The following is a 114,092-nucleotide window of genomic DNA, read 5'->3' as shown; positions in this document are numbered from 1 at the left end:
CGGCTGCGGTGTCACCACCGGCATCGGCGCGGTCCACAACACCGCCAAGGTTCAGCCGGGAGACTCCGTTGCCATATTTGGCCTGGGCGGCATCGGTCTCGCAGCGGTCCAGGGCGCGCGTCAGGCCAAGGCGGGCCGCATCATCGCGATCGACACCAATCCGTCCAAGTTCGAGCTGGCCCGCCAGTTCGGCGCGACCGACTGCATCAACCCCAAGGATCATGACAAGCCGATCCAACAGGTGCTGATCGAGATGACGGGCTGGGGCATCGATCACACCTTCGAGTGCATCGGCAACGTCCACGTCATGCGCGCGGCGCTGGAAGCCGCGCATCGTGGCTGGGGCCAGTCGATCGTCATCGGCGTCGCCGGGGCCGGACAGGAGATTTCGACGCGGCCGTTCCAGCTCGTCACCGGCCGCGTCTGGAAGGGGTCGGCCTTCGGCGGCGTCAAGGGACGGACCCAGCTTCCCGGCATGGTCGAAGACGCCATGAGAGGCGACATCGATCTGGCTCCCTTCGTCACCCACACCATGGGTCTGGAGGAAATCAACGAAGCGTTCGACCTGATGCACGAAGGCAAGTCGATCCGCACCGTGATCCACTACTGATCCGACAAATCAAGTCTGTTAACTTCAATAACTAACCTCAAGGAAGAATATCATGGCTGACCCCGTTATCTCCGGCAACGGCGTGTTCTCGCACGTCTTCATCGGCGCTGCCGACGTCGAGCAGTCGGCAGCGTTCTACGACGCCGCTTTGGGCGCTCTGGGCATCAACAACCTCGGCCCCTTCGGCAATGGTTGGGTGCTGTACGGTCGCGAAAAGCCCGCTTTCATCATTGCCCGCCCCGGTAATGGCGAAGCGCCCTCCAGCAATGGCGTGACGGTCGGCTTTGCTGCCGCGACGCCCGCCGAAGTGGATGCTTTCCACGCCGCCGGCCTCGCTGCTGGTGGCACTGACGAAGGCCAGCCTGGCCCCCGTGGCCACCTGCCGGGTGCCTATGCTGCCTATCTGCGCGATCCGGCGGGCAACAAGGTCTGCTCCTACACCTTCATCTAAGGCCGGAAGGTGATGGCGATACCCGCAACCCTATGACTGGCTGTCGCCGGCGCTGAAACAGCCGCCGGCGCTTCCCCCGCACAACAGCCATGAACAGGAGCCTATCGGCACACCGTCCACCAACCGTCGAAGCAAGGAAACAAAAATGGAACGTGTCGAACATCACGCCAGCTTCGGCGGTTGGCAGGACGTCTATCAGCATGACTCGATCAGCCTGGGTTGTCCGATGAAGGTCGGCGTCTATCTGCCTCCCCAGGTCAAGGACGGTCGCGTGCCGGTGCTGTATTGGCTGTCCGGCCTGACCTGCACCGAGCAGAATTTCATCACCAAGTCCGGCGCGCAGCGTTTCGCGGCGGAGCATGGGATCATGATCGTCACGCCGGACACCAGCCCACGAGGCGAAAGCGTGGCAGACGATCCCAGCTATGATCTTGGGCATGGCGCAGGCTTCTACGTCAATGCGACGCAGCAGCCCTGGGCTGCCAATTACCGCATGTATGATTACGTCGTCGAGGAATTACCGGCACTGATCGAAGCCACATTTCCGGCCGATGACCGTCGCGCGATTGCGGGGCATTCCATGGGCGGACATGGCGCACTCGTCGCGGCACTGCGCAATCCCGGACGCTATCGCAGCGTATCGGCTTTTTCGCCAATCGTCGCGCCGAGCCAGGCGCCTTGGGGCGAGCGCGCTTTCACGGCATATCTCGGCGATGACCGTTCTGCGTGGGAGCAATATGATACCATCGAACTCATCAAGACCGTCCGAGAGCGCCTGCCGCTGCTGATCGATCAGGGTCTTGATGACGAGTTTGCAGATCGTGAGTTGCGTCCGAGTCTCCTGCAAGCAGCGTGCGAGGCAGCGGAACATCCGCTGATCCTCCGTCAGAGGCCCGGATACGACCACAGCTACTATTTCATCGCGAGTTTCATCGACGAGCATATGGCCCATCATGCAGCGGCGCTGTTCCAATGACCGCGCCAGCATCTTCGCCCATGCGCGAAACCGCATCGGGCCTTGAGACCGCCTCAGGTCGCCATCGTGTGGTGGTCGTGGGGGCAGGCTTCGGTGGGCTGGAGGTTGTGCAGAGGCTCGCCGGAAGCGGTGTCGCCGTCACCCTTGTCGACCGCCGCAACCATCACCTTTTCCAGCCGCTGCTCTATCAGGTCGCAGGCGCTTCGCTGTCGCCGTCAGACATCGCATGGCCGATCCGCGCGCTCTTCCGCAAGCGCAGGGACGTGCGCACCTTGCTCGGTGAGGTCCGGCATGTCGATACGGACGAGCGGCACGTCCTCCTGGAGGACGGCCCGGCGCTTGCCTACGACACGCTCGTCATCGCGACGGGGGCGACGCATTCCTATTTCGGCCATGACGAATGGGAGCCTTTCGCGCCCGGCCTGAAATCGCTCGAAGACGCGACGACCATCCGTCGCCGTGTCCTGCTGGCTTTCGAGGAAGCCGAGCGCGAAACTGACACCGCCCGGCGAGCCGCCTTGCAGACTTTCGTCATCATCGGAGGCGGACCAAGCGGCGTGGAGCTTGCTGGCACGATAGCGGAACTCGCCCATCGGACGCTCGCGCACGATTTTCGCATCATCGACCCTGATGCGACGCGCGTGGTGCTGATCGAGGCGGGGCAACGCCTCCTGTCGGTCTTCCCGGAGGATATGTCCGCCTATACGCGCCAGGCGCTGGAAAAGCTGGGTGTCGAGGTCAGGCTCGGCATGCCGGTTACGGACTGCTCGTCCGATGGCGTCATTGTCGATGGTGCGCTTGTCCCCGCTCAGACGATCCTGTGGGCGGCTGGCGTGCAGGCATCACCGGCTGCGCGCTGGCTGAATGCGGAAGCTGATCGCGCCGGGCGTGTCATCGTCGGACCTGACCTGACAGTGCCCGGCCAGCGCGACATTTTCGTGATTGGCGACACCGCGGCTGCTACCGGCCCGGACGGAAAGCCCGTCCCCGGCCTCGCTCCCGCGGCCAAGCAGGCAGGGCAATATGTGGCGCGGCTGATCCGTCAGCGGATGCGGGGCTCTAAGACCACCACGCCTTTCCGCTATCGGCATCAGGGCAATCTGGCGACGATAGGCAGCCGTCTTGCCGTCGTCGACATGGGGCGGATCCGGCTGCGCGGCACACTGGCATGGTGGATGTGGAAGCTCATTCACATCTACTTCCTGATCGGGGTGCAGAATCGTCTTAGCGTTGCGCTAAGCTGGTTGTGGACGCATGGTATGGGATATCGTGGTTCCCGGCTGATTACTTATAACAACTACGATGGTTACGGCGCCGCAAAGAAGAATGACAAGGAAGGACCGTCAGTTGAGTGAAGGAGGCGCCACACCGCTTGGCAGTTCTACAGTCTATGGTATGCCAGTCTTGGGTAGCAGGAAGATTGCCCTAGATGAGCTTCATGCCCGCCCGTTTCCCTTGGTAGAAGCTCCGCGCGCCTTGGTGCAACTTGCCTTCATGAACGAAGGCAATCTGGCGAAGGATCGCGAAACCCTGGCCGAACTATCGAGCCGGGTGGGCGCCTCACTACCGGATCAGAGCACTCCCCTTCACGGCCTGACATTCGAGCAGGGCGATCTGCATCGCGAGAAGCACACTGAGTTCTTCACCTACCTGTGGTGCGCACCTCTTGACCCTGAGACCGGGAATCCGGTGGGTCTCGATCCCTTCAAACATGGCTTCATCCCGCCTGGGCCGATCGTATCGGGTATCCGTCTGGATGTCGTGACCTGGACTGAGGAGAGTGCGCAGTCTTACATAGATCGCTTCGATCCGGTCAGCCGCTGCCACTCGCTTGTCGAGGATGGCATGGCCGATATCATTACCGATTTCCGTCAGGACAGCGATGGCCTGACGCGAATTGTCATTCTGGATCGGGGGCTAACGCCAATACGGCTTGGCGCCCTGGCCCAACGGCTTCTCGAAATCGAAACCTATAGGACGCTTGCCCTTCTCAGCATCCCGATGACCCAACAGCTTGGACCGCATCTGCGGGAGATCGAGAAGCGACTTGCCGCCATCACCGACGAGATGCGCCAGTCCGCGCGCCGCAACAGCGAGGAGCTGCTGTCCAGCTTGACGGACCTGTCGGCAACGCTTGAGGCCGACACGGCGTCGAGCCTCTACCGCTTTGGCGCCAGCCGCGCCTATTATGAAATCGTCGAGGAACGGCTGACCGCACTCGGCGAGACTTTCGTCCCCGGCTGCTATCGTTGGCGCAGTTTCCTACATCGCAGGATTGCTCCGGCAATGCGAACCTGCCGTTCTATTGAAGAGCGTCAGGCCAACCTGTCCGACAAGCTGGCGCGCGCAACGACGCTGCTTCGATCCTGGATCGATGTGCAACTCGAACGACAGAACAGCGATCTGCTGGCCTCCATGAACAATAGGGCGAGGCTGCAACTGCGGCTTCAGCAGACCGTAGAAGGTCTGTCTGTCGCGGCAATTTCCTACTATGTCATTGGACTATTGTCCTATCTCATAAAGGGCCTCCCAGGGTACCACGATATCGTTTCACCCGAACTGGTAATTTCTGCCCTCGTTCCCGTGGTCCTGCTCGCGATATGGTGGACCGTTCGGCGGATCAGGAACTCTCATAGCGACCCTGGGCTTCCGGATCGGAGGGATCGAACATGACCCGACAACCTAATTCGGGTGCGAAAGGCGCTCACGAAGCATGCCTCGCCTCCAAAGACCGGATTGCCGGAGCCTACCGGTATTTAGGTTCTAATGGCAGTAATGCCGGGAAGATATTCACCATGAAACGACGCTTGCAGGAGGGTTTCTAATGTCTACCGGCGTTTTCATTTTGCACTCTCAATATACCCCCTCGGGCGATCAGCCCGAAGCCATCGCACGGCTGATCTCAGGCATCGAAGAGGGGGCGCATCATCAGACCCTGAAGGGGATCACCGGATCGGGCAAGACCTTCACAATGGCCAATGTGATTCATCGCCTGAAGCGGCCCACCCTGATCCTGGCGCCGAACAAGACGCTGACCGCGCAGCTTTATGACGAAATGAAACAGTTCTTCCCTGAGAACGCGGTGGAGTATTTCGTTTCATACTATGACTACTTCCAGCCGGAAGTATATCTGCCGGGTAGTGATCGGTTCATCCCGAAAGATTCCGCGATCAACGACCATCTGGAGCGCCTGCGCCTGTCCACGACGAAATCGCTCATCGAGCGTCGAGACACCATCGTCGTCGCTTCGGTGTCGTCCATCTACGGAATGGGCGATCCCGACGATTATCGGGCATTGCAGGTTCCGCTCTCGCCGGGCGCGAGGTTGAGCCTGAACGAGCTTCTTCATGGCTTTGCCCGATTGCAGTATGATCGTACCGAGCACAAGCTGAAGCGTGGAACCTATCGCGTTACCGGCGATATGGTCGAGGTCTTTCCAGCGGATTCGGAATACAAGGCCATTCGTCTCAGGTTGTCGAATGGCGTGATCGAGACCCTTGACTGGATCGACGCAGCTACCGGACAACAACTGGAGAGCATCGCTCACTATCTTGTCTCGCCGAAGACGGTTCTGGCAGCCTCGGCAAGCCAGGTGGAAACCGCCGCCACGGCGATCCTTGAAGAGATGGAAAGGCGTGTTGCTCAGTTAAACAGCGAAAACCGCCATGTGGAAGCGGAACGCCTATATGAGCGGATTACGAACGACGCCGAAATGCTGCGGCAGGTCGGATACTGCTCGGGCATGGAAAACTACGCCTGCTATCTGAGTGGCCGCGATCCCTCCCTTCCTCCGATCACCTTGCTCGACTACCTCCCGAAGGATGGCCTTCTGTTCGTCGATGAATCCCATGTGATGATTCCGCAGATCTCGGCCATGTATAGCGGCGATCAGAGTCGCAAGGACACGTTGATCGAGTTCGGCTTCCGTCTGCCGTCCTCCAAGAACAATCATCCTCTGAGCTTCAGGCAGTTCGAGGCCATGAAGCCGCAGACGATCTTCGTTTCCGCAACCCCTGCCGCATATGAGCTGAATATTTCGCAGGATCGCGTCGTTGACCAGATCGTGAGACCCACCGGCCTGCTGGACCCTGAAGTCGAAGTCCGTCCCTGCGAGGGAGACATCGACGATCTGCTGCGCGAGATTACCGAGCGTGCGGCCAGAAACGAGCGGGTGCTGGTGACGACGCTCACGAAGGTCGCCACGGAAAATCTTCATGCCTTCCTTGAAAGCAAGGGCGTTCGGGCGCGGTATCTGCACTCCGATATTAAGACGGAAGACCGGATTGAGATCATAAACGGCCTTCGCGCCGGCGAGTTTGATGTCCTGATCGGTATAAGTCTCTTGCGCGAGGGACTGGATATTCCCGAGGCATCCCTGATCGCGATTCTCAACGCAGATCGCGCGGGCTTCCTACGAACGGCGCCGACTCTGATTCAGATGATCGGCAGAGCCGCCAGGAACGTCAACGGGAAGGCAATCCTTTACGCTGATGTGGTGACACCGGCAATGAAACAGGCAATGGATGAAACAATCGATCGAAGGCAGCGTCAGATTGCCTTTAACGAAGAGCATGGCGTCACCCCCTCTTCATCCATCCGAAAAATCGCCTCCGAGCAATCTCCGGCGTCCGAACCTTCAGTTCACTCGGAAGCGTTCTGTGCCAACCTCTCGGAGCTTTGTAATCGGATCGGCGAGGCAGAGCATCGTCTGCTGTCGGCCGTCGACACCGGCGACGACGCACTGGCGGAAGACATTCGCCTTCGCCTGGACAAGCTATATGGCCAGTTTATCTATCTATGATCACATTAGACGTGGATCGGTATCTGAAGCGTTCTGGCCACCCGCTGAAGTACATTCATTAATGAGCAAAGAGGTATTTTTCCTGGAACGATGGTTCGTCCGACGCAAATACGGGCTTCGGCAGCACAGATCCGTGAGGCTGGGGATCTTGGGTAGATCAGGACGATGAGAATATTCACCATTGGGTTCACCAAGTCATCGGCTCAGCACTTCTTCACGAGGTTGAGAGACTCCGGCGCCAAACGGCTTGTCGATGTTCGCCTCAATAATGTTTCACAGTTATCAGGCTTCGCGAAGCGTGACGACCTGAGATATTTTTCCGAAGCCCTGTGTGGAATGGAATATGAGCATCTGCCGGAACTCGCACCGACGAAGGATATGTTCGAAGATTTCAAGGTAAGAGGGGGAGACTGGAACAGTTATGCCGCAAGATTTCGGGATCTGATATCGCGACGCCAGATCGAGATGATCGACAAGGAGAAAATTGAAGGTGGATGCCTGTTGTGCAGCGAGGACAAGCCGCACCACTGTCATCGACGACTTGTCGCAGAATACTTAGCAACAAAATGGCCTAACGTTGAGATCGTGCATCTCTAGAGCACGAACAAAAGACGGCAGGAGATAGGCCCTCCTCTCTGTTCAACAGGGTGCCAGACCGACAGCCGCCGTCTCAATCACATGCGGGAGGATTTCGCTGTATGAACGAAGCTGCCCTGCGGCATTTGAAATATGTACTCAAGGTCGTCGAACTGGGTAGCATGCGGAAGACCGCGCAGGCCCTGAGCGTTCAGGAGTCTACCGTTAGCAGAAACATTGCCGCCATCGAACAACGCCTCGACCTGCTCCTGTTTGAACGCCACAATAACGGCGTCAGACTGACCGCTGCCGGACGGGACTGGATCGAGGGTGTGCGCGAACATTATCGCGGGCTTGAGGCGGCGCTCAGCCAAGGCAATCAGCAAACAAAACATAACGACCTACTCCGCATCGGCCTCAGCACACCGTTCGGTCGCGAGTTCCTTGTCCGTCTCATTGATCGGTTCGAAAAGCGCTATCCGCGCATTGCCGTCACGTTTCAGGATGGTTCATGCCGCAACCATACAAACGCCATCCGTCGTCGCCATCTGGACATAGCCTTTATGTGCGGCGGCTATGAAACTAGACCCTGCCGGCGTGAAGATATCTGGAGTGAAGGCCTGGTCGCTTTGCTGCCGGCCGATCATCGCCTTGCCGAAAAGGAAGCCTTGACTTGGAGCGATTTTGCTGGGGATCGGCTGCTCGTACCGCAAGGCGCTGACGGTCCGCTGCTCGAGCCTTGGCTTACAGATCGCATCTCCGCCGGAGAACGGGCACCCGTTATCGAACAGTGTCAGGCCTGTCAGGCCACGATCGTTCTGAAAGTGCAGATTGGCAGTGGCTTTACCGTCACCGGGGTAAGCTTTGCCGACGCCATCGATATCACTGGTACGGTATGGCGGCCAATCGTCGGACCGGACAGCATCGGCACGATAAGCGCCGTCTGGCTTGATACCAATCCCAAACGCGCAGCCCTGCATCTGCTCGGCATCGCCAGAAATATGGCGGTCGAACTGGAGCAAAGATCAAGTTGAAGAAAAATGGGTGGCGCACCCGACAGGATTCGAACCTGTGACCTTCGGCTTCGGAGGCCGACACTCTATCCAGCTGAGCTACGGGTGCATCTGTGTTCAGATAGGGTTCGAGACCGAACTGGGTCAATCACGAATCCGACTTCGAATCGACGATACCGGACTAGGCTAAAAAGCTCTGCCGATTGTCGCCGCTCGTTCTCTACAGCCTCCTTCAGTTTGCTTCCGTGATGCTTCCGTGACCACGGAAGCGGTTTTTGCGCTTCCTTCGAGCATCACCAAGATATTGGTTTTGCTCAATTTTCTTACCTAGCACCCACAACCCACTTGACTTAGCCTTGCCTTCGGAGGGCAGCACTCTATCCAGCTGAGCTACGGGTGCAGCGCCCGGGTGTCTTAACCGCTCCTGCGCGCTGCTGCAAGGCTTGTGGTGCCGCTTCAGGCAAAGAGTTCGTGACAGAACTCCAGCGCTTCGACCAGGGCATCCACTTCGGCCAGGGTGTTGTAAAGACCGAAGGAGGCACGACAGGTTGCGCTCACTCCGAAATGATCCAGAAGCGGCATGGCGCAATGGGTCCCTGCCCTGACGGCTATGCCCTTTTTGTCGAGAATCGTCGAAATATCATGCGGATGTGCGGCGCCTTGCAGGGTGAAGCTGAAGATCGCCCCTTTATCCGGCGCCTGCCCCTGGACATTCAGCCAGTTCAGCCCGTTCAGCCTTTCGCGGGCGTAATCGCGCAAAGCGCGCTCATGGGCGGCGATGTTTTCCATGCCAAGGCCGGTCAGGTAATCGAGCGCTACGCCGAGACCGATCTGATTGACGATGCCGGGGGTACCGGCCTCGAACCGCATCGGGGGCTCGGCCCAGGTGACAGAGTCGCGATGCACCTCGCGGATCATGTCGCCGCCGCCCATGAAGGGACGCATCTCCGCCATCCGGGCGTGGGAAATCCAGATCGCGCCGGATCCGGAGGGGCCATAAAGCTTATGGCCGGTGATCGCGTAGAAATCGGCGCCGATTGCCGTCAGATCGACCGGCATATGCACCGAGGCCTGGCTGCCATCAACCATGACCGGCACGCCGCGCACGCGGGCCGCGGCGCAGATCGCAGCCACATCGACCACAGTGCCGGTCACATTCGACATATGGGATATGGCAATCAGCTTTGTCTTCGGCCCGATCGCGTCGATCACCGCCTGGGGGTCAAGGCCACCATTGGCATCGACCTCGACCCATTTCAGCACCACCCCCTGACGTTCGCGCAGGAAATGCCAGGGCACGATATTGGCGTGATGCTCCATCACGGAAAGCACGATCTCGTCGCCGGCCTGCAAACGAGGCGCGGCCCAGGCGTAAGAGACGAGGTTGATCCCCTCGGTCGCGCCCGAGGTGAAGACGATCTCATCTTCCGAGGGCGCGTTCAGAAAGCGGGCGATCTTGCCGCGCACCGCCTCATAGGCCTCGGTCGCGTGGTTCGACAGGTAATGCAGGCCCCGGTGCACATTGGCATATTCCATCGAATAGGCCTGGGTGATCGCGTCGATCACCACCTGCGGCTTTTGCGCCGAGGCACCATTGTCGAGATAGACCAGCGGACGGTCATTGACCTTACGCGCCAGGATCGGGAAATCGGCGCGGATTTTTGCGACATCATAGCTCACGCGGCAGGTACTCCGACGGGATGAAGGGGGCGAGGATCATCGTCAGGACGAAGACGCTGACCAAGAAGGTCAGGACCGTCCCGAAGAACACCTTCACCGGCGAGGCAAAGCCGTGGATTTCGGCGATGAAATTGCTCAGGAGCACCACGAAGATCCCGACGGCGGCGATGCCGATCAGGCTGGACAGCACGGGCAGGATGACAAGCGTCAGGAGCTGCACCAGCTGGATCGCCAGCATCACCGCCTGAAGCCAGGCGATCGCCAGCACGGCATCGGCAAAGGATCCGCGACCGCCGAACCAGCCGCCCACCAGCCAGGCCAGGAAGGCGCAGAGGAGGAGGGTCAGGAATTGCAGCCCGGCCGTCACGAAAGGCGTTGAGAACAGCGCCGTGAACGGGCTGCCTTCGGGCATCGGCAGGATCTGCAGGCTCAGCTGCATCAACAAGGCCGAGGCCACCGCCATCAGAAGGAGCGCCACCATCTCGGTGCCGCCGGGCCGGTTCAGCGCCTGGATCTGGCGCAGGCCCTGACGCGGGTCATGCAGCGACAAAAGCAGGGTGGAAAAGAAAAAGCCGATCACTGCATCGCCTCGCGCAGAAGTTTCACCCAGAGCCAGAGGAACGAGAGCCCGACCAGAATCCCGACCACTGTCACCGAAGGCCCCGGTCCGCTGAACCCGGCCAGAAGGCCCTGGAACAGCATCAGGGGGGCCGCACAAAGCAGCGCCCAGAACAGCGAGACCCGCGCCTCGTAAGCGCCGATCCGCCCCCCGAAGGCGCGGATCACCAGTGCCGAGAGTGCCGCGATCCCGTAAAAGAACAGCGGCACCACGAAGAGAAAGACGAAGAAATTGATCCCCATCAAGGCCTGGATGCCCGGCACCTGATCCAGCGGTGTGCCGGCGGCGGTCGCGGCCTCACGCGCCAGGAAAGCCTCGCGCGAGAGGCGCGGCCATTGCGCCACGAACAGCAAAAGACAGGCCGCGAAGAGCAGGATCAGCGCCCTGTCCTCGCGCGGGCCATCCGCCAGTTTCTCGCGGATGACCGCACCAGGCCGGGCCCAGGTCCGGAAGATATCGGTGGTGATCGACATGGTCTCTGCCTGTTCCCTGCTGGCCGTTAACGCATTGGCGGATTTAGCCCGTAGGGGTCTCAGCCGTCCAGCCCGTGCAGCCAGTCTTCCAGCCTTGCATGGACCTCGGCCGCGATGGCCTCATCCTCGATCTCTTCCAGCGTGCCGGCCAGGAAAGCCAGAACCAGAAGCGCCTGGGCAGTGCGTTTCGGCACCCCCCGTGACTGCAGGTAGAAAAGCGCCGTCTCGTCAATCGCGCCCGAGGTCGAGCCATGGCTGCATTTCACGTCATCGGCGTAGATTTCCAGCTCGGGTTTGGCGAGGAACTGCGCATCCTCATCCAGCAGAAGCGACTGGCTCATCTGATAGCCATCGGTCTTTTGCGCGCCCTGTTTGACGAGGATCTTGCCCTGGAAGACACCGGTCGCGCCGTTTTTCAGCACTTTGCGGAAGACCTGACGGCTTTCGCAGCGCTCGGACGCATGGGTGATGAAGATCGTGTCATCCTGGAGGAAATCCTTGCCATCGCCCAGCACGGTTCCGGCGACATGCGCCACGGAATCGTCGCCGGTGATCTCGAGGATCGCCTCATTGCGGGTCAGACGGCCGCCTGCGGTCAGGGTAAAGCTTTTGAACAGCGCATTATCGGCGATATGGGCGAAGATATGGGTGACGCCGCGCCGATCTGCATCCGGGCCCTGCGTGCGGATATGATGGAAGCGCGCGTTTGACGCCACATCGACCTCAAGCACGGTGTTAAAGCGCGCACCGGGCGTGCCGCTTTCCAGAAGGGTGATTTCCGCGCCCTCTTCCAGCTTAACAACGTGATGAAGGATCACATCGGAAGAGGCTGATTTTTGGGTATAAATAAGGGAAACCGGCTTGGCCGCCTGCCCGGTCACCCGGATCAGCACACCCTCATTTGCATAGGCGGTGTTCAGCGCCGCCAGCGGACGTTCGACCGGGGAAGAGCCACGGGTCTCAAGCTGGCCGTAAAGCCCCTGCGCCCAGTGAATATCCGCCTGACCCGCCAGCGACAGCAGCTCGACCCCGGCAAGCGCCGGATCATCCGAGGCAGCCGCGTCGAACACGCCATCGGTAAAGACCAGCTTCACCGCATCCAGCGCCGCGAAGGACGGCGCGAGATCGGCGGGCGCACCGCTGATTTCCGGCTTCGTCAGTTGGGCCGGATCGCTGTAACGCCAGTATTCGTCGCGCCGGGTCGGCAGGCCCTGAGCCGCCAGCCGGTCAGAGGCCGAAGCGCGGGCCGCAGCCGTCCAGCCCTTTGCGGGGGCGGTGAGCCCCTGCAGCCGCGCCGTCAGCGCGTCCTGTTTGACCTGTGCCAGTGCCATTACTGCACCCCGTCCAGCAGATCGGCATAACCATTATTCTCGACCTCAAGCGCCAGCTCCGGCCCGCCGGTTTTGATGATGCGGCCATTGGACATGATATGGACCACGTCCGGTTTGATATGGTCGAGAAGGCGCTGGTAATGGGTGATCACAAGGAAAGACCGGCCCGCGCTGCGCAATGCGTTGACCCCTTCGGCAACAAGTTTCATCGCATCGACGTCAAGCCCGGAATCGGTCTCGTCCAGGATGCACATCTTCGGCTCCAGCATCGCCATCTGGAGAATTTCATTGCGCTTTTTCTCGCCGCCCGAAAAGCCGACATTGACCGGACGCTTGAGCATATCCGCGTCGATCTTCAGCGTTTTCGCCTTTTCGCGCACGACTTTCAGGAAATCACCCGCCGAAAGCTCCTCTTCGCCGCGCGCCTTGCGCTGTGCGTTCACCGCCGTCCTGAGGAAGGTCATATTGCCGACACCGGGGATCTCGACCGGGTATTGGAACGCGAGGAACAGACCCGCCGCGGCGCGCTCTTCCGGCTCCATCTCAAGGAGTTCTTCATCATCCAGCGTGGCCGAGCCGTCGGTGACCTCATAGCCATCCCGGCCCGCCAGCACATAGGAAAGCGTCGATTTGCCCGAGCCGTTCGGCCCCATGATCGCATGAACTTCGCCAGGCCCGATTTTCAGGTCGACGCCTTTGAGGATGACCTTATCCTCTTCCTCAAGTTTCACATGCAGATTCTTGATCTCAAGCATTTTTCTCTCCTCAGACCGGTTGTAACAGCGCCCGCGTATAAGCGCGCAGCCGGTCCGGCGTCAGTGTCACAGGTTCAAGATCGAAACGCGCCATGCGTCCGATCATCTCGGTTGGCCGCGCGATCTCTTCAGCCTTGTGATAGGCCTCGCGCGGGGCATAGTCGTCAAAAAACAGCGTCACCGGACGGGTGATCCGATAGGCCACGGTCAGGAAACAGGCGAGCCGGAAACGGCCATCGACCAGCACCAGATCCGGGTGAGAAAATCCGGGCAAGTCCCAGATTTTCAATGCATAATCCGGCCAACGGCGAAAGGCGGACTCATCCGCCGGATGGCCCCACTCCTTTGTCGGGCCAATATCGGCATGGTGGATATGGACACCAGCCTGTGCCGGATGTGCCGCGAACCAGTCGCCCATCATCCTGGCCCAGGAGGCATCGGATTCCACCGACCAGACCTCTGCCCCGGCCTCGGCCGCGACAAGCGTCGATCCGCCGGAGCCATATTCCAGCACCACCCGCGCTTCGGCGCAGGCATCCGTCCAGGCCCGGGCAGCAGCCTCGGGCATGGTCAGATCAGGACGCTGAAGCACGGCACCAGACAAGGTTCAGCCCACCGAACCTTCCAGCGAAATCGCCACCAGGCTTTGCGCTTCCATGGCAAATTCCATCGGCAGGGCCTGGAGGACTTCCTTGCAGAAACCGTTCACCACCAAGGCAACCGCCTCTTCCTCATCCATGCCCCTTGAGCGGCAATAGAAGAGCTGATCCTCGTCGACCTTCGACGTGGTCGCCTCATGTTCGCAGCGCGAGGAATTGTTCTTCACCTCGATATAGGGAACCGTATGGGCGCCGCATTGATCGCCGATCAGCAGGCTGTCGCACTGGGTGTAATTCCGCGATCCGGTGGCCTTCGGGTGAACCGAGACCTGGCCGCGATAGGTGTTCTGTGCCTTCCCGGCCGAGATCCCTTTCGACACAATCCGCGACTTCGAATTCTTGCCCAGATGGATCATCTTGGTGCCGGTATCGGCCTGCTGGTAATTATTCGCGATGGCGATCGAGTAGAATTCGCCCTGGCTGTCATCGCCGCGCAGGATGCAGGACGGGTATTTCCAGGTGATCGCCGAGCCGGTTTCCACCTGCGTCCACATCACTTTCGCCCGGTCGCCCCGGCAATCGGCGCGTTTGGTGACGAAGTTGTAGATGCCACCCTTGCCGTCTTCATCGCCCGGGAACCAGTTCTGCACGGTCGAATATTTGACCTCGGCATCGTCGAGGATGACGATTTCCACCACAGCGGCGTGCAACTGGATCGTATCGCGCTTCGGCGCGGTGCAGCCCTCAAGGTAGCTCACATAAGAGCCCTTGTCGGCGATGATCAGCGTGCGCTCGAACTGCCCGGTGTTTTCCGCATTGATGCGGAAATAGGTCGACAATTCCATCGGGCAACGCACGCCTTCGGGGATGTAGACAAACGAACCATCCGAGAAGACCGCCGAATTCAGCGTCGCAAAGAAGTTGTCCGACTGCGGCACGACCGAGCCGAGATACTTCTTCACCAGGTCAGGATATTCCCGGATCGCTTCCGAGATCGAACAGAAGATCACCCCGGCCTTTTTCAGCTCTTCCTTGAAGGTGGTACCGACGGAAACGCTGTCAAACACCGCATCCACCGCAACCTTGCGCTCGCCTTCCGGCGCCTCGACGCCGGCAAGCAAAGCCTGCTCTTTCAGCGGGATCCCCAGCTTCGCATAGGTCGCGAGCAGTTTTGGGTCGACCTCATCCAGCGATTTCGGCTTTTCGGCCATGCTTTTCGGGCGCGCATAGTAATACTGATCCTGATAATCGATCTCAGGATAGGTCAGCATCGCCCAACGCGGCTCCTTCATCTCCAGCCAGCGCCGGTAAGCCTTGAGACGCCAGTCCAGCATCCATTCCGGCTCGCCATTCTTCTCGCTGATCAGGCGGACGATATCCTCGTTCAGACCTTTGGGCGCGTATTCGGTCGGGATCTCGGTTTCCCAGCCGTATTTATATTTTCCGGCCATCGCCTGGACGGTTTCAATCGTCTCGCGGTCGACGCCTTCCCGGATCGCCTCATCGGGGATGCGGATATTATCCTCGGACACATGGGTATTCATTTCGGTCACTCCATCCTCACGCGGCCCATCTTCACGCAGCACGGGCGCGGGCTTTTCCGTAAGCCCTGGTCCACGCCTCCGCGAACCTGAGCACATTCTCTTCATTCACGCCCGGACCGATCGAGATCCGGATCATCTGTCCGGCCTGATCGCCATATCCCATGGCGCCGAGCACTTTCGATCCCCTGACCTTGCCCGAAGAACAGGCCGATCCGGCCGAAACCGCGAAACCCGCAAGGTCCATCGACATCACCTGTGTCTCGCCCTTCCAGCCCGGCGCGATGAGGCAAAGCGTGTTCGGCAACCGTGCCCGGTCTTTCGAGACCGAGATAATGCCCTCAGCGCCGGCAAACAATGCTGATTCCAGAATATCCCTTATGCGGGCGACCTCTTCCCAGGTCCCGTTCGCCAGATCACGCGCCGCAGCCGTCGCCGCAGCCGCCATGCCGGCAATCCCGATCAGATTCTCTGTGCCGGACCGCCGCCCCATCTCTTGGCCGCCGCCTTTCAGCTTTGCCTCCACATCAAGCCCGCGCTTCAGCAAAAGCGCCCCAATGCCCCGCGGCCCGCCGAATTTATGCGCCGACACGAGCCCCATATCGCAGCCAAGCCAGTTGAAGGCGACCGGCAGCTTGCCCATTCCTTGCGTCAGATCCGACACCGCGAGCCCTTCGGGCAGATCCTGCACGATCCCCGTTTCGGGATTGGCAAGCTGCAGGGTGCCCTGCCCCGGATCCGGAACCGAAACCGCGCCATCCCGCCCGACCGGCAAGACATCGTCACACCAGGCCGAAACCGCCGAATGCTCGACACCGGCACAAGCCAGCCCCCGCCCCGCCAATGCCAGGGCCGACGCCTCGGTCGTCCCCGAGGTAAAGACCAGATCCGCCCCATCCGCACCGAAAGCTGCCGAAATCTCCTCGCGCGAGTGCTCCATCAGCGCTTTCGCCGCCCGCCCCTCGCTATGGACCGAAGACGGGTTCCCGACGACATCCATCGCCGAAATCATCGCCGCCCGCGCCTCGGCCCGCAAAGGCGCCGTTGCATTCCAGTCCAGATAAAGCCGCGTGCTCATGGCGCGCCCCTTTCATCTGTCGAAAAATATCCTCGGGGGGAGCCGGACGCGCAGCGACCGGCGCGGGGGGCAGACAGCCCCCCGGCGATCTCAGCCATGGCGCGCAACAGTCTCATTCCTCATCCACCACCCGGAACAGGTTCGGCACTGCCGGACAGGGCGTCATCTCATTGCCGATCACATCCGAAAGCCGTGCCTGGTGCAAAAACACATAGACATTGGCCGAAAGGCTCTGCCAGAGCCGGTTGGTCAGCGACTGTGCCCGCGTGCCCGACGAGCCCCCCGTGGCGCCCGCGCCGGTATGCATCGCATCGACCGTCTCATCGACCGCCTGCAAGACCTCGCTCACCCGGATCGAATCCGGTGATCGCGCCAGCCGGTAGCCGCCACCCGGGCCGCGCACTGCGTCCACCAGTCCGGCCCGGCGCAGCTTGACGAAAAGCTGCTCCAGATAGGGCAGCGAAATGTCCTGGCGTTTCGAGATCTCGGCCAAAGCCACCAGATCCTCAACTTCCGCCGCCTCCCCGCCTGCCTTTGCCAGCGCGAGTTTCGCCTTCGCCTCACTCATTGCGAGATCGGCAAGCGCCACCATCGCATACCGGCCCTTCGTCGACAGCTTCATCCCAGACTCTCCTTAACGAGCGCGCCGCGAGGCCTTTCCCCCGACCCGCAGCCAGACCCGCAATCAGACCCACACTCGAGCCCGGGCAACCACTGCGCAAGCCCGGGCGACCCCTGCAATTCCCGGCAATCCGGCCACATCCCCGGGGGGACCGGCCCAATTCCAGCCAGATCCATTGACGAGCCAGCCCGGGGCCATTACCTCAGGTGCGATCCGGGGGACAAGATTTGCCCCCTTTAGAACAGTTCTAAATTACCCGGGCGTTTCAGTCAAGTTTCGATCCCGGAGAAATCAGGCGAGAGCGTATGCCCGAAGTTATCTTTGCCGGCCCCGATGGACGTCTCGAGGGACGCTACCATGCACAGAAGGAACGCGACGCTCCGATCGCCATCGTTCTGCACCCGCATCCCGCCTATGGCGGCACGATGAACAATAAGGTTACCTATAACCTGCATTACGCCTTCTACAATCTGGGCTTCAATGTGCTGCGGTTCAATTTCCGCGGCGTCGGGCGCAGCCAGGGCGAATATGATCAGGGCATCGGCGAGCTGTCGGATGCAGCCTCGGCGCTCGACTACCTCCAGTCGATGAACCAGAATGCGAAACATTGCTGGGTCGCGGGCTTCTCCTTCGGCGCCTGGATCGGCATGCAGCTCCTGATGCGCCGCCCCGAGATCACCGGCTTCATCTCGGTGGCACCGCCCGCGAATCTTTACGATTTCAGCTTCCTCGCCCCCTGCCCTTCATCAGGCCTCGTGATCAACGGCACCGCCGATAAGGTGGCCCCGCCGAAAGACACCCGCACCCTCGTCGGCAAGCTCCACGAGCAAAAGGGCATCACGATCACCCATACCGAGGTTGAAGGCGCCGATCACTTCTTCAAGGATGAAGACGCCCATATGAAGCCAATGATCGAGACGGTTTCGGATTACGTCAGGCGCCGCATGACCGAAAGCACCCGCTGATGTCCTTCATCCAGGAGCTTGCCGACCAGCTTGCGAAAGACGTGCTCGCCTCGCAGGATGAACTGCAGGATGACCGTTTTTACGAACAGGTCGGCCGGGTCCTGGGGGCGGCTTCGCCAACGCTGCAAGAGGCCTATATGACCTCGATCCGCATCCGTCTCGCCGAGGCGCGCGGCCGCGACTTCCTCCTGCGCGCGCTCCGGGCCAAACGCGACGGCGCTGACGCCCCGGATGCACCGCGCGATGTCAGCCTTGGCAGCGGCCACTGACCCCCAAAGCGGAACGCTCCGGCCATGACGATCACCCATCAGGACGAGCTTGAAAGCCTGCGCCATATCGGCCGCATCGTCGCCAATACCATGCTTGCCATGGCCAAAGCGATGGAGCCGGGCATGACCACGCTTGAGCTCGACGAGATCGGCGCCCGGCTTCTTGACCGCGAAGGCGCGGTCTCGGCACCGCGCAGCGCTTACGATTTCCCCGGCGCCACCTGCATCAGCGTCAATGAGGAAATCGCCCATGGCATCCCCGGCCCCCGCGTGCTCGCCGCCGGAGACCTCGTCAATATCGATGTCTCGGCCTCGAAAGACGGGTTCTTCGCCGATACCGGGGCAAGCTGGCAGCTGCAGCCCGAACGCGAGGCGCTGAGCCGGCTCTGCCGCGACGGGCGCCGCGCGATGGAGACCGGCATCAACGAGGTCCGCGCCGGCAAACCCCTCGCAGACATCGGCAATGCCATTGGCAAATTCGCACAGAAACGCGGCTATACGCTGATCCGCAATCTCGCAAGCCACGGCATCGGCCGCAGCCTGCATGAAGAACCGACCGAAATTGCCACCTGGCCGACCCGCGGCGACCGCCGCCGCATCGAAAAGGGCCTCGTCCTGACGGTCGAGCCGTTCCTCTCGACCGGCGGCCTCTGGGCCGATGCCGGCGAGGATGGCTGGACGCTCTACAGCGCGCCGATGGCGCCGGTGGTGCAATATGAACATACCGTGGTGGCAACCGGGTCACGGCCAATCATCCTCACCCTGCCCGGCTGAGCTCCCCGCCCGGTCTGACCTGCGTGCGGCTGCCCGGCGCCGCCTTCCCCCCTTGCCAGACTCCGGCCTTTCGCGCGATGACTGCGGCATGGATACCCCGCTCAGCCCCCCCGCCGCGCCTGCACCGCCCGCCGCCCATCCCCGTCTCGACGCCCAGTTCGCCTTTCTGAACGAGGCCGACCGGCTGAAATCGGTGCTGCGTGCCACCACGCTGTGCGACGGATCGAGGCGCGAGAATTCAGGCGAGCATTCCTGGCATCTGGCGCTTTACGCCATGGTTCTGGCGGATCAGGCGCCCGAAGGCGTGCAGATCGACCGCGTCATCCGCATGTTGCTCCTGCATGATCTGGTCGAGATCGACACCGGCGATGTGCCGATCCATTCCGCGAACGGCGCCGCCCATGCCAGCGAGCACACCGTCCTTGCCGAACAGCGCGCGGCCGAGCGCATCTTCGGCCTCCTGCCGCCTGACCAGGCATTGGCCTTCCGCGCGCTCTGGGATGAATTCGAGGCGGCTGAGACCCCGGATGCCGTCTTCGCCAAATCCCTCGACCGGGTGCAGCCGGTCCTTGCCAATCTGCAATCCGGCGGCGGCACCTGGACCACCTATAACGTCACCTGGGACCAGCTTGTCGCCCGGGTCGGCCAGAAAATCGCGCGCGGTGCGCCCCAGATCTGGGCCTGGGTCAGCCTCAGGGCCCGCGCCTGGTTCGCGCCCTGACCAGGATCCTTCTTTCTGCCCCCTTCCTCTTGACGAAAATACTCTCGCCGGAGGCATCCCCGGCCAGCCACAAAGCCGCCCGTTTTACCGGCAGGCGAAGATGAATTTTTTGTATACCATTGCATACCACCTTCCGCGCCACCCGGATTTCCGCTAAATACGGCCCCAGGCGCAACCCAATCCAGAAAGGGCGTATGATGACCAGGATCAAGGTGGCCAACCCGGTGGTGGAGCTTGACGGCGATGAGATGACCCGGATCATCTGGGATTTCATCAAGCAAAAGCTGATCCTCCCCTATCTCGATATCGACCTGAAATATTACGATCTGGGCATCGAAGAACGCGACCGCACCGCAGACCAGGTGACCGTTGACGCCGCCCATGCCATTCAGAAATACGGCGTCGGCGTCAAATGCGCGACGATCACCCCCGATGAGGCGCGGGTCGAGGAGTTTGGCCTGAAGCAGATGTGGAAAAGCCCTAACGGCACCATCCGCAACATCCTTGGTGGCGTGATCTTCCGCGAGCCGATCATCTGCAAAAACGTGCCGCGTCTCGTGCCGGGCTGGACGAAACCCATCGTGGTCGGCCGCCATGCCTTTGGCGATCAGTATAAGGCGACCGATTTCCGCTTCCCCGGTCCCGGCAGGATCACGATGAAATTCGTGGGCGAGGACGGCACCACCCAGGAATATGACGTCTTTGACGCCCCCGCCGCAGGCGTCGCGATGGGGATGTACAACCTCGACCAGTCGATCATCGACTTCGCGCGGTCCTCGTTCAATTACGGGCTGATCAAGGGCTGGCCGGTCTATCTCTCGACCAAGAACACCATCCTCAAAGCCTATGACGGTCGCTTCAAGGATCTCTTTGCCCAGGTCTATGCCGAAGAATTTGAAGAGAAGTTCAAAGCAAAAGGCATCCATTACGAGCACCGCCTCATCGACGATATGGTGGCTTCGGCGCTGAAATGGTCGGGCGGCTATATCTGGGCCTGCAAGAATTATGATGGCGATGTGCAATCCGACACTGTGGCGCAGGGTTTCGGCTCGCTCGGTCTGATGACCTCGATCCTGCTCACGCCCGATGGCCAGACCGTCGAGGCCGAGGCCGCTCATGGCACCGTCACCCGCCACTTCCGCCAGCACCAGGCCGGCAAGCAGACCTCGACCAATTCCATCGCGTCGATCTTCGCCTGGACCGGCGGGCTGAAGCATCGCGCGAAGCTCGACGACAATCCGCAGCTGACGCGGTTTGCCGAAACGCTGGAACAGGTCTGCGTCCACACCGTCGAGGACGGGTTCATGACCAAGGATCTGGCGCTGCTGGTAGGGCCGGATCAGAAATGGCTGACAACGATGGGCTATCTGGAAAAGGTTGATGAGTATCTGAACAGGGCGCTTGCCGGCTGAGTTACCGGCTCACATCGGGGGATGCCTGTGAGGCGGGGCGGCATCAGCGGATGCCGCCCTTTTTTTCCTGTATGCGTGCAGGGATCTGGCCTGCCTTATGGCACCGCTGTCTTTCGGGCGGTTGCTGAGATGCGCGTCATTTGAGGCATTATTCGGGTCAGGAGCCCGCCTGTCCCACCGGATGCTAACCGCGGCTTAAGGCTGATGTCGCAGATTGGGTGTGGCTGAAGCTGACCAGGACGGAGGGTCGGGATGAGAACTATCACGGTTCAGGTCTGGACCCTCGACCCCGCCTTCAGCGTGCAGTCACCCGGCATGGTGATCCGGCCCGATGACTGGAGCGCGTCACCTCAGGACGATTTCGTGGATATGCAGGGACAAGGGATCGATCTCTCCCCATGGTTGCTCAGCGCAGAGCTGACTGATGGCGATGAAAGTCAGGTTATCAGCTCTGATGAGAGCGACGCTTTTACTGTGGCAGGAACCACTTATCGGATCTACGCCGTTTATAACGGTGACAGCGCGGTGATTGCCGGTGCCACACAAAAGCTGGTGACGTTCTACGGCCAGAGCAGCGAAGGCGAGTCGCTGGCGATCGCCCTTCCGGTCGATGTGGATGGCAAGGTCTCTGCGGCCTATCCCGGCATGCTGACAGCAACCAGCTGGTTGTGGGAGCCAAATGAATTCGCCCTGCCGTTCTCTTCGATTCCCTGCTTTGTTTCCGGCACCCTGATCCGCACGCCCGAAGGTGACCTCCCGATCGATGACCTGCGGGCCGGAAGCCTGGTCATGACCCGTGATCACGGACCCCAGACAGTGCGCTGGATCGGCACCGTCACCCTGACCGATGCAGATCTGCGCCGCGCCCCTGCTCTGCGCCCGGTGGTCATCGCCCCCGGGGCACTCGGGCCGGGCGTGCCACTGGCGGAGCTTCGGCTTTCCCCGCAGCATCGCGTGTTATTGCGCTCGAAAATTGCCGCGCGGATGTTTGGCGCAGAGGAGATGCTGATCGCTGCAACCCGCCTGATCGGACATGACGGGATTTCGGTGGCCGCCGGGACCGGTCCGGTCACCTATCTGCATCTAATGTTCGATCAGCATGAGATTTTGTTCTCAAACGGCGCGGAAGCCGAAAGCCTCTATCTCGGGACGGAAGTGACACGGGCCTTGCCCGTCGCCGCCCTGCAGGAAATCCTGGCATTGTTTCCCGGCCTCCGCCCCGGCGCGCCCAGGCCGGCCCGCCCCTTCCTGACCGGCCACAAGGCGCGGATGCTGGTGCAGCGCCACCGCCTGAACCGCAAACCCCTGGTCGATGCAGCGCGCAGGCCGGTACAGATACCGCCAGAAGCGCACCACACCCTGACACCAGCAAAGCAGCTTCAGGGCCGCCCGGATTGCCTTTTTATCGTACCCGACAGATAGTGATCTGCCCCTCAACGGCAGCTCTGCACGAAACCGCATTTCCAAACCCGGATTTCTCCTGTATTTGCGGCACCGCAGCAAACAGGTAGAGCTTAATGGACCTTCGCAACATCGCGATCATCGCCCACGTTGACCACGGCAAGACCACCCTGGTCGACGAACTTCTGAAACAGTCGGGCACCTACCGCGAAGGCCAGGCCACGACCGAGCGCGTGATGGACAGCAATGACATCGAACGCGAGCGCGGCATCACCATTCTCGCCAAGGCCACTTCGGTCGAGTGGAACGGGTTGCGCATCAATATCGTCGACACCCCCGGCCACGCTGATTTCGGCGGCGAGGTGGAGCGGATCCTGAACATGGTCGATGGTGTGGTCCTGCTGGTTGACGCCGCAGAAGGCCCGATGCCGCAGACCAAATTCGTGACCTCGAAAGCCCTTGCGCTCGGCCTGCGCCCGATCGTTGTGCTCAACAAGGTCGACAAGCCCGATGCCGAACCCGAGCGCGCGCTCAATGAGGTGTTCGATCTGTTCGCCAACCTTGGCGCATCGGATGAACAGCTTGATTTTCCACATCTTTATGCTTCGGGACGCTCTGGCTGGGCCGATGATTCGCTCGATGGTCCGCGCAAGGATCTGACCGCGCTTTTCGAGCTGGTGGTGAAACATGTCCCCGCGCCGAAGCAGATCGCCAAGGTCAACGAGCCCTTCTCGATGCTCGCGACCACGCTTTCGGCTGACCCCTTCCTTGGCCGTCTGCTGACCGGCCGCGTGGAATCGGGCACCATCCAGGCCGGCGCTTCGCTCAAGGCGCTGACCCGCGACGGTGAGCGGATCGAACAGTTCCGCGTTACCAAGATCCTCGCCTTCCGCGGCATCGCCCAGACCCCGATTGACGAGGCCGTCGCAGGCGATATCGTCACGCTTGCCGGCATGACCAAACCGACCGTGGCCGACACGCTCTGCGCGCTGGAAATCGACACCGCGCTGCCCGCGCAGCCGATTGATCCGCCGACCATCACCGTGACCTTCGGCATCAACGACTCACCCCTTGCGGGCAAAGACGGCACCAAGGTGCAAAGCCGCGTGATCCGCGACCGTCTGATGAAAGAAGCCGAACAGAATGTCGCGATCAAGATCGCCGACACTGCAGGCGGCGACGCTTTCGAGGTCTCGGGCCGGGGCGAATTGCAGATGGGCGTTCTGATCGAGAACATGCGCCGCGAAGGCTTTGAGCTCTCGATCTCGCGCCCGCGCGTGATTTTCAAGGAAGAGAACGGCGTCCGGATGGAGCCGATCGAGGAAGTCATCGTCGATGTCGATGATGAATATTCCGGCGTCGTGATTGAAAAGCTGACCGGTGAGCGCAAGGGCGATCTGGTCGAGATGAAGCCGGCAGGCGTCGGCAAGACCCGGATCATCGCGCATGTGCCGTCGCGCGGGCTGATCGGCTATCAGGGCCAGTTCCTGACCGATACGCGCGGCTCGGGCGTGCTGAACCGCATTTTCCACGGCTGGGTGCCGCATAAGGGCCCGATCCAGGGCCGTCGCCAGGGCGTGCTGATCTCGATGGAGAACGGCGTCTCGGTGTCTTACGCGCTGTGGAAGCTGGAAGATCGTGGCCATTTCTTCATTGGCGCGCAGGAAGCGGTTTATCAGGGCATGATCCTTGGCGAACACAACCGCGACAATGATCTCGAAATCAACCCGATCCGCGGCAAACAGCTCACCAACGTCCGCGCCTCGGGCACGGATGAGGCCGTGCGCCTGACGACGCCGGTGCGGATGAGCCTCGAAGAAAGCATCGCCTATATCCAGGACGATGAGCTGGTCGAAGTGACGCCGAAGATCATCCGGATCCGCAAGCGCTATCTCGACCCGCATGAACGCAAACGCATGAGCCGCGAAAACTGATCGCAGGGCTGATGCCAGATATTACCCGGCCGGCAGAGGACCCCTCCTCCGCCGGCCGTTCTCATTCTGCCGCCGGCCCATCGCGGCAGATGCACTTGGGCCCCAAACGAGGCTCTGAAGAGCTCATGTCATCATCCTGGCTGGCCCGCCCCTGAACGGACCGGTCTACGTTCCTTCCATTGCGCCGTGTTGAACCAGTTGCGCCACCGGGATTGGATGCGGCGCAGCCAGGAGCGCTCGGCCTCTGACTGAGGAGCCGAGCCGAGCCGACGGGGGCTGCCACGAAGCGCGACGGCGCCTGCTTCAACCTGCCCATGGCCCCCCGCAGAAAGGAAAACGCCCAAGAGCGATTGCTCCGGGCCTATTCAGGTGTGTCAGACAGGCGCGAGACCTATCCCCGCCGCCCACCTGCTCGGACATCTGTCTGCTATGGCAGAGAGTGACACCGGCATAAGGCCATGGGCACAGACCATAGGCGGATGCGCTTCGCCCCTGTAAACCGGGCTTCAAGGGCAGCAGGTCATGATCCGACGCCGCTACCGGGGTTTAGCGCACGAACAACCCGAACCGGACAATGGCGCCTCTATCAGCTTGCAGTTCGACAACCTCAGCGCAGAAGCCCGCCAAGGGGCCCGACCTGAAGAGAACGCCATCGCGCGACCTCAGCCTCGTATCAGCAAAGCGCCGGGCACGAGGTGCTGCCTTTGCATCGCGCTGCCGCTGATCACGCTTTCACATCGAGTGGATTGAGGCCAGGCGCTGCCGATCCTTAGCAGCCTGCAAGCGAATGAAGGTAAGATCATGCCCCATGACCGGGCGCGAGTAATTGCGCAGGTGGCCGTCCTCGCCGACCGGGGCCCAGGTGACGAACTCCTCGACGTTCTCCATCAGGATCACTTCGGGCTTCACCTTTTCCGCCCATTTCAACACGATCCATGCGAGATCCCGGATATTGCGGTCGCGCGGCGCGCCACACTTGGCCTTTTAGAAATGTTTTCAGTCCGGGCTGGCCCAGAGCATCCGGACCTTGCAGCCCCGGGCGTCCTCGCTCGGCTCTACATCCCAGATGTTGCTATCCAGATGTAGAGCCTCGGGATGGTTCGCTGCATGCAGCGCGCGGGCTTTGGCGCTGTGATTGATCGCGACATCAGGCGAGCGGCCGAGCTCGATCCCAGTCGATCCCCGCCGCCGCTGGCGAGGCTGTCGATGATCCTAGGGAGGGGATCGGGACAACTCATGCCCGCCCCGTTCTAGTGCTGTTGTGGGAAGGAGCCTTGTACCAGGCCAACCGCTCAGGCGGCCTTCTTGTCGCCTTCTCCGTCCGCTGCCGGGGTTTGCTTCTGGCTCAAAAGACCGGCGGCAACGAATAGTGCTGAGGCAATCTGTTGTGCCGTATCTGCGGTCATGGTGATCGCGGTGTGTTCCATCCGGGCTGTTGCAGCCGAGAACTCCAGTGAGCTGGCAAGATCCAGCAAGTTCTTCGCGGGCATTCGTAAACTCCGTACCTGAATAAGGTGACAGATATAGGCCTCCGTCCGTGGCGCCGTGAATGGGCCGGTCTGCATAGCTGGTGTGCGAGAAAGAGCGATCACACATTGGCGATTTCCAGCTACACATCGGCATGGCAGGGGGCGCCCGGCTTGCACCAGCAGGCGAATCTGTGGCCGCGCAGCGCGGGCAGGCGGCCCAGAACGGCGGCGCGCAACTCATAGAGCGCGTCGATGCAGTGGTCACATCAGTGCCGCTCAGCCCGGCAGGCAAGAACGGGGTGCCGGTGCGGAGCCGGTCAGCGTGAAGCGCAACTACGCGTTCTGGCGTCAGGATCTCGCTCATGGGGAACAGTGGCTACCAATCCATGCGACGATGCACCGATCCGCTCCGGATGCACAGGCCGCCGTCTTCTCCCGGGACCCATGGATTGCCGATCGTGGTGGAGCGGTCGCAGCACACTGTGTTTGCCGGCAGGCACGAGCCTTTGATGGGCGACAGCTGGATGTGGGAGGGTGGTGCATGATCACGCATCATTCGATCCCTGCGGTGATCCGGTGGTGTGGGCGCTCAACCATGGATGTGATGACCTGGCGGGCGTCCGCCTCAGGAATGCCGAGGTCAGCAGCCAGCCTCACCAGCTTGATGACCTCGCCAGAAAAAAGAAGCTGCCCGGCGATGTCAGCAGGCTTGCGGCAACGGCGTTGCGGAAACGGGTCTCGGGCGGGATCGAAATGGCTGCTCCGGGAAAAGGCTCCCGGCCTTTGATCTGGCCGGGCGAGGTCAAACAGGGAGGTTGGGGCGGATCACCCGCCGCCCCGGTCGGGGTAAAAAGACCGATGGTCAGCTGGCAGGACGCCACCGGGGCAAGTTGGCGCGGGGGAGGCATGCCGATCGCGCCTGTGAAACTGGTCAGCTCACCCCGAGCGCGGTCAGATAGACCTCAAGGATGGCCTCGGCCTCCTGGCGCTCATCGGGATCCTGTTTGCGCGGCGAAGCAATCTTGTGCAGCGCCTTGATGTCGAACCCGCGCCCCTCGGCCTGGGCCTCTTTCAGCTGCTCGCTGATGTCCTTCTTTTCGCTCTCGAATTGCTCGATGCACCCGATCAGGCCGCAAAGTTCGTCACCGGTGACAGCGAAGAGAACCGGACATGGAATTCGCTGGTCAGACCTTTGACCTCTGGATCACGCGTCCGAAAAGGCGGGGTACAAAGTCAAATGGAACGAGCTGCGTGCCTGCGATTACGGCGCGCCGACGATCCGCAAGCTGTGGTCCCTTTTCGCCCGCCGGGATGGCCAGCCGATCATCGGGCCGAATCCGACCCATGGTGACCCAAAGGGCCCGGCGGTCAGGACGGGCAAGCTGCTGCCCAGGCAAACCGCTGCCGAATGCATCGACTGGGCAGATCCCCGCCCCTTGATCTCCGACAGCCCAACCGAGATCCTCGAAAAGCACAGTCTGAAATCACAGCGCCCACTGAAACCCAAGACGTTGCGCTGCGTGCCACGCGGCAGAGCCCTTTATGTGCTGGAGGCCGAGCGGCCCTCCATCTTCAATCTGACCCATGGCACGCGCGAAGTGGATCTGGCCGACTCCTTCCGCACAATCGCCAGGGCGCACCGCGGCGAAAAGGCCCTTGTCGTGGCGAGCATCACCTGCGTCAACAGCGGCGCGACTGGCAGCGATATGCGCGAGCCGCTTCCCACCGTCACAGCCAACAGCTGGATCAAAAAGCCCGGGGGCGCGGCACCTCTGGGCATGATCGCGCCATGCCTCGCCAGCATTGACCACGGCTTTAGCGGCGGCCGGCGGGAATACTCGCTGGAGGAATGCTTTGGCACGGCCACGGTTGGCAGCATGCAGCATGCGCTGGTGGCTCCGCACCTTCTGAGCCTGAAGGGATCGGGCCGTCGCATGCGCCCGATCGACCTGCCGCACCCGACTGAGCTCGCCGAAGGCAATCACAGCGCCCTTATCGCACCGCATGTCATGACCATGCACAACAGCGGCAAATCCTTCCAAGGCGCTGATCAGCCGACACACCATCGCCGCCGTCGGCGCCGGTCTGTCGATGATCGCAGCCAGCATGATCCGGACCGGATATGGGGTGCGCCAGGGTCAGGAGCCCCGCGCGCTCGACATCGGGAAGCCTCTCGGCACCGTCGGCACGGACGGGATGAAGTATAGGCCAATCGCGAGCTTCATCGCCCAGCAGAACAACGACAGCCGGGGGCTCGGCGGCGTGCTCTCCGGGCGCTGAGCCGAAGATCCGATTTCCACTATCTGCGCCAGCGGCAGCCACCAGAACCTCGCCACCGCATGGTTAGCCAAATACTATTGCACGGGTGATGGCGCCCGGATGGATGAGGCGGTGCATACGATCACGGTCAAAGACCGACTCGCGCATGTGCAGGCCGATCTCACTGCCCCGCCGTTCTGCCCGGAGCATGAGCCGAAGGCCCGCAAGTTCGCCGATCTGCTGCGTGAACACGACCTATGGGATGATCGGGAATTCGTAACACTCTCGATCGACGGCGCCGAAGTCGTGATCGTCGATGTCGGCATGAGGATGCTGTCCCCGCGCGAGCTGTTCCGCGCTCAGGGCTTCCCCGATGTCTCAGGGCTTCCCCGATGATTACGTGTTCGAGGGTGTCTGGGGCAGGCTGGAGACCGAAGCTCCTGCCTTCCGCCCGTGCCGGAAGGATGTGCAGGTCAGCTGCTGCGGCAACATCGTTTGCCCGACGCTGGCCGAGGCGTTGGTCAGGGCGAATTGCGCCCATCCGATGGTGAAGGAGGAGGCGGCATGAGCGTTGCGACCCAATTTGTTATGATGGAAGCTGACCGCCTCGAGCGAATGGAGCGCAAGCTGGACGCCCTGGCAGAAGCGCTCAGATCCTCTACAATAATACCCACCCCCGAATGGCGCCGGATACGGCTTCTTGAACCCACCGAAGGTTTGCGAGTCGGCGATTTCATCCCGATGTTGAACAGTGTGCTCTTGGCGGCTTGCCCAGTCCTGTGCCTCGCGCTTCGTCGCAAAAACAGCGCTCTTCCGAACGCCTTGGCGCAACATTTCCGCCCGCCATTTATCTCGGTATTTTCGGATCGAAGCCATGATTACGCACAGTGCGTGATTTGTGCGTGACTGGATGCATGATTTTGCCAATCTCAGGCAATCAAAAGATTGCAAGGTGGCCGCATAACTCTGAAATTAAAGAAAAAGGCACCCTGAGGCGCTTGGTTAAAATGATGTCTGGTGCGGACGACGGGTCTCGAACCCGTAATTCCTTTCGGAAGGCAGATTTTCATCCCACTTCGGCTTTCGCCGCCGCCGGTTTCCCGGCGTTCGTGGGCTGGACTGTCCCTTTGCCATGGCCGCCGGGTCACCCGCAAAGGGCTTTCCGAAGGCTACAGGCACCACCCGTCCAGTCTCTACACCTTCCCCGGCATAGTCGCGCCGGGGCTTGGCTCGGGATTGGCGTAGGACCCTGCCTCACGGCCTGCCCCCTTAGCTTTCCCCGAATTTGAGCGGTTCTGCACCGCAGGTTTCCCCACGGGCACTCCAATTGTCAAAGTCTGCTGCGTATACCAGTTTCGCCACGTCCGCCCGGGCCCAAACGGAGCCGGTCGCGCCTCAATACACGGGTGGACGCGATTCGACAGCCCCGCTGTTATCGCATCCGGCACTGCATTCCCGCCCGCAAAATCTCCGCGCCGCAGATTGACAGCGCGCTCCGCCATACCTTTATCTGCCTGAGATAAGGACGCGAGACCCAACAGGAAGCACAGCACTATGGCCGATTTCACCATCAGGAAAGAGCTCTCCGGCCGGGGCGGTCGATTTGTCATCTACAAGGATGGCGATGTGGCGGAGTTGACCTTTACCCGCCGCGCGCCCGACCTCATATCTGCCGATCATACCGGTGTGCCGGATGCCTTTCGCGGCACTGGCGCCGGCAAGGCCCTGGTCGAGGCGCTGATCGCCGATGCGAAGGCGAATAATTACCGGATCATGCCACTTTGCAGTTTTGTTGACGCACAGCGCCGCCGGCATCCGGAATGGGCCGATCTCTTCGTCGTCTGAGCCTCAGCTCCCGTCCCTCAGCCCCCCGTCGCCGACAAAACGCGGAAAACGCAAGGATCGGTGACCAGTTCCGGCGGGGTCTGGCAGAGGCCCTGCGCCACCTGCCACGCCGCGAGAACCTTGGGCACATAGTCGCGGGTCTCTGCATAGGGCGGCACGCCGCCATTCTTGCGCACCGCCCCCTCGCCCGCATTATAGGCCGCCAGCGCCATCAGCGGATCATTGTTGAATTCATCGAGCAGCCAGTCGAGATAGGCGACACCGCCCTTGATGTTCTGCGCCGGATCGGTGGAATCGGTGACACCAAAGCGCGTGGCGGTCGCGGGGATCAGCTGCATCAGCCCCACCGCCCCCGCAGAAGAGACCGCATCCTTGCGCCCGGCGCTTTCGATCCCCATCACCGCCAGCACCAGCGCGGGTGAGACATCGGTTCCGACCGTCGCGATCAGGATGTCGCGGCCATAGGTTTCGGCAATGGTCTGCATCGACTGCATCCGGGGCGCCTTCACCGAGACCCCCCCCGGTCCTTTGGTCAGGGCCGCCATCGCGTCCGGGAAACGCCCGGCAGAGCTGTTGATATCCGTCGGGATCACATCCCAGTACCAGGCGTAATTTGATTTCGGGCCGGGCCCGGGCGTGACATCGCCGTCTTTGCCCTGCTCAACCGGGGCCAGCGGGCGCTCTTCATGTTGCAAAGCCGGGTCTTTCCAGGCGGTCGCTGCCAGGCGGCGCGCCTGTTCCACCGGGTCGATCTGCACCGTGATCCGCTTGCCGGGCAATGAGTCGCCGACCTTTACCCGCCGGAAGGTGAAATCTTCCTGCTCGGCGCGCCCGGTGCCGGGAATCGCCATCAAAACCAGAATCACCGCCAGGGTGCCTGAGACGAGACGCGTCATTTCGGATGCCTGCTCTTCTTATTTTTCGGAAGAATCGCAGAGATCGCGGTTCTGGCAAAGCGGAAAAGCAGGTGAAAAAAGGCAGATCCGCCCCAATTGATCGAAATGCAACGCAGTTTCCCGGCGGAAATTGATCCAGTTCGACGGAACCAGAAGTTTAAAGATCCCAAAAAACATCACGTTAATGCATATTAACCAGGTCTTTGAGGTTGCTGCGAAAATGCCCTCTCCTCATCCAAAAGCTGCCACGATCCGGGGGCTATATGCACTCATCCCGAACGGAAGAGACGGGCCGGAACAGAGGCCGACCGACAGACACCGTGGCGGAGATGAACAGAAAAGCTGAGCACCTTTTGAAAGGGACAGACCAATGAACGCTATGAATTTTATCAAAGACGAAGACGGCGCAGTCACCGTTGACTGGGTTGTGCTGACCGCTGCTATCGTCGGTCTCGGCCTGCTCGTGATGAGCGCCATCCGTCCGGCGATCTCGGGTCTCGGCGGGCAAATTGCCACCGAAGTTACTGCGACCGGCACTTGGCTGGGCACCCAGGGCGCTGGTCTCCGCGGTGGTGCCAGCGGTGGCGGCAGCGGTGGCACCACCACTCCCTGATCTGACCCGGTTGGTGTGATCATCTGACCTGGGAAATCCGGCCGCGTCCCCAACCGGGGCGCGGTCGAACTACGTTAGCCGCCAGAGCTACGAGGATTCAGACAGATCCCGGCGGGGCCCGGCGCAAAACGCGAAATCCCCAGTTCATCCGGCAAGATACAAGTCGGCTCCTCTCTGGCCGCAAAGTGTGAGTGAAGCGCTCGGTTCCGGATCAAGCGAGACCTTTAACTGCCGCAGTGGACGGAGGTCGCGCCGCGACCGGAGTTGGCAGACGCTTTCTGCGGCCCGGCTTGCGCAACCCCATGCCCTGCCTTCGAGCAGCCCCGCCGTTACCCCAGTTTCATGGCCCGCTGCACGCCACATACGGACCACGCTTCCCCCAAGTCTTTCCCACATTTTGCCGCATTCGGGATCCATAATTCTCAGTCAACGCGGCCTGGGATCAGGCTCGTCAGCCAACCCAAGGAGACGTATCTTGCGCAGGGCAGTTTCTTGCTTCGTCACAGATGAAAACGGCGCAATAACCGTAGACTGGGTTGTTCTGACAGCTGCAGTCGTCGGCTTGAATATGGTCATTCTTTTCGCGCCCGCGCGCGAAGGCCTGGTCAATCTGATGGTCACCATCGGGGAGACGATGGGCATCGTCGGCGATGTCATGCAGGAATCGAGTAATCTCGGCAACGGGTGAAAGCCGATTTCTCGGGACCCATAGCGATATTGGCCCCTGGCCGGCCCCCTGCCCGTCACGTATATTATGAGAGGTAGTTATGAGAGCGATCTTTGGTCTCGTCCTGATTGTCGGGGTCGCCCTCGCGGGCTTCGCCGTCTACATGGCGCAAGGCTATATCCAGAATAACGAGATCAGGATGAATGCGGCCCTGGAGCGCGAGCGCCAGACCGGTAAGCTGGTTCAGGTCTTCGCGCTGAAAAATCCGGTGAAATATGGCGACGGCATCCTGAAAGACAATGTCCAGCTGGTCTGGGTGCAGGAACAGCTCATGCCGCCGGCGGCCTATACAGATGGCGATGTCCTCTTCCCACCTGCCGCGACCAGGCCGCGTTTCGCAATGCGCTCGATGGAAACCAACGAGATTCTACTGAGCAGTCGCCTGACAGAACCTGGTCAGGTCGCTGGTCTCGCGGGCAAGCTTGCTCCCGGCATGAGCGCCTTCCAGGTGAGCGTAAGCACCGCCTCCGGTGTGGCCGGCTTTGTGATGCCCGATGATATGATTGATATCTACTGGACCGGCGCCGGCGGCTCGGGCGAAATCACCCAGCTGATCGAAAGCGCCATGCGCGTGATCGCGGTGGATTTCGCCACCGACCAGTCCGAGGCCCGCTCGGGCACGGCGAGCACAATCACTGTCGCCGCGTCACGTGAACAGGTCGCCCGTCTGGCACAGGCACAGGCCTCAGGACGGATGAGCATGTCTGTGGTCAGCGGCCCAGCCGATCCCGATGCCGCCAGGGTCGAAATCGACCGCGATCAGCTTCTGGGCATCGAGGCTCAGCAGGTCGTCGAAACCGCGCAACCTTGCTACCGCACCACCCGCAAGGGAACGGAAGTTGTCAGGGAAGAGATCCCCTGCGCGACCAACTGACCTGAAAACTCGACCAGGGCCGCGCGAATGCGCGGCCTCAGCCATACCGCATCTGGGGGATACCTTACTGCTGTGTACCTGGAACTGCCCGTCTGTTGCAGGTTACCCACATAAGAAAAACGCTCCAAGAGTTTGATTATTGCAAAAAAATCCATCTTCCGGCACTTTAGGACGATGTAAGGGCGCAAAGACCCACATAACGAGGCGTGGTCGAAAGGGCAGATCACATGAGCATTAAGACCAAAGTTGCGGCCGGTATTTTCGGCCTGGCAGTCGCGGTGTCGGTCGTTCCGGTTTCCGCTGAAGTGTTGCGTGTGATGTCCGGTCAGGCATCAGGCGCGTTGAATGTGCCGATGAACCGCGCGGTCGTTGTCGAAAGTGATGTTCCCTTTGCGGAGCTCTCGATTGCCAATCCGGGAATTGCCGATATCTCGACGATTTCCGACCGTACAATTTATGTTCTTGGCAAAGCACCCGGGCGCACCACGCTCACCCTGTTGTCGGCTGAGGGCAAGCTCATCTCGAATGTGGATGTGCATGTCACCCCCGATATCGCCGAGTTCAAAGAGCGCCTGGCGCAGATCCTGCCAAACGAGAAAATCGAGGTGCGGACCGCCAATGACGGGATCGTTCTCTCGGGCACCATCAGTTCGGCCGCCCGGCTTGACCGCGCGCTGGATCTGGCCAAGCGCTATGCGCCGGACCGGGTCTCGAACCTGATGGTCGTCGGCGGCACGCAGCAGGTCATGCTGAAAGTACGCTTCGCCGAGATGCAGCGCTCGGTCTCGAAAGGGATTTCGGCATCTATGGCCACCGGTGGCAACAGCGGGAACTGGACCGGAGGGACCATCTCGGGCAGCAACGGTAATGTTAATAACATTATCGGCGGCGGTCTTGTGACCACGGCAGCCCAGGGTGCACTCGGCCTTGGTTTCTCCTCGGGCTCCTTCCAGCTTGGTGTCTTGCTTGAGGCGCTGGAATCCAAGGGCATGGTCCGCACGCTTGCGGAACCGAACCTGACGGCATTGTCTGGCCAGGAAGCCCGTTTCCTCGCCGGTGGCGAATATCCGATTCCGGTCATGCAGAATGGCAGCGGAACTGGTGGCAACTCGATCACCGTCGAATATAAACCCTTTGGTGTCGAACTGAACTTCACCCCCTATGTGGTGGATGGCGACATCATCAACCTGCAGATCAACGCGGCTGTCAGTTCGATCGACACCACGGTTTCGGTTCCGACCGGTGCCGGCGGCCAGATCAACGGCTTCAAACGCCGCGAGACCACGACCACTGTGGAAATGCGCGACGGTGACAGCTTTGCAATCGCGGGTCTTTTGCAGGATGACTTCCGCAACTCGGCCAGCCAGGTTCCGTGGATCGGCGATGTTCCAATCCTTGGTGCCCTGTTCCGGTCGACGGATTTCCTGCGCAACCAGTCGGAACTGGTGATCATCGTCACGCCGCATCTTGTGTCGCCGGTGAAAGGCGAGGCACTTGCCCTGCCGACCGACCGTGTCCGTATCCCGACCGAGAGCGAAATGTTCCTCTACGGCGATATGGCTAAGCCCGCCAGGGGCGCCGCCGGTGAAGTTGCCCGTCAGGACTTCTCGTCCTCCTACGGCTATGTGATGGAGTGAGCAGATGCGCATGACCCCCTCCACGCTTCTCGCCTCTGTCTGCGTGTTGTCGCTGGCCGCCTGTGGCGCCAGTGCCAACCGCGAGCTTGGCGCCCAGGTCGATACCGGCAGTTTCGGCAATTCGACCATGCATAATGCACTGATCCAGACCGGTCAGATGGATTATACCATTGCCCTGGCACAGCGCTTTGCCGCCGAAGTTCCCGATACCGTGACCTTCGCCTTCAACTCGGCACAACTGACGCGGGAAGCGACGGCAATCCTCGACAGGCAGGCGAATTTCATCCGCCAGTTCCCCGAAGTGCGCTTCAAGGTCTTTGGCCATACCGATCTGGTCGGCGGTCAGGGCTACAATAAAAAGCTCGGACAGCAGCGCGCCAATGCGGTCGTGGCCTATCTCGTCTCGCGCGGCGTGTCGAAATCACGTCTCCAGGCCGTGGTCAGCTTTGGTAAAACGCGCCCACTGATCCAGACCAATGCGCCGGAAGAACGCAACCGCCGCACGGTCACCGAGGTGTCGGGCTTTGTGAAATCGAACCCGATGGTGCTGAACGGCAAATATGCCGAGATCGTCTGGCGCACCTATTCGCGGGAATCGGCGGCGCGCGATCATGGCGGTACGACCGGGACCGTTTCGGAAGTGGCAGGTTCCGGCGACTGAGATCGGTTCTCCTCAGGATTGCAAAGGCCGGGCTTATGCCCGGCCTTTTGCCTTTGAAGACTGCGAATGACCAAAGATTGACGCTATTTCGGCCCCAATCTCGCCCAACTCGCCAGGCAAATTGCTGCAATGAGAACGGTGTGCGGCCAATTCCGCGCGCAGCGTCTTTGGGGCTTTCTGCGTCTGGCCAAAGCCTGGCCCGCGATTCCCCCGTGACGCAGGGCAGAAAAACGTGAGGCGAGATGACGAGCGTGGCAACAATCCAGCCAGATCCTGCACCGATTGCGGCGTGCACTGTTTCGCGCGATGTGCAGAACTTCGAGATGCTCATCGATGAGATGGAGCGGGAAATGGGCGAAGCCTGGGGCGACCTGAGCTTCGATGACGCACTGGTCTTTCTGGACCAGCCTGAAGCGTCCGAACTGGAATTTATTGCAATCGCGCTGGATGCTGATGACGAGGGCGATCTCTCGCTGATCTCCGGCGTGATCCGGGCGGCGCGGGCCACGAGGACCCATGTCATCCTTGTCGCGAACCAGCTCAGCCCGACGGGATTGCATCAGCTGATGCGTCTCGGCGCCGATGACTTTGTGCCCTACCCGCTTCCTGAAGGCGCGCTTCATGATGCGATCAGCCGCCTTCGCGCGGCTGCCACCGCCGAAGCCGCCGCCACGGCAAATGCTGCTGCCGCACAGGCTGCCACCCCCCATCCGGCCCCGCCTGCCGCAACCGCAAATGCGCTGGTTCTGGTGGAGGATACGAGCAATACGCCCGCTTTCCGCGCCAGTGGCAATCGCAACGGCCTCGTGCTGCCGATCCATGGCATGGCCGGTGGTTCGGGGTCGTCCACCTTCGCGGCAAACCTCGCTTGGGAGCTGGCCAATGCCGATAAGGTGAACCCACCGCGCGTCTGCCTTATGGATCTCGATTTTCAATATGGCTCGATCGCGACCTATCTCGACCTGCCACGAAAGGATGCGATCTTTGAGATCCTCACCGATCCGGGCCAGGTCGACAGCGATCTGCTGATCAAGTCGATGCAGACCTTCAACGAGCGGCTCTGCGTCTTTACTGCACCTGCAGAAATGCTGCCGCTGGATATCATCTCGGGCGAGGATCTCGGTCGGCTGATCGATATGGCCGTGGCGAATTTCGATTTCGTGCTGATCGACATGCCGAAAACGGTTGTGACCTGGACCGAAGCCGTGCTGTCGCGCGCCCATATCTATTTCGCGCTGCTCGATCTCGATCTGCGCTCGGCGCAGAACGTTTTGCGCTTTGTGCGCGCGCTGAAAGCCGAGGCGCTGCCGCATGAGAAACTGCGCTATGTGCTGAACAAGGCGCCGAAATTTACCGACCTTTCCGCCAAGGCGCGGGTCAAGCGGATGTCGGAAAGCCTTGATATCCAGATCGAGGTTCAGCTTCCCGATGGCGGGACTGCGGTGACGCAGGCCAATGATCACGGCCTGCCGCTGTCCGAAAGCTCTGCCAAGAACCCGCTGCGCAAGGAACTGCAAAAGCTCGCGAAATCGCTGTTCGAGCTCAGCAAGGCCCAGGTCAGCGCCCGGTCGTAATTCTTTCCCAAAGGCACGCAGTTATGTTCAGCCGTTTCAAAAAAGATGCTGCCCAGGGTAAGCCTGCCGCGCCTGCCGGTCCGGCGGACAGGGCGCCCGCCGCGGCGACCGCCGCGAGCCCCGTCAAGGTGACACGCCCGACCTCCATGATGGGCGGGAAAGCCTCGCCGGCCGAGGCCGCACAGGTCGATAAGGAAGCCAAACGCCGCCACCGGATGATGGAGCTCAAGCTTGAGATCCACAAACGGCTGCTGGAAAACCTGAACCTCTCGGCGCTGGAACATGCCTCCGAGCAAAGCCTGAAATCAGAGATCTCGACCCAGACCTCCGAGGCGCTGGATGAGCTTTCCGTCGCGCTGAACGCCAGTGACCGCGCCATTCTGGTGCAGGAGCTTTATGACGAGGTTATGGGGCTTGGTCCGCTGGAGCCCTTGCTGAAAGACGAGACCGTCAACGATATTCTCGTGAACGGCCCCTTCCGGGTTTTCGTCGAACGTGGCGGCAAGCTGGAACTGTCGGACATCACCTTCCGGGATGAACGCCATCTGATGCGGATCATCGACAAGATCGTGTCCGCCGTGGGCCGGCGCGTCGATGAATCGAACCCCTATTGCGACGCGCGCCTGCTGGATGGATCGCGGTTCAACTGTATGGTGCCGCCGGTTGCGGTGGACGGCTCGCTGGTTTCGATCCGGAAATTCAAGAAAGAAAAGCTGAAGATCGAAGATCTCGTGCGCTTTGGTGCCTTTACCGAGGAAATGGCCGCCTATCTTCAGGCGGCCGTGTCGACGCGGCTGAATATCATCGTCTCGGGCGGTACGGGTTCGGGGAAAACCACCACGCTCAACGCGCTGTCCTCGTTCATCGACAATACCGAACGCGTGCTGACGATCGAGGATACGGCGGAACTTCAGCTGCAACAGGTCCATGTCGGCCGGATGGAAAGCCGCCCCGCCAATGTCGAAGGCAAGGGTGCCGTGACGCAGCGCGATTGTCTGAGGAACGCGCTCCGGATGCGGCCTGACCGGATCATCGTGGGCGAAACCCGCGGCGAAGAGGTCATCGACATGTTGCAGGCGATGAATACGGGCCATGACGGATCCATGACCACGATCCACGCCAATAACCCGCGCGACGGTATCTCGCGTCTGGAAAACATGGTCGCGATGGCCGGGATCGAGATGCCGCTGAAGGCAGTACGCAGCCAGATCGCATCGGCGGTGAACGTGATCGTCCAGGCCTCGCGTCTGCAGGACGGCTCGCGCCGCATGACCTCGATCACCGAGATCACCGGCATGGAGGGCGAGGTGCTCTCGATGCAGGAAATCTTCCGGTTTGAACGCCTCGGCGTCGAGCCTTCGGGCAAGATCATCGGCCGTTTCAACGCCACCGGCATCCGATCGGCCCATTCGGATCGGTTCCGATCCTGGGGTTTCGATCTGCCCGCATCCATCTACGAACCCATCGCGTAAGGCCAGGCCATGACCATTTCGATTGCGCCCCTCATCTATGTAATGATCTTCGTTGCCGTCATTGTGCTGGTCGAGGGGATCTACCTCACGGTCTTCGGCAAATCGATCAAGCTGAACAGTCGCATCTCGCGCCGGCTGACGCTGCTTGAGAAGAACGGCAACCGTGAAGAGGTGCTCGCCCAGCTCCGCAAGGAGATGAACCAGCACCTGAACTCGAGGAATATCCCGCTTTACTCGATCCTGGCCAAAAAGGCGCAGCGTGCGAATATTGCCTTCTCGCCGGTGCAGCTGATCGGGCTGATGGGCGCGCTTGGGGTCGTCGCCTTCCTGCTGCTGACCATCGGCACCTCGGCCGAATTCGGGGTCCGGATCCTTGCCGCCATCGGAATGGGCGTGGGTGGCATCTATGTCTGGGTCAATGGCAAGGCCAAAAAACGGATGAACCTGATGGAAGAGCAGCTTCCGGATGCCATCGACCTGATGGTGCGGTCTCTGCGTGTCGGTCACCCGTTCTCGGCGGCGGTCAATATCGTCTCGAAAGAGGTCCCCGACCCGCTTGGCACCGAATTCGGGGTGATCGCTGACGAGGCCGCTTATGGTGCGGATATATCCGAGAGCCTGAAGAACTTTGCCGAACGCATGGACAGCCAGGATCTGCGCTTCCTCGCCGTCGCGGTGACCATTCAGCAGCAATCGGGCGGCAACCTGGCCGAGATCCTCGACGGGTTGTCGAAAGTGGTGCGGGCGCGGTTCAAGCTGTTCCGCAAGGTCCGCGCCATCACCGCCGAGGCGAAATGGTCGGGCATGTTCCTCTCGGCCTTCCCGATCCTCGCGCTGATCATGATCAACGTGATTCAGCCGAATTACTATGACGGCGTGATGGGAACTCCGGTCTTCGTTCCCGCCGCCCTCGTGGTCTGCGCCTTCCTCATCATCAACGTGATCTTCATGAAGATCATGGTCAACATCAAGGTCTGAGGCACGATCATGTTCGACTCCATCAACTCTGTGCTCACCGGACTGCTTGGGCCGCTGGGGCCGCTGATCGCAATCGCCGGGCTCGGGATCGTGCTGGTGCTGATCGCCCTGCCGACGATGATGAAAAAACAGCGCGACCGTTTCGCCGAACTCGGCGTCCAGGCGGGCATCCGGGGCGCGGCTGCCGACGCTGGCAAATCAAACCGCCTGCGCCGCATGAGCTCGGGCGACCGGCTTGAGAAATACGCCCATCTGCTGGAGCCACAAAAGGCCGAAGAACTCTCTGCGCTGCGTCTGAAACTGATGCGGGCGGGCTATCCCGACAAGGGCGCGGTGCGCCTGTTCCACGCCGCGAAAATGGTGCTGGGTCTTGGCGGCCTTGTGCTGGGCGTGATCTATGCGCTGACCAATGCGACTGATGAAACCTCGACCACCACCTTGCTGATATATGGCGCGCTGCCCGGGGTGCTTGGCTATTACCTGCCGGTCTATTGGGTCGAAAAGCGGGTCGGCAAGCGCCAGACCGAGATCATCCAAGGCTTTCCTGATGCTCTGGACATGATGCTGGTCTGCGTCGAGGCCGGCCAGTCACTTGACCAGTCGATCATCCGCGTCGGCCGCGAAAGCCGCGCCGGCTACCCTGCCCTCGCCGATGAATTCGACCTCGTCGCCCAGGAGGTCAAGGCCGGCAAGGAACGCACGCAGGTGTTGCGCGATATGTCGGACCGGGTCGGCATCCCGGATGTTGCCTCTTTCGTGACCACATTGGTGCAGTCGGCGACCTTCGGGACGCCCGTTGCCGAGGCCATGCGTGTCTATTCCGCCGATATGCGGGACAAGCGTGTGATGCGGGCCGAAGAAAAGGCAAATATGCTGCCCACGAAGCTCACTTTGGGAACTATGATGTTCACAGTTCCGCCGCTGCTGATTATCCTGATCGGACCGTCGGTCTGGGGCATCGTGACCATGCTGGGGCAAATGGGCGGCAAGTGAGGTCGGGATTGAGCGTGTTGGTTTGAGATTTGCGGTCAGTGTTTTGCTGGTCGCGACCCTGCTTGCCGCCTGTGGCAATACGGGCGGCCTTGGTGCGTCGCGAAACACGCCTTTCGGGGTTAATCCAAAAGGCGCGGCGGTTGACGGGTTGATTGTCGGGCATCGTCTGATGGCGGCGGGCGAACCGGAGCTGGCGCTGAAAGCCTATTACCGCGCCGCCGCCGAAGACGGGATCAGCGTCGATACGCTTTCCGCCATCGGATCGGCCAATCTGGCGCTTGGGCGACTGGGCCAGGCCGAACAGGTGCTGCGCAATGCGCTGAAACAGGATGAGACCTTTGTCCCTGCCCTGAACAACCTGGGCGTCGTGCTGATGGAGCGCGGCAAGCTCGGCGAAGCGCGGCTTGTCTTCCAACAGGCCTATGCGCTCGACAGTGGCCAATCGGACTCGATACGTGACAATCTGAAACTCGCTATCGCCCGAACCGAAAACCGCGTATATGATGACGCCAGTGAGGAAAAGGGCGAATTCCAGCTCGTGCGCCGCGAGAAGGGGCAATATGTCCTTCTGACAGAGCTCTGAGGCGTCGGGCAAAGGCTGGAACCGGGCCTGAATTGGGCAGTAAAAGATAAAAGGACGCAAAATGCGCCACCTGGTTTTTGTGACACTGTGCCTCGGGGGCGCAGTTTTTCTTGCCGGATGCCAGAAGAATTCCGACGCGCAGGTTCAGCGCGCGCTCAAAGACGTCAATGTCATTGATGAAGCGAACCTCAACGACATCATGCTCACGGTCGGCGATCCCAATGAGGCCGTGGCCTATTTCCAGGGCGCCCTGCAAAAGGATCCGGGCCGGATCGATCTGATGCGCGGTCTAGGCAAATCGCTGGTGCGCGCCGGCAAGCCGATGGAAGCCGCCAAGGTGCTGGAACGGATCGTCACCATGGAAGGCAATAATCCCGAAGACAAGGTGATGCTCGCAGACGCGCAGATCCGCTCCAATGAATGGGCCAGAGCCAAGGCCACGCTCGCGACCATTCCGCCGACCCATGAGACCTTTGACCGCTACCGGCTGGAGGCGATGGTCGCCGACAGCGACAAGAACTGGAAAAAGGCCGACAGTTTCTACGAAATCGCGGCTGGTCTGACCACGAAACCCTCGGGCATCTACAATAACTGGGGTTTCTCGAAACTGACCCGCAAGGATTTTGGCGGTGCCGAGCGGTTGTTCAGCCAGGCGCTGACCTATGATCCGACCATGTTCACCGCCAAGAATAACCTCGTCATGTCGCGCGCCGCACAGCGCAAATACGACCTGCCGGTGATCGAGATGACCCAGACCGAACGTGCCGAGCTGCTCTACACCATGGCGCTGGCCGCGATCAAACAAGGCGATGTCTCGGTCGGCAAGGGTCTCTTGCAGCAGGCTGTCGACACCCATCCGCAACATTTCGAGGCCGCAGCCCGCAGCCTTGCCGCCCTCGACAACAATGTGACCAACTGAGCCATGACAACACCGACCATCACCCAGGCCCTGTGGTTCCTGCCCTTCTGCCTGCCGATTGCGCTCTGGGTCTCTTACACCGACCTGAAATATATGAAGATCCGCAACAATGCCTGTCTGGCGATGATTGCGGCCTATGCGGTGGTCGGCTGGCCGGCGCTTGGGCTGCACAGCTGGCTCTGGGGCTGGGCGATCATGGCGATCGTGCTGGTCTTCGGCTTTTTCGGCAATGCCGTCGGCCTTTTCGGCGCCGGGGATGCCAAATTCGGCGCCGCAATGGCCGGAGTGTTTTCCGGCGGCGACCCCTGGCTCATCGCGATGCTCTATGCGGGCTGCTCGATCGCCGCCCTTCTGGGCCAGCGTATCGCGCGGATGATCCCCCTGGTGCGGCGCGCCTCGCCCGACTGGGTCAGCTGGTCCTCGAAAAAATTCCCGATGGGGCTCGCGCTGGCGCTGATGCTGATTTTGTATCTTCTCGCCGCCTTCCTGCCCAAAGGCTGACATTATTCCCTGCAAACTGCTGCGATAACGGGCCGCTCTCTCCGGGGCGGCCCTTTGCATTCCGGCAGCGCCAAAGGCGCAGGCCGGCTGTGGGACAGAGTAAGACAGGGGCGCGGAAGATGAATGTGCAGCTGACCAATCCAGATGGTATCACCTCCGGCGTCCAGGCACCGCCTTCGCCGCGCTCGCTGGCCGATACCGGCATTGGCATCGTTATGCTGCGCGACATCCTCCTGAAGACCATGTTCCGCACCAATCTTGATCTCTGTTCGAGGATCAGTCAGGCGATCTCGCTGCCGGTGCCGCTGACCCAGGAGCTGATCGATCTCGCCCGCAGCCAGCGCCTTCTGGAGGCGACAGGAACCATGCATGCCAATGCCGGCAATGAGATGGGCTATCAGCTGACCGATGCCGGCAAGGCACGCGCGCTCGATGCGCTCGCCCAGTCGGAATATTATGGCGCGGTACCGGTGCCGCTGGATCAATATGGCGAACAGATCAAACGCCAGTCGATCCGCAATATCTCGCTCAACCGTGACCAGCTGATGGCCGGTATGGGAGGGCTGATCCTGCCCCCGGACCTGATCGGCAATCTGGGCCCGGCCGTGACTTCGGGCCGCTCGATCCTGATGTATGGCCCGCCCGGCAATGGCAAATCTTCGATCTCGCACGGGATCCGCAAAGCGATTGGCGACAAAGTCTATGTGCCGCGTGCGATCGAATATTCCGGCCAGGTGATCTCGGTCTATGACCCGATCGTCCATGCCGCAGCTGAGGCCGCGGTCGACGACCCGAACAGCCTGCGCCGCACCTCGAACCGTTTCGACAACCGCTATGTCTATTGCGAGCGCCCTTCGGTGATCACCGGAGGTGAGCTGTCGCTTGATATGCTCGACCTCGCCTATAATCCGGTGTCGCGCACCTATCAGGCGCCTTTGCAGCTGAAGGCCACTGGCGGCATTTTCATCATCGACGACCTTGGCCGCCAGGCCGAGCCGCCGCAAAAGATCGTCAACCGCTGGATCGTGCCGCTGGAGGAAAGCCGCGATATCCTCGCGTTGCAATCGGGTGAGAAATTTACCGTGCCCTTCGACACGCTGGTGATCTTTTCGACCAACTTCCACCCCAACCAGATCTTCGACGGCGCGGCTCTGCGGCGGATCTTCTTCAAGATCATCATCAATGGCCCGAGCCAGGAGATGTTCCTGAAGATCTTCGCGATGGTCGCACGCAAAAAGAAAATGCCGCTGGATGAAAAAGCGCTGATGTATCTCCTCAAGGTCAAATATCCGACCATCGACATGAACTTCGCGAATTATCAGCCGACCTTCCTGATCGATCAGATGATCTCGATGTGCCAGTTCGAAGGTATCCCGAACCAGATGAGCCCCGAACTGATCGACCGCGCCTGGGGCAATATGTTCGTAGAACAGGCCGATTTCGCGCATTGAAACTTGCGAACGATTAGCGAGCCGTGGTCCGAAGGCTGAAGGCGCGCAACAACCTTCCTGCGCGCAGGTCCGCCATGATCAGCGCATATATGACCAGAGTGCCTTCCCGGAAACTTGCAAGGGTCGCGCTCGACATTGTCGGGCCGCCCGGCTCCGGCAGAAGATCCGACAAGGTTCCTTCCTGAGCCGGCACCGCTTTGAGGGCGCCATGCGGTATGCCGCCCTCAAGAACGTGCCACCCTCACACCACCCGCCATAGCGCCGCTGCGACGATGGTATCAAACGGCATCCCTATCACACAGGCCCCGCAATATCTGGGCCGCAGCAACACGGTGACCATGTCCTAGACCTATCGCAGATTCGCGCCCCACACCTGACAGAGGCGATAGAAGTTTTGGATTTCGTGAGGTTTCGCGCGAGGCAGCAGGGTCCATGAACCATGGGGCGCTTTTTTAAAATGAAGAAGCCCCGGAACTATCCGAGGCTTATCAATACGATAATGGTGGGCGATAACGGATTTGAACCGCTGACATCTTCGATGTGAACGAAGCGCTCTACCGCTGAGCTAATCGCCCGGTGAGGGGCTTTTAGCTATCCTCTCCGTCCTCCGCAAGAGGCTCTTTCCCGCTTGCCTCTTTCTTTTGTCCTGCGTTCTTGACTTTGACTGTCAGAACAGCCCCGCCCGATTTATCCGATGATTTCACCACCTTGAGCCTGCCGAGACCGGGCAGGTTCAGCTCTTCTCCGGCCGCAAGCGCGGTTCCAAGCACCGCCAGAACAGCCTCGGACACTTCACGCTGCGTCTTTTTCGGAGCGTCGCTCTGCTCTGCCACACGGACCAGCAGATCCTTGAGCTTCAGACCCGCCGATTTCACGCGAGCCTCTTCACCTGCCTTGCCAGCCGGCGCAGCCGGGGATTCTGCCGCTTTGCCGGGCGGCGCCTTTCTGGCCGGGGTCGCCTTTGGTTTCACCGCAGTCTTAAGCGCTGGCATGGCCAAGTTCCCGCATATGTTTCACCTGCACCAAGCTTATCCATCCGCCCCGTGGCCCGCCAATGAAATTGCAGCGCCGCAAAAACAAAACGGCGCGGCAGGAGGGCCTGCCGCGCCGTCTTTGCTGTCAGCCGCTCAGGCCGGGATCAATGCGCAACATGTGCACGGTCGCGGCTTTCGGCCGCGCGGGCGGCGGCGGCGGCCTCTTCTGCGGCCTCATCCCAGTCAACCGGTTCTGGCTGACGGGTCAGGGCGCGGGCGAGAACCTCGCGCACATGGGACACGGGAACGATCTCCAGACCCTCTTTCACATTGGCCGGGATCTCGGCGAGATCCTTCTCGTTCTCTTCGGGGATGAACACCGTGCGGATGCCGCCCCGAAGTGCCGCGAGCAGTTTCTCTTTCAGCCCACCGATCGGCATGGCATTGCCACGAAGCGAGACCTCGCCCGTCATTGCAATGTCCTTGCGGACCGGAATACCGGTCAAAGCCGAGACAATCGCCGTCACCATTGCGAGACCGGCCGAGGGACCATCTTTCGGTGTCGCCCCATCCGGCACGTGGACATGGATGTCCACCGTGTCGAATTTCGGCGGCTTGATCCCCAGCTGCGGGCTGATCGAGCGCACATAGGACGACGCCGCGTCGATGGATTCCTTCATCACATCGCCGAGTTTGCCGGTCGTCTTCATACGGCCCTTACCGGGCAGTTTCAGCGCCTCGATATGCAGCAGATCACCGCCCACGCTCGTCCAGGCAAGCCCCGTCACCACGCCGACCTGATCTTCCTTCTCGGCCAGACCGTAACGATAACGCTGCACGCCGAGATATTCCTCGGATTTTGCCGTGGTCACATCAACGGATTTCGCCTGACCTTTCAGGATCTCGGTCACCGCTTTACGCGCCAGTTTCGCGATCTCACGCTCAAGGTTCCGGACACCTGCCTCCCGCGTGTAATAGCGGATAACATGGTTCAGCGTCTCGTCGGAAACGGCGAATTCGCCTTTCTTCAGACCATTGGCCTTGACCTGCTTCGGCAGCAGATATTGCTTCGCGATCTCGCGTTTCTCGTCTTCGGTATAGCCCGAAAGCGGGATGATCTCCATCCGGTCGAGAAGCGGCCCCGGCATGTTGTAAGAGTTCGCCGTGGTGATGAACATCACGTTCGAGAGGTCATATTCGACCTCGAGATAGTGATCGACGAAGGTGCCGTTCTGTTCGGGGTCAAGAACCTCAAGCAGCGCGGATGCCGGGTCGCCCCGGAAATCCTGGCCCATCTTGTCGATTTCATCGAGCAGGATCAGCGGGTTGGTGGTCTTGGCCTTTTTCAGCGCCTGGATGATCTTGCCGGGCATCGAGCCGATATAGGTCCTGCGGTGACCGCGGATCTCGGACTCGTCCCGCACGCCGCCGAGGCTGATGCGGATGAATTCACGGCCCGTGGCTTTCGCGACCGAACGGCCAAGCGAGGTTTTCCCCACGCCGGGCGGGCCGACGAGGCAGAGGATCGGGCCCTTGAGCTTCGTCGCCCGCGCCTGAACTGCGAGGTATTCGACGATGCGCTCTTTGACCTTTTCCAGACCATAGTGATCGCTGTCCAGCACCTTCTGAGCCGCCGGCAGGTCTTTCTTGGTGCGCGACTTCACGCCCCAGGGAACGCCCAGGAGCCAGTCGAGATAGTTCCGGACAACGGTCGCCTCTGCCGACATCGGCGACATCGACTTCAGCTTCTTGACCTCGGCTTCGGCCTTTTCCTTTGCCTCTTTGGACAGCTGGGTCTTTGCGATCCGCGCTTCCAGTTCGGCAATCTCGTTCTGTCCGTCCTCGCCGTCGCCGAGCTCCTTCTGAATGGCCTTCATCTGCTCATTCAGATAGTACTCGCGCTGCGTCTTCTCCATCTGGGTCTTGACGCGGGTTTTGATCTTCTTCTCGACCTGGAGGACGGAAAGCTCGCCCTGCATCTGGCCGTAAACCTTCTCAAGCCGCTCGGCGATCACCAGCGTTTCCAGAAGATCCTGTTTCTGCGCCACATCAATCCCGAGATGACCCGCCACCAGATCCGCCAGCCGCGCCGGTTCGCGCGTGTCGGAAACCGCAGCCATCGCCTCTTCGGGGATGTTCTTCTTGATCTTGGCGTAGCGTTCAAACTCTTCGCCAACGGCGCGCAGCAGCGCATCGACCGCTTCCTGATCGCCGGTCTCTTCCGAAAGCGGCTCGACGCTGGCCTCGAAGTAAGACGGGTTATCGATGAAATCGGTGATTTTCACCCGCGACTTGCCCTCGACCAGCACCTTCACGGTGCCATCGGGCAGTTTCAGCAGTTGCAGCACGTTTGCCAACACGCCGGTGCGGTAGATCCCTTCCGGCGAAGGGTCATCAACGGTCGGGTCAAGCTGACTGGACAGGAGGATCTGGCGATCATCCTGCATCACCTCTTCCAGCGCCCGCACCGATTTTTCCCGGCCCACAAACAGCGGCACGATCATATGGGGAAAGACCACGATGTCGCGGAGCGGCAGGACGGGGTAAGTGGAGGTTCTGATATCGCTCATCATTCATCCTTCATTTCGGCAGACAGTGCGGCCCCGGGTATCGGCAGCCATCGCCATCTCCATCGGATCGCCTGTTAATCTGTGTTGACCACAGTATGAATTCAAGTCTCCCACCCGCTCGCGGGTCAGCAAAGCAGAATAGCGTGCGGGCATGGCTCTGCAAGAGGGGTTGGCATCCGAAATGGCGAAGCCACCCGGAACTCCATCCCCATCAAAGCCCGAGCCGGGACATTTTTTCCCTGTTCGCGCCACATCATCGCCCGGAAGCCGGATAACAAAAAGGTGACACCAAACAGGAGCCGGGCCATGCTCAGGCGGATCATTCACCAATATAAGCGCATGCTCTTCGGCGGCACCCTGCTCACCCTGACGCTTTGCTTTGCGCTTTATGCGATGGACCAGTTCGACGCGGGCATGGTCGAGAGATTGCAAACGCCAGAGGGGCTCATTGCCATCGCGGTTCTCAGTTTTGGCTTTATCGCCCTGTGCACCGCGCTTCTTGCGGCTTTCACGCCGCGCTTTCTCGACGTGATCGAGGTCCTGCTCATCTCCCTCGCCCTGACAGCGCTGATTGTCACGGTCCTGGAACGGATCATGCCACCGCTGATGGCGCTGATCGGTCCAAATCTGCCGAAGCCGCGCGACCTGACCCATTGGGGAGAAGTTGCAGGCTGGGCGGAGTGGAGCATCCTTTTTGCCTGTTTCTGTCTTGTTTGTCGTTTTTCAGTCGGCCCCTGCCCGGACTGGATGCGCAGCAATGCAGGCCCATATCGGGGTCGCTTCACCTCACCAGAACCACCCGAAGAGGCCTGGAAGCTGCTTTACCCGCTGCCTGGACAGCTGGACCGCTATTTTTACCCCGAAAGCACCGTCAGCGCCGCCCCCGAGGGGAGCAGCGCCGATTTCATGCTTCAAAGAAAAGGCGATTCCCCGCATCTGGTCACGGTTCACGATTATATGCCGGGACGGCAGATCAGCATGGAATCTCAGATTTGGGATCCCGATGGGAAAACGGCCCTCAGAACGCTCGGCGGCACATTGTTTTTTGAGGTCAGTCCCGGCCCGGATGGCAGCAGCAAGATCTCCTGGCAGGAAACCGTCCGCGGCGCATATCCGATGCTGCGCCTCGGTATGGCGCTAAGCTGCATCGCCCGCGAGGTGAATGACGGCTACGCCGCACGGGCAAACGGGCGCCGGGATCGCTCTCTGCTCGCCACAGGTGTCCCGCAAATGCCGCCGCGCTGACTTTTGCGGCCTGCACCTGTTCAAAGCGGCTCGATATCGCCTTCTGCCCGTTTTGCATGGAAATCTGCGACAAAAGACGACAGCTGCCCTGCGCCGATGGCGTCCCTCAGTCCCTGCATCAGCTCCTGGTAATAATGCAAATTGTGCCAGGTCAGCAGCATCGAGGCGATGATTTCCTGGCTGCGCAACACGTGATGCAGATAGGCGCGGGAATAGTTGCGGCAGGCCGGGCAGGTGCAAGCCTCATCCAGCGGGCGCGGGTCGTCCTGGTGGCGGGCGTTCTTGATGTTCACCTGGCCGCGCCGCGTCCAGGCCTGGCCGGTGCGTCCTGACCGGGACGGCAGCACGCAATCCATCATGTCGATGCCGCGCTCGACCGCGCCGACGATGTCGTCGGGCTTGCCGACACCCATCAGGTAACGAGGCTTGTCATCTGGCAGGAACCCGGGGGCGTAGTCGAGAACGCCGAACATCGCCTCCTGCCCCTCGCCCACCGCAAGGCCGCCGACCGCATAGCCGTCAAAGCCGATCTCTGTCAGGGCTTTGGCGGATTCCTCGCGCAGATCCCGCGTCACGCCGCCCTGCATGATGCCGAACAGCGCATGCCCGGGCCGGTCGCCAAAGGCATCGCGCGAGCGCTGTGCCCAGCGCATCGAGAGCCGCATCGACTTCGCGACCTCTTCCTCGGTCGCAGGCAGCGCCGGGCATTCGTCGAAACACATCACGATATCCGATCCCAGCAGTTTCTGGATCTCCATCGAGCGCTCGGGCGAGAGCATGTGTTTCGATCCGTCAACATGGCTGGAAAACGTCACGCCTTCCTCGGTCAGTTTCCTCAGCCCCGCGAGGCTCATGACCTGGAAGCCGCCGGAATCGGTGAGGATCGGCTTTTGCCAGGTCATGAATTTATGCAGCCCGCCAAGCCGGTCGATCCGTTCCGCCCCGGGGCGCAGCATCAGGTGATAGGTATTTCCGAGCAGGATATCCGCCCCGGTCGCGGCAACCGAGTCCGGCATCATTGCCTTCACAGTCGCCGCCGTGCCGACCGGCATGAAAGCAGGCGTGCGGATATCGCCACGGGGCGTATGAATCACCCCCTGCCGCGCCGCGCCATCTGTCGCCTTCACCTCGAACGAGAACCGGTCCTGCATCACCATCTCCTGCCGCATCCCGGGCCCGCCTGCGGATTTTCGCCCGTCTCCGGCCCATATGGGCGGCTTCTGCCACAGTCCGGCAGGATTTGCACTTGCAGAGTCGCTTGCGGCCTGCATTATGAGAATGAACGTTCATTCACACCCTCCCCTCCTATTGCCGCAAGAAAGCCCCTGATGGAATCCCCTGCCGCACCCGCCCCCGGTCCTGGCGCGATCCAGCCCCGCAGCGCCGGGATCCTCACCGCGATCCGCAGTACCTTTGCCGCGAAAGGCTTTGACGGCACGTCGATGAATGACCTCGCCCGCGCCGCCGGGATGAGTGTCGGTAATTTCTACCGCTATTTCCCGTCGAAAACCGCGATCGTCGAAGCGCTGGTCGCCCAGGATGTCGATGAGGTGCGCGCGCAATTCGAAGCCGTGCTGGCCGCGCCCGACAAGATGGCGGCGCTGCGCGCCGGCATCGCGCAGCATCTGGAAGAGACGGGCCCGGATGATTGCCGGCTGGCGGCTGAGATCTCGGCGAGCGCGCTCCGGCAATCCGAGATTTCCACGGCCTGTCAGCGGATGGAAGAAACCGTCTGCGACATGCTGCTAGAGGTTTTCGCCGCGGTCTCCGGGCTTGCACCAGAGATCTGCCGCGCCCGTTTCACCTCGCAGGCCCGCTTTGTGGTCCTGGTGCTGCGCGGCTATGGCCAGCGCTCTGACCTCAGCCCCGACCCGACGCTGTCCCGGCTCATCCGGCGCAGCATTGACCAGATCCTTGACGATATCCCCCTCGCTCCTGCTCACGGTTGACCGATGCGCCAGCTTCTTGCGATTGCCGCCCTTGCCGCTCTGCCCGCTTTCCCGCTGCTGGCCGAAGACCAGCCGGCGCCCGGGATTGCGCTGCCGGCGATCCATGTCACCCCGGTCACGATGCAGGATCTGACCCAGCGCCTGATCGTCACCGGGCTGATCGCTGCGGTCGAAGAGGTCCAGGTACAGCCGCTGATCGAAGGTCAGCCCATCGAGGAGCTGCGCGCCGATATCGGCGATTATGTCGAAACCGGCGCGGTGCTGGCGGTGCTGTCCTCATCGTCGCTCGACCTCCAGCGCGCGCAAAGCCTTGCCGGTCTGGCCCAGGCGAAGGCGGCGATTGCCCAGTCCGAGGCGCAGCAGATCGAGGCCCGCGCCGCGCGGGACGAGGCAAAACGGGTCTCTGAGCGCACTGCCAGGCTTGAGGCTCAGGGCACCGCGACTTCGGCGGCCTCCGACAGCGCGGCGGCGGCGCTCCAGGCGGCCGAAGCGCGGGTTGATCTGGCGCATGAGACCCTGGCGGCCGCAAAGGCGCAGGCCGATCTGGCGGCGGCGCAGCTTGCCAATGTCGATCTCATGCTGACCCGGACCGAGGTAAAGGCCCCCTATGGCGGACGCATCACTGCAAGGAATGCCACCATAGGTGCGGTCGCCTCGGCGCAAGGGGTGCCGATGTTCGTGCTGGAAAAAGACGGCGCGCTGGAATTGCGTGCCGATGTCCCGGAGGCCGCGCTGCCCGCCTTGCGCCCTGGCCAGCCTGCCCGCCTGCGCGCCGCCGGCCTCTCCGGCCCCCTTGACGGCACAATGCGCCTGATCGAACCCGCCATCGACACCACCACCCGCCAGGGCCGCGCACGGATCAGCCTGCCGCCCGAACCCTCGCTCAGGGCGGGCATGTTTGCCGAGGCGACGATAACGCTGGCCCAGGATCACCTCGCCGCCGTGCCGCTTTCGGCCATCAGCAGCAAAGAGGGCGGCGAAATGCTCTTGCGGGTACGGGATGGGATCGTTGAAGAGATCCCGGTCGTTGTGATGATCCGCGATCAGGGGCTTGCCGGGCTTGCTGCGGGCGATCTGCGCCCCGGAGATCTGGTCATCACCCGCGCCGGCGCCTTCATCCGCCCGGGCGAGAAGGTCAATCCGGTCACGGAAGCCTCACTCGCCGGAGCTCCGGCCCCCAAAGATCGGGCCATCCCCGATCAGGTGCAGTGAGGAATATCGGATGAATTTCTCTGCCTGGGCGATCCGCAACCCCGTCGCGCCAATCCTTGCCTTTGTCCTGCTGATGGCGCTTGGCTGGCAAAGTTTCAACAAACTGCCGATCACGCGCTTTCCCAATATCGACCTGCCGCTGGTCTCGGTCACCGTCGCCCAGGCCGGCGCCGCACCGGCAGAGCTGGAAACCCAGGTCAGCAAAGAGATCGAGGATGCCGTCGCCGGGCTGAACGGGGTAAAGAATGTCACTTCGAATATCTCGGACGGGCTTTCGACCACGCTGATCGAGTTTCGTATGGAGATCCCGACAGAAACGGCGGTCCAGGACGTCAAGGATGCGATTGACCGCATCACCGGCGATCTGCCCGCCGATGTCGAGACCCCCATCGTCACCAAGGTCGATGTCGAAGGCCAGGCGATCCAGACCTTCGCGGTTTCCTCCTCCGCCATGACCATCGAGGAATTGTCCTGGTTCACCGATGATTCGCTGACCCGCGCATTGCAGGGCCGCCCGGGCGTGGGCCAGGTCAGCCGCTATGGCGGGGTCGACCGCGAGATCCGTGTCGATCTCGATCCGCTGCGCCTTGGCAGCTATGGCATCACCGCGCTGGCGGTCAGCCAGCAGCTCGCGCAGACCAATGCCGATCTCGGATCGGGCAAGACCGAATTCGGCGGTGGCGAACAGGCGATCCGCACGCTGGGGAACCAGCAGACGGTGCAGGGCCTGGCGGATGCGACCATCGCGCTGCCGAATGGCCGTTTCGTCCGCCTCGCCGATCTGGGCGAGGTCCGCGACGGTTACGGCGATCCGCAGAGCTTTGTGCGCCAGGACGGCAATCCGGTGGTGGCGCTGGCGGTCTACCGCTCGAAAGGCGCGTCCGAGGTCTCGGTCGCGGCCACTGTGGCCGAGGCGCTGACCCGGGTGCGTGCAGATCACCCGGAAGTGCAGATTTCCCTGATCGACGATCAGGTCTATTATACCCAGGGCAATTACCAAGCCGCCCTTGATACGCTGATCGAGGGCTCGATCCTTGCGGTTCTGGTCGTACTGGCTTTTCTCAGGAACTGGCGCGCGACCTTTATCGCCGCCGTCGCGCTGCCTTTGTCGGCCGTGCCGACCTTCCTCGTGATGGACATGATCGGCTTTTCGCTGAACCTTCTGTCCTTCCTCGCATTGACGCTGGCGACAGGGATCCTCGTCGATGATGCGATTGTCGAGATCGAGAATATCGCGCGGCATATGCGGATGGGGAAATCGCCCTGGCGCGCCTCGATTGATGCGGCGGATGAGATCGGCCTCGCGGTGATTTCGACCTCTGCGACGATCATCGCGGTTTTCGTGCCGGTCTCTTTCATGCCCGGCATTCCCGGACAGTACTTCATGCAATTCGGGCTGACGGTCGCGGTCGCGGTGTTCTTCTCACTGCTGGTTGCGCGGCTGATCACGCCGATGATGTCAGCCTATATCATGCGGCCGAAAGATGCCGAAGGCCATATGGATGAGCATCGGGATGGTCCGGTGATGCGCTTCTATATGCGGCTCGTGCGGCTGAGCACCGGCCCCGCCCGCATGGGCCGCTGGCGCTTTCTCGCCCGCTACCTGACCCTGATCTTTGCCATCGTGCTGGTGACCGGCTCGGTGATCGCCATGTCGCGGATCCCCGGCAACCTCTTCCCGCCTGATGACGAAAGCCGCTTCACCATCTCGGTCGAACTGCCGCCCGGCTCGGGCCTTTCTGAAACCGACCGCATGACCGAAGCGATGCGTGCGGCCATCGCGCCGACCGAAGGCATCGAGCATATCCTCGTCACCGGCGGCGCCTCGCCTCTGGGCGACCGCGAACTGCGCCGCGCCACTATCACCGTGCTGCTGGAACGCCGCGATGTCAGCCTCCTGCGACGGCTCTCAGATGTGGCCGGCCAGCTGCCGCTGATCGGATCCTGGGCGACACTGCCGCCCTCTGACACCCGCACCCGCCCCCAGGACGTGATCGAGGCCGAAGTCCTGACCCGCCTCGCCGCGATCCCCGATATCCGCGCCTTCAAGCTCGGCGGCCCCGGAGGCCCGGGCGGCCGGCCTCTCGCCTATGACATCCTCTCGCCTGACGCAGACGCGCTGTCCAAAGCCATCGAGCAGCTGGAAAGCGCGCTGGCCGGCGAGCCGCTCCTGATGAATGTCTCGACCGAGGCCACGCTGCCGCGCCCCGAGATCCGCGTCACCCCCCGCCTTGAAGAGGCCGCGCGGCTTGGCGTCACCACCGGCGCCATTGCGGCCACCCTGCGCACCGCCACCATCGGCGATTTCGATGCGGCGCTTGCCAAGCTCTCGATCGACAACCGCCTGATCCCGATCCGGGTGCGGCTGAATGACGAGGCGCGCGGCGACCCGGACCGGCTGGCCGCGCTGAAGGTGCAGACCGCCACAGGCATTCTGGTGCCGCTGGCCTCGGTCGCCGATATCGCGATCTCGCAGGGCCCGGCGCAGATCAAACGGCTGAACCGGCTCCGGGTTGCGCAGATCGGCGCTGACCTCGCCCCCGGGATCGCGCTCGGCGATGCCACCGCCCGGTTCGAGGCACTGACTTCCGCGCTCGACCTGCCAGACGGCGTCATCCTGCGCCCCTCGGGCGATGCCGAGATCCAGGCCGAACTCCTCGACAGTTTCGCCAATGCGATGATCATGGGGCTGATGCTGGTGCTGTCGGTGCTGATCCTTCTGTTCCGCTCGGTCATCCAGCCAGTCACCATCCTTGCCTCGCTGCTCCTCTCGGTCGGAGGCGTCGCCATCGCCCTGATCGTCACCAATAACCCGGTCTCAATGCCGGTGCTGATCGGCATTCTGATGCTGATGGGGATTGTCACGAAAAACGCCATCCTGCTGATCGATTTCGCCATCGAGATGCGCGCGCGCGGCATGGAGCGGATCGCCGCCGTGGTCGAGGCCGGCCATAAACGTGCCCGCCCCATCGTCATGACCTCAATCGCGATGTCGGCGGGGATGCTGCCTTCGGCGCTCGGGGTTGGCGAGGGCGGAACCTTCCGCGCGCCGATGGCCATCGCGGTCACCGGCGGCATCATCGTCTCAACGGTCCTCAGCCTCGTGATCGTGCCGGCCTTCTACCTGATCATGGACGATATCTCGCGCCTCTTCGCCTGGATCTTCGGCCGTCTGATCGGCAGCCCGGAGCGCGAACCAGAGGCCCCCGCCCCTGAGGACCTCGCAGCCCGCATCGAAGGCCTCTCGGCAAGGCTCGAGAGCCTCACCCCAGCGCCGCGCCGCAATCTTGCCGCGGAATAACCCTTCCTCCTGACCCAGATACCCCCCGGGGAGGGCGAAGGCCGCTTGGGGGCAGGCCCCCCACTCCCCGGCCAAACCCTTCAGACCTTGCGGCAATACAGCTCCAGCCGGTGATGGACGATCTCATAGCCCATCTCGGCGGCGATCCGGCGCTGCAATTCCTCGATCTTCTCACTGTGGAATTCGATGATCTCGCCACTTTCGAGATCGAGGATATGATCATGATGCCCCTGGGCCGCGACCTCGAACCGGGCCGAGCCGTTTTCAAACGAATGGCGATGGATCACGCCCTCGCGTTCCAGCACGGTCAGCGTGCGGTAGACTGTCGCCAGAGACACCGTGTCATCGATCACCTGCGCGCGGCGATGCAGCTCGGTCGCATCCGGGTGATCGGCGGATTCGGTCAGGACCCGGACCAGCGCCTCGCGTTGCCGGGTCACCCGCACCCCGCCATCGCGGAGCGCCTGGGTCATTCTTGCTGCCTGACTGGCCGCCTGATCGGAATGTTTTGCTTTCATGCCCGGATTTTAGCATGCACGTTCTCAGATGGGAACCGCAGTTGAGAATCCATCCACAGCTTCCTCGCCTCCCCCCCGGCGCAGAGCCGCCGCACTTGCTGCCTGAGCGCCTTGATCGCATCCAGCCACGCCGCGCGCAAAGCCGGGAGCCAGCGTCGGTGCCTGCAGCGGGCGTCCCGTTGCGACGGGATCACCTGATCTCCCTCGCGCAGATCGTCAGCGCTCGCATCGATGCCGGCAGCCGGTCGATCACGGCACTGCCCTGAGCCGCGTCGGCAAGTCACATAGCAGCACGCATACCCCGGAGGCCATACCCGCCCCCGGACCGCGCAGCCCGGGTCAGGCATCACCGGGAAAGCTTGCCTCCTGCCCCGGCGCCTCATGGCCGGTATCTGCCTAATCGACGGAAACGCGCAGCTCAATCCGCCGCAGTTCCACGGCCAGCATGAACAGCACCGGCCCATTCGGCGCGGCGGCAAGGATCTGTCCCTTCCCGCTCGCGCGGTCCAGCGCAATCCCGTCAATGGACAAACGGATCTCCGCCTTATCAGGATCGGCGCTGACCGAGGCGAGCGCGCACTCACAGGCCGCGCAGGCGGCGATGAGTAGCGAACCGGGCCGACCCACGTAGGTCCAGCGCCTCGGCAGTGTCAAACCAATCAGCGGTCCTGATCACGGTGGCTTGCGCGGATACGAGCCGCGTCCGTGAGGCGGTCAGCTGAGCCTCGGAATTCAGCAACTGGGCGTTTAGTCTGGTGCAGTGCAGCCGCGCCAGCACCTTGCCCGAAGCAACTGTCGGGTGGAAATCGGCCTCGACTGCGGCAAACCTGCCGAAAAGCTCGGACGACATCGCGCCCCATATGCCCGGCTGCACAGTGCCGGTGGCAATAGCCGTCACCTCAAGATTGCCGCGCGTGACCGGCGCCGTCACCTGGTGCACAGGCGCAGGATCCCGCGCGCGCGGCCCCAGAAGATCGCGCAATGGCCAGGAATGCCGTGACCTGTAAAAACCAAGGCCCGCCGCGATGCATTTGCCCGATCCGGGCGAGATCTGACGCATCGCGCGGACGGGATTGCGTCCCGTCGGGTTGCGTCATGCTGCCTTGCAGCAATTGGTCCGGATCGCGCCGGTGGCCAACCGGCGACCATGTCGCCGTATCATCGCGGGTGCGGGTAAAGATCGATATCGGACTGTCAGCCCCGAGGCAAAGATCCGCCGTTCCCCCGGCAAAGACAGGGTTTGCCCTGACCTTCCCCCACCAGCTCAGACGGTTGCGAGCCGGGCCTGATGCGCTTCCAGCACCCAGGCAAAAACCTGATCGGCTTCGCGGGGCAATTCCTCGGCATGGCCGGCGGCGTAGTTCAGGAAGCCTTCGAGAAAGTGATCCGCCATGCCGCAGAGCACGGGCTTGCCGTCCCCGAGCGCCTCGGCCACGGAATCGGCGAGGCCATGACCATCGGCCTCCTGCTTGCCGAACTTGTTGACCATCAGCACATCCGCCGCGCCAAGTCGCTGCGCCACGATCACCGCTGCCTCTTCCAGCGCCGACGTGTCGAGCCGACAGCCGGTCGCCGCGTCGCCGCGGTCAAGGCTGATGCGGATCTGCGGCCCTTCGGGCAAAACCCAGAGATCCATGTCGCTTTTTGTGCGCCCCGGGCGCAGCGTGTTGATCTGCACCGTACCCGCCGTTGTCAGACCATGCGCGCTCAGGCGGCGCGCGACTTCCTGGAGCAGCAGGTCGGTTTCGCCCTCGGGGCCAGCAGAAATATAGCCGAGCTTCATGGCAGCCTCTCAGGTCGATGCGTTATGTTTCGACAAGTATATCGAACCTTTCTGGCAGGTAAAGCCTCAGCGCTGCGCCAGCGCGTCCCGCAGCACAGAAAGCACCATATCCGGTGGCACATCATCGGCCACGAAAGCCTCACCAATGCCCTGCGCGAGGATGAAGCGCAGCTTGCCGTCGACCACTTTCTTGTCCTGGCCCATCAGGCGCAAGAGCCCCTCGGCATCGGGAAGATCGCCTTCGATATCAGCGAGATCGGTCTTCATCCCCATCGATTTAAGATGGGCACGGACCCGGCTCGGCGCCTCCTGGGCGCAAAGGCCAAGCCGCTGCGACAGCTCGAATGCCAGCGCGCAACCGATGGCCACGCCCTCGCCATGCAAAAGCCGGCCGGAATAGCCAGTCGCGTTTTCCAGCGCGTGACAGAAGGTATGTCCCAGATTCAGAAGCGCGCGCTCGCCCTCTTCGGTCTCGTCGCGCTCGACGATGCCGGCCTTCATCTCGACCGAACGCGTCACCGCCTTCAGCCGCGCCTCGCGGTCGCCGCGCGCCAGCGCCGGACCTTCAGCTTCCAGCCATTCAAAGAACAGCGGGTCCCCAAGAAGGCCGTATTTCACCACCTCGCCATAGCCCGCAAGGAAGTCGCGCGGCGTCAGCGTTTCCAGCACACCGATATCGGCCAGCACCAGCGAAGGCTGGTGGAAAGCGCCGACCAGGTTCTTGCCCTGGGGCGTGTTGATCCCGGTCTTGCCGCCGACGGAACTGTCGACCTGGGCCAGCAGCGAGGTCGGGATTTGCACGAATCGAACGCCGCGACGCAGCACAGCCGCAGCGAAACCGACGAGATCCCCGATCACACCGCCGCCAAAAGCGACCACGACATCCTTGCGCTCGACCTTTTGTTCCAGCAGCCATTCTACGGTCTGCGACAGCGAACGCCAGGATTTGGTCGCCTCGCCCGCCGGCAGCGCCATATGGGATATTTCGATGCCGACAGTGGCAAAACCGGCCCTGAGCCGTTCCAGATGCAGCGCGCCCACGGTCTCATCGGTGACCACGGCCAGCTTCTTTCTGCGCAGCATCGGCAGAATTGCTGCGCCAGCATTATCGATCAGGCCAGGGCCGATCCGGACCTCATAGGAGCGCTCGCCCAGATTGACCGGCACAATATTCAACATGTTCTTCTCCGGATTCCCGTCAGAGTTCTTCCAGCACATCGGGGCGCATCACCAGCGCCTCGACCACCCGCGCCGCCATCTGTTCGACCGTAAGGCCGGCTGCCGAATCCACCGCCAGATCGGCAAGCTGGTAAGACGGCTCGCGCGCGGCACAAAGCTCCATGAGCGTCTGGCGCGGGTTGGCGGTGCGCAGCAAGGGCCGCGTGGTCTTATGCCGCACGCGCTGCCACAGGACTTCGGGCTCGGCCTTCAGCCAGACCGAGATCCCGTGTTCCGCAATCTGGTCGCGGTTGCGGACAGCCAGAAATGCGCCGCCCCCGGTCGAGAGCACCGCAGGGCGGCCGCGCAACAGCCGGCCGATCACCTCGAATTCGCGGTCGCGAAAGAAAGGCTCGCCATCGCGTTCAAAGATCTCGGCAATGCTGCGATCTGCGGCTTTGACGATTTCTTCATCCGAATCGACAAAGGGCACTTTCAGCAGTTTCGCCAGCGCCGTTCCGACGGCGGTTTTCCCCGCCCCCATCATACCGACCATGGCGACGGTCTTTTTCAGTCGATACATTGCCTTCACCATCGCGTGAACGCGGCGGGGATCACGGTAAGCCGCCGCGCTTTTCGTTCTCCAATGGCGTGATCTTGGCCGGAAAGCCATATATATTCACCCGGCGGGCAGACGATCAGGCGGGAAAAGGACCGGATCGGCAGGAATTACCTGTCCGCGAGGCAGCGCTGAGACAGGCGAATACAAAGGGACTGGTTTATGGGGCGGATTATCAAGGCATTGCTGGTTCTGGCGATTCTCGGCTTTGCGGCGCTGGCCGCCTATGCCTATCTCGTCGATATGACACCGACACCGGCCGAAGTGACAAAACCTGTGGTGCTGGATGCGAGTTGATCGCTTTTGCGCGCTGCTGCCGCGGGCGATTTCCCGATCCGCGCCGCATCCCGGCGCCGGGGGGGCGCTGCGCCGGCTGATGGCGTCGGGGGTAGTTGGCCTCGCCTGCAGCATGGGCGGCGCTCCGGCTTTTGCGGCCGGTGATGATCCGCTCTCGGCGATCGACTGGCTGTCGCAATCGGTCAGCACGCCGGGCGCAGGCAAAGCGGGCAAGCTTCCCGGTCCGGTCAAGACCATCGAGCCACCGGTGACCAGCGAAGGCGCGCTGCCGGTGACGGTGTCCTCGACCTCGCTCGATATCCCGTCGCCCGATTCCGTCGGGCTGATTTCACCATCGGTCTCGGGCCTGCCGCGCAATCTCTGGGGCGCGGGGCTCTCGGATGAGATTGCCCGCGCCGTGATCCGCGACCGGATGGAAAGCCTGCCGGCGCTGCGCCAGCTTTTCCTGACCATGTTGCTGGCCGAGGCCGATCCGCCGATTGACGCCGGCAATGACGGGCGCCTTCTTCTGGCCCGGATCGACAAGCTTTTGCAGATCGGCGCGCTGGAACAGGCGGCGGCGCTGATCGACATTGCGGGGGATGGGACGCCCGATCTGTTCCGCCGCGCTTTCGACATCGCGATCCTGACCGGGCGCGAGGACAAGGCCTGCGAGAGGATGCAAAAGGCCCCGGGGCTGGCCCCGACGCTGCCGGCCCATGTCTTTTGCCTCGCGCGTGGCGGGGAATGGGATGCAGCCGCGCTGACCCTGACCAGCGCCGATGCGCTTGGCGATGTCGACAAGGCGCAGAGCGCGCTTTTGTCGCGTTTTCTCGACCCCGACCTGTTCGAGGCCGATACTGTGCCCCCGCCGCCAAGCCCGGTGACACCGCTGGACTGGAAGCTTTACGAAGCGATTGGCGAGACCATTCCCACCGGGCGGATGCCCATCGCATTCGCCTATGCCGAGATCGGGCCGCAATCGGGCTGGAAGGCCCAGATCGAGGCCGCCGAGCGGCTGACCCGCGCCGGCACCATCGCGCCCAATGTCTTGCTTGGGCTCTATACCGAACGCGACGCGGCAGCGTCGGGCGGGGTCTGGGACCGGGTCGATGCGTTCCAGGCCTTCGATGCAGCGATGCAGTCGAAAGACAAGACCCGGATTGCGGCGGCATTGCCGCCGGTCTGGGCGAGGATGCAGGAAGCCGAGCTCGAAGTGCCTTTCGCCTCGCTTTACGGGCCGGCGCTTGCCGCGCTGGATCTGCCGCCGGATGTCGCGCGGATCGCCTTCCGCATCGGATTGCTGTCGCCGCAATACGAGACCATCGCCAGCGCGCATAAGGCGCTGGACGAGACCGAGATCTTCCTGACAGGGCTGGCGCTTGGCGATATTGCCGGGCTGCGCGCGCCGGACATGATGGGCCGCGCCATCGCCCCGGCCTTCCTGACGCCGGAACTCTCGGATGAGGCGCGTATGCTGCTGGAAGGGATGCGGCTCGGCGAGGCGATTTTGCTGGCAATCGAAGACATCCAGCGCGGCGTTGACGGAAATGTCTCGGGGGTAACGCGCGGGCTGTCGCTGTTGCGCAAGGTGAAACTGGAGAATGTCGCCCGCCGCACCGCGCTGGAACTGATGATCCTCGAGCGGCGGGGCTGAGCCGATGGCAGGCCCGACAGCTGGCGCAAAAGGGATGAAGCCACCGGTCAATCCGGCCTGGCGCTGGATCTCGACCTTTCTCGATGCGATCGCAGCCGAAGCAGGCGCGGCACGCAATACCAGCCTTGCCTATGGCCGCGACCTTAAGGATTTCGCCGAATGGGTCGCGGCCGGGGGTCATGATATCGCGACGCTCGACCGTATGACCATCGAGGCCTATCTGGTCCATTGTGACGCCCAGGGGCTTTCGGCCGCGACACGCGCGCGACGGCTCTCTTCGATTCGCCAGCTTTACCGCTTCGCCTTTGAGGAAGGCTGGCGCGAGGATAATCCCGGGCTGCGGATTTCCGGCCCCGGCAAATCGAAAAGCCTGCCGAAGACGCTTTCGGTCGAAGAGATCACCCGGCTGCTGGATGCCGCAGCCGGACATGGCCGCACACCGGCAGACCGGCTGCGCAATACTGCGCTGATGGAGCTGCTTTATGCCACCGGAATGCGGGTGAGCGAGCTGGTGACCCTTCCCCAGGCGGCAGTGCGCGGCAATCCGGCGATGATCCTGGTCCGCGGCAAGGGCGACAAGGAACGGATGGTGCCGCTCTCGCCGCCGGCGCGCGCGGCTGTTGCGGACTGGCTGACCGCGCTGGATGCGCGCGAGGCCGCACAGAAAGCCGCAGGCCAGCCGGTATCGAAATACCTCTTCCCGGGGAGTGGTGCGGACGGGCATATGACCCGGCAGAGCTTTTTCGTACTGATCAAGGCGATGGCGGTTGCCGCCGGCATCTCACCGGTAAAGGTGACCCCGCATGTGCTGCGCCACGCTTTCGCGACGCATCTGCTGGCAGGTGGTGCCGATCTGCGGGTCATCCAGACCCTTCTCGGTCATGCCGATCTTGGCACCACCGAGATCTATACCCATGTGCTGGAAGATGAGCTGAAGGACCTCGTGTTCAATCATCATCCGCTGGCGAAACTGCCGGGAAAACCGGGCTGAGCCGCCGCAGCCAGCCGCCATCGCCCCCCGACAGAGGCGCTGAAACCCGGCACTTCAGTGTGTTCGTGCCACAGGCCGGGCCCTGCCCCCTGGCGAATTTGATCCTGATCAATTCATCGTTGCGGCCCTTCGCCGCGCCCGCTAAACACGGATCAGCAAGGGAATGAGGCCCCAGCCACAGGCGTAAGCCCGGGCGTGGGGCCGAAGTGCAATAGCGGGAGACGCCTATGGCGGATGCAGCCATCCACGGGCATGACCATGACAAGCGCGGATTTTTTGTCCGCTGGTTCATGTCCACCAACCACAAAGATATCGGGATTCTCTATCTGTTCACGGCGGCAATCGTCGGGCTGATCTCGGTCATCTTCACCGTCTATATGCGGATGGAGCTGATGGAGCCGGGCGTACAGTATATGTGCGCCGAAGGAATGCGTCTGACCGCAGCGGCGCCCGGAGAATGTACTCCGAACGGCCATCTGTGGAACGTGACCGTCACCGCGCATGGCATCCTGATGATGTTCTTCGTGGTGATTCCGGCTTTGTTCGGCGGTTTCGGCAACTATTTCATGCCGCTGCAGATCGGCGCGCCGGATATGGCGTTCCCGCGCATGAACAACCTCTCTTACTGGCTCTATGTTGCAGGGACCGCGCTGGCCGTGGCCTCGCTCTTTGCGCCGGGCGGTGACGGGCAGCCGGGATCGGGCGTGGGCTGGGTGCTTTACCCGCCGCTCTCGGAAAAAGAAGCCGGTTTCTCGATGGATCTGGCGATCTTCGCGGTTCACCTTTCGGGGGCGTCCTCGATCGTGGGCTCGATCAATATCATCACCACCTTCCTCAATATGCGCGCGCCTGGCATGACCATGCATAAGGTGCCGCTGTTCGCCTGGTCGGTCTTTGTGACCGCCTGGCTGATCCTGCTCGCTTTGCCGGTTCTGGCCGGTGCGATCACCATGCTCTTGACCGACCGGAACTTCGGCACCTCGTTCTTCGTGCCCGAAGGCGGCGGCGACCCGATCCTCTACCAGCATATCCTGTGGTTCTTCGGCCATCCGGAAGTCTATATCATCGTGCTGCCGGCCTTCGGCGTCATCTCCCAGGTGGTTGCGACCTTCTCGAAAAAGCCGGTCTTCGGATATCTGCCGATGGTCTATGCGATGGTCGGGATCGGTGTTCTGGGCTTCGTCGTCTGGGCTCACCACATGTATACCGTCGGCATGTCGCTGTCGCAGCAGAGCTACTTCATGATGGCGACCATGATCATCGCGGTGCCCACCGGCATCAAAGTGTTCAGCTGGATCGCGACCATGTGGGGCGGCTCGGTCGAGTTCAAGACGCCGATGCTCTTCGCCTTCGGCTTCCTCTTCCTCTTCACCGTCGGCGGTGTGACCGGTGTGGTCCTGTCGCAGGCGCCGCTGGACCGTGGCTACCATGACACCTATTACGTCGTGGCCCATTTCCACTATGTGATGAGCCTTGGTGCCGTGTTCGGGATCTTCGCTGCCGTCTATTTCTGGATCGGCAAGATGTCGGGTCGGCAATACCCGGAATTCGCAGGCAAACTGCATTTCTGGGCGATGTTCATCGGCGCGAACCTGACCTTCTTCCCGCAGCACTTCCTTGGCCGTCAGGGCATGCCGCGCCGCTATATCGACTACCCGGTGCAGTTCGAATACTGGAACTACATCTCGTCGATCGGTGCGTTCATCTCGTTTGCTTCGTTCCTCTTCTTCATCGGCATCGTGTTCTACACCCTGCTTGCAGGCCGCCGCGTGACCGAGAACAACTACTGGAACGAATATGCCGACACGCTGGAATGGACCCTGCCCTGCCCGCCGCCGGAGCATACGTTCGAAACGCTTCCCAAGCGTGAGGACTGGGACCGTTCGCACAGCCACTGAGCTGATGTGACACTCCTGAATCTGAAACGGCCCCGGAGATATCTCCGGGGCCGTTTCATTTCGGACCTTTGCCTTTGGCGGCGACGCGGTTTATGCGACAGATCAGACGATCAGGCATAAGTTAAGTTCGGATCCACCATGCCCTATCACTGGTCGCGGCCCGCAGACGGGCCGGAACATCTGCACCTGGTGCCCTATTCCGCGCTGAGCCGGCCGGGCTTTGCCTGGTTCATCGGCGCCACTGCCCTGCTGGTCGCCCTGCCCCTGCTTTCTGTAATTGCGACGCCGGTCTTCTGGGGGCTGCTGCCATTTCTTCTGATCACACTGACGATGATCTGGCTGGCGCTGAAACGGTCCTGGAGCGACCGTAGTATCACCGAAGATCTGCAGCTGAGCCGCGACCATATCAGCCTCACCCGGCGCGGCCCGCGTGGCCGGCTGCAAAGCTGGGAGGCCAATCCCTATTGGGTCAGCGTGCATCTCTTTCCAAATGAGGGGGAACACAGCGGGCCGGTGCCGGATTACCTGACCCTGCGCGGCGGAGAGCGCGAGGTTGAGCTCGGCGCTTTCCTCACCCCCGAAGAACGCCGCCGGCTGGCGCAGGAGCTGCGCGAGGCACTGGCCCGCACCAGAGCTGCCGGCCGGGTCTGACCGACCGGGCCCGGGCCTGGCTCCGACCCTGAACCTGGCCTCAGGCCAGCTTTGCGCGGATCGTGGCGCCGACCTGCGCGAAATCCATCTGGCCGGTGTATTTCTCTTTCAGCTCCGCCATCACCCGGCCCATATCGCGGATCGAGGTGGCGCCAAGCGCGGCGATGGTCTGGTCGATCACCGCCGCCGCCTCTTCAGGCTCCATCTGGCGCGGCAGGAATTCCGAGATCACCTTCACCTCGGCCAGTTCCTTTTCTGCCAGTTCCAGCCGGCCGCCTTCCTCATAGATGCGGGCGGATTCCTGGCGCTGTTTCACCAGCTTGCCCAGGAGAGCCAGCAATTCACTGTCGGCGACCCCATCGTCGCCACGCCCCTCGCCGCGCGCTGCAATGTCCCGATCCTTGATCGCGGCATTGATCAGCCTCAGCGTCGAGGTCCGCGCAGAATCGCGGGCCTTCATCGCCTCTTTCATCGCCTCATTCAGGCTGTTACGCAGGCTCATCGCGGGGCTCCTCTTCGGTCCGGTGTCTAACCTGCCATGCGGCGCCGATTCCGGCAAGTCACCACCTCTGAACCAAGACACTGATTTTTCACAACAATATCAAAACCCCCAAAGCCTTGACCCTGCCCTGGCAGAGGCATAGGTTGCGCCCGTTTAGCCAGCATACCAGAATCCCCTCACGCTCCGGAGCCAATCATGCCGCATGCAGCACCCCGTCCTACTGCCTGTCTTGTGCTGGCGGATGGCACGCTCTTTTATGGCTACGGCTTTGGCGCGACCGGCGAGACGGTGGCCGAACTCGTGTTCAACACCGCGATGACCGGGTACCAGGAGATCATCACCGATCCTTCCTATGCGGGCCAGGTCGTGACCTTCACCTTTCCCCATATCGGCAATACCGGCATCACGCCGGAGGATGACGAGACCGTGGCCCCGGCGGCGGCGGGGATGGTGGTGAAATGGGATCCGACCGAGCCCTCGAACTGGCGCGCGACCGGCGATCTGCAATCCTGGCTGGCAAAAATCGGCCGCATCGGCATCGGCGGCATCGACACCCGCCGCCTGACCCGCGCCATTCGCCAGCAAGGCGCCCCGCATGTGGCCCTCGCCCATGACCCGGAAGGCAGGTTCGACGTCGGGGCGCTGGTGGCGAAGGCCCGCGCCTGGAAAGGTCTTGTCGGCCTCGATCTGGCAAAAGACGTGACCTGTCCGCAAAGCTATACCTGGGATGAGAAACGCTGGGCCTGGCCCGAGGGCTATACCAAACGCACGGCTCCCGGCCCGAAAGTCGTCGCCGTCGATTTCGGTGCGAAGAAAAACATCCTGCGCTGTCTCGCCTCGACCGGCTGCGAGGTCGTGGTGCTGCCGGCCTCGGCCACGGCCGAAGATGTTCTGGCGCATAAGCCGGATGGCGTGTTCCTGTCGAACGGCCCTGGCGACCCGGCTGCGACCGGCGAATATGCTGTGCCGATGATCAAAGGCGTTCTTGAGAAAGACCTGCCGGTCTTTGGCATCTGCCTCGGCCATCAGATGCTGGCGCTGGCGCTTGGAGCCCAGACCCGCAAGATGAACCATGGTCACCACGGCGCCAACCATCCGGTCAAGGATCTGACGACGGGTAAGGTCGAGATCACCTCGATGAATCATGGCTTTACCGTCGATGCCGATACCCTGCCCGAAGGCGTGATCGAGACACATGTCTCGCTGTTCGACGGCACCAATTGCGGTATCGCCATCAAGGATCGCCCGGTGTTTTCGGTGCAATACCACCCCGAAGCCAGCCCCGGCCCGCAAGACAGCTACTATCTCTTCGAGCGTTTCGCCGCCGAGATGAATGCACGCCGCCCCCTCTGAAGATGCAGGCTCAGTGTTTTTTGAATCAGTCCAGTCAGGCTTAATTGCCCGTTAACCGATCCTTGCGCAATCTCGGGCCCGGAAGTGACCCGGGATGCGCAAGGCGATGACAGTTCGGCATTTGATCAGTATCGGTGGCGCCTCCGCCTTCGGCCCGGGGGTGGAAGCTGCGGCCTGGCTGAAATCGCGGTGGAAAGATCCCCTGCGCCGGTCCCCCCTGGTCGACCTGTCGCGGCACCTGCCTGACCAGAGCCAGTCTCACCAGGAACGACCTTACCAGGCTCTGCCTTCACAGGACAGCGCGCCCGCTGGCGCCGCCACCAGATGTCCTGCAGAGGGGCCGGATTCTTTCGCGATTTCACTGCTGCGCCATGGGCTGATCCGGCCCGAACAGCCCGGCTCTGCGGCATCGGCGCGGCTCCAGCCCGCGTCAGGCGACGGCTTTCATCCCCATGGCACCCTGGCCGAAGATGATCTCCTCGCGGCAGCCCGCGACCATTTCGGTGCGCCTTTTGTCGATCCGCTCTCCCCCCCGCCCGAAGCGGCCGCGATTGACCGGCTCGGGCCTGGTTTCTGTCAGCGGCATGGCATTCTGCCCTTACGGCGCGCCGGGGCGGTGACGGTGGTGGCGACCTCGCGGCCCGAGGCTTTCGCCCGGCTGCGCCCGGTGATCGAGGCACAGATCGGCCCGGTGCTGATGGCGCTGGCGCCAGCCGCGCGCATCGCCCGGGCGCTCACGCTGGTGCGCGGCGCACAGATCGCCCATGCCGCCGAGACCAGGGTGTCGGCCGATCTCTCCTGCCGCGACTGGGGCGGGATCGGGCTCAGGCTGATCGCCGCCGCAATGGCGGCCTCCCTTCTGGCAAGCGTCGCGAATTTCCCGATCAGCACCGGGCTTGCGCTGTTGTTTCTGGCGCTTGGCTCGATGGTGCTGTCGACGCTGTTGAAACTGGTCTGCGCGATCGCCACCCTGCGTCAGCTCCCCGCGCCCCCGCCCCGCCTGGCGACCGGACCGCTGCCCCGGGTCTCGGTCCTCGTTGCGCTCTACCGCGAAAGCGACATCGCGCCGCGTCTCGTGCGGCGGCTGTCCCGGCTCGATTATCCCCGCGACCTGCTTGAAGTGGTGCTCGCGGTCGAGGCGGAAGACCATTCGACCCGCGCCGCTCTGGAAAACGCCGGACTGCCGGCCTGGATGCGGATCGTTGTGGTCCCGCCGGGCCGGGTTAAGACAAAGCCGCGCGCGCTGAATGTGGCGCTTGACCACTGCCATGGCACGATTATCGGCGTCTATGATGCCGAGGATGCGCCCGAAGCCGATCAGATCCGCCGCGTTGTCGACCATTTTCGCCAGAGCGATTCGGGTCTCGCCTGCCTTCAGGGGGTGCTGGACTATTACAACCCGGCGACCAACTGGATCGCGCGCATGTTCACCATCGAATATGCCGCCTGGTTCCGGCTTATTCTGCCTGGCGTGGCGCGGCTCGGGCTCATGGTGCCGCTCGGGGGAACAACGTTGTTTTTCCGCCGTGACGTGCTGGAAGAGCTTGGCGCCTGGGATTCGCATAATGTCACCGAGGATGCCGATCTCGGCATCCGCCTGGCGCGCGCCGGCTACCGCACCGGCCTGTTGTCAACGGTCACCCGCGAAGAGGCGAATTGCCGCCCCTTCCCCTGGATCAAACAGCGCTCGCGCTGGATCAAGGGCCATATGATGACCTGGATCGTCCATATGCGCAGCCCGTGCAGCCTCTGGCGCGAGGTCGGAACCCGCGCCTTCCTTGGCTTTCAGGTGATGTTCCTCTGCGCCGCGCTGCAAACCCTGCTTGCGCCGCTGCTCTGGAGCTTCTGGATCATCGCCTTCGGCCTCACACATCCCCTGGCCGAGGCCCTGCCCCCCGGCCTCACCTGGGCAATGCTGGGGGCTTTCCTGTTTTCGGCTGCGGTCGATTTCACCCTGGGCTGGCTGGCGCTGAAACAGGCCGGGCACAGGATCTCGAAATTCTGGGTCTTCACCCTGCATTTCTACCAGCCACTCGCGACCTTCGCCGGCCTCAAGGCGCTGTGGGAGCTGATCAGCCGCCCCTTCTACTGGGACAAGACCAGCCACGGGATCTTTGACACTGTCGAAGCGGCAGGCACATCGGGGCGAAAAAAGCCCGTTGGCTGAAGACCCCGCATTGCGACATCAGCTTTCCCGGCCCGCCGGGCTCCCGGCTCAGCGCAGTTTCAGCTCGCCCGCCTCAACCCTCAGCCGCGTCTCGAAGGCCCGGCTGATATGGGTTTTCAAAGCCGTCCAGGCGCTGTTTTCGTCACGCGCCGCAATCGCCGTCACAATCGCCTCATGTTCCGTAAGGGCAACCCCGTCCCGCCCTTCGGCGGCGAAAGAGGTCTGCGCCATTAAAGCCATCGAACGGTGCAGAAGATCCAGTTGCTGCACCAGAAACCGGTTATGGCTGGCAAGATGGATCTGCCGGTGAAAGCGCTTATTCGCCCGGCTGAGCGCCGCCGGATCACCGCCAAGCAGCGCGCGGTCATCGGCAACCATGCTTTGCAGCACGCGAATCTCTTCTTCAGTCGCGTGCCGCGCCGCCAGCCGTGCGGCAAGACCTTCGAGTTCCGTCCTGACCGCGTAAAGCTCTGCCAGCTGATTATGGTCCAGCGTCGCCACGATCAGGCTGCGCCCGTCGCGTTTCAGCATCGATTGCGTCTCAAGCCGCTGCAACGCCTCGCGCACCGGGGTCCGCGAGACCCCGAATCGCTCGGCAAGCTCGCTTTCGACCAGCCGCTCGCCAGGGCGGAATTCTCGCGCTTCGATCGCTTCAAGGATCAGCGTATAGGCGTCTTTCTGCACTGGACCCGCTCCTGTTCGCGCATCATCGCGGCGCTATGACGACGCCCCGGGGCCAGCACAGCCGACCAGAAAGCGCGCGCCCCGCAACCCTGGCCGGGAACCCTAGAGGCGGGAACGGCGGCAGGCAAGCCCGCCTGGTCCCGAAGCGCTGCGGCTGCGCGCAAGTTCCGGCTGCATCCCACTCGCGTCCATGCTAAGAAAGCCCATGCCAAAAGAAGCTTTCAACAATATCAGCACCTGGGTCTTTGACCTCGACAACACGCTTTACCCCGCCGGGGCCTGCCTCTTTCCCCAGATCGAGCGCAAGATGACCGATTGGGTGATGCGCAATCTTGGCCTTGACGAGGCCAGCGCCAATGCGCTGCGCCATGGGTACTGGCAGGAGTATGGCACCACGCTTGCCGGCCTGATGTCCGGCCATGATATTGATCCGTCAGACTTTCTGGCCTTCGTGCATGATATCGACTTCTCGGGCCTGAGCCGCGACAATGCCCTTGCCCGCCGGATCGCCGCTCTGCCCGGGCGGCGCATCGTTTTCACCAATGCCGACACGCTTTATGCCACCCGCGTGCTGGAGCGGCGCGGGCTTTCAGGCCTGTTCGACGCGATCTATGGCATTGAAGAAGCAGGATATTTGCCGAAACCGCGCCGCGATGCCTTTGACTGTATCGTCCGGCTTGATGGGTTCGACCCCGGCCGAGGCGCGATGTTCGAGGATGATCCGCGCAACCTGCTGGAGCCGCACCGGATGGGGATGGCCACGGTTCTGGTCGCCCCCGAGCCGCTGGTTGAGGACCACATCCACCACAATACCGGCGATCTGCGTGACTTCCTCGACAGGCTTGCGGCCGGCTGAACGCGGCCCGGAGGAGCAGACGGGACGCGAGGCAGATTGCCGCAGTGCGACACCACGCCCCGCCCCTCCGGCCTTTCCCGCGGATGAAGGCCCGATAAAAATGCGGTATGTCCCAATCAGTCATTGAAGATACGGCTTTCGCCCCCTCCCTGTCCGGGGCGGCCAGAGCCGTCAGAGGGATCCCGCCATGTCCGACAGTCTCACCCTTACCTCCCGCCCGGCACGCCGCAGCCTTATCAGCCGTATCCCGCTGATCGGCCGGATCGCCCGCGAGATTGACCAGGATGTGAATAATTTCTTCTGGCTCCTGCCGGTCGTCATCCTTGGCCTCGTGCTTGGCATCAACTTCTGGGGTATGGCGGCGCTTACGATGCTGGCACTGGTACTGGTGCCGGTGGTCTTCGCCTTTTTCATCGCCATTTCCTGGCCCTGATGCGCCCCCTTTAGCCGCCCGCCCGGGCGGCATCCTGTCCACTGGCCTCTCTGTCCACTGGCCCCTCGCGGGCCAAAGGCGTAGACTGGGAGCCGAAGCAGCCAGAAGGCCACAGGGGATGAAACCGGCATGAAACGCGCGGAAACCGGAATCCTGATCTCGGGCGGCGGTATTGCCGGGCTGACGGCGGCTGCAGCTTTTGGGTCGGCCGGGTTCGAGGTGATCTGCGTCGATCCCGCGCCGCCGCCGCAATCCGAGGCGGCAAGTGATGCCGATCTGCGCAGTACCGCCTTTTTGCAGCCCTCGGTTTCAGTGCTGGAAGAGGCCGGGATCTGGCAGCATCTTGCCCCCCATGCGGCGGCATTGCAGGTGATGCGGATCGTCGATGCCGGAAAGGCAGATGCGGGCTGCACGAATGCGACGGCCCGCATCATCCGCGATTTCGACGCGACTGAGATTTCCGACCAGCCCTTCGCCTGGAACCTGCCGAACTGGCTTTTGCGCCGCGAGATCGCCGCGCGGCTGGCCGAGCTCCCGAATGTGACCTTCCGCGCGGGGATTGGCACAAAAGGCCTGATGACCCGCGACAGTGAGGCGCTGGTCACGCTGAGCGACGGATCCCAGGTCGCGGCGCGGCTGTTGATCGCGGCGGACGGGCGGCATTCTGCGATGCGTGAGGCGCTGAATATTCCGGTCAAAACCATTCGTTACGGGCAAAAGGCGCTGGTGTTTTCGGTCACCCATGACCTGCCGCATGACAATGTCTCGACCGAGGTGCATCGCTCGGGCGGGCCGTTCACGATGGTGCCGCTGCCCGATCGCGACGGGCGCCATGCGTCTTCGGTTGTGTGGATGGAACAGGGGCCCGAGGCCATGCGGCTTGTCGCCCTGCCCGAGGCAGAGTTCGAGACCGAGATGAATGCACGCTCCTGCGGTATTCTGGGCGGGATGCAACTGGCGACAAGACGCCTTGTCTGGCCGATCATCAGCCAGGTGGCGCAGCGGCTTTCGGGACAGCGCAGCGTGTTGATGGCCGAAGCCGCGCATGTGGTGCCGCCCATTGGCGCGCAGGGGCTGAATATGTCGCTGAAAGATCTGAGGGTGCTGCTGGATCTTGTTAAAGGATCTGGCGGCGATCCGGGGGTGCAGAACGTCCTGGATGCCTATCACCGGGCGCGGCACGGCGATATCACGCTGCGGGTGGGCGGCATCGACATGCTCAACCGCGCCTCGATGGCTGGCGCACCGGCGCTGCGCGCCCTGCGCAGCGGTATGCTCGGGATGCTCTATGCGCTGCCGCCGGTGCGGCAGGGTCTGATGCGCGCCGGGCTGGGTGTGTCGTGACGGTTGACCCTGGCCCAAGCGAGGCGTAAGCAAGGCGCGTGGCGATTTGTTGACCGGATTGCGGGCCACGTTAAATAAGCCGCTAAAGAGGTGACGGGACGTCTTCGCCCTGCCGCGCTTTCCGGTCATTGGATTAGCTTATGGCCCGGGAGCCTTGTGCTGCGATGACGAACTGGAAGACACGCACCAAACTTGTCCATGAAGGCAGCCGCCGCAGCCAGTACGGCGAGATGGCCGAGGCGATTTTCCTGACGCAGGGCTTCGCCTATCCCGATGCCGAAACCGCCGAGGCGCGGTTCATCAAATCGGGTGCGGATGAATTCATTTATGCGCGCTACGGCAACCCCACCACACGGATGTTCGAAGAGCGGATTGCGGGGCTTGAGGGCACCGAAGACGCTTTCGCAACCGCCTCCGGCATGGCAGCGGTCAATGGCGCGCTGACCGCGCTGCTCAGGGCCGGGGATCATGTGGTCTCGGCCAAAGCGCTGTTTGGGTCGTGCCTTTACATCCTTGAAGACGTGCTGACGCGTTACGGGGTGAAGGTCACTTTCGTCGACGGCACCGATCTGGCGGCCTGGGAGGCCGCCGTGACGCCGGAGACGAAGGCCGTCTTCTTCGAGAGCATGGCGAACCCGACACTTGATATCGTTGATGTCAAAGGGGTCGCCGAGATTGCGCATAGTCACGGCGCGCTGGTGATTTGCGACAATGTGTTCGCGACGCCGATTTTTTCGCGCGCCGTCGATCTGGGCGCCGATGTAGTGATCTATTCGACCACCAAACATATCGACGGCCAGGGCCGCGCGCTTGGCGGCGTGATCTGTGGGTCGGGCGACTATATCCAGAAGGTCGTGCAGCCCTATATGAAACACACCGGCGGCGCGATGAGCCCGTTCACCTCCTGGATCATGCTCAACGGTATGGCGACGCTGGATCTGCGCTGCCGGGCGATGGCGGCTTCGGCGCTGGAGATTGCGACCTACCTGGAAGGCCATGACAAGATTGAAAAAGTGCTGTTTCCGGGCCTGAAATCGCATCCGCAATATGATCTCGCCATGGCGCAGATGGGAACCGGCGGCACGATTGTGAGTTTTGTGGTCAAGGGCGGCAAAGAGGGTGCCTTCCGGCTGCAAAACGCGCTGGAAATCCCGAAGATCTCGAACAATCTCGGCGATGCGAAATCGATTACTACGCATCCCGCGACCACCACGCATCAGCGGCTTTCCGATGAGCAGAAAGTGAGCCTCGGGATCGCGCCGGGGCTGATCCGGTACTCGGTCGGGCTGGAAGATGCGGGCGATCTGATCGCCGATCTTGATCAGGCGCTGGCACTGGTGTGAGCCACTGGCGGCGGGGGCCAGCCCCCCGCCCCTCCGAAGTATTTCGGACAGGAGGAAGGCAGCAGCGTTTCGAGCTTGCTTTCGCGGCGCCAGTGCCTATCTCATAGGCGTCCCGGCGATTTATCATTCCGCTGGTTCATCCGGAAATTGACGGCCCGATGCCCCCGGGAAGGAGGCGCGGCCGGAACCGAAAGGATCTTCCCATGACACGCCATGACAGGATTACCGACCGCGCGCCCTCGCGCGAGGAGGCCGCGGCCGCGCTTTTGACTTTGCGTCGCTGGGCAGAGGAGGCGGGCGAAGAAGAGATCGCAGGGCTTGACCCTTCGATTGGCAACCTGCTGCCCGATCTGTCCTATCCCGCATTGCGCCGCGCCTATCCCGAGGATTTCGCGGTTGACCAGGCCTATCGCGCCACGCTTCCTGATCTGCAAAACGGGCCATCGAGCCTGATCGTCGGCGCGAAGACGCAGATCCAGCACGTGGGGATCTCGAATTTCCGCCTGCCGATCCGGTTCCGGACCCGCGAGGCCGGAGAGGTGATGCTGGAAACCAGCGTGACCGGAACGGTGAGCCTGGAGGCAGAGAAAAAAGGCATCAATATGAGCCGCATCATGCGCTCATTCTACGCCCATGCAGAAGAACAGTTCAGTTTCGAGGTGATCGAAGCCGCGCTGGAGGATTACCGCCGCGATCTCGACAGTTTCGATGCACGGATCCAGATGCGGTTCTCTTTCCCGGTGAAAGTGGAGAGCCTGCGATCGGGGCTGTCGGGCTGGCAATATTACGATTTCGCACTGGAACTGGTTGATCTGAATGGGGAACGTATCAAGATCATGCATCTTGATTATGTCTATTCCTCGACCTGCCCCTGTTCGCTGGAATTGTCAGAACATGCGCGGCGCACGCGCGGCCAGCTCGCAACGCCGCATTCGCAGCGCTCGGTCGCGCGGCTGTCTGTTGTGGTGAAGACCGGCGAGATGCTCTGGTTCGAGGATCTGATTGATCTGGCCCGAAAGGCGGTTGTGACCGAGACCCAAGTGATGGTGAAACGCGAGGATGAGCAGGCCTTTGCCGAGCTGAACGGCGCCAATCCGATCTTTGTCGAGGATGCGGCGCGGTCTTTCTGCGAGGTTTTGCGCGCGGATCCGGCGATCGGTGACTTTCGCGTGATGGCGAGCCATCAGGAAAGCCTGCATTCCCATGATGCGGTATCCTTGCTGACCGAGGGGCCGACATTCGCGGCCACCAGCCTTGATCCGCGCCTGTTCCAGTCGCTGTTCCATGTGGGGTAGAAGATGATCCGCCGTTCCGTCCTGGGCCTGCTTGCCGTTCCGTTCATCATGCCGGCGGTTCTCAGGGCGGAGGGCGCGACGGCCGGCCAGAAGATCGCGCAGGCGGCCGAGGCACAGGAAGGCGTCGTGCGGATATATGATCCTGCCTATGTCGCGCTGGATTTTCCCGGCGGTGATGTGGCGCCGGATCGTGGGGTCTGCACCGATGTACTGGTCCGGGCGCTGCGGGTGGCCGAGAGCATTGACCTGCAAGTCGCGATCAACCGCGATATGAAGGCGGATTTCGCGGCCTATCCGAAAAACTGGGGCCTGACGCGGACCGACCGCAATATCGACCATCGCCGGGTTCCCAATCTCAGGCGCCTTTTCGAGCGGGTGGGCGCAGAACTGCCGGTCAGCGAAACCGCGGCCGACCATTTGCCAGGTGATGTGGTGACCTGCCTCATTCCCGGCGATCTGGCGCATCTGATGGTGGTGGGGACCGGCCTCGCCGGACCGCGCCCGCTGATCGTCCATAATATCGGCGCCGGCACAAGGATCGAGGACCGGCTTTTGGAGTTTCGTATGACCGGACGCTACCGGCTGACGCCTCCTGTGCTGGAAAAGCTGCGCCGGCTGAGTGCCTGAGGCCCTGACGTCAGCGGGGGTTTGACGGGGGCGCCGCGCGGGCCTAAGCCTTGCCCCATGATCGACCTCAGACCCGTGGCCTATGTGATCGGACGGATTCTGATCGTCCTCGCCATTCTGATGGTCGCGCCTGCGATTCTCGACTGGCGGTCGGGCGATCCGAATGCGCGTGCCTTTTTGCGGTCTGCTCTGATCACCGGCTTTGCAGGCGCGAGCCTTGCGCTGTCGACGGCGAACAGCCAGACGGCGGCGCTTGGGGTGCGGCAGGCCTGGCTTCTGACCTCGGCGATCTGGTTCATCCTGCCCTTGTTCGCGGGCCTGCCCTATGTGCTGGGAGAGCCCGGTCTGAGCTATCTGCATGCCTGGTTCGAAGCGGTCTCGGGCCTCACGACCACCGGCGCCACTGTGATCACCGGCCTCGATCATCTGCCGATGGGGATGAACCTCTGGCGCGGCATGACGACCTGGATCGGCGGGCTTGGGATCGCCATTATCGCGATGATCTTCCTGCCGCTGATGCGGGTCGGCGGCATGCAGTTCTTCCGCACCGAGGGTTTCGACACCTTTGGCAAGGCCCTGCCCCGCGCCACTGATATCGCGCGCCAGCTGATGCTGATCTATGCCGCGCTGACCCTGACCTGCATGGTCTCATATCTCATGATCGGGATGCCGGCGCTTGGCGCGGTGGTGCATGGCATGACCACGGTCGCGACCGGAGGTTTCTCGCCTTATGACAGTTCTTTCAACAACTTCCAGGGCGCCGGCGAATATATCGCGGTGTTTTTCATGCTGGCGGGTAGCCTGCCTTTCATCCGCTATGTGCAGATGGTGAATGGCCAGCCCTTCGCGCTCTGGCATGATCCGCAGGTCCGGGCCTATCTGCGCTGGCTGCTGAGCGCCGTGATGATCGTCGCGGTCTGGCGGATCCTTACCGCCGATATGGAGATCGAGCCGGCCTTCCGCGAAAGCCTCTTCAACCTGACCTCGATCATGTCCTCGACCGGGTTCTTTTCGGGAAGTTTCCCGTCCTGGGACGGGCTGATGCTGGTGGTCGCGCTGATCATCGGCATCGTCGGCGCCTGTGCCGGGTCGACGGCTTCGGGGCTCTCGGTGTTCCGGGTGCAGATCGCCTTTTCGGTGCTTCGCGCCCAGGTGCGGCGGATCGCCTGGCCGAATTCGGTCGAAGCGGTCAAATATGACGGGCGCACGGTCGAGGATGATCTGATCCAGGCGCTGATCATGTTCATCTCAAGCTATATCCTGATCCTCGGCCTGTTCGCCGTCGTGCTGACCCTTGTGGGGGTGGATCTGGAATCGGCGATGTTCGCGATCTGGACGACGCTTGGCAATGTCGGCTACGGCTTTGGCCCGCTGGTCGAGCACACCGGCACATTCGTCGAATTCCCCGATGCGGCGATTGCGGTGATGGGGCTTGCGATGATCCTTGGCCGCCTCGGGCTGCTTGCGGTGCTCGTGCTGCTTTTGCCGGCATTCTGGCGGGCCTGAGGCGGGCCGAAGGGTAACCGAAGTCACCCCCGCCCGCCTGGCCACCAGCTCAGATCAGGGCTGATCCCAGCATGAGACCAGCACCGTCATGCCGCGTGCTTCGCGGGTCAGGGTCTCGGGCGGCAGGGCAACCGTGCTCATCCGTTCAAGCGGGGTGATACCGGCCTGGGCCAGCACGCCGGCCACCCGCGCCGCATCGGCGGCAAATGCTACATCGGCGGGCAGGTCGCGTGTGCTGTCGCGCAATGCGGGCAGCAACATGCCAAGCACCGCCCCCGATCCGTCGATCACCGCACCACCTGCATCGCCCGGCCGGGTCGCGACCGTCAGGCGCAGCATGCCTGCCGCGCCGTCCAGCCCTCCGGCCTCTTCAAAGGCGCCATGGGTCAGAACCGGCGCCGGCAGCCGCCCCTCATAGGGATAGCCTGCGACCACGACGCCCGCACCCGGCCTTGCCTCGCTGCTGAATTCCGCCACCGCAGGCGGCGCGAGCGCCGTCAGCGGCTGCAGGACCGCAAGCCCGGCGGCCGCATCTTCCACCACCAGCTTCGCCTCGACCGCATGGTCAAGCGTGATGCGGCTGCAGGTTTTCACCGCGTCAACCGTGGTCAGCACCGCCCCCGCTTTCGAGACATAAAAGCCCGAACGGTTGCGGATCGGCTGTTGCACCTCAAGCCCGGCGACAAGGCCGCGCCGCGCCGCCTCATCCAGCGGCACGAGGCCCGGATCAAGCGCCGTGTCGCCAACCGTGCGGAAGCTCGCATCGAGCACTTCGAACACCCGCGCGTCGCGCGTTGCATTTTGCGGTTTGCCGAACGCCATCCAGCCCTTGATCAGCCCGCCCGAAAGCCTGGCCCAGGCGCGGCCATCCTGATCACCGGCCTGCCCCGACAGCCGGATCTCGGTATCGCTGCGCTCGCGCGCGCCGCCCGCAGGCATTGCGGTCAGCGAACTGATCACCTCGTAAAGCCCGCCAAGACTGCTGGCATCCCCCGGCTGCGAGATCAGCACAATCGACAGGCCCGAGCCGTTTTTCTCGCGGAAGTGTACGAAAGGCGGCTCGTAACGGTCGAATTCCACCAAAGAGAGTGGCAGGGTCGCGTCAATGCCGCTTTCCTGTTCCTCGACAAGGGCAAAGCCAAAAGCCGCAACTTCGCCCTGATGCGCCCCGACGAGAGCCGCGCGCTGTGCCGTGGTCAGGATGCCGCTTGCCTCATGCCCGCTGGCCGCCTGCCAGGCCGCCATCGAGTTGCGGGTTCCCGGCCCGAACGCGCCGTCGATGCCGCCATTGTAGAACCCGAACCATTGCAGCGCGACCTGCAATTCCTTGCGCTGATCCAGGTCCAGCGCCGCCTCGGAGGCCCGGGCCTCTGCCGGTGTCTCTTCGATAACCGCAGGAGTGGTCACCGGCTCCGCCACCGGCCCGGCGATCACCACCTCTTCGGGAAGCGCGTCAGGAGCCAGCCCGGCGGCCGGATCAGGCAGCGCCTCAGCGGCGACTTCCGGCTGCAAGACACCCTCCGGCATAGACCCCTCTGGCACAGCATCCACTGGCGGCCAGAATTGCGCCCTGAACTCTGCGCCATCGGTGATGTAGCTGTCGGCCGGGATCCGCGCGCCCGATTTCAGCGCCGAGAGCACCGAGCCCACCTCGGCCCCGTCATAGGGGCCAAGCACCACGCCATACCATCCCGATGGCAGGCCAAATCCCCAGACATTTCCGAATTCCGCGCCGAAAGCCGCCGCGCGTTCACTGGCCCGCGCAAGACCCGGCAGCGCCTCGACCTGGATCCAGCGCCGTTCCTGCGCCGCTGAGGGCGCAGCAAATGGCACTGACAGCACCATTGCGGCTGTCGCGGCAGTGATCACCCTGAAGGGCGCAACCAGAGATTTAAAACGGGAAATGATCATACGGTCTCGCTGCTTCCGGCTGGCCGGGGGCGAGGCCACCCGGACATCACATCGTTCCTCACATCTGCGTAACCAATACCCGGCCCACGCCCGAGAACAAGGGCCAGAGGCATGCGAGCGGCCCTGCTCCCCAGCTTGTGACCGGCCTTTCAGCGCTGTGCTGCCATGGGTGCAAACTGCCGTGGGAACGCGCGCGGGCAGATCAGTCTGAGATCCCGGGCCCCGGGACCGTTGCGGCCCAGGACCCGGCCCGCGTCTTTTCCGGCGCGTCTTTCGATCCCTGGCGCATGAATGTGGTTACGGCAAGGGCTCCTGCATTCCTCGTTCTCAGCCCTTGCCACCGGGACCTGCCGACCCTGTGGTTCCCCGGTAGCGCGCGCATTTTAGCGCCACCTTCCCGAGGGAAGCTCTGTTCAGGTTAGCGAAACCTTACCGGCCCGGTCGTCGCACAGGTTTGGGCTGGCATCCGGGCGCGGCTCGCCCCATATTTGGCACCATGAGCCTGCCCCCCGGTTTCCTTGATGAATTGCGCAACCGCGTCTCGCTTTCCGCCGTGGTCGGCCGGAAGGTCACCTGGGATATGCGCAAATCGAATATGGCCAAGGGGGACTGGTGGTCGCCCTGCCCCTTCCATCAGGAAAAATCCGCAAGCTTCCATGTCGATGATCGCAAAGGGTTTTATTACTGCTTTGGTTGCCATGCGAAGGGGGACGCGCTGACCTTTATCAAGGAAAGCGAGAATCTCGGTTTCATGGAGGCGGTGGCAGTGCTGGCCTCCGAGGCCGGCATGCAGATGCCCGAGCGCGACCCGCGTGCGGCCGAAAAGGCCGACCGGCGCACGCAGCTGATCGAGGTGATGGAAGAGGCGGTGAAATGGTTCCGCCTGCAGCTGAAGACCCAGGCCGCCTCTGACGCCCGCGCCTATCTGGCGAAACGCGGGCTTTCCGAACCTGCCCAGGACCGCTGGGAGATCGGCTTCGCCCCCGATGGCTGGTCGGGGCTGTACCAGGCGATGACCGGCCGGGGCATCGCGAAAGAGCTGCTGGTCGATGCCGGGCTCTGTACGACCTCGGCCAAAGGGAAAGAACCCTATGACCGGTTCCGCAATCGCATCATCTTTCCGATCCGCGACGGGCGTGGCCGTGCAATCAGCCTTGGCGGGCGGGCGATGGACCCGAATGATCAGGCGAAATACCTCAACGGCCCCGAGACCGAGCTGTTCGACAAGGGTCGCAGCCTCTTTAACCATGGACCGGCGCGCGAGGCCGCCGGCAAGGGCCAGCGCCTGATCGTGGCCGAAGGCTATATGGACGTGATCGCGCTGTCCGAGGCCGGGTTCCAGGCGGCGGTGGCGCCTCTGGGCACGGCGGTCACGGAAGACCAGCTGCGGCTTTTGTGGCGGATCTCGGATGAGCCGGTGATCGCGCTGGATGGCGACAAGGCGGGGATCCGGGCGGCTTTGCGGGTGATCGACCTTGCGCTGCCGCTGCTGGAGGCGGGCAAAGGGCTCAGATTTGCGGTGATGCCGGACGGCCTCGACCCGGACGATCTGATCCGGGCGCGTGGTGCACCTGCGCTGCAGGAGGTGCTGGACGCTGCCCAGCCGATGGTGCGGCTGTTGTGGAACCGCGAAACCGAGGGTCAGGTTTTCGACAGCCCCGAGCGCAAAGCGGCGCTGGACAAAAACCTGCGCGCGGCGCTGAAACGCATCCAGGACCCTTCGATCCGCAGCCATTACGGCGAGGATATCAAGGAACTTCGCTGGGAACTGTTCCGCCAGGGCCGCCGTCCGGCGGCGCGCGCACCAGGACGGCCATGGCAACCAGGCCCCCGGGGCCAGATGCGCGGTGGCAAGTTCGTGCCGCCCGCGCTGCCTGCAACTGATGCGGCAAAAAACTCGGCGCTGGCGGGTACCGAGGCGGATCTGCTTTATCCCAGCCGGGTCTCGGACGGGATCCGCGAAGCGGTTGCTTTGGCGATTCTGATGCGTTTTCCGGGCCTTGTCGCGCGGTTTGAAAGCGACCTGGAACGGCTGGAGCTGAGCAGCGAGGCACATTTCCGGCTGCGCAACCTGATCCTGACGCATTTCCATGCCCCCGATTGCCGCGCGCTGATCGAGACCGACAGCCCCGGCCTTCTTGACGAGCTGACCCGCAGTAACCATGTGCGTTCCAACCCCGGTTTGCAACCGAAGGCAGATGAGGACTTCGCGGCTGCCTGTGTCGAAGAAGCGCTGGCGCGGCTCCAGGCCGATCGCGGTCACCGGGTTGAACTTGCCGAAGCGGTCGAGGACCTCTCTGGCCTCGTGGATGAGGGTCTGACCTGGCGGCTGTCAAAGGCGGCAGAGGCCAAAGTCAGCGCCAGCCGGGGGCCACAGGACCAGAAAACCGAATCGGTTATTGCGCCAAATGGCGTCGAACTGGACCGCGAGGAGCTCGACAGACGCCAGAAATTGTTCGATTCGATTGATTTCAGTGCCGGTGGCAAGGCCAGACCGGGCTGACATGTATGATTCGCCCTTTCCCCCGCTGTGATTCGCGTTATTGATTCGACTAAAAGAAGCGCGATTCGCACCATCCCCACAGGAGCATCCATGGCCCTCAAGGAAAATGACGACGTTAAGCAGGATGGCGACGAGACTGATATCTCGCTCGACATGTCGCAGGCTGCCGTCAAGAAAATGATCGCCGACGCTCGTGAGCGCGGCTATATCACGATGGAACAGCTCAACGCCGTCATGCCGCCCGATCAGGTCTCCGGGGACCAGATCGAAGACGTGATGTCGATGCTCTCGGAAATGGGCATCAATGTCGTTGAAGATGACGAGGCCGAGGAAGCCGAGGACGGCGGCACCGGCTCTGAGCTGATCGATCCCGGCGCAGCCCCCGGCTCGCGCGAAGTGGCCCTTGCGGGCCCTGCCGCCGAGACGCTGGACCGCACCGATGACCCCGTGCGGATGTATCTGCGCGAAATGGGCTCGGTCGAGCTTTTGTCGCGCGAAGGCGAGATTGCCATCGCGAAACGGATCGAGGCCGGTCGCAACACGATGATTGCCGGGCTGTGTGAAAGCCCGCTGACCTTCCAGGCGATCACCATCTGGCGCGACGAACTTCTGTCCGAAGAGATCCTCCTGCGCGACGTGATCGACCTCGAGGCGACCTTCGGGCGCAATCTCGATGGCGACGAAGAGCTTGAAGGCCCGCCGCTTGACGAAATGGGCGTGGTCTCGGCCGATGCCGCGCCGCGCCGCGCGTCGAACGAGCCCGAGCTGGATGCCGACGGCAATCCGATCTCGCGCGAAGACGTCGATGACGAGGATGACGACGGCTCGAACATGTCGCTGGCCGCGATGGAAGCGACGCTGCGCCCCAAAGTGCTTGAGATCCTCGAGCAGATCGCGGCCAATTATGCGCAGCTTTCCGAGATGCAGGAACAGCGGATGGCGGCGACAATGTCGTCCTCGACCCGCTTTACCACCACCGAGGAAGGCGCCTATCAGAAGCTGCGCGGCGAGATGGTGTTGCTCGTGAACGAGCTGCATCTGAACAACAGCCGGATCGAAGCGCTGATCGACCAGCTTTACGGCATCAACAAGCGCATCATGTCGATCAATTCCGGCATGGTGAAGCTGGCGGATGCCGCACGGATCAACCGCCAGGAATTCATCGCGGAATACCAGGGCTTTGAGCTCGATCCGTCCTGGGTCAGACGCATGGCCGAGAAAGCCGGCCGTGGCTGGCAGACCCTGATCGAGAAGAGCCTCGAAAAGGTCGAAGAGCTGCGCGCTGACATGGCCCAGGTCGGCCAGTATATCGGCGTCGATATCGGCGAATTCCGCCGCATCGTGAACCAGGTCCAGAAGGGCGAGAAAGAGGCCCGCCAGGCCAAGAAGGAAATGGTCGAGGCCAACCTGCGTCTGGTGATCTCGATTGCCAAGAAATACACTAACCGCGGCCTGCAATTCCTGGATCTTATCCAGGAAGGTAACATCGGTCTGATGAAGGCGGTCGATAAGTTCGAATATCGCCGCGGCTATAAGTTCTCGACCTATGCGACCTGGTGGATCCGCCAGGCGATCACCCGGTCTATCGCGGATCAGGCCCGCACGATCCGTATCCCGGTTCATATGATCGAGACAATCAACAAGCTGGTCCGCACCGGCCGCCAGATGCTGCACGAAATCGGCCGCGAGCCGACGCCGGAAGAGCTGGCCGAAAAGCTGCAAATGCCGCTTGAGAAGGTCCGCAAGGTGATGAAGATCGCCAAGGAGCCGATCTCGCTTGAGACGCCGATCGGCGACGAGGAAGACAGCCAGCTTGGCGATTTCATCGAGGACAAAAACGCGGTCCTGCCACTCGATTCGGCAATTCAGGAGAACCTGAAAGAGACCACGACAAGGGTGCTGGCCTCGCTGACCCCGCGCGAGGAACGTGTGCTGCGGATGCGCTTCGGCATCGGCATGAACACCGACCACACGCTGGAAGAGGTCGGCCAGCAATTCTCGGTGACCCGCGAACGGATCCGGCAGATCGAAGCCAAGGCGCTGAGAAAGCTGAAACATCCGAGCCGCTCGCGGAAACTCCGCAGCTTCCTCGACCAATAAGAAAAGGCGCCCCGAGGGGCGCCTTTTTCATATGGCGGCGGTCAGATCGACAGCCGGACCGGCATCGCGCCGGGCATACCACTCTGTGTGCCACGTTCGCGGTAAGGCGTGGTGTTGTAATGCGCCCGGTAGCATTTCGAGAAATGCGAAGGGCTGGCAAAACCGCAGGCCAATGCCACATTGATCACCGACATATCGGTCTGCATCAGCAGGTTGCGCGCTTTGGAGAGCCGCAGCTCCATATAATAGCGCTTGGGGCTGCGGTTGAGGTAACGGCGGAACAGGCGCTCCAGCTGCCTCGTGGACATCCCCACGCGCTCGGCCAGATCGGCGGGCGAGAGCGGATCTTCGATGCTGCCCTCCATCATCTGGATCACGAGGCTCAGCTTCGGATGCCTGACCCCGATCCGGGTCGGGATAGACAGGCGCTGCGTATCCTGATCGGTGCGGATCGTCGAATAGATCAGCTGGTCGGCGACGGTATTGGCCAGCGTCTCGCCATGATCTGCCGCAATCACCTTCAGCATCAGATCAAGCGACGAGGTCCCCCCCGCTGTCGACCAGCGATTGCCATCCATCACAAAGACCGATTTCGTCAGCCGAACCTCTTCGAAATCCTCAAGAAAACCGTCCTGGTTTTCCCAATGGATCGTGGCCTTCTTACCATCCAGCAGACCCGCCTTCGCCAGCGCCCAGGCGCCGGTGCAAAGCCCGCCGATCGTCACCCCCCGCCGCGCCTCGCGCCGGAGCCAGGACAGCACGGCTTTAGACGTCGCCTTCTGCACGTCCAGACCACCGCAAACCAGGATCACATCTTCGCGGTCGATCTCTTCAAGGCCGATATCCAGCCGGAAGGCGGTATCATTGGAACAGGTGGCCGATGCGCCGCCCTCTCCCGCCAAAACCCAGGAATAGATCTTGCGCCCGGCAACCCGGTTTGCGATGCGCAAAGGCTCGATGGCCGAAGCAAAGGCCAGCAGCGTGAACCTGTCCAGCAGCAGGAACACGAATCTCCGGTTGCCACCACTGCGCCCGGCCGCGTTTCCGGCACCAACACCGGCACCGGCACCGGCACCACCGAAAGCACTGTCAGCCGCACCGCCAGTGGCAGGCTTTGCTGCTCCTGACTGTTGCACCTTGCTCTCGGGGCTGGGCATCTGCGCTGACCTTTTCTCAATACGACAGATTCATGTCGTTAATCGCGATGGAAGCAGTAATTTTACACTTGTGCAAGAGCGCAGAATTGCATTTGCCCGCCCGCCCGTCGGACCCGCCTCGCTTGCATCCCTGCCGGCTCTCGCGCAAAGTCGCAGCTGTTCAGAACCGATGCAGGAAATGCCGATGTCCGCCCCGATCAGCCTCTATTTCTGGCCCACGCCCAATGGCCATAAGATCGCCATCGCGCTTGAGGAACTCGGCCTGCCCTATGAGGTGAAGCTGATCGATATCGGCAAGGGTGAACAGTTCGCGCCGGACTTCCTGGCGATTGCGCCGAACAACCGTATCCCGGCCATTGTCGATCCCGACGGCCCTGACGGCGCGCCGGTCTCCGTCTTCGAATCCGGTGCCATCCTGCAATATCTCGCCCGCAAAACCGGCAAGCTCTGCGGCAGCTCCGAACGCGAGAGGATCCAGGTCGAGGAATGGCTGATGTGGCAGATGGGCGGCGTTGGTCCGATGGCAGGCCAGGCCAATCACTTCCTGCGCTACGCCCCGGAAATGGATCCGCCCCAGGTGCTGCCCTATGCCCAGGACCGCTATCGTCGCGAGGTCGGGCGCCTTTACGGCGTGCTTGACCGCCGCCTCGCTGACCGCGCTTTCGTCGTCGGTGACAGCCTCTCCATCGCCGATATCGCGATCTGGCCCTGGGCGCGCGCCTGGGAGAAGCAGCAGCAGCAAATCGGCGACAAGCCGCATTTCAAAGCCTGGCTTGACCGCCTCGCGGCGCGTCCGGCCTTTGCCAAAGGCATCGCGCTTGCCGCTGATGCAAGGCCCGCCACCCTCGACAAGACCGCCATCGAAAACCTCTACAAACGCTGATGTAAAAAGGCCCGGGAACCATATCCCCGGGCCTCCTTTCATCTGTCCATAAATATCCCGGGGGGAATGCCCTTCACGGGCATCGGGGGGCTGGCCCCCCGCTCGCCGCTTTCAGCCCTCGCCGCGTTTTTCATCCTCGGGCTCAATCACATAGCGCCCCAGCATGGTGATCTGCACCATCAGGAACACGAAAAGCGCCGCCGGAAAGGCAAAGGTCTCCAGCGTCACCCAGGCCGCCTCCGACATATTGCGCCAGATCAGCTCATTCGCCACCGCCAGCAGCAGAAACACCAGCGCAAGCCGCCGCGTCAGGATCATCCAGCCCTCATGCTGCATCGGCAGCGCCGAGCCGAGCACCCATTCCAGCCAGCTCTGCCGGCGCAAAAGCCCGATCCCCAGCAGTGCAGCGAATGTCCCATAGACCAAGGTCGTCTTCATCTTGAAGAAGCTCGCATCGTTGAACCAGGCCGTCAGCCCGCCAAAGAAGATCACCACCAGCCCGGTAAAGACCTGCATCCGCGACAATTGCCCGGTCAGCAGCCAGAGCACCGCAATCGAGGCCAGCAGGATCGGCACAAACACCACCGCCGCCACGATGAACCCGGAATATTCCGTGCCGCCGATCAGATATGTCTCATCCTTGATCCACATATAGATCCCGAAAAAGAGCACCGTCGGCCCCAGCTCCAGCACCTGTTTCAGCACAGGATTGATCGCTTTTTCTGCCATAGTCGCCTTCCACCTGCCGCGTCCGGCAACCGCTCAGCTGCGGTCACCCCGGCGCCAGTCGATATCAAACCGCGTGCCATCGAACAATGGCGCGAGCTCTTTCATCGTCTGCGGCAGGCCCGTCAGCGCAAAACGCGCGAACCGCGCCGCACCAAAACCACTGGCAGAGCGGAACTTCACCACCAGCTTGCCGCGCGGACCAGGCAGATCCGACAACAGCGCCGCCAGAGCGGTCCGCGACGGCGCCGGAAAGGCCGCATCCGGCAGCTGATTGATCGCTGTGCGCAATTCCAGCTTTTTCTCAGCCACCAGCGCCGCGAAATCGGCCTCGCTGTGAACATCGCCATTGTCGGGTATATTGCTGACAAGAAGCGGCAGCATGACCTGCTCGAACAGACCGAAGCTCTTCACCTCAAGATCCAGCTCCGTCAGCGCCGCACTCATAACCGCCATCTGCGCGGTGCCGGGCGTCGAGAGATCAACATTCTTCAGCCGCGCCCCGAACCGGATGCGGGACGCCTCCCCAAAGGTCAGATCAAACCGGCTTATCTTTGCTTCTTTCTTCGACTTGTCCCAGGCCGCGGTCAGATCAAGCGTCATCGCACCGACCCGCGCCTGCGCGCCGAGCAGGTAATCTGTCCGCGCATCCCCCAGCTTACTGGCAAAGCGCATCCCAGCAGCCTCGACCACAAGATCGGCAGAAGGCATCTCGCCCTTGCGGTCCCAGGCAAGAAGGCTGCCAGAAATGATCACGCTATCGGCATAAAAATTCGGCGCATTTCGCCGATCGCCCCGGATCACAACCTCTTCAAAGGCGCAGCCACCATTTGTCCTGCTCTTTGAACCGGCGCTGAGCGTCAGCCCGCTGTTTTGCAATGCAAGCTGGAAATCCGCCAGTGCCGCGGCACACTCGTCGCCCGGGATTTCCTTCCCCTGCGCCTGCCCCGGCAGTTCCGCAAGCCCAAGCCAAAGTCCGATAAGCGCAGGAAGCAGATATGAAGCGCTCAGTCGTGATCGGCGAAGCGCGGTCGCATCAGCGGCAGGTTTGCGACCAGAGAACACTTTGTAAAACATCACCACTTTCCCGGTCTGGCGCCGCCGCGACCGGCGCTATTTCTCCAGCCCGACCAGCGCCCGGGCAAAGTCATCCGGATCGAAGGGAGAGAGATCGTCGATCTGTTCGCCAACGCCGATCGCATGGATGGGCAGGCCGAATTTATCGGCCAGCGCGACAAGCACACCGCCTTTTGCCGTGCCGTCAAGTTTGGTCATCACGAGGCCCGAGACATCGGCAATTTTGCGGAAGATATCGACCTGGGTGATGGCGTTCTGCCCGGTGGTCGCATCCAGCACCAGAAGAGTATTATGCGGCGCGGTCGGATCTTTTTTCTTCAGAACGCGCACGATTTTCGCCAGTTCCTCCATCAGATCCTGGCGGTTTTGCAGCCGGCCGGCGGTGTCGATCATCAAAAGATCCGCGCCCTCCTCCTGCGCGCGGCCAAGCGCGTCAAAGGCGAGGCTTGCCGGGTCCGAGCCTTCGGGTGCGGTCAGAACCGGCACCCCGGCGCGCTCGCCCCAGACCTTCAGCTGCTCCACTGCCGCTGCGCGGAACGTGTCGCCCGCCGCGATCACCACTGTCTTGCCTGCCGCGCGGAACTGGCTTGCAAGCTTGCCGATGGTCGTCGTCTTGCCAGAGCCATTCACGCCCACCACCAGCACAACCTGGGGCTTTTTCGCATAAAGCGGCAGCGGTTTCGCGACCGGCGTCATGATCCGCGCGACCTCACCGGCAAGGGCCTCTTTCAGCTCGCGGGTCGAAACCTTCCGGCCAAAGCGCCCCTCGGCGATATTGGCAGTCACCCGCACCGCCGTATCCACGCCCAGATCTGTCTGGATCAGCAATTCCTCAAGGCTTTCAAGCATCTGGTCATCAAGCACCCGGCGCGGCTCTGCCGCCTCGCCCCTGCCGAAAAGACGCCCGAGAAGGCCAGGTTTTGCAGGCTCTGCAGCCGCTTGCGGCACCACAGGAACCAGCGCAGGAACCACCTCTGCGGCCGGGCTGACAGGGACCGGCGGCGCGATATCCACCGGCGCCGCGCGCTCAGGTGCATCCGGTGCGTGTTTTGGCGAAATGGCCTCCGCCTGGGGAAGGCCGGTCGCGGCAGCTGCCGGTTGCTGCTCCTCTCCACCCGCGGCCGCTTCAGTCTGACCCTGGCCCGCATCTCCCGCATCCGCGTGATCCGCACCTTCCTGGACCGCCCCGTCCTGAACAAGGGCATCAAGCCCCTCGCCGATCTTGTCGGATGAGCGGAACAGCCGGTCCTTGAGCTTGCGGAAGATCGACATGGCAAAACCCTTCATTCTGTCGTGTTTTACCTGGTCATTTTGACCTGTGAAGTAAAGGGCATTGGGTCTGCGCCAGACAGTCCTGGCCCTGGTAACCTTCGCGCCCGCCTGTCGCCCCCGCCTGGCCCGCGACACGGCGCGGCCTTTTCCCTGCCCGGGTTTCGTGCTTCGGTGCCGCTATCATGTCTGACCCCGATCTCCTCTCGCCCCCTGCGGCGCCGATCCCGATGCTGGCCTTCGCCCTGGCCGCCGCGACGCCGGTGCCGCTTCTGGTCATTGGCGCCTTCATGGGCGGGGCCTGGCTCTGGGCCGGGTTCCTTTACATGGCAGTTCTGTCGGTGCTGCTTGATCAGCTGATCCCCTGGGTCGCGGGCGCGGGCGAAGAGGGCCAGGAGTTTCCCGGCGCCGATGCGCTTCTGGCCGGGATCGGTTTGTCAGCTCTCGTGCTGCTGCCGGTGGCGGTCTGGGCAGTTGCCGGAGCTTCCGGCCTTTCCGCCGGCCAGCGGCTGCTCATGTTCTTCGGATCGGGCTTCTGGCTCGGTCAGGTCGGCCATCCGGCGGCGCATGAGCTGATCCACCGGACCAGACGCCCGCTTTTCCGTCTTGGTCAGGCCTTTTACGCCGCGATCCTCTTCGGCCAGCATGCCTCGGCGCATCGCCTGGTGCATCACCGCTTTGTCGCGACCGACCAGGACCCGAATTCCGCCCGCGAAGGCGAGAGCTTTTACCGCTTTGCCCCCCGCGCCTGGATCTGGTCTTTCCGTCTGGGCCGGCAGGCGGAAACCGATCTGCGGGCAAGGGCGCAATCGCGTCAGGGCCTGCATCCTTACGCGATCTATGCTTTGGGGGGCGTGATTTCGATGGCGGTTGCTTTTGCTGTCGCAGGCCTTGCCGGCATCCTCGCATGGGTCCTCCTGGGGGTTCACGCCCAGATGCAGATCCTCGTCTCGGATTATGTGCAGCATTACGGGCTCAGACGCCGCATTCTTGAAAACGGCCGGCCAGAGCCGGTCGGGCCGCGCCACAGCTGGAACACCGCGCATTGGTTCAGCTCGGCCATGATGCTGAACGCGCCACGCCATTCTGACCATCACGCCCATCCCACGCGCCCCTGGCCCGCTTTGCGCCTGCCCGAGGCCGATGAGGCACCGCGCCTGCCCTGGCCGCTGCCGGTGGCCTGCACGCTTGCCTTCCTGCCCCGCACCTGGGCGCGGGCCATCCGGCCGCATCTGAAACGCTGGCGTCAAAGCGATACGGGGCCCGGGGCAAATCCCGGGGTAACAGATGCCTGACTGGCATATTCCGCGAGCCTCTGGCAGGTTTCGCCCCAGGACGGACCCGGCCCGGCAGATCCCCCCGCCGCCAGACCGCGCTAAAGGAGTTCAGATGCGTTTCACCCCTGCCCTTTCCCGCAGCCTCGGTCTCGTTTTCGGGATCGCCTTATTCCAGGGCGTCGCTCAGCCTGGCGCGGCAGACACGGTCACCCCCATGACCGCAGCGGAATTCAACGCCTATGTCGAGGGCAAGACGCTCACCTGGTCGCAATATGGTTCGATCTTCGGGATCGAGGAATATCTGCCCAATCGCAAGGTGCGCTGGAAGACCTCGCCCGATGAATGCCAGTATGGCAGCTGGTTTGAACGTGAGGGCCTGATCTGCTTTGTCTATGAATACGGGGTTGGCGAGCATTGCTGGACCTTCTGGACCGAAGGGGACGAGCTTCGCGCGCGGTCGGCCAATGGCTTTGAGGGATCAGAACTGACCGTGATCAATGAAACGCCGGAGCCGCTGGCCTGCCCCGCGCCGGATGTGGGGGTGTAAAATGACGACAACAATCCGTGGCATGACGCCTTTTCTGGCCGTCCTGGCCCTGCTGGCCGCCCCGGTCATGGCCCAGGACGGGGGTGCACAGCAATTTCAGTCGCCGCCCCAGGCCGAGTTCGGCGATGAGGCGCCCGAAGGTCTGCCCGATACCGCCCCCGAGGCCGGCGCTGACCCCGCGCTCGACGCGGCGCAGTTTGATGCGCTGACCCGGGGCAAGACCTTCGACACCTATGATTCCGAGAGCGGCCTTTACGGCGTCGAAAGCTTCCTCTCCGGTCAGAGGGTGATCTGGCGTGACGCCGAACGCTGCATGCATGGCAGCTGGGACCAGGTCGGCGACAACATCTGCTTCCTTTACGAGGACAAGCCAAATCAGCCGGTCTGCTGGACCTATCATGACCGCGCCGGCTGGATTCTCGGGCGCTATGAGGGGCTTTATGAGCTGCCGCCGATCATGCTCTACCCTGCCCAGGGGCCGATCTCCTGCCAGTCCTATCTGGGCGCCTGATCTGGCCTGAAGCAAAGGCGGGGGCGCTCAGAAAAGCGATCCCTGACCGCCGCCTTCCGGGCCATCGCCGCGCGGTTTCGCCGGTTTTGCCGGCCGGGCCGGGGCGGCTGGTGCCGGAGCCGGTCGATCTGTCGCGCCCGCCCCTGACGGCCCTGCAGGCGTGAACCTTCCGGCTGCGAATTCGATTTCAAGATGGGCGGCCTGGCGCGCCGCATCAGCACTGGTCACGACATGGCCATCGCCCCAGACCACCGCGAAGCCGCGTTTCAGCGTCTCGCTATAGCCAAGGCTCTGGCGGGTCCGATCCAGCCGCTCCAGCGTCTCGCGCGCGCGGGCGATGCGCTGGCCGGGCACGGCATCAAGACGCAAAGAAACGCCTTCAAGCCGCTGGCGCTGTTCGGAAATCCGCCGCGATGCATCCTGGGTCAGCCGCATCAGTGCCGGCTCCAGCCGCGAGGACCATTGTGCCAGCTGCATCTGGGCGCGTTCATACCGGCGGGCAAACCGCGCCTCCAGCGCATCGCCGCGATTGGCAACCGCGGCACGCCGCTCGCGCACATAGCCAAGCAGCAGTCCCGGCTGCACCCGCCCGGCCACCCGCGCAAAATCGCCGCGCCGGCGCGCCACCATCAGCCCAAGCGCACCGCCAAGCCGCCCCGCCGCATGATCGAGCCGCTGTGACGCAAGGCCCGTCAGCGCCTCGGGGCGCGGCAGGGCGCGGGAAAGATCGCTCAGACGCTGCCGCTTTCGCTCGGCCGATTGCAGGGTCGAACGCAGAAGCCGCGACGACAGCCCGTCGAGGCCCGCGATCAGCTCAAGGCGCACCGGAACCGCCAGCTCTGCCGCAGCGGTCGGCGTCGGGGCGCGCAGATCGGCGGCATAGTCGATCAGTGTCGTGTCGGTCTCATGCCCCACCGCCGAGATCAGCGGAATCCGGCTTTCCGCCGCCGCGCGGACCACAATCTCCTCATTAAAGCCCCAGAGATCTTCGAGCGAGCCGCCGCCCCGCGCCACGATGATCAGATCCGGGCGCGGGATCGGCCCGCCGGGCGTCAGCGCGTTAAACCCCCGGATCGCCGCTGCGACCTCGGGGGCGCAGCGTTCGCCCTGCACGGCCACCGGCCAGATCAGCACATGGCGCGGAAAGCGGTCGCGGAGCCGGTGCAGAATGTCGCGGATCACCGCGCCCGAAGGCGAAGTTACCACCCCGATCACGCCCGGGAGCCAGGGGATCGGCTTTTTGCGGGCCGGGTCGAACAGGCCTTCGGCCTGCAACATAGCGCGGCGTTTTTCCAGCATCGCCATCAGCGCGCCGGCCCCGGCGGGGGCGATATCATCGATGATCAGCTGATATTTCGACTGGCCCGGGAAAGTGGTCATCCGCCCGGTGGCGATCACCTCCATCCCCTCTTCGGGCCGGACCGTCAGCCGCCCGGCCTGGCCCTTCCAGGTGATGGCCGCGATGACCGAACGGTCATCCTTCAGGTCGTAATAGAGATGGCCCGAGGCCGGGCGCGACACCCGACCGATCTCGCCGCGCACCCGGACCATGCCGAATTCGCCCTCGATCACGCGTTTTACCGCGCCCGAAAGCTCGGAGACGGTGAATTCCGGGCTGTTGCTCGCGCCCTGGCCGGGCTCGCTGTCATCGAAAAGTTCCATAGGGGCAGTTTTGCCCTGCCCCGCGCCGCAGCGCAACAGGCCCCGTCACTCTGGCCGGTCAGAGCCGTCGCCCGAGCCGCGCCGCCTTCTTCGCCTTATCCGAAAGATCACGCATCCTGCGCGCAGTTTCGCGCTCCTCCGGCGTCAGCTCCGCCTCGTTTTTGCCGCGCCGCGCTGCGTAATCGGTTGCCGTGCGGATACCCTTGTTCACCGCTTTGCGCAGGAACATGTTCACAAGCATATTGATCAGCCGGTTCAGATCCATCTCATCCTCCTCGGAGTGGCGCGGCCCGGGCCTTCGGCAGGCTCAGTCCTCGAAAAGCTCGCTCTGGCCGCTTTGCGCTTCATCTTCATCATCATCACGCGGCTGATCGAGGCCCGGCATCGGGCGGTTTTCAAGCAGCCCGGCCGAGCGCAGCTCTTTCAGCCCCGGCAGATCGCGCGCGGATTCGAGACCGAAGTGATCGAGGAACCCTTCGGTCACCACAAAAGTCACTGGCCGCCCCGGCGTCATGCGGCGCCGGCCAAAGCGGATCCATTCCATCTCCATCAACTGGTCGACCGTGCCACGCGACACGGCAACGCCGCGGATTTCCTCGATCTCCGCGCGGGTGACCGGCTGGTGATAGGCGATGATCGCCAGCGTCTCGATCGCCGCGCGCGACAGTTTTCGGGTCTCGACCTGTTCGCGCACCATCAGATGGCCCAGATCTCCTGCGGTGCGAAAGGCCCAGGCATCCCCCACCCGGGCCAGATGCACGCCGCGCCCCTCATAGCGTTTGCGCAGATAGGCCAGCGCCTCGGCCGGATCGCAGCCATGCGGCATGCGTTTCACCAGTTCCGCCACCGTCATCGGCTCGGTCGCGGCAAAAAGCATGGCCTCGACCATGCGCTCCTGCTCGCCCATGGGCGGTGCGTCGAAAAGACTTTGTTCTTCCGGCTCGCGGCTCATTCCGGATCTCTCCGCCGGATCTGGATCGGCGCGAAAGTCTCGCCCTGGCGCAGGGTCAGCTGGCCGCGTTTCACCATTTCCAGCACGGCCGCAAAATGCGCCGCCGTGACCGAACGCCGCGCCATCGGCGTGGTATCCCAGCCCTCGGGCATGAAACCCGCCAGATCCGCCCAGTCGCCGACATAACCGATCAACCCGCGCATCCGGTCCAGCGCCTGTTCCATGGTGAAGACATGTTCACGGTCCATGACAAAGGGGCGAAACTCGTCGCGGGTGCGGATGCGGGCATAGGCGCGCATCAGGTCGAGAAGGTTCGCCTCCCATTGCGTCTTGCGCTGCAATGACACGGTCTCGGGCTGGCCGCGCACAAAGAAATCGCGGCCCTTCTGGTCACGCGCCATCAGCCGCGCGGCAGCCTCGCGCATCGCCTGAAGCCGTTCAAGCTGGAAGGCCAGATGCGCCGCGAGATCTTCGGCGGAGGGTCCCGCCTCACCGGGTTCGGGCGGCAAAAGCAGGCGCGATTTCAGAAAGGCGAGCCAGGCCGCCATCACCAGATAATCTGCCGCCAGCTCAATCCGAAGCTTCGCGGCCTTGTTCACGAAGAGAAGATATTGCTCCGCGAGTTGCAGAACCGAGATCCGCCGCAGATCGACCTTCTGCGTCCTCGACAGCGTCAGCAAAAGGTCCAGCGGCCCCTCGAACCCGTCGACATCAACGATCAGCGCCTCGGCGGCGAGCCGGGCGGCAGGGTCAAGCCGTTCCGGCAGGGACCAGTCTTCGGCCAGAGGCAGCTGTTTCTCGTCACTCATCCATCGGCATCCCGCGACAGAGCAAGAAACTCCGCCCCGAGGCCTTCGATGTCAACCGTATCGGGCGCAACCCGGCGTGACAGCGCCCGCGCCGCCCGCGCCTTTGCGGCCTCAGTCATCTCACCGGCGGCGGTGGCCACCTCCTGCATCTGGGCAAAATCCCCCTTGCAATGCAGCGCGATATCGCAGCCTGCCCGGATCGAGGCACAGGCGCGGTCCGAGAGGCTGCCCGAAAGCGCCTCCATATTCAGGTCATCCGTCATCAACAGGCCGTGAAAGCCGATCTCTTCTCGGATCACCCGGATCATCCCGGGGCTCTGGGTCGCGGGATGATCCGGGTCGTAATCGGCGAAGACGATATGGGCGGTCATCGCCATCGGCAGATCGGACAGCGCGGTGAAGGGCCAGAAATCCACCTCATGCAGCGCGGCGCGCGACGAGGTCACGCGGGGGAGTTCATGATGGGTATCCTGGCGCGCAAGGCCATGGCCGGGCATATGTTTGATCACCGGCAGCACGCCACCGGCAAGATAACCATCTGCCACGGCGCGACCGATCCGTGCCACCGCTTCGGGGCCGGGACCATAGCAGCGGTTCTTCAGGAACGGGTGGGTGTCGGTGCGGGCCACATCGAGAACCGGCGCGCAATTCGCATCAATCCCGACGGCGCGCAGCTCATCTGCGATCAGCCGCGCCATGATCTCCATCGCGCGCGGCGCGTTGTCAGGGCCGATGCGGGCGATCAGATCGAAAGGCGGCTCCCATTCGCGCCAATGCGGGGCGCGCATCCGCTGGACGCGGCCACCTTCCTGGTCGATCAGGATCGGCGCGTCCCGCCCCACGGCGTCGCGCAGGTCTGCGGTCAGACGCGACAGCTGCGCAGGGTCTTCGACATTGCGCGCGAAGAGGATGAACCCGAACGGGTCATAATCACGGAAAAAATCGCGTTCCTGCGGCAGGAGATCCGGACCCGCAAGGCCAAAGATCGCCGCGCCGCGCCCGATTTCGGGCCCTGCCGCCGTGCTCATCTGTGGGTCACCGGGATACAGTTGATCTGTTCCGCCACCGCAGCCGAGCAGAAGCGGCGCGCGTCATCTTCGCTGGCAAAGCCAAAGCCGCGCAGCCGCCAGAAGGTATGGCCACCGCTTTCCGCCGATTGCACCACCATCTGTTTTTCCACCATCAGCGGCCCAAGTCTGGCGGCGATCTTCTGCCATTCTGCCCGGGCCTGCGCCTCGCTGTCATAGGCGCCGAACTGAACCAGGCGCGCGCCGGCTTCGATGGTGGCGGGATCCTTGCCGGCACCCGAAGGCGCAGAGGCAACGGCTGCGGTCTGCATCACGTTTTCGGGCGTGCCGGCTGCGGAGCTGCCGGTTGCAGCTAGTGTCGACGGGCGCGCGCGCGGGCGCGGCGAAGAGGTCATCGCACCGGGCGCCGCCGGGGCCGCAGCAGGTGCCGCCGCTGCGACCAGATCGGCCGAGGCGGTCTCATCCATGCCAAGGGCTTCGGCAAGGGCAAGCGCCACCGCCTCATCCTGGCTGATCGTTGCGGGCTGGCTGTCGGTGGCAAGGACCGGCGCGGCGGGAAGCTGATCGGGGCTGACCTCAAGCGGCAGAGGAGATTCCTCAGCCGCTGACATGCGCGGCGCATCCACCGTTCCGGCTGACGCCAGTGCCGGGGCCAGAGGCGCGACCGCAGGCGCGGCCGAGGCCAGGGCAAGGCCCGCCACATCATCCGCCGCCAGATCGACCGGCGCCGGTGCCAGCACCACGCGGTCCGAGTTCTTGCCGCCATCGCGCGCCGCCACATCATTGACCGCAAGGCCCTGATGATCGACCACCATGCCGCCGCCCTCTTCCGGCGCGGTCCGCATCGGACCTTCCAGCGCACGCACCACCGGCACGCCCCGCACATCGCGTACCGCGAGTTCCCAGCCCCAATAACCAAGCGACAGGACCAGCGCCACCGAGCCAAGCGCGCCGGCCATATTTACCATGCGCTGGCCGCGCGTCAGCGGGATCTGCGGGGCCACATGCTGCTGCATCTGCGGTTCGGACTGAGCCGCGTAGCCGTCATGATCGTCACAGGCCTGAAACGCTCCGCGCCTCGCCATTGCGGCCTGAGGATGTTGCGGTTGCTGTTGCGGTTGTGACTGGGCCCGCGCGGCCTGAAAACCGCCGCGCTGAGCCCCGCCAATACGGGTCGGCCGCATCGGAGCGGCCTCGGAAAAATTGCCCGGCCGCGCCTGTGATGCGTAGCCGCCGTAATCGCCGTAATCAGCGTTTGCCATGCCTGCCCTCTGCGCCTGCTCTCAGGGCTTATAATGCCCTTTGCCTGTTCGTGGCCGATTGCGGGCGCTTTTGGTCAGCGCATCTCTTCAACCGGCGTCACACCAAGGATAGCAAGACCTGCGCAAATGACAACGCCCGTGGCACGCGCAAGGGCGATTTTCGCCTGTGAATCAGCCACTTTCTCCTGCACGAAGCGCAATTCCGTTTCATCATTGCCACGGTTCCACAACGCGTGGAACTCGGATGCCAGTTCATAGAGATAGAAGGCAATGCGATGCGGCTCGTTATTGCGGGCAGCAATTTCTACCAGACGCGGCCATTCGGCGATCTTTTTCAAAAGCCCGATTTCCGCCGGATGCGACAAAGAGGCGTGATCTGCCGCCAGAAGCGTGGTGTCATCGACCGGGGTTCCGGCCTCGCGCGATTTTCTCAGAACCGAATTCACCCGCGCATTGGCATATTGCACGTAAAAGACCGGATTGTCCTTGGACTGCTCCAGCACTTTTGCGAAATCGAAATCCAGGGCGACGTCATTCTTGCGGGTGAGCATAATGAAACGGGTGACATCGGCCCCCGCCTCTTCCACCACATCGCGCAGCGTGACGAATGTGCCCGCACGCTTTGACATCTTGAAAGGTTCGCCGTTCTTATACAACTTCACCAGCTGGATCAGCCTGATATCCAGCGGCACGCGGCCCCCGGACAGTGCCGCCACCGCCGCCTTCATCCGTTTGACATAGCCGCCGTGATCGGCGCCGAAAATGTCGATCAGCTGATCGAAGCCGCGTTTCACCTTATTATAGTGATAGGCGATGTCGGGCGCGAAATAGGTCCAGGAGCCATCCGATTTCATCACCGGGCGGTCAACATCATCGCCGTGATCGGTCGAGCGGAACAAAGTCTGTTCGCGGGCCTCCCAATCTTCGGGGAGCTTGCCTTTCGGGGGCTCCAGCACGCCTTCATAGATCAGACCTTTGGCGCGCAGCTCAGTGATGGCCGCTTCGATCTCACCGGTGCCGTAAAGCGCCTTTTCCGAGGAATAGACATCCATCCGCACGCCGAGGGCTGCGAGATCCTCGCGGATCATCCCCATCATCGCCTCGGTCGCGAATTCGCGGATATCGGTCAGCCAGACGGATTCCGGCTGGTCGATCAGGCTGGCGCCGTATTTCTCTTTGAGCGCCTCGCCGACCGGGATCAGGTAATCGCCGGGATAGAGCCCTTCGCGGATCTCGGGCTCAAGCCCATTGGCCTCGCGGTAGCGTTCATATGCCGAGCGTGCCAGAACATCGACCTGGGCGCCGCCATCATTGATGTAATATTCGCGGGTGACATCCCAGCCCGAGAAGGCCAGCAGGTTCGAGAGCGCATCGCCCACCACCGCACCGCGCACATGGCCGACATGCATCGGGCCGGTGGGGTTCGCCGAGACGAATTCGATATTCACCTTCTCGCCGCCGCCAATGGCAGAGCGGCCGAAATCAATGCCCGCCGCGAGGGCGGCACGGACGAGACCCTGCCAGACCGCATCATCAAGCCGCAGGTTGAGAAAGCCCGGGCCTGCAACATCGGCGCCGGCAATGCGCGGATCTTCCAGCAGGCGGGTCGCCAGCTCGCTCGCGATCACGCGCGGCTGGAGGCCTGCGGGTTTCGCCAGCACCATGGCGGCATTGGTGGCCATATCGCCATGCGCGGCATCGCGCGGCGGTTCGACCGCGACATTCGAGAGGTCGAGACCTGCGGGCAGAACGCCGTCCTGAGCCATCCGGCCCAGAGCATCCACCACCGCGCCGCGGATATCCGCAAAGAGGTTCATCTGATCAAATCCTGTCCTGATGGATCAGGCATTGCCAGAGGCGGCGGCATTGGTCAAGCGAAGCCCGGGATTTCAGGCCGGGAAAGGGGGCGCTGCCCCCTCGCGGCGGAGCCGCTCACCCCCGGGATATTTAGAGACAGACGAATGGGGTCAGGAGGCGGGCTGGTCTTTCGGGTCTTTATAGACGCCCTGCTCCTTCAGCGCATCCATCACCTCTTTCGGCATATAAGTCTCATCATGCTTGGCGAGAAGCGTGGTCGCCTCGAAGGTTCCCCCAATGAGATTGCCGGTCGCAATGGTGCCGGTGTTTTCCTTGAAGAGATCGGGACGCGGATCCTTGCCGATGTAGCGGACCGGGATCTCGGCGCCGCCATCGGTGATGATGAAATCGAAATGCACGCCGGCGCGGTTGACGATCGAGCCGGTTTTCACAAGGCCGCCAAGCCGGAAGATCTCGGTCTCGGGCGGGGCCTCGGCCAGCACCTGGGTCGGGCTGCGGAAAAAGTTGATGCCGTCTTTCAGGGCGAAGCCGATGAAGATTGTGGCCAGGACCATGGCAAGCGCCGCAAGCACGATGATCTGGATGCGGCGCTGTTTCTTCAGCCCCTTCATCCCCCGGAATTGCGGTTTCGCTGTGCTTTGCATGGCTGTCCTTCCTGCGTCAGGGCAGTGGTGGCAGGTATTGCTTCCCTTTGCCCTGACTTCGATCAAGTCCCCTGAAGGATGTTACGGGAAAACAGGCGCCATCAACAGGCCCGTAGTTTCATCTATCCCAAGCATCAGATTGGCATTTTGCAGCGCCTGACCGGATGAGCCCTTGGTCAGATTGTCGAGCACCGCGATCACCACCACGCGCCCCGGGATCCGGTCGGCGATCACCCCGATATGGCAATGGTTCGAGCCGGCAATATCCCGCGTCGAGGGCAGCGCGCCGAAAGGCAGCACATGCAGGAACGGCTCTGACGCGTAAGCTGCCGCAAGCGCGGCATGGACCGCCTTAGCATCGCCTTTGACATAGGTCGTGGCGAGTATGCCCCGGTTCATCGGCAGCAGATGCGGGGTGAATTGCACCAGCACCGGCCTCCCGGCGATTTTCGAGAATTCCTGATCGAATTCGCCGAGATGGCGGTGTTTGCCGCCCGCCGAATAGGAATGGGTGCCACCCGAAAGCTCGGCATGGAGGAGGTTTTCCTTAAGCGAGCGCCCCGCCCCCGATACCCCCGCCTTGAGGTCGATCAGGATGTCATCGAGGTCAATGACCCCCGCCGCGATCAGCGGACGCAGCGCATATTGCCCGGTTGCGGCATTGCAGCCGGTGCCGGCGATCAGGCGCCCCTTGCGGATGTCATCCCGGTAGAATTCGGTGAGCCCGTAAACCGCCTCTTTCTGCATCTCGACGGCCGTATGGGGCTGGCCATACCATTTTTCATAGTCCGCCGGGTCGCGCAGACGGAAATCGGCCGAGAGATCGACGATCTTCAGATCCTTTGGCAGCTGAGAGATCACCGCCTGGCTGGTGGCATGGGGCAGCGCGCAGAAACAAAGGTCGATCTGAGCGAAGTCGATCTCATCGATCTTCACCAGCCGCGGCAGGTCGAGATGGCGCAGGAAGGGAAACACATCCGCCATCGCCATGCCGGCCTTGCGATCCGCCGAAAGTGCGGTGATCCGCATCTGAGGATGGCCGGCGATCAGCCGGACAAGCTCTGCCCCGGTATAGCCGGAGGCACCGAGAATTGCGATGCGGAAGGTCATGGGCGGTATCCATCAGCAAGGGGAGATTTCTGCCCGCTTTCCTGACGTGATTTCCCACTGTTTGCAATGCGGCATAGCGGCAAAAGAGCGGAGCCCTGCCCCGCATCCCGGAGTATTCAGATTCAAAAGGAAGGGGCAGCAAAATGCCGTATTCCTCTTGAGAAAAACACTCCCGCCGGATTCGCTGCTGTCAGCCCTCGGCGTCGGCGCGGCTCTTGCCCGCCATATCCAGCGCCAGCGTGGCCGCCATGAAGGGATCGAGATCGCCATCAAGCACGCCTTGCGTGTCCGAGGTCTCATGGCTGGTGCGCAGGTCTTTCACCATCTGGTAGGGCTGCAACACGTAAGAGCGGATCTGGTTGCCCCAGCCCGCATCCCCTTTGGCATCATGCGCCTCGTTGATCGCCGCCGAGCGCTTGTCCAGCTCCTGCTGGTAAAGCCGTGCCTTCAGCGCATTCATCGCAATCTCGCGGTTCTGGTGCTGCGATTTCAGAGATGAGGTCACCACGATCCCGGTCGGGAAGTGGGTGATCCTGACCGCCGAGTCGGTTTTGTTCACGTGCTGACCGCCGGCGCCGGATGACCGGAAGGTGTCGATGCGGATATCCTTATCCAGCACCTCGATCTCGATATTGTCATCGACCACCGGATAGACCCACACGCTCGCAAACGAGGTCTGGCGCTTGTCGCCCGACCCGAAAGGCGAAATCCGCACCAGGCGATGCACGCCCGATTCCGTCTTCAGCCAACCGTAAGCATTATGTCCCGAGATCTTATAAGCGACCGATTTGATCCCCGCCTCCTGCCCGGCTTCCTCTGAGAGCATCTCAACGGTGAAACCGCGACGCTCCGCCCAGCGGGTGAACATTCGCGCCAGCATCTCGGCCCAGTCCTGCGATTCCGTGCCGCCCGCGCCTGCATTGATCTCAAGGAACGTGTCATTGCTGTCGGCCTCGCCATTCAGCAAAGCCTCCAGCTCTTTTTGAGCCGCGACCTCAAGCAGCGCCTTCAGCGCATCCTCAGCCTCCGCAACCAGCGCATCCTCGCCCTCGGCCTCGCCGAGCTCGATCAGCCCGAGATTGTCATTCAGCCCGCTTTCGATCAGCCGGTAGCCGTTCAGCGCATCCATCAGCGACTGCCGCTCGCGCATCAGCTTCTGCGCCCGGGCCGGATCATTCCACAGATCCGGCTGCTCGATCAGCGCGTTGAACTCCTCAAGCCGGTGCGGCGCCATCTCAAGGTCGATCCGCTGTGCCAGAAGGCCCAGCGACTTGCGGATCTGATCAACATTGCCTTGCGTCTCGGCGCGCATAACTCACCCTCTCAATCATCGAGCGGCGTCATATCTCCTGGGGCTCTCCGGAACAAGGGGCCTGTGCGCGCGCCCCATGCGACACCACCCCGAGGCGCGGCGCCCGGCGCGCGCGCCTGCCAGGTCAATAGAGCCCGCCCGATGACACCGTGCCGAAATCCGCCTTGCCCGGGATCACCCGCGTCTCGCCCGTCGCGGTTGTGACCGAAGCCGAGCCGCTTTCCGTCTCGCCATAGGCAAACAAGGGCAGGTTCTGGCCCATTTCGAAGCCGCCATCCACCATGGCGCCCAGCCCGAAATCGACATCCGTGCCCTCGCGGAAATATTCCGCCACCACATTCGCGCCCGAAGCATCATCTGACAGCCGCGCGCCGGTGAACCGGTCGATCTTCACGAAATAACCCCCCGGCGGCACTTTGAATTTCGAACCGCCGTATTTCTTCACGACCTCTTTCATGAAATCCTGGAAGACCGGCACGCAAAGCGTCCCGCCATAGGCGCGCGAGCCAAGCGTCCGCGGCTGGTCAAAGCCGATATAGCAGCCCGCCACAATGTTCGACGTATAGCCGATGAACCAGACATCCTTGGCGTCATTGGTCGTGCCGGTCTTGCCCGCCACCGGCACCGGCAGCCTGACCCCACTGCCCGAGCCGCGCTGCACCACACCTTCCAGCATCGAGGTCAGCTGATAGGCGGTGATCGCATCCATCACCCGCTCGCGGTTCGAGGTGATCTTCACCCCGTTGCCCCGGGGAAGATCACCGGCGCCGCAATCCTCGCAAGAGCGTTTGTCATGGCGGTAGATGGTGCGCCCGTAGCGGTCCTGCACCCGGTCGACCAGCGTGGGCTCCACGCGTTCGCCACCATTGGCGAACATCGCATAGGCCGCCACCATCTTGTAAAGTGTGGTCTCCTGGGCACCGAGGCTGTTCGCCAGATGCTGGCCCAGCCGGTCATAGACGCCAAAACGCTCGGCATAGGCCGCGACCGTCGACATCCCCACTTCCTGCGCCAGACGAATGGTCATCAGGTTCCGCGATTGCTCGATCCCGGTCCTCAGAGGCGTCGGTCCGTAGAATTTGTTCGAGGCATTCTTGGGAGTCCAGAGCCCCTGCGGCGTCTCGATCTCGATCGGCGCATCGACCACGATGGTCGCGGGCGTATAGCCGCTGTCCAGCGCCGCCGCATAGACGAAGGGCTTGAACGAAGAGCCCGGCTGGCGTTCGGCCTGGGTGGCGCGGTTGAACACCGAATACTGATACGAGAACCCGCCCTGCATCGCGAGGACCCGGCCGGTATTCACATCCATCGCCATGAAGGCGCCCTGCACTTCCGGCACCTGGCGCAGGGTCCAGCGGATGAACGCGCCATCCGCATCCTTCACCATGCGGCGCACCAGCACCACATCCCCGACCTCGACCAGATCCGAAGCGCGTGTCGCCTTCTTCCCAAGCTTGCCATCGGCCAGGCGCTTCCTGGCCCAGCTCACGTCATCGGCCGGAATATCGCCGGTTTCCGCCACTCCCTCGATGCCGATTGTGGCAGAGCGCTCGCCCAGCGAGAGCACCACCGCCGGATACCAGCCCTCGATATCGCGCGACACATCCGTCGCACTCAGCGCCGCGCGCCAGTCTTCCTCGCGGGACAGCTGATCGGCTGCGATGGTCTTGCCGGTGCCGCGCCAGACCCCGATGCCACGGTCATATTTCTCCAGCGCCTTGCGCAAAGCCGCCTGGGCGATCTCCTGCAATTCCTGGTCAATGGTGGCGCGGATCGTCATGCCGCCTTCAAAGAATTCCTTGCGCCCGAAATCCCGCGACAGCTGGCGCGAGACCTCTTCGGTGAAATAGGTCCGCCCGGGAAGCTCTTGCCGGAAAGACGGAAAATCACCGTTCTGCACGGACAAAAGCGGGGCCTCGCGTTCTGATTTCCAGCTGGCCTCGTCGATATAGCCATTGTCCCGCATCTCGCGCAGCACATAGTTGCGCCGGTCGATCAGCTTCTGGCGATTGCGCACAGGGTGGAAATCAGAGGGCGCCTTAGGCATCGAGGCAAGCGTCGCCGCCTCATGTGGTGACAGCTCGGTCAGGGATTTGTTGAAATAGGTCTGGGCCGCTGCTGCGACACCATATGAATTCTGCCCGAGAAAGATCTCGTTGAGATAGATCTCGAGGATCCTTTCCTTTGACAGCGTCTCCTCAAGCCGTGTGGCGAGGATGATTTCCTTGATCTTGCGCTCGACCCCGGCGGCGCCCTTACGGGTCCCGTCGAGCAGCATGTTCTTCGCCACCTGCTGCGTGATGGTCGAGGCGCCGCGCACATCCTGGCCGCGCGATCTGACCGCCTCGGAAAAGGCGGCGAGCATACCGCCGGCATCATAGCCCTGATGGCTGAAGAAATTCTTGTCCTCGGCCGAAACAAAGGCCTGCTTCACCAGATCGGGAATATCCTCGGCCGAGACAAACAACCGGCGTTCATCGGCGAATTCATCCAGAATCCGCCCCTCACCGGAATAGATCCGGCTGATGGTGGCGGGGGCATATTTCGCAAGGCTCTCATGGCTCGGCAGATCGCGCGAATACATCCAGAAAATCGCGCCAACCGTCAGGGCACCAAAGAAGATGCCAAGCGTGACAGCTGAAAAGATAGCCCCAAAGAAAGAGGCGATGAATCGCAACACTGCTCTGATCCCCGGATGATGCTGCCTTTCCCTATATCAGACGCGCCCCCCCGTCAAAACCCTGGCCATCACCAGATCGTCACCCCGGCGGAAACCGCCCCCCCTGCCCGGCCCGTCACCGGACACAAGGCTCAGTCCCGCGCCGCCCGCAAAGCCGCATCTTCTTTCGCCCAGACAAGGATCCCGTCCCGCATCGCCGCGGCCATCCTGGCCCGCCATTCCGGGTCGGTCAGCCGTTTCAGATCCCGCGCCGAGGACAGAAAGCCCAGCTCCACCAGGACCGAAGGAATATCGGGGGATTTCAGCACCGAGAACCCGCCTTCCTGATGCGGCTTGCGATGCATCCTGAGATCCGCCCCCTTGATCGACGCCTCCAGCGCCGCCACCAGCCGGTCGATCCTCGGCTTTGTCTCGGTCCGTGCCATGTCGATCAGCACCGTCGCCACCAGGTCGTCCTGGGCCGAAAGATCGATCCCTGCCAGCAGATCGTCACGCTCATGCCGTTCGGCCAGCGCCTCCGCCGCCGCATCGCTGGCCGCATCTGAGAGGGTGTAAAGTGTCGCACCATGCGCCTCGCCCTCGGCCAGGGCATCGGCATGGAGCGAGAGAAACAGATCCGCGCCCGCCACCCGCGCCACCGAGATCCGCGTCTCAAGCGGGACGAAGATGTCTTCTTCGCGGGTCAGAACCACTTTGAACCGCTCGTCCCGCGCCAGCAATTCCTTGAATTCACGCGCGAATGTCAGCATCAGATCGGCTTCTTTATGGCCGTCGCGTTCTGCGCCCGGGTCGATGCCGCCATGACCGGGGTCAAGCACCACGATGATCGACCCGCCCGCGCGCCTCGCGATCACCGGAACATCTGCAGGCACCGGCAGAGACCATTCCTCAGGCTCCGGCAGCGCGGTGATCTTTGCAAAATTTGCCGCCGAACTCGGGCTCAGACGAATGGTCAGCCGCGCCGTCTCGGCGGCCCCTGCCCGGCCGGTCTCCATCCCCGCCCTGAGCACCTGCCAGGGCCCGTCCAGCTCGATCACCAGCCGCGACCAGCCGGGACGGAAGATCCCTGCCCGCATCGCACGAACAGGCTCTGCCACCTGGGGCATCCGCTCAAGGCCCGCCCAGTCGACCTCGCGCATATCGAGGATCATGCGCGGCGGGTTATCAAGCATTCTCACCCGCCAGGGCACCGGCTGGCTGATCGACAGATCCAGCACCAGATCGCCGGTTTCCTGCGAAAGCGACGATTGCGCCGGATCAAACCGGGCCAGCGCGCTCAGCACAGGTGTGACCGCCGGTGGGCTGGTTTCAGCCTTCAGCCCAGGGACAGGTCCGCCCGACAGCATAACAGCAAAGGCCACGGCCAAAGCCCGCGCCAGCCTTGAAACTCCCATAGAGCCCGATCCCCGCAACCCGCATCCGGCATCGATCAAAGGCCGGAAAATGTTCCCGTGATTATGGAAAATCCGCCGTGTGAAGTCCATTCACCTTGCGGCCATGAAGCGCGAGAGCCGCGCAAGCCCCTCGACAATATCTGCGGTCGCCCGCGCATAGGAAAAGCGCAGCCACTGCCGGCCCCGGACCGGGTCAAAATCCAGCCCCGGCGTCACCGCCACGCCGGCGTCCTGCAGGATCTCGCTCGCAAATTCCAGGCTGTTTTCCGTCAGGTCAGACACATCGGCATAGATGTAGAACGCCCCATCCGGCGGCGCGATCCGGGTGAAACCGGCTTTCGGCAGGCCTTCCAGCATCAGACGGCGGTTCTCGCGGTAGACGGCGCGATTGGCCTCCAGCTCATCGGTGCAATCCAGCGCCGCCAGGGCCGCGACCTGGGCAGGATGGGGCGGGCAGATGAACATATTCTGCGCCAGCCGCTCGACCCGGCGGATCTGATCCTCCGGCACCACCATCCAGCCGATCCTCCAGCCGGTCATCGAGAAATATTTCGAGAAGGAATTGATCACCCAGGCAGTGTCGCTGACCTCCAGCGCCGAAACCGCCCGCGCGCCGTAATGCAGCCCGTGATAGATCTCGTCCGAGATGAAGGGGATGCCGCGTGCCTCTGCCCAGCTGGTCAGCGCCGCCAGCGCATCGCGGTCCAGCATCGTGCCGCTCGGGTTACCAGGCGATGCGACGATCAGCCCGTCGAGGTCATGGCCGTCAAGATCCGCCGGCACCGGCTGCAGCCGGTTCTCATCCTGCGCCGGGATGCCGACCGGCACCAGCGACAACGCGCGCAGGATCTGGCGATAGCTCGGATAGCCCGGCTCCCCGAGCCCGACCCGCTGGCCGGCATCGAACAGCGCGGTGAACGCCAGCAGGAACGCGCCGGAAGAACCGGAGGTCACGATGACCCGCGCAGGATCGAGGTCGATATCATACCAGCGCCGGTAAAGCGTGGCGATGCCCGCGCGCAGTTCCGGCAGGCCGGTCGCGACCGTATAGCCCAGCGGCTGGTCAAGGGCGTGGATCAGCGCGTCGCGGGCGGCTTTCGGCGCGGGCGTGCCGGGCTGGCCGACTTCCATATGGATGATATGGCGGCCTTCGGCCTCAAGCCTGCGGGCCTGTTCCATCACATCCATCACAATAAAGGGATCGACATCACCCCGCCTGGATCCCTGACTTGAATTGCCCATCCGCTGCCCCCTAAAATGCCGGAAATCACGCGCCAGCCGGCTGACTGGACCCTGCGCGTGCCAAGGTCAACCCGGAAGGATTCCCCCTATGCGCCCCGCCCTCGCCCTTGCCGCGCTTCTGACGGCTGTCTCAGTTCCTGCGGTAAAGGCGGAAAGCCTGAAAGACATGATCGCCGCCGAGCCGGAGGCTTTCAACGACGCGGTGGCCGACTACCTTCTGGCCAATCCCGAGATCATCATCGAGGCGATGAAGGTTCTGCAAAGCCGCGAGGATGATGCCGCCGCCTCGCGCGATATCGACATGCTGGCCGCGAACCGCGATGCGATCTTCAACAATGCCGCCGACTGGTCGGGCGGCAATCTTCAGGGCGATGTGGTGCTGGTCGAATTCATGGATTACCGCTGCGGCTATTGCCACAAGGCCTTTGAAGAGGTCGAAGAACTGGTGAAAAGCGACGGCAATATCCGCTTCGTGCTGAAGGAATTCCCGGTTCTGGGCGAGCAGTCGGTGCTGGCGGCAAAATTCGCCATCGCGGTGAAGATGCTCCATGGCGACGAGGCCTATAAGAAAGCGCATGACGCGCTTTTCGCGATGCGCGGCGATATGACGCCCGATACGCTGACGCGGCTGGCGGAAGGGCTGGGCCATGACGGGGCGGCGCTGCTGGCAAAGGCCGCAACGCCCGAAGTCCAGGCAGTGATCGACGCCAATTACGCGCTGGCCGATACGATGGCGATTAACGGCACACCGACCTTCGTGATCGATGACGCGATGGTGCGGGGTTATGTGCCGCTGGACGGAATGCGCCAGATTGTCGAGCGCCAGCGCAAGGGCTGACCTTCAGACAGCAGATTAAAAAAGCCCCGCAATCCTTTCAGATTGCGGGGCTTTTTGATGTCTGTGGGTTCACTCTGCCGCTTTGATCGTCTCGGCGTCGATCTCGACTGCGCGTTTCTCGACCAGCTCGACGATATGGTCGATCATCTGGTCATTGTTCATCTTATGGCTTTGTTTGCCGGCCATATAGACCATGCCATTCCCTGCACCACCACCGGTAAAGCCGATATCGGTCATCAGTGCCTCACCCGGCCCGTTCACCACACAGCCGATGATCGAAAGGCTCATCGGCGTCTTGATATGTTCCAGCCGGCGTTCCAGCTTCTCGACCGTCTTGATCACGTCAAAGCCCTGGCGCGCGCAGGAGGGGCAGGAGATGATCTGCACGCCGCGCGTCCTGAGGCCCAGCGATTTCAGGATCTCATAGCCGACTTTGACCTCTTCCACGGGGTCCGCCGAAAGCGAGACCCGGATCGTATCGCCGATGCCGAACCACAAAAGGCTCCCCAGCCCCACCGCCGATTTCACGGTGCCCGACATCAGGCCCCCGGCCTCGGTGATCCCGAGGTGAATGGGCGCATCGGTAGCCGCCGCCAGCTGTTGATAGGCGGCGGCTGCGAGGAACACATCCGAGGCCTTTACCGAGATCTTGAATTCGTGGAAATCGTGATCCTGCAGGATCCTGATATGGTCGAGGCCACTTTCGACCATCGCGTCCGGGCAGGGTTCGCCATATTTATCAAGGAGATGCTTTTCCAGAGACCCGGCATTCACCCCGATCCGGATCGAACAGCCATGATCTTTCGCGGCGCGGACCACCTCGGCCACGCGCTTCGCGTCGCCGATATTGCCGGGGTTGATGCGCAGACAGGCGGCGCCTGCCTCGGCGGCCTCGATGGCGCGTTTGTAGTGGAAATGGATATCCGCCACGATGGGCACCGGGCTTTCGCGGCAGATTTCGCGCAAAGCGGCGGTCGAATCCGTATCGGGCGTCGAGATACGGACGATATCCGCCCCCGCCTCTGCCGCACGGATCACCTGATCCAGCGTCGCGCGCACATCCGACGTGATCGTGTTGGTCATGGTCTGCACCGAGATCGGCGCATCGCCCCCGACCGGTACAGAGCCGACCATGATCTTCCGGCTCTGGCGGCGTTCGATATTCCGCCAGGGGCGGATCGGGTTGAGACTCATTCCCGCATACTCCGGTTGATGCCTCGCCCTATGTAATCCCGCCCGTGCCGCACGGCAACCGGCCCGCAGCACGGGCCGGGTCACATTGCAGCAATGTCGCAGATTACCGCGCCCTGATTACTGGGCGGGCTTTGTGGTCGCGCAGCTGGATGCCAGATTGGGCAGCGCGCCGCTGGCATCTGCGGTCATGATCCGCGCCAGATCGCGGTCTTTCGCCAGATCGGCCTCGGCATATTTGCCGGTCACCGCTTCGGGCGAAAGCGCGATATTCGACGCGACATTGGCGCCCGGTGCGGCCGGACCATAGGTCTTGCCGCCCACCACGAAATAGACGCCACCGGAATTGCCGGTGCGCAGGCTTGCCACCTCTTCCAGCGCCGGCACCTGATAGCTTTCGCAGGTGTTCAGGATCTTCTCAAACAGGACGGTACCATCGGCAGAACTCACGCGCATCCAGGCCGGGCGCACCGCCAGGATCTGCACACCCGGAGGCGCATCGGCGGTGACCTGGATCACGCCATCCTGCGGCCCGGCGCCGGTCTCTGCTGCGACAACGCCGCTGACACCGCCGGCCTCGGCCCCGCCCATACGCGGGTCAATCGAGCCGATCGGGCCATTGCGCGATTCAAACACCGGCACATCAAGCGCCTGCGGACGGTAAAGCCGGTCCATCAGATCGGGCGCAGCCCCGGCCTGAGCGGTCTGGGTCACCGGGGTCCGGTTCGCCTCATCGCCCATGGCGGTCTGCTGCGCCACATCCTGTTGCAGCGGATCGATGGAGACGACGACCGCAGGGGCCTCATCCACCGGCGCCAGCTGCACGCGCTGAACTTCCTGAAGGATCGACCAGCCGCCATACCCGATGGCGCCGATCAGCACGACCAGAACGGCAAGCGAACCCACAGCCCCCGGCTCGATCTTCGAGAGCCAGCTTTCGCCGCGCGGCACGAAGGTCAGATTGGGATTGGCAAGCGGTTCCGAGAAATCGCTGCGCGGGCGCGCCTGGGCCGCGCGCGGCGTCCCTGCCTGGGCCGACATGCCATGGGCGGGGGTGAAATTCGCTTCCTTGCAGAAGCGCGCGAAAGCGATATCCGAATCCATGCCCAGATAGCGGGAATAGGACCGCACATAGCCCGCCACAAAACCGGGCGATTCAAAAGCGGAAATATCGGCATTCTCGATGGCGGCAATATAGGTCGCCTTGATCTTCAGATCGCGCTGAACATCAAGAAGGGACTTGCCCAGCGTCGCGCGTTCACCGCGCATAATATCACCAAGCCGCAAGTCGAAATCGTCAAAGCCTTTCGGCTTTTCGTCTTCCGCTGCCTGAGGTTTCGACCTCCAGCTGATCATGCGATGCCCGTCCCCCAGCCTGCGCCTCTGGACCCGTTTGGCCGCGCCTTACCTGGCATCGGTCTCTTCGGGTTGTCCCACCGGGTGAGTCTCCGCGTCCTTATCACGTTCGCGCGACTCACCTCGCTTCGTATTGCGAAAACGCTAACACAGGGCAAGAGTTTTTGCACATGCGAGAATGCTCAGGCGGATGCTTCGGCGCGATTCAGCGCACAATGCCCCCAGAGCTGATCCATCGCCTTCACAAGCTGGTCAATTTCCGCCGCGCCATGCACCGGCGAGGGCGTGAACCGCAGCCGTTCGGTGCCGCGCGGCACGGTCGGGAAATTGATCGGCTGCACATAGATGCCGAACTGGTCGAGCAACATATCCGAGAGCATCTTGCAATGGATGGGGTTGCCGACATGAACCGGTACAATATGTGTGTCATGGTCGATGATCGGCAGGCCAAGGCCGCGCAGCCGCATTTTAAGAACGCGCGCCTGATCCTGGTGCTGTTTGCGCAAAGCCCGACCGCCCTCGCCCTTCAGAAACCGGATCGCGGCCGCCGCCCCCGCCGCAACCACCGGCGGAATCGAGGTGGTGAAGATAAAACCGGGCGCATAGGAGCGCACGGCATCAACCATCTTCGCAGATGCAGCAATATAGCCGCCGAAAACGCCAAAAGCCTTGCCCAGCGTCGCATTCACAATATCGATCCGGTGCATCTGGCGATCACGTTCCGCAAGCCCTGCCCCGCGCGCGCCATACATGCCAACGGCATGGACTTCATCGAGATAGGTCAGCGCGCCGAATTCTTCTGCCAGGTCACAGATCGCCGCAATCGGCGCCACATCGGCATCCATCGAATAGATCGATTCAAACGCGATCAGCTTCGGCGCAGCAGGGTCATCCGCCGCCAGCAATTCGCGCAGATGCGCCAGGTCATTATGGCGGAAAATCCGCTTTTCCCCACCGCCGCGCCGGATCCCCTCGATCATCGAGGCGTGATTGAGCGCGTCCGAGTAAATGATCAGCCCGGGGAAAATCACCTTCAGCGTCGAAAGCGTCGCATCATTGGCGGTATAGGCGGAGGAGAAAACCAGCGCCGCCTCCTGGCCATGCAGATCGGCGATCTCGGCCTCGAGCCGTTTGTGATAGACGGTCGTGCCCGAGATGTTGCGGGTGCCGCCCGAACCGGCGCCGGTGGCCTCCAGCGCCTCATGCATCGCGCCCAGCACGTCCGGATGCTGCCCCATGCCAAGATAGTCATTGCCGCACCAGACGGTGATCTGCTGCTCGCTGCCATCGGGACGGGTGTGGATCGCATGCGGGAACTGGCCCTTGCGACGCTCGATATCAATGAAGGTACGGTAGCGCCCCTCTTCATGAAGCCTGCCAAGCGCGGAATCGAGCGCTGCATCGTAATTCATGGGTCCGTCCTCACGTCTTTGCGGCGCCCTTTATGGACCTGAAGCCGCCGCCCGGCTTTGATATGCGTCATGCCACGACACAAGTGAACCTGACGAATTGTCGCTGCCACCATATAATCATTCTAAACCCAGCTTTAGCGCGGTGTGACGCAAAATGCTACCTCTCCGGATTGCTTAAATTGAGATCCGGACCGTCTTGCGCGCACGAATGGCAGGCGCCGGCTCTGGACAGTTGCGCCCGGTCCTGGCAGGTTTCCTCAACATGACCCGGGAGAGACCGCGATGAGCGCCGCCGAGACCAACAATCACCTGGACGAGATCCTTGCGGGGATCGACAGGGCCCTGCCCGACGCGATTGAACGCCTGAAAGAGCTTTTGCGCATTCCCTCGATCTCGACCGACCCCGCCTGGAAAGCCGATTGCGCCCGCGCCGCTGACTGGCTGGTCGCCGATCTGCAGAGCCTTGGCTTTGAGGCCAGCGCCCGCCCGACGCCGGGGCATCCGATGGTGGTCGCCCATGCCGGCGAGGGGCCGCGCCATATCCTGTTTTACGGCCATTACGATGTGCAGCCGGTGGACCCTCTGGCGCTGTGGCACCGCGATCCCTTTGATCCTGTTGTGGAAAGCACCCCCAAAGGCGATGTGATCCGGGGCCGTGGCACCTCGGATGACAAGGGCCAGCTGATGACCTTTATCGAGGCCTGCCGCGCCTGGAAGGCGGTGAATGGCCGCCTGCCCTGCCGCATCACCATTTTCCTTGAGGGCGAAGAGGAATCCGGCTCGCCTTCGCTGATCCCGTTCATGCAGGAAAACGCCGCCGAACTGACCTCGGATATCGCGCTGATCTGCGACACGTCGATGGTCTCGCCCGGCGTGCCCTCGATCGCGGGCCAGCTGCGGGGGATGCTCAAGGATGAGTTCACCCTGCACGGGCCGAAGATCGACCTTCATTCCGGCCATTACGGCGGCCCGGGCCTTAACCCTTTGCGCGAAATCGCAAAACTCATCGCGAGCTTTCATGACGACCAGGGCCGCGTCGCGGTCGCGGGCTTCTATGAGGGCGTGCATGAGGTCCCGGCCGAGCTGAAACGGCAATGGGAACTGAGCGGTTTTGACGAGAAGGATTATCTCGAATCGGTCGGCTTCACCGTGCCGCATGGCGAGGCCGGCTATACGACTTTGGAACAGCAATGGGCGCGTCCGACGCTGGAGATCAACGGGCTCTGGGGCGGCTATCAGGGTGCCGGGTCAAAAACGGTGATTCCCGCCGAAGCCCATTGCAAGATCACCTGCCGCCTCGTGGGCGATATGGATCCCGATGATCTGCGCCGGAAGGTCCGCGCCCATGTCGAGGCCCGCCTGCCGAAGGACGCGAAGATCACCTGGGATAACAATCTCGAAGGCTCGCCGGCGGCGGTGATGAACACCGACCGCCCGGAATTCGAAGCCGCGCGCCTTGCGCTGTCCGACGAATGGAACCGCGAGGCGGTGATTGTCGGCATGGGCGGCTCGATCCCGATTGCGGGGTTTTTCAAATCTGTGCTCGGGATGGATGCGATGCTGATCGGATTCGCGAATGACGATGACGCGATCCATTCGCCGAATGAGAAATACGATGTGAAAAGTTTCCATAAAGGCATCCGCTCCTGGGCGCGCGTGCTGGATCGCATCGCATGAGCGGCGCCGTCACGAAAAAAGCGCCGGAGATTCGCGATCTGACAGCGGCGGATGAAGCCGCCTGGCGCGGCATCTGGGACGAATACCTGACCTATTATGAGGTCAGCCTCGCCCCCGAGGTCACCAGCCATACCTGGTCACGCCTGATGGACCCCGCCGCACCGCTGAACGGAAGGGTGGCGGTGCAGGACGGTCGCCTGCTCGGATTCGCGCTTTACCTGACACATGGCTCGACCTGGGTGATCGGCGAGGATTGCTACCTCGAAGACCTCTGCGTCACCGAAGCGGCGCGGGGTGAGGGAATCGGCCGCGCGCTGCTGGAGGACCTGGTCGCGCTTGCGCGGGAGAGAGGCTGGAACCGGCTCTACTGGCATACGAATGAGACAAACGCGCGCGCCCGGGCGCTCTATGATACATTCGTGCAAAGCGACGGGCATATCCGCTACCGAATGCGCCTCTGACGGCGGGGGGATGCCTCTGGCGGGAGTATAAAGGTCAGGAGGAAATGCCAATTTTCTCCTGATACCAATACGCAAAGCAGCCCGGAACGGGCAGTTTATTTGTATCTTTCAGGAGAACATATATACGAAATGGCGCGGTTGACGGGGCTCGAACCCGCGACCCCCGGCGTGACAGGCCGGTACTCTAACCGACTGAGCTACAACCGCGCTATCGTCCCTGTTCGCATCCGGAAAGCAAGTGGCGCGGTTGACGGGGCTCGAACCCGCGACCCCCGGCGTGACAGGCCGGTACTCTAACCGACTGAGCTACAACCGCGC

General features: G+C 62.5%; 106 protein-coding genes, 5 tRNA genes and 1 riboswitch (1 of these 112 running past the window's edge). Of the genes, 60 read left to right on the top strand and 51 right to left on the bottom strand.

The features are described 5' to 3' along the window. The 8 genes from AC4FS3_RS05000 to AC4FS3_RS04965 form a co-directional block, all read left to right on the top strand. Positions 1 to 610 carry the 3' portion of an S-(hydroxymethyl)glutathione dehydrogenase/class III alcohol dehydrogenase gene (locus AC4FS3_RS05000; protein ID WP_103025179.1) on the top strand. Its footprint begins 500 nt before the window's first position, so only the last 610 of its 1,110 coding nucleotides appear in the window; its start codon lies beyond the left edge, outside the window; the stop codon is at positions 608 to 610. A gap of 52 nt (positions 611 to 662) precedes the next feature. Continuing rightward, positions 663 to 1,061: a VOC family protein gene (locus AC4FS3_RS04995; RefSeq protein WP_103025180.1), complete on the top strand. Its 399-nt coding sequence runs from the start codon at positions 663 to 665 to the stop codon at positions 1,059 to 1,061. 145 nt (positions 1,062 to 1,206) lie between these two features. After that, on the top strand, positions 1,207 to 2,037 hold the full coding sequence (gene fghA, locus AC4FS3_RS04990) for an S-formylglutathione hydrolase (protein ID WP_103025181.1): 831 nt from the start codon (positions 1,207 to 1,209) through the stop codon (positions 2,035 to 2,037). Positions 2,038 to 2,057: 20 nt separating this feature from the next. Then, positions 2,058 to 3,392, top strand: a complete 1,335-nt coding sequence (locus AC4FS3_RS04985; protein WP_103025204.1) for an NAD(P)/FAD-dependent oxidoreductase — start codon at positions 2,058 to 2,060, stop codon at positions 3,390 to 3,392. Continuing rightward, complete coding sequence (locus tag AC4FS3_RS04980) at positions 3,364 to 4,710, top strand: DUF3422 family protein (protein ID WP_229825136.1); 1,347 nt, start codon at positions 3,364 to 3,366, stop codon at positions 4,708 to 4,710. The genes AC4FS3_RS04985 and AC4FS3_RS04980 overlap by 29 nt, the downstream gene beginning before the upstream one ends. A 151-nt stretch (positions 4,711 to 4,861) precedes the next feature. After that, positions 4,862 to 6,838 carry an excinuclease ABC subunit UvrB gene (uvrB, locus tag AC4FS3_RS04975; protein ID WP_030541533.1) on the top strand — a complete coding sequence of 659 codons (1,977 nt, stop codon included), beginning with the start codon at positions 4,862 to 4,864 and terminating at the stop codon, positions 6,836 to 6,838. 165 nt (positions 6,839 to 7,003) lie between these two features. Further along, positions 7,004 to 7,435 (top strand): DUF488 domain-containing protein, encoded by a 432-nt coding sequence (locus tag AC4FS3_RS04970; protein WP_103025183.1) that lies wholly within the window; start codon positions 7,004 to 7,006, stop codon positions 7,433 to 7,435. A gap of 101 nt (positions 7,436 to 7,536) precedes the next feature. Continuing rightward, positions 7,537 to 8,448, top strand: a complete 912-nt coding sequence (locus tag AC4FS3_RS04965) for a LysR family transcriptional regulator (RefSeq protein ID WP_103025184.1) — start codon at positions 7,537 to 7,539, stop codon at positions 8,446 to 8,448. 11 nt (positions 8,449 to 8,459) lie between these two features. Here the strand turns inward: AC4FS3_RS04965 and AC4FS3_RS04960 are convergent. From AC4FS3_RS04960 to iscR, 11 genes are all read right to left on the bottom strand, one after another. Then, positions 8,460 to 8,536 (bottom strand) — tRNA-Arg (locus AC4FS3_RS04960). Positions 8,537 to 8,756: 220 nt separating this feature from the next. After that, positions 8,757 to 8,827: transfer RNA gene (locus AC4FS3_RS04955), tRNA-Arg, on the bottom strand. A gap of 56 nt (positions 8,828 to 8,883) precedes the next feature. After that, positions 8,884 to 10,107, bottom strand: a complete 1,224-nt coding sequence (locus AC4FS3_RS04950) for a cysteine desulfurase (RefSeq protein WP_491019638.1) — start codon at positions 10,105 to 10,107, stop codon at positions 8,884 to 8,886. Next, positions 10,097 to 10,687: a Yip1 family protein gene (locus AC4FS3_RS04945; RefSeq protein ID WP_283178155.1), complete on the bottom strand. Its 591-nt coding sequence runs from the start codon at positions 10,685 to 10,687 to the stop codon at positions 10,097 to 10,099. The genes AC4FS3_RS04950 and AC4FS3_RS04945 overlap by 11 nt, the downstream gene beginning before the upstream one ends. Then, entirely contained in the window at positions 10,684 to 11,199 is a 516-nt protein-coding gene (locus AC4FS3_RS04940) for a YIP1 family protein (RefSeq protein ID WP_198839264.1), read from the bottom strand. The genes AC4FS3_RS04945 and AC4FS3_RS04940 overlap by 4 nt, the downstream gene beginning before the upstream one ends. A 59-nt stretch (positions 11,200 to 11,258) precedes the next feature. Next, a complete protein-coding gene (gene sufD / locus AC4FS3_RS04935; RefSeq protein WP_491019637.1) occupies positions 11,259 to 12,530 on the bottom strand; it encodes a Fe-S cluster assembly protein SufD in 1,272 nt (423 codons plus the stop codon). After that, positions 12,530 to 13,285, bottom strand: coding sequence for a Fe-S cluster assembly ATPase SufC (sufC, locus tag AC4FS3_RS04930; protein WP_092898011.1), 756 nt, complete (start codon positions 13,283 to 13,285; stop codon positions 12,530 to 12,532). The genes sufD and sufC overlap by 1 nt, the downstream gene beginning before the upstream one ends. A gap of 10 nt (positions 13,286 to 13,295) precedes the next feature. After that, entirely contained in the window at positions 13,296 to 13,853 is a 558-nt protein-coding gene (locus tag AC4FS3_RS04925) for a hypothetical protein (protein ID WP_491019636.1), read from the bottom strand. Between the two features lie 39 nt (positions 13,854 to 13,892). Next, positions 13,893 to 15,428, bottom strand: coding sequence for a Fe-S cluster assembly protein SufB (sufB, locus tag AC4FS3_RS04920; protein WP_491019723.1), 1,536 nt, complete (start codon positions 15,426 to 15,428; stop codon positions 13,893 to 13,895). A 31-nt stretch (positions 15,429 to 15,459) separates the two neighbouring features. Then, positions 15,460 to 16,503, bottom strand: coding sequence for a cysteine desulfurase family protein (locus AC4FS3_RS04915; protein WP_491019635.1), 1,044 nt, complete (start codon positions 16,501 to 16,503; stop codon positions 15,460 to 15,462). Between the two features lie 112 nt (positions 16,504 to 16,615). Continuing rightward, positions 16,616 to 17,125, bottom strand: coding sequence for a Fe-S cluster assembly transcriptional regulator IscR (gene iscR, locus AC4FS3_RS04910; RefSeq protein WP_283178161.1), 510 nt, complete (start codon positions 17,123 to 17,125; stop codon positions 16,616 to 16,618). A 305-nt stretch (positions 17,126 to 17,430) separates the two neighbouring features. Between iscR and AC4FS3_RS04905 the strand changes: the two genes are divergently transcribed. From AC4FS3_RS04905 to typA, 7 genes are all read left to right on the top strand, one after another. Further along, a complete protein-coding gene (locus AC4FS3_RS04905) occupies positions 17,431 to 18,090 on the top strand; it encodes an alpha/beta hydrolase (RefSeq protein WP_198839270.1) in 660 nt (219 codons plus the stop codon). After that, entirely contained in the window at positions 18,090 to 18,359 is a 270-nt protein-coding gene (locus AC4FS3_RS04900; RefSeq protein WP_283178162.1) for a hypothetical protein, read from the top strand. Before AC4FS3_RS04905 ends, AC4FS3_RS04900 begins: the two co-directional genes overlap by 1 nt. 24 nt (positions 18,360 to 18,383) lie before the next feature. Next, positions 18,384 to 19,133, top strand: coding sequence for a type I methionyl aminopeptidase (map, locus tag AC4FS3_RS04895; RefSeq protein WP_491019634.1), 750 nt, complete (start codon positions 18,384 to 18,386; stop codon positions 19,131 to 19,133). Between the two features lie 88 nt (positions 19,134 to 19,221). Beyond that, entirely contained in the window at positions 19,222 to 19,854 is a 633-nt protein-coding gene (locus AC4FS3_RS04890; protein ID WP_491019633.1) for an HD domain-containing protein, read from the top strand. Positions 19,855 to 20,051: 197 nt separating this feature from the next. Continuing rightward, positions 20,052 to 21,266 carry an NADP-dependent isocitrate dehydrogenase gene (locus tag AC4FS3_RS04885; protein WP_491019632.1) on the top strand — a complete coding sequence of 405 codons (1,215 nt, stop codon included), beginning with the start codon at positions 20,052 to 20,054 and terminating at the stop codon, positions 21,264 to 21,266. 252 nt (positions 21,267 to 21,518) lie between these two features. Then, positions 21,519 to 22,688, top strand: coding sequence for a Hint domain-containing protein (locus tag AC4FS3_RS04880; RefSeq protein WP_491019631.1), 1,170 nt, complete (start codon positions 21,519 to 21,521; stop codon positions 22,686 to 22,688). 95 nt (positions 22,689 to 22,783) lie between these two features. Then, a complete protein-coding gene (typA, locus tag AC4FS3_RS04875; RefSeq protein WP_283178169.1) occupies positions 22,784 to 24,601 on the top strand; it encodes a translational GTPase TypA in 1,818 nt (605 codons plus the stop codon). 732 nt (positions 24,602 to 25,333) lie between these two features. Here the strand turns inward: typA and AC4FS3_RS04870 are convergent. The 4 genes from AC4FS3_RS04870 to AC4FS3_RS04855 all read right to left on the bottom strand — a co-directional run bounded on the left by AC4FS3_RS04870 (position 25,334) and on the right by AC4FS3_RS04855 (position 27,247). Further along, positions 25,334 to 25,531 (bottom strand): hypothetical protein, encoded by a 198-nt coding sequence (locus AC4FS3_RS04870; protein ID WP_491019630.1) that lies wholly within the window; start codon positions 25,529 to 25,531, stop codon positions 25,334 to 25,336. Between the two features lie 362 nt (positions 25,532 to 25,893). After that, entirely contained in the window at positions 25,894 to 26,091 is a 198-nt protein-coding gene (locus tag AC4FS3_RS04865) for a hypothetical protein (protein ID WP_491019629.1), read from the bottom strand. 119 nt (positions 26,092 to 26,210) lie between these two features. After that, positions 26,211 to 26,306 carry a DUF4326 domain-containing protein gene (locus AC4FS3_RS04860; RefSeq protein WP_491019628.1) on the bottom strand — a complete coding sequence of 32 codons (96 nt, stop codon included), beginning with the start codon at positions 26,304 to 26,306 and terminating at the stop codon, positions 26,211 to 26,213. Between the two features lie 695 nt (positions 26,307 to 27,001). Continuing rightward, the gene (locus AC4FS3_RS04855; protein WP_491019722.1) at positions 27,002 to 27,247 is read right to left on the bottom strand and encodes a DUF2312 domain-containing protein; all 246 of its coding nucleotides are present in this window, start codon (positions 27,245 to 27,247) and stop codon (positions 27,002 to 27,004) included. 259 nt (positions 27,248 to 27,506) lie between these two features. Here AC4FS3_RS04855 and AC4FS3_RS04850 point away from each other — a divergent pair, with 259 nt between their 5' ends. The 5 genes from AC4FS3_RS04850 to AC4FS3_RS04830 all read left to right on the top strand — a co-directional run bounded on the left by AC4FS3_RS04850 (position 27,507) and on the right by AC4FS3_RS04830 (position 30,174). Next, the gene (locus AC4FS3_RS04850) at positions 27,507 to 28,277 is read left to right on the top strand and encodes a hypothetical protein (protein ID WP_491019627.1); all 771 of its coding nucleotides are present in this window, start codon (positions 27,507 to 27,509) and stop codon (positions 28,275 to 28,277) included. A 172-nt stretch (positions 28,278 to 28,449) separates the two neighbouring features. Next, a complete protein-coding gene (locus tag AC4FS3_RS04845) occupies positions 28,450 to 28,725 on the top strand; it encodes a hypothetical protein (protein WP_491019626.1) in 276 nt (91 codons plus the stop codon). Beyond that, positions 28,703 to 28,897 carry a hypothetical protein gene (locus AC4FS3_RS04840; protein ID WP_491019625.1) on the top strand — a complete coding sequence of 65 codons (195 nt, stop codon included), beginning with the start codon at positions 28,703 to 28,705 and terminating at the stop codon, positions 28,895 to 28,897. The genes AC4FS3_RS04845 and AC4FS3_RS04840 overlap by 23 nt, the downstream gene beginning before the upstream one ends. Further along, positions 28,894 to 29,235: a hypothetical protein gene (locus AC4FS3_RS04835; protein ID WP_491019624.1), complete on the top strand. Its 342-nt coding sequence runs from the start codon at positions 28,894 to 28,896 to the stop codon at positions 29,233 to 29,235. Before AC4FS3_RS04840 ends, AC4FS3_RS04835 begins: the two co-directional genes overlap by 4 nt. Positions 29,236 to 29,883: 648 nt before the next feature. Continuing rightward, positions 29,884 to 30,174 carry a GNAT family N-acetyltransferase gene (locus AC4FS3_RS04830; protein ID WP_491019623.1) on the top strand — a complete coding sequence of 97 codons (291 nt, stop codon included), beginning with the start codon at positions 29,884 to 29,886 and terminating at the stop codon, positions 30,172 to 30,174. A gap of 17 nt (positions 30,175 to 30,191) precedes the next feature. On the opposite strand, the gene AC4FS3_RS04825 is transcribed toward AC4FS3_RS04830, so the two are convergent. After that, positions 30,192 to 31,070 (bottom strand): lytic transglycosylase domain-containing protein, encoded by an 879-nt coding sequence (locus AC4FS3_RS04825; protein WP_491019622.1) that lies wholly within the window; start codon positions 31,068 to 31,070, stop codon positions 30,192 to 30,194. Between the two features lie 370 nt (positions 31,071 to 31,440). On the opposite strand from AC4FS3_RS04825, the gene AC4FS3_RS04820 reads away from it, so the two are divergent. The 13 genes from AC4FS3_RS04820 (at position 31,441) to AC4FS3_RS04760 (ending at position 44,053) form a co-directional block, all read left to right on the top strand. After that, a complete protein-coding gene (locus AC4FS3_RS04820; protein WP_491019621.1) occupies positions 31,441 to 31,683 on the top strand; it encodes a Flp family type IVb pilin in 243 nt (80 codons plus the stop codon). Between the two features lie 475 nt (positions 31,684 to 32,158). Then, on the top strand, positions 32,159 to 32,371 hold the full coding sequence (locus AC4FS3_RS04815) for a hypothetical protein (RefSeq protein ID WP_491019620.1): 213 nt from the start codon (positions 32,159 to 32,161) through the stop codon (positions 32,369 to 32,371). Positions 32,372 to 32,450: 79 nt separating this feature from the next. Further along, entirely contained in the window at positions 32,451 to 33,284 is an 834-nt protein-coding gene (gene cpaB / locus AC4FS3_RS04810; RefSeq protein ID WP_491019619.1) for a Flp pilus assembly protein CpaB, read from the top strand. A 227-nt stretch (positions 33,285 to 33,511) separates the two neighbouring features. Continuing rightward, complete coding sequence (locus AC4FS3_RS04805) at positions 33,512 to 34,921, top strand: type II and III secretion system protein family protein (RefSeq protein WP_491019618.1); 1,410 nt, start codon at positions 33,512 to 33,514, stop codon at positions 34,919 to 34,921. A 4-nt stretch (positions 34,922 to 34,925) separates the two neighbouring features. Next, entirely contained in the window at positions 34,926 to 35,582 is a 657-nt protein-coding gene (locus AC4FS3_RS04800; protein ID WP_491019617.1) for an OmpA family protein, read from the top strand. Between the two features lie 242 nt (positions 35,583 to 35,824). Continuing rightward, entirely contained in the window at positions 35,825 to 37,156 is a 1,332-nt protein-coding gene (locus tag AC4FS3_RS04795) for a CpaE/TadZ family protein (RefSeq protein ID WP_283178176.1), read from the top strand. Between the two features lie 23 nt (positions 37,157 to 37,179). Beyond that, positions 37,180 to 38,628 (top strand): TadA family conjugal transfer-associated ATPase, encoded by a 1,449-nt coding sequence (locus AC4FS3_RS04790; RefSeq protein ID WP_283178177.1) that lies wholly within the window; start codon positions 37,180 to 37,182, stop codon positions 38,626 to 38,628. 9 nt (positions 38,629 to 38,637) lie between these two features. Beyond that, on the top strand, positions 38,638 to 39,606 hold the full coding sequence (locus AC4FS3_RS04785; protein ID WP_491019616.1) for a type II secretion system F family protein: 969 nt from the start codon (positions 38,638 to 38,640) through the stop codon (positions 39,604 to 39,606). Positions 39,607 to 39,615: 9 nt separating this feature from the next. Beyond that, positions 39,616 to 40,599: a type II secretion system F family protein gene (locus tag AC4FS3_RS04780; protein WP_491019615.1), complete on the top strand. Its 984-nt coding sequence runs from the start codon at positions 39,616 to 39,618 to the stop codon at positions 40,597 to 40,599. A 22-nt stretch (positions 40,600 to 40,621) separates the two neighbouring features. After that, positions 40,622 to 41,182, top strand: coding sequence for a tetratricopeptide repeat protein (locus tag AC4FS3_RS04775; RefSeq protein WP_491019614.1), 561 nt, complete (start codon positions 40,622 to 40,624; stop codon positions 41,180 to 41,182). 61 nt (positions 41,183 to 41,243) lie between these two features. Beyond that, positions 41,244 to 42,101 (top strand): tetratricopeptide repeat protein, encoded by an 858-nt coding sequence (locus AC4FS3_RS04770; protein ID WP_283178181.1) that lies wholly within the window; start codon positions 41,244 to 41,246, stop codon positions 42,099 to 42,101. A gap of 3 nt (positions 42,102 to 42,104) precedes the next feature. Then, positions 42,105 to 42,602 carry a prepilin peptidase gene (locus tag AC4FS3_RS04765; protein WP_198837415.1) on the top strand — a complete coding sequence of 166 codons (498 nt, stop codon included), beginning with the start codon at positions 42,105 to 42,107 and terminating at the stop codon, positions 42,600 to 42,602. A gap of 119 nt (positions 42,603 to 42,721) precedes the next feature. After that, positions 42,722 to 44,053: a DUF8689 domain-containing protein gene (locus AC4FS3_RS04760; RefSeq protein WP_283178182.1), complete on the top strand. Its 1,332-nt coding sequence runs from the start codon at positions 42,722 to 42,724 to the stop codon at positions 44,051 to 44,053. A 500-nt stretch (positions 44,054 to 44,553) separates the two neighbouring features. On the opposite strand, the gene AC4FS3_RS04755 is transcribed toward AC4FS3_RS04760, so the two are convergent. The 3 genes from AC4FS3_RS04755 to lon all read right to left on the bottom strand — a co-directional run bounded on the left by AC4FS3_RS04755 (position 44,554) and on the right by lon (position 47,597). Further along, positions 44,554 to 44,628, bottom strand: a tRNA-Val gene (locus AC4FS3_RS04755). Positions 44,629 to 44,640: 12 nt separating this feature from the next. Then, a complete protein-coding gene (locus AC4FS3_RS04750; protein WP_491019613.1) occupies positions 44,641 to 45,045 on the bottom strand; it encodes an HU family DNA-binding protein in 405 nt (134 codons plus the stop codon). A gap of 146 nt (positions 45,046 to 45,191) precedes the next feature. Further along, a complete protein-coding gene (gene lon / locus AC4FS3_RS04745) occupies positions 45,192 to 47,597 on the bottom strand; it encodes an endopeptidase La (protein ID WP_491019612.1) in 2,406 nt (801 codons plus the stop codon). Between the two features lie 306 nt (positions 47,598 to 47,903). On the opposite strand from lon, the gene AC4FS3_RS04740 reads away from it, so the two are divergent. Next, positions 47,904 to 48,842, top strand: coding sequence for a hypothetical protein (locus AC4FS3_RS04740; protein ID WP_491019611.1), 939 nt, complete (start codon positions 47,904 to 47,906; stop codon positions 48,840 to 48,842). 20 nt (positions 48,843 to 48,862) lie between these two features. Here the strand turns inward: AC4FS3_RS04740 and tgt are convergent, their stop codons facing one another. Further along, positions 48,863 to 49,993, bottom strand: a complete 1,131-nt coding sequence (gene tgt, locus AC4FS3_RS04735) for a tRNA guanosine(34) transglycosylase Tgt (protein WP_491019610.1) — start codon at positions 49,991 to 49,993, stop codon at positions 48,863 to 48,865. A 177-nt stretch (positions 49,994 to 50,170) separates the two neighbouring features. Between tgt and AC4FS3_RS04730 the strand changes: the two genes are divergently transcribed. Genes AC4FS3_RS04730 through AC4FS3_RS04720 form a run of 3 tightly spaced genes read left to right on the top strand, consistent with a single transcriptional unit; the run spans position 50,171 to position 55,304 of the window. Further along, the gene (locus AC4FS3_RS04730) at positions 50,171 to 50,791 is read left to right on the top strand and encodes a TetR/AcrR family transcriptional regulator (protein WP_491019609.1); all 621 of its coding nucleotides are present in this window, start codon (positions 50,171 to 50,173) and stop codon (positions 50,789 to 50,791) included. Positions 50,792 to 50,794: 3 nt separating this feature from the next. After that, positions 50,795 to 52,003 carry an efflux RND transporter periplasmic adaptor subunit gene (locus AC4FS3_RS04725; RefSeq protein ID WP_491019608.1) on the top strand — a complete coding sequence of 403 codons (1,209 nt, stop codon included), beginning with the start codon at positions 50,795 to 50,797 and terminating at the stop codon, positions 52,001 to 52,003. Positions 52,004 to 52,013: 10 nt separating this feature from the next. Continuing rightward, positions 52,014 to 55,304, top strand: a complete 3,291-nt coding sequence (locus tag AC4FS3_RS04720; RefSeq protein WP_491019607.1) for an efflux RND transporter permease subunit — start codon at positions 52,014 to 52,016, stop codon at positions 55,302 to 55,304. A gap of 80 nt (positions 55,305 to 55,384) precedes the next feature. On the opposite strand, the gene AC4FS3_RS04715 is transcribed toward AC4FS3_RS04720, so the two are convergent. From AC4FS3_RS04715 to AC4FS3_RS04690, 6 genes are all read right to left on the bottom strand, one after another. Further along, the gene (locus AC4FS3_RS04715) at positions 55,385 to 55,777 is read right to left on the bottom strand and encodes a Fur family transcriptional regulator (protein WP_491019606.1); all 393 of its coding nucleotides are present in this window, start codon (positions 55,775 to 55,777) and stop codon (positions 55,385 to 55,387) included. A 441-nt stretch (positions 55,778 to 56,218) separates the two neighbouring features. Further along, positions 56,219 to 56,353, bottom strand: coding sequence for a hypothetical protein (locus AC4FS3_RS04710; RefSeq protein WP_491019605.1), 135 nt, complete (start codon positions 56,351 to 56,353; stop codon positions 56,219 to 56,221). A gap of 49 nt (positions 56,354 to 56,402) precedes the next feature. Further along, a complete protein-coding gene (locus tag AC4FS3_RS04705; RefSeq protein WP_491019604.1) occupies positions 56,403 to 56,762 on the bottom strand; it encodes a hypothetical protein in 360 nt (119 codons plus the stop codon). Positions 56,763 to 57,086: 324 nt separating this feature from the next. Continuing rightward, a complete protein-coding gene (locus AC4FS3_RS04700) occupies positions 57,087 to 57,605 on the bottom strand; it encodes a DUF2478 domain-containing protein (RefSeq protein ID WP_491019603.1) in 519 nt (172 codons plus the stop codon). A gap of 66 nt (positions 57,606 to 57,671) precedes the next feature. After that, entirely contained in the window at positions 57,672 to 58,784 is a 1,113-nt protein-coding gene (gene aroB, locus AC4FS3_RS04695) for a 3-dehydroquinate synthase (protein WP_491019602.1), read from the bottom strand. A gap of 19 nt (positions 58,785 to 58,803) precedes the next feature. Then, positions 58,804 to 59,346 (bottom strand): shikimate kinase, encoded by a 543-nt coding sequence (locus AC4FS3_RS04690; protein WP_491019601.1) that lies wholly within the window; start codon positions 59,344 to 59,346, stop codon positions 58,804 to 58,806. Between the two features lie 198 nt (positions 59,347 to 59,544). Between AC4FS3_RS04690 and AC4FS3_RS04685 the strand changes: the two genes are divergently transcribed. The 5 genes from AC4FS3_RS04685 (at position 59,545) to AC4FS3_RS04665 (ending at position 64,855) form a co-directional block, all read left to right on the top strand. Continuing rightward, positions 59,545 to 59,679, top strand: coding sequence for a hypothetical protein (locus AC4FS3_RS04685; protein WP_092898093.1), 135 nt, complete (start codon positions 59,545 to 59,547; stop codon positions 59,677 to 59,679). Beyond that, the gene (locus tag AC4FS3_RS04680) at positions 59,669 to 61,315 is read left to right on the top strand and encodes a hypothetical protein (protein WP_491019600.1); all 1,647 of its coding nucleotides are present in this window, start codon (positions 59,669 to 59,671) and stop codon (positions 61,313 to 61,315) included. The genes AC4FS3_RS04685 and AC4FS3_RS04680 overlap by 11 nt, the downstream gene beginning before the upstream one ends. A gap of 4 nt (positions 61,316 to 61,319) precedes the next feature. After that, positions 61,320 to 62,306 carry a site-specific tyrosine recombinase XerD gene (locus tag AC4FS3_RS04675; protein ID WP_491019599.1) on the top strand — a complete coding sequence of 329 codons (987 nt, stop codon included), beginning with the start codon at positions 61,320 to 61,322 and terminating at the stop codon, positions 62,304 to 62,306. Between the two features lie 227 nt (positions 62,307 to 62,533). Beyond that, positions 62,534 to 64,204 (top strand): cytochrome c oxidase subunit I, encoded by a 1,671-nt coding sequence (ctaD, locus tag AC4FS3_RS04670; protein ID WP_283178203.1) that lies wholly within the window; start codon positions 62,534 to 62,536, stop codon positions 64,202 to 64,204. Positions 64,205 to 64,342: 138 nt separating this feature from the next. Continuing rightward, entirely contained in the window at positions 64,343 to 64,855 is a 513-nt protein-coding gene (locus AC4FS3_RS04665) for a DUF2244 domain-containing protein (protein WP_491019598.1), read from the top strand. Between the two features lie 40 nt (positions 64,856 to 64,895). On the opposite strand, the gene AC4FS3_RS04660 is transcribed toward AC4FS3_RS04665, so the two are convergent. Beyond that, a complete protein-coding gene (locus tag AC4FS3_RS04660) occupies positions 64,896 to 65,357 on the bottom strand; it encodes a GatB/YqeY domain-containing protein (protein ID WP_491019597.1) in 462 nt (153 codons plus the stop codon). Between the two features lie 195 nt (positions 65,358 to 65,552). Between AC4FS3_RS04660 and carA the strand changes: the two genes are divergently transcribed. Both carA and AC4FS3_RS04650 read left to right on the top strand, forming a co-directional pair. Beyond that, positions 65,553 to 66,710, top strand: a complete 1,158-nt coding sequence (gene carA, locus AC4FS3_RS04655; protein ID WP_491019596.1) for a glutamine-hydrolyzing carbamoyl-phosphate synthase small subunit — start codon at positions 65,553 to 65,555, stop codon at positions 66,708 to 66,710. Between the two features lie 106 nt (positions 66,711 to 66,816). Next, positions 66,817 to 68,877: a glycosyltransferase gene (locus tag AC4FS3_RS04650; RefSeq protein ID WP_491019595.1), complete on the top strand. Its 2,061-nt coding sequence runs from the start codon at positions 66,817 to 66,819 to the stop codon at positions 68,875 to 68,877. Positions 68,878 to 68,925: 48 nt separating this feature from the next. Here AC4FS3_RS04650 and AC4FS3_RS04645 read toward each other — a convergent pair whose 3' ends face one another. Then, complete coding sequence (locus AC4FS3_RS04645) at positions 68,926 to 69,561, bottom strand: GntR family transcriptional regulator (RefSeq protein ID WP_092898108.1); 636 nt, start codon at positions 69,559 to 69,561, stop codon at positions 68,926 to 68,928. A 205-nt stretch (positions 69,562 to 69,766) separates the two neighbouring features. Between AC4FS3_RS04645 and AC4FS3_RS04640 the strand changes: the two genes are divergently transcribed. The 7 genes from AC4FS3_RS04640 (at position 69,767) to AC4FS3_RS04610 (ending at position 76,965) form a co-directional block, all read left to right on the top strand. Continuing rightward, the gene (locus AC4FS3_RS04640; protein WP_283178207.1) at positions 69,767 to 70,417 is read left to right on the top strand and encodes a pyrimidine 5'-nucleotidase; all 651 of its coding nucleotides are present in this window, start codon (positions 69,767 to 69,769) and stop codon (positions 70,415 to 70,417) included. 187 nt (positions 70,418 to 70,604) lie between these two features. Continuing rightward, the gene (locus AC4FS3_RS04635; protein ID WP_491019594.1) at positions 70,605 to 70,850 is read left to right on the top strand and encodes a hypothetical protein; all 246 of its coding nucleotides are present in this window, start codon (positions 70,605 to 70,607) and stop codon (positions 70,848 to 70,850) included. A gap of 129 nt (positions 70,851 to 70,979) precedes the next feature. Then, positions 70,980 to 72,194: a UbiH/UbiF family hydroxylase gene (locus AC4FS3_RS04630; RefSeq protein WP_491019593.1), complete on the top strand. Its 1,215-nt coding sequence runs from the start codon at positions 70,980 to 70,982 to the stop codon at positions 72,192 to 72,194. A gap of 28 nt (positions 72,195 to 72,222) precedes the next feature. Beyond that, positions 72,223 to 72,301: riboswitch (SAM riboswitch) on the top strand. 57 nt (positions 72,302 to 72,358) lie between these two features. Further along, entirely contained in the window at positions 72,359 to 73,537 is a 1,179-nt protein-coding gene (metZ, locus tag AC4FS3_RS04625) for an O-succinylhomoserine sulfhydrylase (RefSeq protein WP_491019592.1), read from the top strand. 203 nt (positions 73,538 to 73,740) lie between these two features. Then, entirely contained in the window at positions 73,741 to 74,832 is a 1,092-nt protein-coding gene (folE2, locus tag AC4FS3_RS04620) for a GTP cyclohydrolase FolE2 (RefSeq protein WP_491019591.1), read from the top strand. Positions 74,833 to 74,835: 3 nt separating this feature from the next. Further along, positions 74,836 to 75,459 carry a DUF1287 domain-containing protein gene (locus tag AC4FS3_RS04615; RefSeq protein WP_491019590.1) on the top strand — a complete coding sequence of 208 codons (624 nt, stop codon included), beginning with the start codon at positions 74,836 to 74,838 and terminating at the stop codon, positions 75,457 to 75,459. A 57-nt stretch (positions 75,460 to 75,516) separates the two neighbouring features. Then, entirely contained in the window at positions 75,517 to 76,965 is a 1,449-nt protein-coding gene (locus AC4FS3_RS04610; protein ID WP_491019589.1) for a TrkH family potassium uptake protein, read from the top strand. Between the two features lie 54 nt (positions 76,966 to 77,019). On the opposite strand, the gene AC4FS3_RS04605 is transcribed toward AC4FS3_RS04610, so the two are convergent. Beyond that, positions 77,020 to 78,876 carry a serine protease gene (locus AC4FS3_RS04605; RefSeq protein WP_491019588.1) on the bottom strand — a complete coding sequence of 619 codons (1,857 nt, stop codon included), beginning with the start codon at positions 78,874 to 78,876 and terminating at the stop codon, positions 77,020 to 77,022. 496 nt (positions 78,877 to 79,372) lie between these two features. Here AC4FS3_RS04605 and dnaG point away from each other — a divergent pair, with 496 nt between their 5' ends. After that, the gene (dnaG, locus tag AC4FS3_RS04600) at positions 79,373 to 81,379 is read left to right on the top strand and encodes a DNA primase (RefSeq protein ID WP_491019587.1); all 2,007 of its coding nucleotides are present in this window, start codon (positions 79,373 to 79,375) and stop codon (positions 81,377 to 81,379) included. A gap of 90 nt (positions 81,380 to 81,469) precedes the next feature. Then, positions 81,470 to 83,479: an RNA polymerase sigma factor RpoD gene (gene rpoD, locus AC4FS3_RS04595; RefSeq protein ID WP_283178216.1), complete on the top strand. Its 2,010-nt coding sequence runs from the start codon at positions 81,470 to 81,472 to the stop codon at positions 83,477 to 83,479. A 41-nt stretch (positions 83,480 to 83,520) separates the two neighbouring features. On the opposite strand, the gene AC4FS3_RS04590 is transcribed toward rpoD, so the two are convergent. Beyond that, entirely contained in the window at positions 83,521 to 84,636 is a 1,116-nt protein-coding gene (locus tag AC4FS3_RS04590) for a GlxA family transcriptional regulator (protein WP_491019586.1), read from the bottom strand. A 184-nt stretch (positions 84,637 to 84,820) separates the two neighbouring features. On the opposite strand from AC4FS3_RS04590, the gene AC4FS3_RS04585 reads away from it, so the two are divergent. Beyond that, entirely contained in the window at positions 84,821 to 85,519 is a 699-nt protein-coding gene (locus AC4FS3_RS04585; protein ID WP_491019585.1) for a glutathione S-transferase N-terminal domain-containing protein, read from the top strand. Positions 85,520 to 85,630: 111 nt separating this feature from the next. Here the strand turns inward: AC4FS3_RS04585 and AC4FS3_RS04580 are convergent, their stop codons facing one another. From AC4FS3_RS04580 to ftsY, 3 genes are read right to left on the bottom strand one after another with little or no spacing between them, the layout of a single operon-like run. After that, positions 85,631 to 86,248: an inner membrane-spanning protein YciB gene (locus tag AC4FS3_RS04580; RefSeq protein WP_283178219.1), complete on the bottom strand. Its 618-nt coding sequence runs from the start codon at positions 86,246 to 86,248 to the stop codon at positions 85,631 to 85,633. A 33-nt stretch (positions 86,249 to 86,281) separates the two neighbouring features. Continuing rightward, positions 86,282 to 87,322: a hypothetical protein gene (locus AC4FS3_RS04575; protein WP_491019584.1), complete on the bottom strand. Its 1,041-nt coding sequence runs from the start codon at positions 87,320 to 87,322 to the stop codon at positions 86,282 to 86,284. Positions 87,323 to 87,358: 36 nt separating this feature from the next. Then, positions 87,359 to 88,594, bottom strand: coding sequence for a signal recognition particle-docking protein FtsY (ftsY, locus tag AC4FS3_RS04570; protein ID WP_491019721.1), 1,236 nt, complete (start codon positions 88,592 to 88,594; stop codon positions 87,359 to 87,361). A gap of 182 nt (positions 88,595 to 88,776) precedes the next feature. Here ftsY and AC4FS3_RS04565 point away from each other — a divergent pair, with 182 nt between their 5' ends. The 3 genes from AC4FS3_RS04565 to AC4FS3_RS04555 all read left to right on the top strand — a co-directional run bounded on the left by AC4FS3_RS04565 (position 88,777) and on the right by AC4FS3_RS04555 (position 90,926). Beyond that, positions 88,777 to 89,886 carry an alkane 1-monooxygenase gene (locus AC4FS3_RS04565; RefSeq protein WP_491019583.1) on the top strand — a complete coding sequence of 370 codons (1,110 nt, stop codon included), beginning with the start codon at positions 88,777 to 88,779 and terminating at the stop codon, positions 89,884 to 89,886. Between the two features lie 94 nt (positions 89,887 to 89,980). Next, positions 89,981 to 90,415 carry a hypothetical protein gene (locus AC4FS3_RS04560; protein ID WP_491019582.1) on the top strand — a complete coding sequence of 145 codons (435 nt, stop codon included), beginning with the start codon at positions 89,981 to 89,983 and terminating at the stop codon, positions 90,413 to 90,415. Position 90,416: 1 nt separating this feature from the next. Beyond that, entirely contained in the window at positions 90,417 to 90,926 is a 510-nt protein-coding gene (locus AC4FS3_RS04555) for a hypothetical protein (protein ID WP_491019581.1), read from the top strand. A 27-nt stretch (positions 90,927 to 90,953) separates the two neighbouring features. On the opposite strand, the gene xseA is transcribed toward AC4FS3_RS04555, so the two are convergent. The 13 genes from xseA to AC4FS3_RS04490 form a co-directional block, all read right to left on the bottom strand. After that, complete coding sequence (gene xseA, locus AC4FS3_RS04550) at positions 90,954 to 92,588, bottom strand: exodeoxyribonuclease VII large subunit (RefSeq protein ID WP_491019580.1); 1,635 nt, start codon at positions 92,586 to 92,588, stop codon at positions 90,954 to 90,956. Positions 92,589 to 92,646: 58 nt separating this feature from the next. Continuing rightward, positions 92,647 to 92,853 (bottom strand): hypothetical protein, encoded by a 207-nt coding sequence (locus tag AC4FS3_RS04545; protein WP_491019579.1) that lies wholly within the window; start codon positions 92,851 to 92,853, stop codon positions 92,647 to 92,649. Positions 92,854 to 92,895: 42 nt separating this feature from the next. Further along, on the bottom strand, positions 92,896 to 93,540 hold the full coding sequence (gene scpB, locus AC4FS3_RS04540) for an SMC-Scp complex subunit ScpB (RefSeq protein ID WP_491019578.1): 645 nt from the start codon (positions 93,538 to 93,540) through the stop codon (positions 92,896 to 92,898). Continuing rightward, positions 93,537 to 94,349: a segregation and condensation protein A gene (locus AC4FS3_RS04535; protein ID WP_283178228.1), complete on the bottom strand. Its 813-nt coding sequence runs from the start codon at positions 94,347 to 94,349 to the stop codon at positions 93,537 to 93,539. The genes scpB and AC4FS3_RS04535 overlap by 4 nt, the downstream gene beginning before the upstream one ends. Next, the gene (locus AC4FS3_RS04530) at positions 94,346 to 95,377 is read right to left on the bottom strand and encodes a glycoside hydrolase family 3 N-terminal domain-containing protein (protein WP_491019577.1); all 1,032 of its coding nucleotides are present in this window, start codon (positions 95,375 to 95,377) and stop codon (positions 94,346 to 94,348) included. Before AC4FS3_RS04530 ends, AC4FS3_RS04535 begins: the two co-directional genes overlap by 4 nt. Beyond that, on the bottom strand, positions 95,374 to 96,639 hold the full coding sequence (locus AC4FS3_RS04525) for an SPOR domain-containing protein (RefSeq protein WP_491019576.1): 1,266 nt from the start codon (positions 96,637 to 96,639) through the stop codon (positions 95,374 to 95,376). The genes AC4FS3_RS04530 and AC4FS3_RS04525 overlap by 4 nt, the downstream gene beginning before the upstream one ends. Positions 96,640 to 96,713: 74 nt before the next feature. Further along, positions 96,714 to 98,456: an arginine--tRNA ligase gene (gene argS / locus AC4FS3_RS04520; RefSeq protein WP_491019575.1), complete on the bottom strand. Its 1,743-nt coding sequence runs from the start codon at positions 98,454 to 98,456 to the stop codon at positions 96,714 to 96,716. A gap of 150 nt (positions 98,457 to 98,606) precedes the next feature. Continuing rightward, a complete protein-coding gene (gene ccmE, locus AC4FS3_RS04515) occupies positions 98,607 to 99,068 on the bottom strand; it encodes a cytochrome c maturation protein CcmE (RefSeq protein WP_491019720.1) in 462 nt (153 codons plus the stop codon). A gap of 114 nt (positions 99,069 to 99,182) precedes the next feature. After that, complete coding sequence (gene argC, locus AC4FS3_RS04510) at positions 99,183 to 100,211, bottom strand: N-acetyl-gamma-glutamyl-phosphate reductase (RefSeq protein WP_491019574.1); 1,029 nt, start codon at positions 100,209 to 100,211, stop codon at positions 99,183 to 99,185. 190 nt (positions 100,212 to 100,401) lie between these two features. Next, complete coding sequence (gene prfB / locus AC4FS3_RS04505) at positions 100,402 to 101,523, bottom strand: peptide chain release factor 2 (RefSeq protein ID WP_283178232.1); 1,122 nt, start codon at positions 101,521 to 101,523, stop codon at positions 100,402 to 100,404. A 124-nt stretch (positions 101,524 to 101,647) separates the two neighbouring features. Continuing rightward, positions 101,648 to 104,203, bottom strand: coding sequence for a penicillin-binding protein 1A (locus AC4FS3_RS04500; protein ID WP_283178233.1), 2,556 nt, complete (start codon positions 104,201 to 104,203; stop codon positions 101,648 to 101,650). Positions 104,204 to 104,334: 131 nt separating this feature from the next. Then, positions 104,335 to 105,597, bottom strand: a complete 1,263-nt coding sequence (locus tag AC4FS3_RS04495; RefSeq protein ID WP_491019573.1) for an N-acetylmuramoyl-L-alanine amidase — start codon at positions 105,595 to 105,597, stop codon at positions 104,335 to 104,337. 90 nt (positions 105,598 to 105,687) lie between these two features. Continuing rightward, positions 105,688 to 106,839, bottom strand: coding sequence for a pyridoxal phosphate-dependent aminotransferase (locus tag AC4FS3_RS04490; protein WP_491019572.1), 1,152 nt, complete (start codon positions 106,837 to 106,839; stop codon positions 105,688 to 105,690). 88 nt (positions 106,840 to 106,927) lie between these two features. Here AC4FS3_RS04490 and AC4FS3_RS04485 point away from each other — a divergent pair, with 88 nt between their 5' ends. After that, positions 106,928 to 107,677, top strand: a complete 750-nt coding sequence (locus AC4FS3_RS04485) for a DsbA family protein (protein WP_491019571.1) — start codon at positions 106,928 to 106,930, stop codon at positions 107,675 to 107,677. Positions 107,678 to 107,746: 69 nt separating this feature from the next. Here AC4FS3_RS04485 and ispG read toward each other — a convergent pair whose 3' ends face one another. From ispG to hemA, 3 genes are all read right to left on the bottom strand, one after another. Next, the gene (gene ispG / locus AC4FS3_RS04480; RefSeq protein WP_092898165.1) at positions 107,747 to 108,871 is read right to left on the bottom strand and encodes a flavodoxin-dependent (E)-4-hydroxy-3-methylbut-2-enyl-diphosphate synthase; all 1,125 of its coding nucleotides are present in this window, start codon (positions 108,869 to 108,871) and stop codon (positions 107,747 to 107,749) included. Between the two features lie 117 nt (positions 108,872 to 108,988). Beyond that, positions 108,989 to 110,224: a helix-turn-helix domain-containing protein gene (locus tag AC4FS3_RS04475; protein ID WP_491019570.1), complete on the bottom strand. Its 1,236-nt coding sequence runs from the start codon at positions 110,222 to 110,224 to the stop codon at positions 108,989 to 108,991. A 182-nt stretch (positions 110,225 to 110,406) separates the two neighbouring features. Continuing rightward, complete coding sequence (gene hemA / locus AC4FS3_RS04470) at positions 110,407 to 111,636, bottom strand: 5-aminolevulinate synthase (RefSeq protein WP_491019569.1); 1,230 nt, start codon at positions 111,634 to 111,636, stop codon at positions 110,407 to 110,409. A gap of 282 nt (positions 111,637 to 111,918) precedes the next feature. Between hemA and AC4FS3_RS04465 the strand changes: the two genes are divergently transcribed. Together AC4FS3_RS04465 and AC4FS3_RS04460 are read left to right on the top strand one after the other, a co-directional pair. Further along, positions 111,919 to 113,313 carry a M20/M25/M40 family metallo-hydrolase gene (locus AC4FS3_RS04465; RefSeq protein WP_491019568.1) on the top strand — a complete coding sequence of 465 codons (1,395 nt, stop codon included), beginning with the start codon at positions 111,919 to 111,921 and terminating at the stop codon, positions 113,311 to 113,313. Further along, positions 113,310 to 113,774, top strand: coding sequence for a GNAT family N-acetyltransferase (locus tag AC4FS3_RS04460; protein WP_491019567.1), 465 nt, complete (start codon positions 113,310 to 113,312; stop codon positions 113,772 to 113,774). Before AC4FS3_RS04465 ends, AC4FS3_RS04460 begins: the two co-directional genes overlap by 4 nt. Positions 113,775 to 113,904: 130 nt before the next feature. Here AC4FS3_RS04460 and AC4FS3_RS04455 read toward each other — a convergent pair. Together AC4FS3_RS04455 and AC4FS3_RS04450 are read right to left on the bottom strand one after the other, a co-directional pair. Continuing rightward, positions 113,905 to 113,981: transfer RNA gene (locus AC4FS3_RS04455), tRNA-Asp, on the bottom strand. 32 nt (positions 113,982 to 114,013) lie between these two features. Further along, positions 114,014 to 114,090: transfer RNA gene (locus AC4FS3_RS04450), tRNA-Asp, on the bottom strand. Positions 114,091 to 114,092: the final 2 nt, after the last annotated feature.

The organism is Pseudogemmobacter sp. TB195, assembly GCF_058313095.1.
Note: the sequence above shows the minus strand (reverse complement) of the source record. Positions and strands in the feature narration are given on the sequence as shown.

Coding starts and splice junctions, on each gene's coding strand:
- metZ (WP_491019592.1), top strand. CDS start 72,359: ATGACGAACTGGAAGACACGCACCAAACTTGTCCATGAAGGCAGCCGC.
- AC4FS3_RS04580 (WP_283178219.1), bottom strand. CDS start 86,248: ATGGCAGAAAAAGCGATCAATCCTGTGCTGAAACAGGTGCTGGAGCTG.
- prfB (WP_283178232.1), bottom strand. CDS start 101,523: ATGCGCGCCGAGACGCAAGGCAATGTTGATCAGATCCGCAAGTCGCTG.
- AC4FS3_RS04820 (WP_491019621.1), top strand. CDS start 31,441: ATGAACGCTATGAATTTTATCAAAGACGAAGACGGCGCAGTCACCGTT.
- AC4FS3_RS04475 (WP_491019570.1), bottom strand. CDS start 110,224: ATGATCAGCTGGAGGTCGAAACCTCAGGCAGCGGAAGACGAAAAGCCG.
- sufB (WP_491019723.1), bottom strand. CDS start 15,428: ATGAATACCCATGTGTCCGAGGATAATATCCGCATCCCCGATGAGGCG.
- lon (WP_491019612.1), bottom strand. CDS start 47,597: ATGAGCGATATCAGAACCTCCACTTACCCCGTCCTGCCGCTCCGCGAC.
- carA (WP_491019596.1), top strand. CDS start 65,553: ATGCCGCATGCAGCACCCCGTCCTACTGCCTGTCTTGTGCTGGCGGAT.
- AC4FS3_RS04805 (WP_491019618.1), top strand. CDS start 33,512: ATGAGCATTAAGACCAAAGTTGCGGCCGGTATTTTCGGCCTGGCAGTC.
- AC4FS3_RS04925 (WP_491019636.1), bottom strand. CDS start 13,853: ATGCCCGAGGCTGCTGCCCGGGCCTGGACGGATGCCTGCGCCGAAGCG.
- AC4FS3_RS04525 (WP_491019576.1), bottom strand. CDS start 96,639: ATGGCAAACGCTGATTACGGCGATTACGGCGGCTACGCATCACAGGCG.
- tgt (WP_491019610.1), bottom strand. CDS start 49,993: ATGCAGGACCGGTTCTCGTTCGAGGTGAAGGCGACAGATGGCGCGGCG.
- AC4FS3_RS04495 (WP_491019573.1), bottom strand. CDS start 105,597: ATGGGAGTTTCAAGGCTGGCGCGGGCTTTGGCCGTGGCCTTTGCTGTT.
- AC4FS3_RS04650 (WP_491019595.1), top strand. CDS start 66,817: ATGACAGTTCGGCATTTGATCAGTATCGGTGGCGCCTCCGCCTTCGGC.
- AC4FS3_RS04995 (WP_103025180.1), top strand. CDS start 663: ATGGCTGACCCCGTTATCTCCGGCAACGGCGTGTTCTCGCACGTCTTC.
- uvrB (WP_030541533.1), top strand. CDS start 4,862: ATGTCTACCGGCGTTTTCATTTTGCACTCTCAATATACCCCCTCGGGC.
- AC4FS3_RS04610 (WP_491019589.1), top strand. CDS start 75,517: ATGATCGACCTCAGACCCGTGGCCTATGTGATCGGACGGATTCTGATC.
- AC4FS3_RS04800 (WP_491019617.1), top strand. CDS start 34,926: ATGCGCATGACCCCCTCCACGCTTCTCGCCTCTGTCTGCGTGTTGTCG.
- AC4FS3_RS04615 (WP_491019590.1), top strand. CDS start 74,836: ATGATCCGCCGTTCCGTCCTGGGCCTGCTTGCCGTTCCGTTCATCATG.
- xseA (WP_491019580.1), bottom strand. CDS start 92,588: ATGGAACTTTTCGATGACAGCGAGCCCGGCCAGGGCGCGAGCAACAGC.
- AC4FS3_RS04535 (WP_283178228.1), bottom strand. CDS start 94,349: ATGAGTGACGAGAAACAGCTGCCTCTGGCCGAAGACTGGTCCCTGCCG.
- AC4FS3_RS04690 (WP_491019601.1), bottom strand. CDS start 59,346: ATGTATCGACTGAAAAAGACCGTCGCCATGGTCGGTATGATGGGGGCG.
- AC4FS3_RS04970 (WP_103025183.1), top strand. CDS start 7,004: ATGAGAATATTCACCATTGGGTTCACCAAGTCATCGGCTCAGCACTTC.
- AC4FS3_RS04790 (WP_283178177.1), top strand. CDS start 37,180: ATGTTCAGCCGTTTCAAAAAAGATGCTGCCCAGGGTAAGCCTGCCGCG.
- AC4FS3_RS04905 (WP_198839270.1), top strand. CDS start 17,431: ATGCCCGAAGTTATCTTTGCCGGCCCCGATGGACGTCTCGAGGGACGC.
- AC4FS3_RS04750 (WP_491019613.1), bottom strand. CDS start 45,045: ATGCCAGCGCTTAAGACTGCGGTGAAACCAAAGGCGACCCCGGCCAGA.
- AC4FS3_RS04530 (WP_491019577.1), bottom strand. CDS start 95,377: ATGAGCACGGCGGCAGGGCCCGAAATCGGGCGCGGCGCGGCGATCTTT.
- AC4FS3_RS04720 (WP_491019607.1), top strand. CDS start 52,014: ATGAATTTCTCTGCCTGGGCGATCCGCAACCCCGTCGCGCCAATCCTT.
- argC (WP_491019574.1), bottom strand. CDS start 100,211: ATGACCTTCCGCATCGCAATTCTCGGTGCCTCCGGCTATACCGGGGCA.
- AC4FS3_RS04485 (WP_491019571.1), top strand. CDS start 106,928: ATGCGCCCCGCCCTCGCCCTTGCCGCGCTTCTGACGGCTGTCTCAGTT.
- AC4FS3_RS04575 (WP_491019584.1), bottom strand. CDS start 87,322: ATGTTTTACAAAGTGTTCTCTGGTCGCAAACCTGCCGCTGATGCGACC.
- map (WP_491019634.1), top strand. CDS start 18,384: ATGACGATCACCCATCAGGACGAGCTTGAAAGCCTGCGCCATATCGGC.
- dnaG (WP_491019587.1), top strand. CDS start 79,373: ATGAGCCTGCCCCCCGGTTTCCTTGATGAATTGCGCAACCGCGTCTCG.
- AC4FS3_RS04465 (WP_491019568.1), top strand. CDS start 111,919: ATGAGCGCCGCCGAGACCAACAATCACCTGGACGAGATCCTTGCGGGG.
- ispG (WP_092898165.1), bottom strand. CDS start 108,871: ATGAGTCTCAACCCGATCCGCCCCTGGCGGAATATCGAACGCCGCCAG.
- AC4FS3_RS04885 (WP_491019632.1), top strand. CDS start 20,052: ATGACCAGGATCAAGGTGGCCAACCCGGTGGTGGAGCTTGACGGCGAT.
- AC4FS3_RS04675 (WP_491019599.1), top strand. CDS start 61,320: ATGGCAGGCCCGACAGCTGGCGCAAAAGGGATGAAGCCACCGGTCAAT.
- AC4FS3_RS04730 (WP_491019609.1), top strand. CDS start 50,171: ATGGAATCCCCTGCCGCACCCGCCCCCGGTCCTGGCGCGATCCAGCCC.
- sufC (WP_092898011.1), bottom strand. CDS start 13,285: ATGCTTGAGATCAAGAATCTGCATGTGAAACTTGAGGAAGAGGATAAG.
- AC4FS3_RS04460 (WP_491019567.1), top strand. CDS start 113,310: ATGAGCGGCGCCGTCACGAAAAAAGCGCCGGAGATTCGCGATCTGACA.
- AC4FS3_RS04725 (WP_491019608.1), top strand. CDS start 50,795: ATGCGCCAGCTTCTTGCGATTGCCGCCCTTGCCGCTCTGCCCGCTTTC.
- AC4FS3_RS04795 (WP_283178176.1), top strand. CDS start 35,825: ATGACGAGCGTGGCAACAATCCAGCCAGATCCTGCACCGATTGCGGCG.
- AC4FS3_RS04555 (WP_491019581.1), top strand. CDS start 90,417: ATGACGACAACAATCCGTGGCATGACGCCTTTTCTGGCCGTCCTGGCC.
- AC4FS3_RS04590 (WP_491019586.1), bottom strand. CDS start 84,636: ATGCCCAGCCCCGAGAGCAAGGTGCAACAGTCAGGAGCAGCAAAGCCT.
- sufD (WP_491019637.1), bottom strand. CDS start 12,530: ATGGCACTGGCACAGGTCAAACAGGACGCGCTGACGGCGCGGCTGCAG.
- AC4FS3_RS04560 (WP_491019582.1), top strand. CDS start 89,981: ATGCGTTTCACCCCTGCCCTTTCCCGCAGCCTCGGTCTCGTTTTCGGG.
- AC4FS3_RS04865 (WP_491019629.1), bottom strand. CDS start 26,091: ATGCCCGCGAAGAACTTGCTGGATCTTGCCAGCTCACTGGAGTTCTCG.
- rpoD (WP_283178216.1), top strand. CDS start 81,470: ATGGCCCTCAAGGAAAATGACGACGTTAAGCAGGATGGCGACGAGACT.
- AC4FS3_RS04765 (WP_198837415.1), top strand. CDS start 42,105: ATGACAACACCGACCATCACCCAGGCCCTGTGGTTCCTGCCCTTCTGC.
- AC4FS3_RS04685 (WP_092898093.1), top strand. CDS start 59,545: ATGGGGCGGATTATCAAGGCATTGCTGGTTCTGGCGATTCTCGGCTTT.
- AC4FS3_RS04490 (WP_491019572.1), bottom strand. CDS start 106,839: ATGGGCAATTCAAGTCAGGGATCCAGGCGGGGTGATGTCGATCCCTTT.
- hemA (WP_491019569.1), bottom strand. CDS start 111,636: ATGAATTACGATGCAGCGCTCGATTCCGCGCTTGGCAGGCTTCATGAA.
- AC4FS3_RS04760 (WP_283178182.1), top strand. CDS start 42,722: ATGAATGTGCAGCTGACCAATCCAGATGGTATCACCTCCGGCGTCCAG.
- AC4FS3_RS04635 (WP_491019594.1), top strand. CDS start 70,605: ATGTCCGACAGTCTCACCCTTACCTCCCGCCCGGCACGCCGCAGCCTT.
- fghA (WP_103025181.1), top strand. CDS start 1,207: ATGGAACGTGTCGAACATCACGCCAGCTTCGGCGGTTGGCAGGACGTC.
- AC4FS3_RS04585 (WP_491019585.1), top strand. CDS start 84,821: ATGTCCGCCCCGATCAGCCTCTATTTCTGGCCCACGCCCAATGGCCAT.
- AC4FS3_RS04780 (WP_491019615.1), top strand. CDS start 39,616: ATGTTCGACTCCATCAACTCTGTGCTCACCGGACTGCTTGGGCCGCTG.
- AC4FS3_RS04605 (WP_491019588.1), bottom strand. CDS start 78,876: ATGATCATTTCCCGTTTTAAATCTCTGGTTGCGCCCTTCAGGGTGATC.
- AC4FS3_RS04700 (WP_491019603.1), bottom strand. CDS start 57,605: ATGAAGCTCGGCTATATTTCTGCTGGCCCCGAGGGCGAAACCGACCTG.
- AC4FS3_RS04985 (WP_103025204.1), top strand. CDS start 2,058: ATGCGCGAAACCGCATCGGGCCTTGAGACCGCCTCAGGTCGCCATCGT.
- ctaD (WP_283178203.1), top strand. CDS start 62,534: ATGGCGGATGCAGCCATCCACGGGCATGACCATGACAAGCGCGGATTT.
- AC4FS3_RS04825 (WP_491019622.1), bottom strand. CDS start 31,070: ATGACGCGTCTCGTCTCAGGCACCCTGGCGGTGATTCTGGTTTTGATG.
- AC4FS3_RS04915 (WP_491019635.1), bottom strand. CDS start 16,503: ATGAGCACGCGGCTTTATCTGGACTGGAATGCAACGGCGCCTTTGCGG.
- AC4FS3_RS04565 (WP_491019583.1), top strand. CDS start 88,777: ATGTCTGACCCCGATCTCCTCTCGCCCCCTGCGGCGCCGATCCCGATG.
- AC4FS3_RS04940 (WP_198839264.1), bottom strand. CDS start 11,199: ATGTCGATCACCACCGATATCTTCCGGACCTGGGCCCGGCCTGGTGCG.
- AC4FS3_RS04545 (WP_491019579.1), bottom strand. CDS start 92,853: ATGGATCTGAACCGGCTGATCAATATGCTTGTGAACATGTTCCTGCGC.
- AC4FS3_RS04890 (WP_491019633.1), top strand. CDS start 19,222: ATGGATACCCCGCTCAGCCCCCCCGCCGCGCCTGCACCGCCCGCCGCC.
- AC4FS3_RS04680 (WP_491019600.1), top strand. CDS start 59,669: ATGCGAGTTGATCGCTTTTGCGCGCTGCTGCCGCGGGCGATTTCCCGA.
- AC4FS3_RS04965 (WP_103025184.1), top strand. CDS start 7,537: ATGAACGAAGCTGCCCTGCGGCATTTGAAATATGTACTCAAGGTCGTC.
- ccmE (WP_491019720.1), bottom strand. CDS start 99,068: ATGAAGGGGCTGAAGAAACAGCGCCGCATCCAGATCATCGTGCTTGCG.
- iscR (WP_283178161.1), bottom strand. CDS start 17,125: ATGAAGCTGTCGACGAAGGGCCGGTATGCGATGGTGGCGCTTGCCGAT.
- AC4FS3_RS04770 (WP_283178181.1), top strand. CDS start 41,244: ATGCGCCACCTGGTTTTTGTGACACTGTGCCTCGGGGGCGCAGTTTTT.
- scpB (WP_491019578.1), bottom strand. CDS start 93,540: ATGAGCCGCGAGCCGGAAGAACAAAGTCTTTTCGACGCACCGCCCATG.
- aroB (WP_491019602.1), bottom strand. CDS start 58,784: ATGTTGAATATTGTGCCGGTCAATCTGGGCGAGCGCTCCTATGAGGTC.
- AC4FS3_RS04785 (WP_491019616.1), top strand. CDS start 38,638: ATGACCATTTCGATTGCGCCCCTCATCTATGTAATGATCTTCGTTGCC.
- argS (WP_491019575.1), bottom strand. CDS start 98,456: ATGAACCTCTTTGCGGATATCCGCGGCGCGGTGGTGGATGCTCTGGGC.
- AC4FS3_RS04900 (WP_283178162.1), top strand. CDS start 18,090: ATGTCCTTCATCCAGGAGCTTGCCGACCAGCTTGCGAAAGACGTGCTC.
- AC4FS3_RS04830 (WP_491019623.1), top strand. CDS start 29,884: ATGGCCGATTTCACCATCAGGAAAGAGCTCTCCGGCCGGGGCGGTCGA.
- AC4FS3_RS04880 (WP_491019631.1), top strand. CDS start 21,519: ATGAGAACTATCACGGTTCAGGTCTGGACCCTCGACCCCGCCTTCAGC.
- AC4FS3_RS04835 (WP_491019624.1), top strand. CDS start 28,894: ATGAGCGTTGCGACCCAATTTGTTATGATGGAAGCTGACCGCCTCGAG.
- ftsY (WP_491019721.1), bottom strand. CDS start 88,594: ATGTCGATCTTCCGCAAGCTCAAGGACCGGCTGTTCCGCTCATCCGAC.
- folE2 (WP_491019591.1), top strand. CDS start 73,741: ATGACACGCCATGACAGGATTACCGACCGCGCGCCCTCGCGCGAGGAG.
- AC4FS3_RS04630 (WP_491019593.1), top strand. CDS start 70,980: ATGAAACGCGCGGAAACCGGAATCCTGATCTCGGGCGGCGGTATTGCC.
- AC4FS3_RS04660 (WP_491019597.1), bottom strand. CDS start 65,357: ATGAGCCTGCGTAACAGCCTGAATGAGGCGATGAAAGAGGCGATGAAG.
- typA (WP_283178169.1), top strand. CDS start 22,784: ATGGACCTTCGCAACATCGCGATCATCGCCCACGTTGACCACGGCAAG.
- AC4FS3_RS04980 (WP_229825136.1), top strand. CDS start 3,364: ATGACAAGGAAGGACCGTCAGTTGAGTGAAGGAGGCGCCACACCGCTT.
- AC4FS3_RS04640 (WP_283178207.1), top strand. CDS start 69,767: ATGCCAAAAGAAGCTTTCAACAATATCAGCACCTGGGTCTTTGACCTC.
- AC4FS3_RS04715 (WP_491019606.1), bottom strand. CDS start 55,777: ATGACCCAGGCGCTCCGCGATGGCGGGGTGCGGGTGACCCGGCAACGC.
- AC4FS3_RS04665 (WP_491019598.1), top strand. CDS start 64,343: ATGCCCTATCACTGGTCGCGGCCCGCAGACGGGCCGGAACATCTGCAC.
- cpaB (WP_491019619.1), top strand. CDS start 32,451: ATGAGAGCGATCTTTGGTCTCGTCCTGATTGTCGGGGTCGCCCTCGCG.
- AC4FS3_RS04740 (WP_491019611.1), top strand. CDS start 47,904: ATGCTCAGGCGGATCATTCACCAATATAAGCGCATGCTCTTCGGCGGC.
- AC4FS3_RS04845 (WP_491019626.1), top strand. CDS start 28,450: ATGGATGAGGCGGTGCATACGATCACGGTCAAAGACCGACTCGCGCAT.
- AC4FS3_RS04840 (WP_491019625.1), top strand. CDS start 28,703: ATGTCTCAGGGCTTCCCCGATGATTACGTGTTCGAGGGTGTCTGGGGC.